The organism is Chelatococcus reniformis, from assembly GCF_014640075.1.
Classification (GTDB): domain Bacteria; phylum Pseudomonadota; class Alphaproteobacteria; order Rhizobiales; family Beijerinckiaceae; genus Camelimonas; species Camelimonas reniformis.
In genome coordinates this window covers 411,186-523,354 of sequence record NZ_BMGG01000005.1, presented here as the reverse complement: position 1 = coordinate 523,354, position 112,169 = coordinate 411,186, and the positions used below count along the sequence as shown (strand labels likewise).

Sequence of the window (112,169 nt, the reverse complement as noted above, 5' to 3'; positions counted from 1 at the left end):
CGGGAGGAACGCATCGGCGCGCCGCACTACACCTCCTTCGACGAGGGCGTGTGGCTCTTCTTTCTCGGCTACGGCGCGCATCGTTTCCTGTGAACATGACGCTCTCGGGATCCATCGCCGCCCTGGCGACCCCGTTCGGCGTCGACGGCGTGGACGAACGCGCCTTCGCCGATCTGGCGGACTGGCAGATCGGGCACGGCACGAACGGCCTGGCCGTCGCGACGGCCGAGGGCGAATATGCGACGCTGGAGCCACACGAGTATGTCCGTCTCGTCGCGGTGGCGGCGGAGTGCGCCGCCGGCCGCGTACCGGTGCTCGTCGGCATCGCATCCCCCGCGACCGATCGGGCGATCGCCCAAGGGCAGCTGGCGCGCACGGCCGGCGCCGACGCTCTCGTCGTCACGACGCCTCCCTACATCCGGCCCTCGCAGCGTGGATTGCTCCGTCATTTCGAGGCGGTCGCCGCCGCCGTCGATCTCCCCTTGATCGTGCACAACGACCCGGATCGCACGCGGGTCGATCTCGCGCCGCAGACCGCGGAGCATCTGCGCGCTGTCTCCGGCATCACCGGCTACATCGAAGGGGCGCCGGGGCTGCCGCGCGCCCTCTCGGCTCTCCGTCTGCGCGGGGATGGGCTGTGCGTGCTCACGACGGACGAAGTCGCCGCCGTTCCCTTTCTGCTGGCCGGCGGATCCGGGCTGTTCTCCGTGGTGGCGAACGTCACGCCGCAGCTGTGCGCAAGCCTGTTCTCGGCGTGTCTGCTCGGCGATGGCGCGACGGCGGTCGACCTTCAGCAGCGGCTGTCGCTCCTCAGCCAGGCGATCGACGGCGACGCCGATCCCGCCGCGATGAAATACGCCCTCTTCCTGATCAGGGGGCGCTTCAGCCCCAAGCCGCGCCTACCCCTGGTCGAGCCCTCCTGCGTCACGGAGCGAAGGATCGCGGCGGCGCTCGAGCGACTGCGGGCCGACGTCGAATACACCTAGCCGGCGCGTTCCCATCGGGGCATGGCCCCATGCCCGAGAGACCCCGGTCCGTCCGTCGCATGCGCGGCGATGGGTGCCTCAACGGCCCTCGCCGCAAAGATGGCGGCCGTTCGCCTTCCCGCATGGCGACACTGAAGTGCCGTCTGAGCAACCCTAGGTTACCCACTAATTCTATATTTACTCTAATTTTAGCAATAAAATGCCCAACGACACTCGCTGAATTAGCGGCGAAATTTGTATAAGCTAAAATATATCAATTCTAAGTTTGACAATATTTTTATCATAGACTTGACTATTCGACGACTCTTGTATGACTCCGCCATATTGCAGAAACAATACAGGGGATCCGGCGGTGCATTACGCAAGAGGATCGGCGTTGGGCATAGGCGTGCTGGCATTGGCGTTCGGCGCCGCGGATGCGCGCGCCGAAGAGACGAAGCCGCGGCGCACGGCCGCGCCGGTCGCGGCTTCAGAGCCGGCGCCGCCGCCGAGCGCGCCGGGCACGATCGAGCTCGACACCATCTCGGTCACCGCCACCCGGCAGCCGACGCAGATCCTGGAGGTGCCCGGCACCGTCACCGTGACGACCCGCCAGCAACTCGACGAGCACATCGTTCGCGATAACCAGGAGCTCGTGCGCTACCAGCCCGGCATTACCGTCGACCGCCAGACCTCCGGCACCGACCCGTTCGGCAATCTGGGCGGCTTCACCATCCGCGGCGTCGGCGGCAACCGGGTGCAGATGCAGGTCGACGGCACGCGTATCCAGGAGCGGATCACCGACGGCAACCGCAACTTCACCGACTTCCCCGGCCTCAAGGCGGTCGAGATCGTGCGCGGCCCGGGTTCGGTGCTGTGGGGCGCCGATGCGCTCGGCGGCATCGTCGCCTTCCGCACCTTGGACCCGAGCGATCTGCTGCTCGGCTCTGGCAAGCCAATCGCCGGCCGGATCGAGACCTCGTTCGACACCTTCGACAACTCGTTCAGCAAGACCGCCATGGCAGCCGCGCAGTTCACGCCCGAGCTGGCGGGCATCGTCCTCGTCAACCAGAAGAGCTTCAACGAGGGCAATCTGGGCAGGGCCAAGGCCTACGGCGGTCTCTGGGGGTGCCCGCGGGTTGCCGACGCCATCCGCTGCGACACGCTCAACCCGCTCGACGGCAATGTCTGGAACATGCTGACCAAGCTGGTCTACACGCCCTCCGCCGACCATGAGCTGAAGCTGACGGGCGAGCTCTACAGCTCCGACAGCGACATCGTTCAGCTCTACGACTTCGGCCGCCAGAGAAACGGCTCATACAACGCCGAATATCCGCGCAACCAGGTGCAGACCCGCAAGCGCCTGTCCTTCGCCCACAATTGGAACGTCGGCGCCAGCTTCCTCGACAACGTGCGCTGGCAGGTGTCCTACTCGCCGCAGCAGCGCAAGCTGAACAGCGACCGCTGGCAGAGCAATACCACCCGGCAGAACGTCCACACCAACGACATCCTCGACTACACCGAGGAGTTCCTGCAGGCGGACGTCCAGCTGTCGTCGCATTTCGACCTGGCCGGCGCGCGGCACAACCTGACTTATGGCTTCCAGGGCGATACCACTGACACCGACTACTTCCGCCAGAGCACCGTCGACAACCTGACGCGCCGCACCACGACCGTTACGCGTGCCGGCGGCTCCAACTTCGCCAATTCCACGACGACTCGCGCCGACCTCTACCTCCAGGACGAGATCCGGATGTTCGACGACCGGCTCATCGTCACGCCGGGCGTGCGCTGGGCCAACTACAACATCGATCCCAGACCCGACGCCGACTATGTCGTCGTGCCGGGGCGGACGCCGCGGGAGCTGAAGTCGAGCCGCGTGATCCCGCAGATCGGCGCCATCTACAAGCTGACCGACGTCTACTCGCTCTATGCCCGCTATGCGGAGGGCTTCAAGATGCCGACGGCACAGCAGCTCTATTCGTCGCTGCCGTCGCTCACCATGACGATCATCCCCAACCCCAACCTGAGGCCCGAAACCGTGCGCTCGTATGAGGGCGGCGTGCGCGGCAACTTCGGCAATGCCTGGTTCTCGGTGGGCGCCTTCTATGCCGACTACACGAACTTTATCCAGAATTTCTATGAGATTCAGCCGAACGTCTATACGTATCGCAACCTCACGGCAGTCAAGATCTGGGGCATCGAAGCCTTCGGCGAATACGTCATCAACGAAAACTGGGCGGTGAACGCCGCGCTCTCCTATCAATACGGCAAGCAGCAGTACGAGGCGGGCGAGCGTTATGTGCCCTACGACGGCGCCACGCCGCTGAACGGCGTCATCGGCGTCAAGTGGATGAAGCCGGAGTGGGGACTGACCGTCGAGGTGCTCGGGACGGCCGCCCAGGGCGTCTCGCGCGCCAGCTCGCCGACGCTGTTCAAGCCGGCCTCTTACGCCACGCTCGACTCGTTCGTGAACTGGAAGATCAACGACACCTTCACCGTCCGGGCCGGTGTCCTCAACATCTTCGATGCCCGCTACTTCAAGGGCCCGCTGCCGTATCAGTTCGACGTGGCGCCCTCGGAAGCGGTGCGCATCAGCAACCCGCTGGAGTTGCAGACCGCGCCCGGCCGCACATTCAAGGTCAGCGCCGTCGCCAACTTCTAGCGCCGATCGCCGCAGTGGATGAACGGCCATCGGGCGAGCGCCCGATGGCCGAAACCCAGTCCAGCTCAGGCCGTTGGACCGCCTCCGTCGGTCCGGGGCAGCTGCCACCGGCACGCCATTCAGTTCGTAGGGTTTGATCATGACCGAGACGTCCTCGCTCCGCTCGCTGGTGGCCGCCGACGCGGCCGCCGTGTTGGCGCGCCTGCCGCGCATGGGGGCGGTCATGCTGACCGCCCGTCACGGCGGCGCCACCCACGAGCGCATCGGCCCGGTCGACGAGGTGACGCGCGACGGGGGCGTCATCGTGTGCCGGGGCGCCTGCCACGACGCCCGCATCGGCGTCGCCGCCGTCGCTTCGGTGATCGTCGACCGCAGCGGCCGCATGCGCGATACGGCGTTGCCGCGTCTCGATTTTCACGATGCCGACGGGTTGGTGATCTTCAGCGTCATCGGCATGGCGGGCCTCGAGCCGTTCGATGCCGGCGTGGGCGATCTGGCGTTGGGCCAGCCCCTGCCCGCCGAGCCTCGCCCGACGCCCGAGCGCACGGAGGTGGCCGCCGACGACCCCGGCATCGGCCCCTTCGCGGCAGCCGCCGCGAAGGGCGGCACAGTAACCATCGAGATGGTGCGCCCCGGCCTGATCCAGGCCTGGCAGGGAACGGTCGAGGCGGTCAAGCCGTCGATGGGCTTCATCAACGTGATGCGGCCTGACTTCCACCTGCACCTCAAAGGCGGCGCCGTCGCCAGCTGGCGCAAGGAGCTGGCCGGCGACGAGACCGTTCTCGCCGCTCAGAATTTAGCCGGCGAATCATTCGGGCTGCGGGTGCGCGGCGCGATCTCGGCGCTGGCGGCGTTTTCGGCATGAGCGCCGCCGACGCGCCGGCCGTGCCGATCTCCCATCCGCGCGCCACCTGGCTCGATCCGACCTCCGGCGAGTTGCGCCCGCAGGTGGACGTCCTCGCCGAGATGGCTGCAAAGCAGGTGGTGCTGCTGGGGGAGACCCACGACATCGCCGAGATCCATCGGTGGCAGACGCATGTGGCGGCCTTCCTGCACGTGCTGCGCCCGCGGATGGCCATCGGCTTCGAGATGTTTCCGCGGCGCCTGCAGCCGGTGCTGGACCGGTGGGTCGACGGCGCGCTCGGCACGGCCGAGTTTCTCCTCCAATCGGAATGGGACACGGTGTGGGGCTTTCCGCCCGAGATCTATCTGCCGCTCTTCCACTTCTGCCGGCAGCAGGGCGTGCGCATGCTGGCCCTCAATTGCCATCGCCCGCTCGTCACGCGTGTCGGCGTCGAAGGCTGGGAGGCGATCCCGGAGGAGGACCGCGACGGCCTGACTCCGGCAGCACCGGCGACTGCCGCCTATCGGCGCTATCTGTTCGGCCTCGGCGGCGCCGTGCCGGCGCGCTTCGGTTCCGGCCCCGACGATCCCGCCTTCGCGCGCTTCTGGCGCGCGCAGCAGTGCTGGGACAGAGCCTTCGCCTGCAACATCGCGCGCGCCCTTGCCGAGGACCCGTCGCTGCTCGTCGTCGGCATCATCGGCCGCGGCCACTTGGAGTTCGGCCACGGCACGCCCTATCAGTTAGCCGACCTGGGCATCGCCGACGTCGGCGTGCTGCTGCCCAACGCGCAGCCTGCGGTCGACCGTGACAGGGGCCGCGGCATCGCCAATGCGCTGTTCCGGATCGACTGCCCGGAGCCGCCGGCCGAGCGGCGCAAGCGCGACCTGCCGGCTGCGCGTGAACCATGAGGGCGCTCGCCGCGCGCCTCTGGCGCCTCGTCGTCCTCTGCGTCAAAGGCCCGGGCGGCCGCCTCGGCCTCGTCTATTTCGCCGCGATCCTGGCGCTGAACTTCGTCGGCATTCAAATCACGCTGCGGCTCATCGCCTGGAACGCCGACTTCTACAACGCGCTCCAGAAGCTGGATGCAGGCGAAGCGGTGCGCCAGATGGGCATCTTCGCCATCATCATCGGCATCAACTCGGCCCAATTTCTGATCGCCAGCTACATCCGCAAGCTTTTGCAGATCCGCTGGCGGCACGCGCTGACCAGCGTGATGCTCGATCGCTGGCTGGCGGACAAGGTGTATTGGCACCTGAACTACGACGATGGCGCTGCCGTCGACAATCCCGACCAGCGCATCGCCGAGGACTGCCGGCTCTACGTCAACCTGCTCACCGGCGAGGCCCTCGAGCTGATCACCACGCTGGCCGGGCTCGCCTCCTACGTGGCGCTACTCTGGCAGCTGTCGTCCTTCCCGCTGGCCTTCGGCCTGTTCGGGATGGCCATCGAGATCCCGCGCTACATGGTCTGGGCGGCGCCGATCTATGTCGCCGTGTCGAGCGGCGTCACCCACTTGCTGGGCGCGCGGCTGATGCGCCTCACCGTCGAGCAGCAGCACCGGGAGGCGGACTTCCGTTTTGCGCTCACCCGGCTGCGGCAATCGACCGAAGCCGTGGGCCTGGCGGACGGCGAAGCGGTCGAGCGGCGCATTCTCGATCGCCGCTTCGGCGGCATCGTCGCCAACTGGCGACGGCTCATCAATCAGGAGCTGCTCCTCGGCTGCTTCACGCGGCCCTACATGGCGACGGTGTTGCGGATCCCCGTCTTCCTGGCCCTGCCGGCCTATCTTGCAGGACAGGTCACGCTCGGCGGCCTCATGCAGCTCGGCTCCGCCTTCCAGAACGTGGTGACGTCGCTGTCATGGTTCATCTTCTCCTACCGCGACCTGGCGGAGCTGGCCGCCGCCAGCCGCCGCTTGGACGGCTTCCTCGACCGCATCGACGCGATCGCCAGCCGGCCGCCGACGATCGCGCGGCGGCCGTCCGGCAACAGCACGCTGCGCTTGTCGGGCCTGACGCTCGACGACCCGGCAGGACGTGAGCTGGCCAGGGTGCCGGCGCTGGTGATCACCAAGGGCGAGGCCGTGTGGCTGCGCGGGCGCTCCGGCATCGGCAAGTCGACCGCGCTCAAGGCCGTCGCCGGTCTCTGGCGCGCGGGCGGCGGCACCATCGAGATGCCGGGCGGCACGCAGATGTTTCTGCCCCAGCAGCCGTATCTGCCACTGGCCGACCTGCGGGCCGCGGCTCTCTATCCCCGCCCGGCGGACGGAGAGGCGCTGACCGACGGAGCACGGCTGCTGGCGCTCGTCGGGCTCGCGCCGCGTGCCGAGGCAGCGTCACTCCCCGGCGACGATCCCGACCAGCAGCAGCGCAGCCTCTCGGGCGGCGAACAGCAGCGGGTGGCGCTGGCCCGCGTGCTCGCCAACCGTCCCGACTGGGTGTTCATGGACGAAGCCACAAGCGCGCTCGACCAGGCGGCGGAGGAGCAGTTGCTGGCGCTGCTGCGCCGCGAGCTGCCGCACGCCACCTTCGTCGTCGTGGCGCACCGGGAGCCCCGTGGTCTCGGCCCTCTGACGATCGTGGATTTCGACGCAACCATGGCGGCAAGCACCGAGCCGGTAACGGCCGGCCGCACGCCGACGCCGCATTATGCCGCCGATGCGATCCCTGCCCTCAGCTGAAGCCGAGCCGGCCGATGCTCGGCAGCTTGATGGCGGGCCGCCGCACGTCCAAGCCGGCGACGGCGCCAAGCAGGTTCACTTCCAGTCCCTCCACCCAGCCCAGCGTCAGCCCGACATAGCCGCCCAGGCTGACGCGCACGCCGGTGCCCGAGGGCGTCAGCCCGATCGGCCGGCCGTCGTGGGGAAAATCCTTGCCGATCGCCGTCGGCGGCAGGCTGGCCCGCATCTGCGGCACCGCGCTCATCACCGCGGCGACGAAGGTGTTGGAGTTTGGGCCCGGCCACACGCGGTAGTCGCCCGGGTTGCGATGGGGATAGCCGGCGATGACGGAGCGGATCGTCGGGATCATGCGTTCGGCCGCCTCGTCGTCGGCCGCGAATATCAGCTCCGGCGCATTGCCGAACCAGCGTCCGTCCGCAACGAAGCGGTCCACCCAGATCGGCGTGCCCCAGGCGGTGTAGTCGAAGCGCTGGTAGGCCGCGGCGCCACGCTCCTTCACCACGATCCAGCTGTGGGTGGCGAGGATGCCGCGCCAGCTCACGGTGCGGGCCGAGAAGATGCGGACGACGGCTCCGGGGTGCGTCGACGCCCGCGCCAACATGCCGGCGCTGGAGCGATCGGCGGTGCGCCAGTCGGCGATGGTGTTGGTGCGCAGGTAGATGGCGGCCGAGACCGCTATCGGCGCGATGTAGAGCGCCACGAACGCAATGATTGCGAGCTTGATCAACGGTCCATCCACGGCATGATACGGCGCTGATGTAGGTTGCGTACGGCGCCGTTGCGAGCCGGCGGCCGTCGCGGCAGGGCGAGTTGCTCGCCCAGCCGTCAGCGGGCGGCGTCCGCTGCCTTGCGCAGCGCCGCCCAACGGCCGCTGGTCTGGGGCTTGACGAACACCGCGATGATGGCCGGCTGCTCGCGCCGCAGACGGCCCTCGATGCGTTCGACGCACGCCTCGATCTCCGGCACCGTCAGCCGGTCTTCGAATTCGAGACTGAGAGCGCAGAAGATCTGGTCGGGCGACAGGTGCACGGTGACCACGCCATTGGCATTTTGCACCGCCGGGTCGCTGCCGGCGATGGACAGGATGGCCGCCTGAACGTCGGGAAAGGCCGGCTCGCCGATCAGCAGGGCCTTGCTCTCGCGCGCCAGCATGATGGCGGTCGTGGCCAGGATGGCGGCGATGCCGAGCGACGCCATCCCGTCGAGCTCGGGAATGCCGAGGACATGGGCGGCGGTGATGCCGATGCCGGCGACGACGAGCCCGAGCAGGGCGGCGCTGTCCTCGAACAGCACCGTGAAGGTCGTCGGGTCCTTGCTGCGACGGAACGCGTCGAAATAGCTGAGGGAGCCCTTCTCTGCTTGGAACTGGCGTAGCGCCACCCGCCAGGTCATGGCTTCGAATACGAATGACAGGCCGAGCACGACGTAGGTCACCATGATGTTCCGCACTGGCTCAGGCCGCAGGATGTGCGCCACGCCTTCGTAGAAGGCGACGCCCGCGCCCACCGCGAAGACCAGGAGGGCGACGACGAAGCTCCAGAAGTAGAGCTCGCGGCCATAGCCGAGCGGATGCATCGCGTCCGCCGGCCGCGACGCCCGCCGCAGTCCATGGAGCAGCAGCAGCTCGTTGCCGGTGTCGACGAGGGAATGGACGCCCTCGCTCAGCATGGCCGAACTGCCCGTCAAGCCGGCTGCAACGAACTTGACGACGGCCACGGCCAGATTGCCGAACAGAGCGGCATAGATCGCCCGACTGGATCCCGTATGCGTGGCCATGTGTCCTCTCGCCCGTGGCGGCCCTACCGTATCGAATCGCCTCGGCTGCGCCACGCACTCCCGACAAGGCCGATCCGCCCCGCAGCCGCGCATGATCAGCCATGATGCCTGCGCTTTGACAGGCGCGGCGCCGCGCATGCTACCGTCGCGCAAACCGCGTTCGGCCAGGCGGCGCGGCAATGGGGAGGAAACGGTGACCGGATTGGTCAGTTACGAGCGGCGGGGACCCTTGGGCCTCATTCGGCTAGAGCGGCCGGACGCGCTGAACGCGCTCACGCACGAGATGATCGCCGATGTGGAGCTGTTCGCCCGCGCCGCCGAGCGCGACGCCGACGTGCTCGCCATCTGTATCACGGGGGCAGGCCGCGGCTTTTGCGCCGGCCTCGACATCAGCGTGCTGGCCGCGCAGACCGGCGCGGAGGGGGTGCCCACGCTGAACGAGGCGGAGCCGCGCCCCGCCCTGTTCAGCTTCCTGCTCGATATCTCCAAGCCCGTGATCGGCGCCATCAACGGGGTCGGCGCCGGCGGCGGCTTCGTGCTCGCCATGATGTGCGATCTGCGCTTCATGGCCGAGGAGGCGACGCTCACCACGGTGTTCTCGCGGCGCGGCCTCATCGCTGAACATGCCACCTCGTGGCTCCTGCCGCGCATCGTCGGGCTCAGCCGCGCGCTCGATCTGCTCTGGAGCTCGCGGCGGATCGATGCGGCGGAAGCCTACCGGGTCGGCTTCGCCGATCGCGTGGTCCCGGCGGACCGGCTCCTCGACGCGGTCGAGGCCTACGTCGCGGACATGGCCGCCACCGTGTCGCCCCGGGCGCTGGCGGTGATGAAGGCGCAGGTGCACCGTGACGTCGGGCGGCCGTTCGCCGAGTCGGTCGCCGAGACCCACCATCACATGATCGCGGCGCTGCGCAGCGCCGACGCGGGGGAAGGCGCCCGCTCGTTCGTGGAGCGGCGCCCGCCGCGCTTCGCCGCCTGGACAGGAGAGGACAAATGAGCGTGGACCGCCAGACCGTCACCGTCGACCGCAGCGACGCCGTCGCCACCGTGCGGCTCAACCGCCCGGAGCATCGCAACGGCATCACCGCTGCGATGATGACCGACCTCTACGGCACGCTCCGCGACCTGGCCGACGACGAGACCGTGCGGGTCGTGGTGCTGCGCGGCACGGGGGCCGACTTCTGCCCGGGGGCGGACATCAAGCATTATGCGTCGGGCGCCGGCGGCGGCGGCCGCAGCAGCCCGAGGGAATTCGAAATTTCGGTGCTGCTGCACGAGATGCCGGCGGTCACCATCGCGGCGGTCAGCGGCGCTTGCGCCGGTGCCGGGCTCGGCTGGGCCTGTGCCTGCGACCTGCGCATCGCTTCGGAGACGGCGCGCTTCAACAGCGCCTTCCTGGACGTGGGTGTCGCCGGCGACATGGGCGGCCCGTGGACGCTGCCGCGCATCGTCGGAGCGGCCAAGGCGCGCGAGCTCTACTTCCTGCCGGGCAAATTCGAGGCCGCCGAGGCCTTGCGCATCGGCCTGGTGTCCCGAGTCTCGCCGGCCGACAGGTTCGACGCCGACGTCGCCGCGCTGGCCGAGCGGCTCGGCCGTGCGGCGCCCTTGGCCATTCGCGCCATGAAGGCGAACTTCCTGGCAGCCGAGCGCCTAGGTTTCAGCGACTACATCGCGCTGGAGACCGAGAAGCACGGTCGGCTATTCCAGAGCGAGGACACCAAGGAGGCGTTCCGCGCCTTCGTGGAGAAGCGGCCTGCCGTGTTTCGCGGCCGCTGATCGAGCGCTAAGTTGATGCCGCACCTGCTTGCGGCATCATCACCAGCCCGTCGGGACGCTTCACCTCGATCTCGATGAAGGCGATCGGGTGCGGCGACCCGTTCATCACGTCGTGACGCACCCCCGCGGGACGCAGATATGTCTGGCCGGCGGCGAGCGGCACGTCGGTGACCTTGGTGCCGTCGTGCATGCGCAGCGAGCCGGCGATCAGCATCACGACGAAATAGGGCCAGCCGTGCTCGTGCCAGCCGGTGACCGCGCCGGGCTCGAAGTCCCAGCGGGTGATGCGGGCAACGCTATCGTCCTGCTGGACGGTCGGGACGGCCGGCAGGTCACACACGAACGCCATGGAAGGTCCTTTGCTTCAGGATGTGCGGCAAGGGCGACTCAGCGGAACAGGGCGCTGCGGGCAAGTTCCACCAGTTCGTCTCCGCGGCCGTTGAGCAAAGCCCGTGCCGCATAGAGGCTGAAGCCCTTGGCCTGCTCCGCCTTGATCGCCGGCGGCATGACCAGCTCCATCTTGTCGGTGACCACGTCCACCAACGCCGGCCCGGGGGCGGCGAACGCTTCCTCGAGCGCCGACCTCAGCTCGCCCGGATCCTCCACGCGGATGCCGGTGATGCCGATGGCCCGCGCCATGGCGGCGAAATCCGGGTTCTGGAGGTCGGTGCCGACGTTGAGGAAGCCCGCGGCCTTCATCTCCATGTCGACGAAGCCGAGCAGGCCGTTGTTGAAGATGACGATCTTCACCGGCAGGTCGAGCTGACGGAGCGAGATGACGTCGCCCATCAGCATGGTGAAGCCGCCGTCGCCGCTGAGCGACACGATCTGGCGACCGGGGAACGCCGCCTGTGCCCCCAGCGCCTGCGGCATGGCGTTGGCCATCGAGCCGTGCAGCAGGGAGCCGACGAGCTTGCGGCCGCCCCCCATGCCGATGTAGCGCGCCGCCCACACGGTGGTCTCGCCGACGTCGACGGTAAACACCGCGTCCGGCGCCGCGACCTCGTCGATCAGCTTGGCCAGATATTGGGGGTGGATCGGCATGCGGCCGGGCGTGCCGGTGGCGAGGTCGTCGAGGCCCTTGCGAGCCGTGCGATAATGCGCCTGCGCCTTTTCGAGAAAGCGGTTGTTCGCGCGCGAGCCGAGCTTGGGCAGCAGCGCCGCAAGCGTCGCCTTGACGTCGCCGACGAGCCCCACGTCCAGCCGAGCGCGGCGGCCCAGGTTCTCGGCGCGGATGTCGATCTGCACCACCTTGGCCGCCGTCGGATAGAACTGGCGATAGGGAAAATCGGTGCCGAGCATGATCAGGAGGTCGGCATCCAGCATGGCATGGTAGCCCGACGCGAAGCCGATGAAGCCGGTCATGCCGACGTCGAAGGGGTTGTCGTGCTCCAGAACGTCCTTGCCACGCAGCGTATGCACGATCGGCGCCTTCAGCGCCCCGGCGAGCGCCAGCACCTCCTCGCGAGCGCCGGCGCAGCCCGCGCCGCACAGGAGGGTGATCCGCTCGGCGGCGCCGACGAGCGCGACGAGCCGGTCGAGTTCGCTCGCCGCCGGCACGACGACCGGCGGCGCGATCTCGGTCCAGGGCCGCTGACGGCCGGCGTCGGCCGCCTGCAAGGCCACGTCGCCGGGCAGCACGATCACGGCCACGCCCTGCTTCTGGATCGCCGTGCGCAAGGCGATGTCGAGCACGCGAGGGATCTGGGAGGGGCTGGAGATCAGCTCGCAATAGTGGCTGCACTCGCGGAAGAGCTCCGCGGGGTGCGTCTCCTGAAAGTAGCTGCTGCCGATCTCGGGGCTTGGGATATGGGCCGCGATCGCCAGCACCGGGGTGCGCGTGCGGTGGCAATCGTAGAGGCCATTGATCAGGTGCAGGTTGCCAGGCCCGCAGCTGCCGGCGCAGACCGCCAGTTTGCCGGTGAGTTGGGCCTCGGCTCCGGCGGCGAAGGCCGCCACCTCCTCGTGCCGCACGTGCATCCAGCGCACCGGCGTGGCGCGAAGCGCATCGGTGATGCCGTTCAACGAATCTCCGACCACCCCCCAAACCCGCTGGACGCCTGCGTCTGCAAGCGTTGCGGCGATCACATCGGCGGCACGAACGGCCATGACAAAGCTCCTTCCGGACGGCTGCGGCTGGGCAGTCTCCTATGTTCAAGGCCCAAGGTGAAGGAGGGATTGCCGCGCCTTCTGTTGGCAATGGAGCCGTCGCGCCGTTGCGGGCTTGGCAGAGCGCGAAGGGCGGCGGCTGGTGAGGCTCCCATCCGCAATCGCGCTGTCGTGCATGAAGCAGAAGCCCTCGAGTTCCGTCATCACCCGTTCCGGATGAAAGGGGATTTCGATCGCCAATTCGGGAACCGCCCATCGATCGACGACGCGATAGCCGTGCCGTTCGAAATAGGCGAAGAACTTGCGCCGATTGAACAGTCGATATGGTGACGCCGAGGACAGGTAATTCTGTGCCGTCCATACGTCGTCGCCATCAATCAACGGCACTTTGTTGATCAACACTACATCGGACGATGCGCGAACCCCTTCCAGGATGCCGGGCCCTCGTTCGCCGAGGGGATCAGCCATGCACTGCAGGGATCCAAGGGCGAGCAGGATGTCGGCTCGGGGCGCGGCCTTGAGATCCGTCCCGAAGCTGATCTTGGACGATCCCAATGCCCTGTGGCGCTCGTTGCCGCGCTTCACCACCTCGGGCATGTCGACGACATGCCAGCGCGTCAGCCGGTCGAGCAAGCCATACTGCACGCACAGCTCGTAAAAGCCGCCCCCCGCACCCCCGAGATCTGTGACGGTGCCGCGCGAGTGCAGGAGCTTCATCAGCCAGAGCATAACGGCGAATTGCGAGGTCTGGAGAACCTTGGGCGGTGCCGGAGAAGCGGCGGGCCTCGTCCCTTCGACGAGAACCTTCGCCAGGGCCGCATCGTTCCAGCCGACCTTGCCGAAGCCGGCGGCGAAGGCCTCGGCCTCGCCGAAGCTGTCGAACACGCCGAACATCAGGTTCATTCGCCGCGACCAGACAATCCTGGCGTAGAGTCGCTGGGCGAAGGGCAGACGGCGCAACCACGCGCCGAACACGCTGTGGCAGAGGAGCGCCTTCAGAAGCCGGTTCATCAGGTCAACCTCATATTCCTGCCGCGCGGCTCCATGATCAGCCGCGACGAGACCTGGGAGATGGTGGCGCGCGGCCGACCGCGCGGCGTGGTGGCGCCCATGCGCTGCCGGCCGAGGCCATGGCAACCGCAGGGTGAAAGAGCGCTCCGCTCCGTCGATGAAGGGCAGACGGCCGAGTCCTCGGCGGGCCCGATGTCGGACAGCGGCCGCTTCCCGATGGGAACGCGCTCTGAACAGCGCGACCGACACCGCGCTTCAGCCCAGCTTCGTTGCGTGGGATTGCGTGGCGTTCGACCGCGCCAACGGGCGTGGCTCAGACGAAGGACGGCTTCGGAGGGCGGTCGAGGCCGTGACCTGCACCGCCTGGCAGAGGCCGATCGTCCGGCCGGCGCATGCCACGGGAAAGCGGCGCCGAAGGATCGACGGCTGGCGAGGGGAGCCCACAGGCGCCGTCTACATCGTCATGAGCGCTGGCAAAGCCGTCGTTGAAGGGCTCGCTGTGACAGGCACGGCCCTGCGCGTGATCGCGACCGACCTCAGCTGAGAACGCGGCCGACTCGACGAACGAGCCGCCCCATGCGGGGAATGTCCGCAACGTCGATGGCGCGGCCAGCGTCAGCACGAACGACAAGACGACGATAAAGCTGCGAACTGCAAGCACGGTCTTCGAAAGCTTCTACTGCAAGCGCTAGCGGGGGCCCGGCCGTTGCCTATGAGCGCGGCGCGGGAGCTTGCAGAAATGGTTAGGGCAAATGCCCGACTGCGCAATTCGCCCAATCGGGGGCAGCCCCGGCGCGGACTGCCCCTGCCCTCCTCCAAACGAAGTACGGCGCCTCCGTGGCCGCAAGCCGGTCAGGACAAGGGTCAGGCTCGGGCCGGCAGAGCCGATGACCGGCGAGCCGCCGATCGGCCGCCAACGGCCGCATCCGGCCGTTCGCCAGCACCAGCTTCAGCATTGGCAGTTCAGGGCCGGGCAGGCCGGGATGGCCAGCCCGGCATTGCCGTTCCGTCTGCTGCGGGAGAGACAGGGACAGCAACGGCCCGCGGGCGGAGAGGTTCGCTAGGCCGAGTCGCCCACCACCTCCAGACCCCGGCTGAGGAAGATCGGTGACCTGGCGAGGTCGATGAAGGTCTTCTCATCGGCGAGCAGCTCGGCCCCGGCCTTGATCGTTTCTGGGCTGCGATGGGTGAAGTCGGCCATCGAGCCCCACCAGAGCTCGGCGACACCATCGAAGTCCTCCGGCGCGCCGCGGGAGGCGCGCAGCCACGGCGCCTCCCCTTCAGCCAGCGTATGGCTCTGGACATAGCGCTGGATGCGCAGGATGTCGGCCCGTGCACGGACCAGCGGCGCGTGGTGCTCACGCCAGTAGCGCTGGAACTCCTCGCGGCTCAGATGCGGCAGGCGCACGAGACAGAAGGTCAGCTTGATCACGCAACTCTCCGCATCATGAGTAGGACGGCCGCCGCAGGCGGCGACGCGCCCGAACGGGGACATCCGCTTAGCACGCGGCGGAGGGCTCAGTCAGTGAGCGCGATCTCCTGCCCCATGATCCAGTCGTCGTTCTCGTAACGCGACAGGGCGAAGGACTTGAGCGGCGAGTAGTCCTGCGGCGTCGTCGTGTAGGTCACGCCCGGCAGGTTGATCGGCGCCGTCATGCCGCGCAGGTCGGTGGCCTGCTTGAGCAGGTTGGCGCGAGTGAGGTCATCCTTGCACTTGTCGAGGATCTGCACCATCAGCTTGGCGGTCGAATAGCCGGCAAACCCAACGTTGTCGGTCGGGTCGACGTTGGGCAGGTACTCACGCAGCAAGCTCAGGTAGTCCTTGACATCAGGGTCGTCGGCCCATTTCGGGCTGCTGATGCTGCGGACCGAGCGCAGCGCAAGGACGCCGGTGGCGCTCTCCTTGCCTGCTGGCCGCAACAGGGAAATGGTGGCGGAGCCGCTGAGCAGGTACTGGTCCGCCTCCCAGCCGACCTCGCGCGCCTTGCGCACGCTCTGCGACACGAACTTGCCCACCGTCAGATTGAGGAAGACATCGGCGCCTGAGGCGGCGAGCTTCACCACCTGCGAATCCGCCGTAGGATCTGCCACCTCGTAGGTCGCCTCGGCGACGATCATGCCCTTGTGCTTGGCGCCGAGCTCGGCCTTGAACGCGGTCACGTAGTCGCGCCCGAGCTCGTCGACCTGGTGCAGGATGGCAACTTTGGCCGCCGGCTTGGTGTTGATGAGGTAGCGCGCGAGCACCCGCGCCTCGGTGGCGTAGAGCGCCGAGCCCGGCGTCGTCCATGGGAAGTCCTGCGGGTTGTTGAACCGGGTGGCGCCGCTGCCGACGAGCAGTTGCGGAACTCCACGCGTGTTCATGTACTTCTGCACCGCCCCCTGCGGAGCCGTGCCGACCGAGGAGAACGTCGCCAGCACCTGCTCGCTTTCCACCAGCCGCCGGGTCGCCTCCACCGTCTTGGGCGGGCTATAGCCGTCGTCGAGCGAGACCAGGTTGATCTTGCGCCCGTTGAGGCCGCCCTGCTTGTTGAGGCGCTCGAAATACGCGGTATGGACCCGGCCCATGACGCCCGCGTAGGAGGCCGGGCCGCTGTAGGGCACCGTCTGGCCGAGCTTGATCTCCGTGTCGCTGGCGCCGGCGTCATAGACGCCGGCGGCGCGGGCCGGTCCGGTCAACAGCCCGATCATCGAGGCCGACGCGCAGATGATCATGCACCGGCGCAACGCGTTCGCCATGTCCGCTTCCTCCCTATCGACGGAGCGGCTTTGCCTCGACGCACTTGGCGCGTCGTTGCCGCTCTCGGCCTACAGGTTAGGAGAACTGTCGCTCGTGTCCAGCTCACGATGTTCGTGGATCAGATCCGACAGCTCGGCCGAACTGACCGCGTCGGCAAAGTTGAAGCTGCTTCATGCGCGCTTCAGCCCACCGATCGCCGCGTAACATTGGGTCTCAGCGGGGCGCAGGGAGCGACACCCAAAAGGTTCCGCCGAACGGCACCTGGGCGAATCGCGCGTTGATCTCCGCCAGCGAGGCGGCCGGGTCGACGTCGGCAAAAGCTTGCGGATGCAGCCATTTGGCGATCGCCTCGACGGCGACGATGTTGACGGGGGTATCGTTGAAGTGGTGCCAGAGGCCGAGAGCGCGGCCGCGCGCGACTGCGCCGAGACTGGCCACCGGCGGCTGGGCGATGGTCGCCCGAAACGAAGCCGCGGCAGCCTCGGCGGTCACGCCGGGCCCGAGGACGAAGCCGCCGCGCGCCGCCAGGTGGGAGCCGCCGGTTGCGATATAGGCGTCCGGCTGACGCGACAGGATGTATTCGGCGTTGAGCTGGCCGGTCGTCCCCGGCAGAACGTCGGCGCCGATATTGTGCCCGCCAGCGGCGGTGATGAAGGCATCGAAGGTGCCGCGGCCCGGCGAGTAGCAACAGTCGCTACCACCGGCATGAACGTGCATGAACACGGTCGGCCGGCGCTCGAGGCGCCCGACGCGCTCGTCGATCCGCCGGCGCCGTTGCTCCCAGAAGGAGATGAGCGCCTGCGCCTGGGCTTCGCGGCCGAGCACCTGCCCCAGGATGCGCAAGCTCGGCACCGTGTCGCGCAAGGGGTGGACAAAGAAGTCGACGACGACCACCGGGACCCCGGCGGCTTCGAATTGCCGGATCTGTTCAGTCGATGCGGGCGACTCGCCGCCTAGATAAGCGCTGGTGATCACCAGATCCGGCATCGTTGCCAGCGCGGCTTCGATGGAGAAGGTCGCGGGCGAGCCCTGGCCGATGACCGGCAACTCGCCGAGCCGCGGATAGCGCTTCAGGTAAAGCGCGAACGTGGCCGTTTCGCGCTTGAAATCTCCGCCGAAGCCGACGATCAGGCTGGCGGCCTCGGGGTGGATCAGGGTCAAGGCCGGAAAGTGACGGCCCTGTGCCAGCAGGATGCGCTTGGGGGCCCGCGGAATGGTCACGGTCCGCCCGGCCACGTCGGTCAGGGTGATCGTGTCCTGGGCGGCCGCCGGCAGCGCCAGCAGCATCAGGCACAGGGCGGCCGCGGCGACCGTTGCCGTCCAGCCGCCCCCACGGGCGCCAGCCACCACCTTGCGCAGTCCGCCAGGGCCTCTCACCGGTCGGGCTGCCCGTGCTCCGCGGCCTCGTGAGCGTGGTCGTGGCCGTTTCTCTCATCCGCCACCGCGTGATAGTCCTCGCCCCTGTCGTGATCGTGCGCGTCGGCGTATTCGCCCTCGCTCATGCCGCTCTTCCAATAGCCGATGATCAGAAAGCGGCGCCGGTCGAGGCCACGCTCGTCGCGGACATAGGCCTTGATCGCCCGTGCCGTGCGGGATTCCGCCCCGACCCAGACGAATGGTGCACCGCTCTTCGGCCACGCCACCGAACGGGCCGCATCGATGAGGGCGCGGCTGGCGCCAGGCACTGTTCCGTCGAGGTGCAGCCAGGTGACCTCGACGCCGGGGGGCGCCGCAAGTCCCTGCTCCTCGGCCCGGTCCGGCACCTCGATGAAGGCGTGCCCGCGCGCGTCGGCCGGGAGCTCCTCGAGGGCTCGCGTGATCGCCGGCAGCGCCGTGTGATCGCCGGCGAAGAGATACCAGTCCGCAGCGCCGATGCCGAGCGGGAAAGGACCGCCGATGCCGATCGGATCGCCGGGCTGCGCCCGCTCGGCCCACGACGAGGCGACCCCGTGCCGGCCGTGCCGCACGAAATCCACGTCGAGTTCGCCGCGGGCGCGATCGAGGTGCTGGACGGTGTAGGTGCGGATCGCCGGACGGCGCTCCTCGGGCGGCCAGATCGCTTCGCCGCGCGGACCGCGCAGCGGCCAGCAGTCGTCCCGAACGCCCGCCGGCGGGATGATCAGCTTGATGATCGAGCCATCGGGGATGCCGACGACCTCCGGGCCGCCCAGGGTCACGCGGCGCATGAGCGGCGTGACGTTGCAGGCGCCGACGACCTGGAGCACCCGATGGCCGCGAAAGCGACGGGTCCACGGCTGATCGGAGGGATCTGTCATGCGCATACCAGCATTGCGGTTATGGGACGTCGGGGGCAGAGGGTGGCTCCGCACGGCGGCCGGCGAAACGCAGAGCCCGGCTCAGCGCCGCCGGGATCACCGACGCGTGATTCTCTCCCGCGAAGCTCACGAAGGCGACCGGCAGGGCGCCCGAAGCCGCGAGGCGGCCGGCCAGCGCCTCCGCCTCCTCGACCATCCGGGCCGAAGCGATTCGGGTGAGGTGAGGGCTCGGCAGGGCCGCTGCCGGAACCTGTGGCTGCTCGTCGGCACCGACGGTGATCAACAGGCGCGGCTTCGGCGCGATCCCGGAAGCGCGCGCGACGAAGGATGCCTCGGCGGCGAGGATTGTGCGGTCGTGCCACCAGATCGACGGGCTTGCGGCGACATAGGCCTGAAACGTGCCGGGCCGGTTGAACAGGGCGTGCAGCACGAACAGCCCGCCAAAGGAGTGGCCGAACAGCGCCTGCCGCGAGCGGTCGACGGGTAAGTCCCGCTCGATCTGCGGCTTCAGCTCGGTCTCGATGAAATCGAGGAAGGCGTCGGCCCCGCCGGACCGTGCATCCGCGGCGACCCCGGCCGGCCGCGGCGTGTAATCGAGCGCCCGCCGGTCGAGCGACAGGGCCGCGTCGCCGGGGTAGCCGATCGCCACGATCAGCGTCGGATCGACGCCGGAGACCTCGGAGCGCCACGATTGCAGCCGCATGGTCTCCACCGCCGTGCCGAAGACGGCGTTGCCGTCGAGCACATAGAGCACGGGATAGCCGCCCCGCGGCGCCTCGCGCTGAGGCTTGCCGACGAAGATGCGGTAAGCCAGGCCCGAGCGGGCCACGACGTCGCGCACCTCCGATGCCGGGATCACCGCCGGTTGTTCCATTGCCATTGCCATGCCGCTCCACATCGCGGCGGTGAGGCCAACGGCCAGCCCGCGCGACACCGTCCTGCCGCTCACCACCGATACGACAAAGTCGCGAGCACGGTCCGCCGCAAGCCATAGTTGCAGCTTTGGGAGAAGCAGGAGGAGACGTATTGGTTGTCGAGCAGGTTCTGGGCGTTCACCTGCAGCTTCATACCCTTGAGGCGGGGGTTAACCGCCGCGAAATCGTAGCTGATGACCGCATCGACGAGGCCATAGGCCGGGATCCTGGCAGGGATCCTGCCGACGGTCGGCACGGTGAAAAAGCCCGTCGCATCGCCGTTGCTCTCCCCCACGTAGCGTACGCCGCCACCGATGGAGAGGCCGAGCAGCGGGCCACCCTGGAAGGTGTACTGGGCCCACACCGAAGCGGTCTGGCGCGGCGCGGCCACCGGCGGCTGGCCGACTTCGGCGGCCACGTTGCTCTTGGTGACGCGGGCGTCGATGTAGGAATAGCCTGCGATCAGGTCCAGGCCCTCCATGAGCGTGGCGCGACCCTCGATCTCGATGCCGCGCGCGCGGACCTCGCCGGTCTGCACGAAGAACCCGATGTTTGTCGGGTCCGCGGTGAGCACGTTCTGCTGGGTCAGCTGGTAGGCCGACATCTGAATGAACGCATTCATGCCCGGAGGCTGGTACTTCACGCCGGCTTCGTATTGCTCGCCGGTGGTCGGCTCGAACGGCGTGCCGCCGAAGCCGAGCGTCGTGACCGGATCGAACGATGTCGAATAGCTGGCATAGGGCGCGACCCCATTGTCGAAGAGATAAAGCAGCGCCGCGCGGCCGGTCACCGCCCGATCGTTGAGCTTCGTCGAGGCGCCCGTCGCGCGGGTCACGATGTCCGCCTTGGCCCAGTCGGTGCGCACACCCGCCAGCAGCACGAACCGGTCCCACTTTACCTGATCCTGCAGGTAGACGCCGGCCTGACTGGCGATCTGATCGATGTAGCCCGCCGAGGCCGGGGTGAACGGCTGGTAGTAGACGGGCGCGAGCCAGTTGATCGGACTGACCGTGCCGCCGAAGCCGGTCCAGGCGCTGGAATCGCCGTACTGATAGTCAAGACCCAGCAGCATCTTGTGGCGCAGCGCGCCGGTGTTGAAGCGCGCTTCGACCTGGGTGTCGGCGTTGAAGGCGGCCAAATGCTCGCGCGAATAAGTGGCGCGCCTCGTGATGATCGACTGGCCCGGCATGGTCAGGGCCGCCCCGGCGATGGTCTTGAAGTAGCTGTCCAGGTCCATGAAGCGGACGTTCTGGCGCACCGTGAACACCTCGTTGAAATGGTGTTCGAACTCGTAGCCGATCATCGCTTCCTTGCGGCTGAAGCCCTCGAAGATGGGATCGCCGGGGAAGAACTTGGTCGGTATCCTGCCGTTCTTGTTGGGAAGTACCGTGCCGACGGCGGGCATGAAGCCGTAGAACCCCGTCTCCGGGTCATTCTGGTACTTGGCCAGCACGGTGAGGGTCGTGGCGTCGTCCGGCTTCCAGGTGAAGGCCGGCGCGATGTAGACGCGCTCGTCGCGGGTGTACTGCACCTGCGTGTCGCCGCCTCGTGTCAGGCCCGTCACGCGGTACATCAGCGTCCTGTCGGCGTTGACGGGACCGCCGATGTCGAAGGCCGCCTGCTTCTCGCCGTAGCTGCCGACGCGCAGCAGCACCTCGCCGAAGGGTTCCGGCGTCGGCTTCTTGCTGATCAGGTTGATAATGCCGGCCGGATTGCCCTGCCCATAGAGAACCGAGGCGGGGCCGCGCAGCACCTCGATGCGGGAGAGGCCGTAGGGCTCGACTGACGGGACGCCATAGTTGATGGCCCGCTGCAGCTTCAGCCCGTCCAGGTAGTTGACGTAGTTGGCGGCGGTGCCGCCGCCGCCGAAGCCGCGCACGAAGACGCTGTCGTAGCGGCCCGGCCGGCTCTCCGAGACGACGCCCGGGGTGTAGCGCAGGGCCTGGCTGACGCTCTGTGCCGCCTGGTCCTCGATCTGCTGGCTGGGCACGACGCTGATCGACTGCGGCGTCTCGATCAGGGCGCTGTCGGTCTTGGTGCCCGTGGCGCTGCGGCTGGCGACGAGGCCGTTGACTGGGCCCCGCGCCGTCTCGGCTGCAGGCCCGCCGGCTCCGCCCGTGCCATCACCGGCGCCTTGCACCTCGATGGTCGGTAGGCTCACGCCCTGCGCCTGCGCGCCTCCGGACAAGAGAGCTAGAGCCATTCCAATCGGAAGCGCCGCATCATAGCGCAGTTTCGCCAGTACCCTAGTCGCGTCCATCGACCATCCAACTATTCGCAAGTTCGCACGCGCCACTCTGCGCGCGAAATACGTTCAAACATCCGCTGGTTTGGTCGTAGCGGGGGCGCGAGGACGGATCAATCCAAGTGACTTTCGCTCTACGCACTCATTCTTGCGATCAACTTTAGAACCTATGGAAGAAAGCGCGCCGGCCCGCCATTAGCGCAGTCCGCTCGGCCGCACGCCGAAACGCTTGCGGAACGCCGTCGACAGATGCGCCGGCGTGTAGCCGACCTCGTACGCCACCTCGGCGACCGACAGCTCGCCGCTGGCGAGCATCTTGTAAGCCATCTCCAGGCGCTGCTGCTGAAGCACCACTTGGACCGTACCGCCGTAGGTCCGGCGAAAGCCGCTGTTCAGCTTGCGCACGGTGAGCCCCACCCGCCGCGCCAGATCCTCGACGCCGGGTGGATCCCGCAGGGCTCCGAACAGGAAGTCGCGGGCCGCCTGGACCCGCTCCAGCTCCGAGGTGCGCAGGCGTGTCGCCAGGCGGCGCTGCTGCATCTCGGGCGCGAACTGCTCGAGGGCAAGCGCGACGAGTTCCAACGCCTTGCCCAGGCGATAGAGTCGATGGGTCGGCCGTCGCGCGACCGATGAGGCAATCTGAGTCGCAGCCGACCTGGTCGCGGCATCGAGCGGCGCCGTGAACACCAAGGCGGCGCCCTCGCCCCGGTCCCCGACCCAATCCGACAGATCGACGCCGATCTCGGCGCGCACCACCTCCGGATCGACATGCACGATGGCGTAGCGATCGGACACGCCGTCCTCGAACTCCTGGTAGCGGCGGTGCTCGCCGCTGCTCAGGATCATGACCACCGCCGGAGCCTGCACCGAAATCGGCGGATCGTCGTCGATCCGCAGCGTGGTGCCACCGGACAGCTTGACCACGATCTTGAGGCCTTCGCCCAAGGCCGTCTCGATATGACGCTGTGGTCGACACGTGATTTCACCCGCCGAAACGATGAGCCGGCCGCCGAGATGAATCGACACTTCGCGCGAGCGGTGGGGAGGCAAGTCTTCCGGCTGAGCGGCGATCATGAAACTTGGTAATGCTCAGCGAGGTCGAATGAAAGCCTCGCACACGCTCATTAGAACGATTCAAATTCAATAGCTATATTCACCGAGCCCGACGCTGTACTCGGCGGGCGCGCGGATGCCGATCCTCGCCAGCGGGGCGTCCGTCGACCAGCCGTTCAGCGGCCCGCGAACCGGTTGCCGCTCCCGCGGAAATGAGCCAGTACGTGAGGCACGCTGGAGCCGCCGAGCCATCCCGGCATGGTCCGTTCGCCCGGTCGCCGGCACCCGGGCCGCACGACCACGCCGAGGCCGCAACCTCTGGAGACCGAGCACGCGATGACCACGTCCGAGACTGCCACCCCGGAGCCCCTGAAGCCGGAACACATCGCGCTGATGCAACGCCACATCGCCGGAGGCACGCCCCACGCCAAGGCGATCGGCATGACGCTCGAGAAAGCCGCGCGGGGCCACGCCTGGCTCACCCTGCCCTATCAATCCATGTTCGTCGGCGACAACCGCACGGGCGTCATGCACGGCGGCGTCATCACGGCTCTGCTCGACCATACCGCCGGTGCAGCCGTCCAGGTGACCCAGCCGATCAAGGCCGCGATCGCAACGCTGGATCTGCGCATCGACTACATGAAGCCGGCGGTGAGCGGGGTCGCGGTTCACGCGCACGCCCACTGCTACAAGATGACGAAGAACATCGCCTTCGTCCGGGCCACCGCCTACCAGAACGGCGAAGACGATCTCATCGCCAATTCGGTGGCCACCTTCATGCTGTCGGCCAACCGCACGCTCATGGGACGGGACGCGCCGGCCAAGTTGCCGGAGGCCTCGCCGCGCGCGACGCCGCCCCGCGACCCGAGACCCTCGGACGGCTCCCTCGGTCTCATGCCCTATGCGCAGTTCCTCGGCGTCGAGGTGGAAAAGGAGGGGCCGACCGTCACCTCCATCCTGCGCTTCGGGCCCCACCTCATCGGCAACCCGGTGCTGCCTGCCCTGCACGGCGGCGCCATCGGCGCCTTCCTCGAGACCTCCGCCATGGTGCAGGTGGCAGCCGAGATGGGCGGCGGCCGTTCGCCCAAGCCGATCGGCCTGACCATCAACTACCTGCGCTCGGGCCGGCCGGTCGACACGTTCGCCCGCACCACGATCACCAAGGAAGGCCGGCGTGTCGCCGCCATCGCCGTGGAGGCTTGGCAGGACGATCGACAAAAGCCGATCGCCAGCGCCTACGGCCATTTTCTGCTCAAGCCAGATTGAACGGTCCAGGACACGTCGTGCTGCCGCTCGCCGGTCCGGCGTCGCGTCAGGGCGACACCCGGCGGGCATCGCGCGCCATGGTTAGACAGACGAGCAGTTCGACATAGCTGTTGGGCGCGTCGCGGCTGCCGGCCGTGCGCTCGCAGGTCTGGCGGTCCGCCGTGCTGAGCGTGGTCCATTGTTTGGAGACGCTGGCCTTGGCGGCGCGCTCGTCGCCCATGCATCCGCTGGGCAGATCGCTCGTCGTGCGCCCCGAATCGGCCGGCGTGCGGCAGGTATCGCGCAGATCGTACGAGGGGATGCGCGGAGGGGCTGCCAGCGCGCCCGCCGCGCCGAGACAAAGCGCCATTGCGGCTAAGATCAGAGATTTCACGCCGGCCTCCTCGACCATGGAAGTCCCCCGGCGAAACCGTCGCGCCCATTTACCGCCGAATTTGTGGCGGGATGGCGCCGAGACCGCCATCCCGCCCGGCCGTCAGGCCTCCTGCAGGACGAGCACCTGGGGCGGACCGTCCATGAACTGGCCCATCTCCTTGCCGAGCGCGCGGAAGTGGTCGGTCTTGCGATGCGCGTCGATCGCCGCCTGGTCCTTGTAGCGCTCGATGAACACGTATGTCGCGGGCTCGGGCGCGCGGTGCAACCGGTAGTATTCGCAGCCGGGCTCGTTGGCAGCGACCTTATCCTGAAGTTCCTTGGCCACTTTCTCGAAACTCGCCTCCTGGCCGGGCTTCACCTTGATCGTGGCGACAATCGATACCATGCGCATTTCCTCCGTCTTGCTGAGAGGGTGAGCCATAGCGCAAGGCCGGAGCGAAAGCGACGGGGGATGAGCCGGCGCGGCGATGCGCAAAACGAAAGGCCCTCCCTCGACCTAAGCCGAAGAAGGGCCAGCTCATACGCGAGCAGAATGTCGAGGCGGGGCTGGGGGGGCTTTGGTGCCTCGACATATGTTCAACGCCGCGTTCGGACGGAGGTTCCGTAGCGGCTGATATTTTTGTGCGCACGCACCCCGGAGCGTCGCGGTCCCTCGGCGACGCATCCATTCCCGCAGGCGCTCAGTGGAGACCGCCGAGGGCCCAGATCAGGATCAGGATCGGGATGGGCACGCCCAGGAGCCACAACAGACCGTAGCGGAACATAGAAATATCCTCCTCCACATGAGCACCGGTGTGGAGAACCGCGCTGCCGCGCCGGTGTTCCGCTGCCGGCCGTTTCAGTCGGCGGTCTCCCGCATGATCCAGGCCGCCGTCGCATCGTCTGCCGCAGCTTCGAGGATCATGACGACTGGCGTCTCGTAGGGGTGCACGGCCCTGAGCGCAGTCACGAGCTCGTCGCGCCGGCCCGTCCGCGTCTTGAAGATGACCACAGCCTCGCGGCCCTCCTCGATCTCGCCGTGCCAGGCGTAGACCGATTGCATGCCCGGAATGACGTTGACGCAGGCGGCCAGCCTGCGGCGCACCAGCTCACGCGCTGCGTCCGCCGCCAGCCGTTCGTCGGGAAAGGTCGTGTAGACGAGAAGCGTCTTGTCCATTTATGTCTCCGGGCGTCGCGACCCGCGGGGGCTGGAGCGCTTCGCGATGGGCGAAGGCGCCCAATCCCCAAAGAAGCGATCCAGATTCAAAGAGTTGGAGCATTCCTTGCAATTGAATGATCACATACGATGCAAGGAATGCGCTAGCGCGCTTCACGCCTGGGGCGGCACCGCCCGGCCCCAAGAGAAGCGCTCCGAATTCAAGAGGTTATGAGTATTTTGCCATTGGATGATCCCATCCAATGGCAAAATGCTCTAGGCGGAACCCACCGGCGGCAAGGCAGGCGATGCACCAGCGGTATCCGACGATCGGCTTCGTTTCCAGCGACACGGCTGAAGCCCGCGCCTCGCTGGAGCGCCTTGCGGCGCGCTACGACGGCGTCGATCCCGTCGAGGCGAGCGTCGTCGTGGCGCTCGGCGGCGACGGCCTGATGCTGCAAACGCTGCATCGCTTCATGGAGGCGCGCAAGCCGATCTACGGCATGCATCGCGGCACCGTCGGCTTCCTGATGAACGACTATTGCGAGGACGATCTGATCGAGCGGCTCGCCGCAGCGCACCGAAGCATCATCCATCCGCTGCTGATGACCGCCCGCGACGGCGACGGCGGCGCGCACCAGGCGCGGGCCATCAACGAGGTGGCACTGCTGCGCCAATCCTACCAGGCCGCCAAGCTCAGGATCACCGTGGACGGCAAGGTGCGCATGGAAGAGTTGACGGCCGACGGCGCGCTCGTCGCCACTCCGGCCGGCTCCACCGCCTACAATCTTTCGGCCAACGGGCCCATTCTGCCGCTCAATGCGCCCTTGCTGGCGCTGACGCCGATGGCGCCCTTCAGGCCGCGGCGCTGGCGCGGCGCCCTGCTGCCGGATCACGCCCGGATCGGCATCGAGGTGCTTGAGACCGAGAAGCGGCCGGTGTCGGCCGTCGCCGATGCCGCCGAGGTCCGCTCGGTCACTCGCGTCGACGTGCAGATGGACCACAGCATCGATCTCGTGCTCCTGCACGATCCCGGCCACAGCCTCGACGAGCGCATTCTGCGCGAGCAATTCGGCTACTGACGACGCGGCTGCGGCCGCAAACGACGCCCAGAGCGAGGAGACGACGCCATGGCAGAGACCGCCAACGCCCCTGCACCCCATCCCCGCGGCGGGCTCTACTTCGAGGACTTCGCGGTCGGCCAGGTGTTCCGGCATCGCCTGACGCGGACGGTCACGCAGATGGATAACATGCTGTTCTCCAACATGACGCTCAACCCGCAGCCGCTGCACATCGATGCGCACTTCTGCGCCACCGAGACGGATTGGGGACGGCCGATCATGAACTCGCTGTTCACCCTCGGGCTGATGATCGGCATCTCGGTGAACGACACGACGGTCGGCACCACCATCGGCAATCTGGGCATGTCCGACGTGAAGTTCCCCGCCCCGTTGTTCGAGGGCGATACCATCCGCGTGGAGAGCGAGATTGCCGCCGTGCGCGAGTCGCGCTCGCGTCCGACCGCCGGCATCGTCGATTTCATCCACCGCGCCTACAAGCAGGACGGCACGCTGGTGGCCGAGTGCCGGCGCCAGGCCTTCATGCTCAAGCGCCCAACGGCCTGAGGCGCCCATGCGCTCCTATCTGTTCGTGCCGGGCGACAGCCCGAAGAAGATGACCAAGGCGATGCAATCGGGCGCCGACGCGCTGATCCTCGACCTGGAGGATTCGGTCGCTGCCGGAGAGAAGGACAAGGCCCGGCAGGTGACGCGGGATTTCCTGAACGAGGCGACCGGGGCGAGCGGCGGCCCGCGGCTCTTCGTCCGCGTCAACGCGCTCGACACCGGTCTGACCGACGGCGACCTCGCCGCGGTCATGGCTCGGGGGCCGTACGGCATCATCCTGCCCAAATCATGCGGCGGCGCCGACATCGCCCGCCTCGGCGCCAAGCTTGCCGTGCATGAGGCCGAAAGCGAGCTTGCCGATGGTGTGACGCGGATCATGCCGGTCGCCACCGAGACGGGTGCCAGCGTCTTCGCGCTCGGCACCTATGCCGGGTCGAGCCGGCGGCTGCTCGGCCTCTCCTGGGGGGCGGAAGACCTCTCCGCCGACATTGGCGCGCAGACCAACAAGCGCGACGACGGCCAGTTCTCGGAACCCTTCCGCCTGGTGCGCTCGCTGCTGCTGTTCGCCGCCGCGGCCGCCGGCGTCGACGCCATCGACAGCGTCTTCACCAATCTCAAGGACCTGGACGCCCTGGATCGCGAATGCCGCGAGTCCGTGCGCGACGGCTTCGTCGGCAAGCTCGCGGTGCACCCGGCCCAGATCCCGGTGATCCACGAGCGCTTCACCCCCTCGCCCGACGCGCTGGCCCACGCCCAGGCCATCGTCGACGCCTTTGCCGCCGATCCGACGCTCGGCGTCGTCTCGATCGGGGGTGACATGATCGACCGTCCACATCTGGTCCGCGCCGAACGGGTCCTGGCGCGGGCCGGGCGAGGTCAGCCTTAAGAGAACGCGCGGCTCCGGCGGAAGCGGGCGCCGCGCGGGCACTTTCCGATCGGGCACGCTCGCCCGTTCGGAGCGGCGTGCTCCCCGCTCAACGAGGTGGAGCCGGGCAATCCGATCCCGACATCCCCTACTGCTCCTGCTGCGGCCCGGAATCGCCGCCGCCCGGGGGGCGGGTGATGGAGAAGACCTCGTCGACCACCGCATAATCCCGGTAGCCCAGGCGCGCGATCGGCCGCATCGCCGCGGTGTCGACGATCCCGTCCGTGACGAACCGATCGTCGATGTAAACGCCGACGACCTGGCCGAGCACGAGCCACCAGCCGGTCGGCTGGCCGCCGATGTCGGCCAGTTCCGTGGTCGAGAGCCAGCGGCATTCCAGAGCCGCCGCGATGCCCTTGACGCGCGGGGGCGCCACCAGCGCCGAAGGCTCCATCTCCAGCCCGGCCACATCGAACTCGCTCTCGCCGCGCGGCAGAGGCGCCGAGGTCTCGCTCATGGCATGGCGCAGGTCGAAGGTGGCGATGTTGCAGACGAACTCGCGCGTCTCGTCGATAAAGGCGACGCTGTCCTTGTAGCCGCCGCTGGAGAAGGCGACGATGCCCGGAGAGGTGGCTACGGCGTTGAAGAAGCTATAAGGCGCCAGATTGACCTCGCCCTTGGCGCTGACGGCGCTGATCCAACCGATCGGCCGTGGCACGACCAGCGCCTTCAGCGGGTCATGGCGGATGCTCGAGGGGCGGGCGGCGGCGTCGTAGAACACGGGATCACCCCTGGTAGCGGGAGACGATGGCGGCAAGTTCCGGCCGGTCCCGATCGGGCGGTAGGGTGGCGGCTCGGCCGATGTGCACGAAGCCGGCCATACGCTCGTCCGGCGCCAGGCCCATGGCGTCGAGGACGCGACGGTCGTAGGCGATCCATTCGGTCAGCCAGGAGCTGGCAAAGCCCATGGCCTGGGCCGCGATGACAAGCGCCATGCAGACGGCGCCGGCGGAAAGCTCCTGTTCCCAGACCGGGATCTTGGCGTGCAGCCGGGCTCGCGACACGACGGCCACGACGAGCGGCGCGCGGGCGAGCCGGCCGCGCTCCAACGCGACGCGTCCGTCGTCGGCACCGGGCGCGTCGGCGCGGAAGGCGGTGGCGATGACGTCGCCAATCCGCAGCCGCTCGTCCCCTTCGAAGAGGATGAAGCGCCAGGGTGCCAGCTTGCCATGGTCCGGCACCCGGCTGGCGACGCGCAGCAGCGTCTCGATCTCCTTGGAAGAGGGACCCGGCCCCGCCAGTCCCTGAGGTGGGACCGATCGGCGCAGCTTCAGAAGATCGAGGGTGTCTGTCACGAATTGGCCTCCGGTGGCGGCCAAGAGGGCCGCGCGGCGCTCCGCACATAGTGCATGCCCACGGCATTTCGCAATCGGATGGTCTTCCTTCAATCACGAAATGCCCCGACCTGGAGCGCTTCGCGACGAGGGAGTCCACCCGATCGCGAAGCGCCCCAAGAGCCCGTCGGGGCTCTTGCTCCCCGGAACGCCTGCTGAGACCCATCAACGGCCATGCCATTCACATTCGGTTCATTTGCTCTCAGCACAAATGCTAAAAATACAAGCTTCCGCTTAGCCGTTTTGCCGAATTGCGCAGCAGGCGGGCTGGGAGCTATCGTCCATCGAAACGGCCGCGACCAAGATCGGCCGAGGCGGGACGAGAAACCCGAGGGCAACCTCGGCGGGGGGCCAGAGGCGTGATGCGTTATCTTCGGCGCGGAGCTCGCCCAGCCGGGCGCGCGGACGCGATATCAAACCCTTTTGAGCGTGCGGGCAGTTGCCCGACGGCCGGCCTGGGCGCGGCGGCCATACGGCCGTCCCGCTGGACGGCCCAGCAGACCGTGACCGCCCTCATCTGCGTGCTGGTGTTCTGGGCGGCGGCGGCGGCTGTCTGGCCGCTCTCGGGCTCGGTGGTTCCCTGGGATTCGAAGAACCAGTTCTACCCGATGCTGCGCTATCTCGGCGCCTCTCTTGCCAATGGCGAATGGCCGCTCTGGAATCCCTACCACTTCAGCGGCCACCCGGCCGTCGCTGATCCGCAATCGCTGCTGTTCACCCCGACCATGCTGCTGTTCGGCTGGCTCGATCCGTCGCCGAGCCTCGAACTCTTCGACGTGGTCGTGTTCGCTCACCTGCTGCCCGGCGCGTTCGGCATCGTCGGCCTGTTTCGACGGCGCGGCTGGCATTGGTCGGGCGCCGTGATCGCGGCGATGATCTTCGTGCTCGGCGGCTCGGCCTCCTCACGCCTCCAGCACACCGGGATGATCGTCAGCTACGGATTCTTCCCGCTCGCGCTGCTGCTGCTCGAAGAGGCGCTGGCGCGCCGGTCCTACCGCTTCGGCTTCGCCTTCGCGCTGGTCGCGCTGGCCATGGCTATCGGCCGCGACCAGGTCGCCTTTCTCTGCTGCCTCACCCTCATCGGCGCCGTGGCGTACGAGGCCCTGAGTTCGGGCCGCGCCCTTGCCTACCTCCGCGAGCGGGCGCTGCTGCTCGCCTTCATGGGCGCCACGGGCGGCGCGCTGATCGCCGTCCCGGCCCTGCTCACCGTGCAGTTTCTGTCCGACTCCAACAGGCCGTCGTTCGGCCTGGACATCGCTGCGCAGGGCTCGCTACCGCCGAGCAGCCTCGCCACGCTGCTGTTTGCGAACATCTTCGGGTCGTTGCGCACGACTTACGACTATTGGGGCATGTCCAACGGTGCCGTCGACCGGGCCGTCAACTATCTCTTCGTCGGCACCCTGCCGGCGCTGCTGCTGCTCTGGCACGGCATCGCGGGCGGTCGGCTGTTCAGCCGCGAGTTCCGCTTCTTTCTGATCGTCGCCGCGGCCATGCTGATCTACGCGGTCGGCACCTACACCCCGATCTATACGCTGGCGTTCGACATCGTGCCGGGGCTCGACCTCTACCGAAGGCCAGCCGATGCGACCTTCCCGCTCAACGTGGCGCTGGCGCTGGCGAGCGGCTACCTCGTCCATCGCTTCGTCACCGAGGGCCTGCCGCGCATCGAGACGCGTCGGCACGTGCTTTCGGCGGCGCTGGCGCTCACGGCCATCGTCCTCGTGGTGGCGGCGCTCGCCAGCGGCGTCGACTATGCCATCAAGGCACAGCATCTGGCCGACGCGCTCACCGACGCCGGCCTCGGGCTCGCCGTCGCCGCGGCCGCGGCGGTCCTCGCCCTGTCGGTGGCCCGGCTCGGCCAGCGTCCCGGGTTGCGGGCCGCGCTCGCCTGCGGCCTCATCGCCATTACCGGCGGCGAGCTCATCGCCCGCAACGCGGCTTCGGCCCTCAATGCGGAGCCGCAACAGCGCTACGCCGTTTACGAGAACCTGCCGCCCGAACAGGTGGCCGGGCTCAAGGTACTCAAGACCGAGCTCGACCTGCGCCATGCCCGCGGCGAGCGGCCGCGGGTCGAGATCCTCGGCCTCAGCGGCCCGTGGCAGAACGCCTCCATGGTGTTCGGCCTGGAGGACACTCTCGGCTACAACCCGCTGCGCATCTCCGACTACGAACGGGCCGTCGGCCCGGGGGAGAATTCCGAGGACCCCAACCTCCGGCAGTTCCCCGTCACCTTCCGCGGCTACCGTTGCCGCCTCGCTTCGCTGCTCGGGCTTGAGTACCTGGTGCTGAGCAAGCCGATCGAGAAGATGTCCAACCGATTCCCACGGCTGCCCAACGCGACGCTGCTCTACGGCGCCGGCAGCATGTGGATCTACAAGATGCCGCCGACCATGCCGCGGGCCTATCTTGCCACCCGGCTGGTTCCGGTGGACAGCGAGAGCGTGCTCGACGGCGAGGAGTTGCCGGACTTCGACCACACCAACTCGGCCCTGATCGAGGAGAGCGAAGCCGAGTTGCTCGCCGGCGACTACGGCCTCAAGGACCAGACGACGGAGCCGGCCGCGGCGGGGGGCAGCGTGATCATCCGCGGCTACCGGCGCAACGCCATCGTCATTGACGTCGAGACCGACCGCAACGCGCTGCTGGTGCTGCACGACATCTACTATCCCGGCTGGGAGGTGATGGTCGACGGCGAGGAGAAGCGCATCTTGCGCACCAACCTGCTGTTCCGCGGCGTCGAGATCCCGCCGGGCCGCCACCGCGTGCGATTCGAGTTCAAGCCATTGTCAGTCCATAATTTGGTCGCAGCAGCAAGCGAGCTGGTGAATCGCGACAGCGAAGAGCCGGATGAAGCAAGCGAAGCGCCCGTTCCCGCGGGCATGACGCTGACACGCTGAGAGGCTGCTTGACCGCGATCGACATTTTGCGAGCGACGCTCGTTGCCGTCGGCCTGGCCCTGGCCAGCGCCGCCGCGGCCCAGACCCAGCCAGCCGTGGCGCCGCCGGCTGTAGCAGCGCCAACGTCGCCGGCCCCGCCGCCGATGGGTAAGCTGCATCTGAGCGCAACGCTCGCAGGCGACGCGCGACCGCTGCGCTCGGGCGTGACCTGGCGCGTCTTCTCCCAGATCCCCGACCCGGGCGGCGAGGCGCCCACGCCGCTCGCGCGGTCCGACGATGCCGACCCGATCTTCGCGCTCAAGCAGGGCGCCTACGTCGTGCACGCCGCCTACGGCTACGCGAGCGCCATGAAGCACGTGACGATCGGCGGGGACACGAGCGAGCGGCTGACCATCAGTGCCGGTGCGTTGAAGATCTCGGGGGCCATAAACGAGATCGCGATCCCGCCGTCGAAGCTGGTGTTCTCCGTCTACGTGCCGGTCGGCCAGAATCCGGAAGGGCGCCTCGTGGTCGGCAACGCCCGGCCGGGCGAGATCGTGCGCTTGCCGGAGGGCACCTACCACGTCGTGTCCACCTACGGTGACTCGAACGCCATCATGCGCTCCGACCTCAAGGTGGAAGCGGGGCGGATCACCGAGGCGACGCTCAACCATCGGGCCGCGACGGTGACGTTGAAGCTGGTGCGCAAGGAGGGAGGCGAGGCCTTCGCCGGCACCGCCTTCAGCGTGCTGACGCCGGGCGGCGACGTGATCCGCGAAGCGATCGGCGCCTTCCCCTCCTTCGTCCTGGCCGAGGGCGACTACGTGGTCATCGCCCGTCATGAGGGGCAGGTCTACACCCGCGAGTTCAAGGTGCAGTCAGGCCTCGACCGCGACATCGACGTGATCGCCAAGTAGCGCTTGGTTGTATGGATGGTCGGCCCGAGCCTGGCCCGACCATCCATGGCGCATCCATCGCAGGGCCGCGGTGAACGGCCCGCTTCAACCCGCCGTGCCGGCCACCACATGGTGCCCGTCGATCTCCACGTGGCTGCTGTCGAGGCCGCCGCCTTCGTCCTCCGCCGCCTCGCCGCGAGCACGCTTGAGGTCCGGCGGCTCCGCTTCGTCCCGCAGCAGCGCGATCGCCTCGGACAACGCCATCGAGCGCTGCTCGGTCGATCCCAGCCGGCGGATCGACACGGTGCCCTCCGCCGCCTCCTTCTTGCCCACCACCAGCAGCACCGGCACCTTGGCAAGCGAGTGCTCGCGCACCTTGTAGGTGATCTTCTCGTTGCGCAGGTCGAGCTCGGCTCGCAGCCCCGCCCGCGCTGCCGCCTTGGCGACCGCCCGCGCGTACTCGTCACCATCCTGGGTGATGGTGGCGACTACGATCTGGAGCGGCGCCAGCCACAGCGGGAAATGGCCGGCAAAATGCTCGGTCAGAATGCCGATGAAGCGCTCCATGGAGCCGCAGATGGCCCGGTGCACCATCACGGGAGTCCGCTTCTGGCCACTGGCGTCGATGTAGAAGGCACCGAAACGCTCGGGCAGGTTGAAATCGACCTGGGTGGTGCCGCACTGCCAGTCGCGGCCGATGGCATCACGCAGCACATACTCGAACTTGGGTCCATAGAAGGCCCCCTCGCCCGGATTGATCGCCGTCCTGATGCGCCCCTGCGACTGCGCTTCGATCTGCTCCAGCACCCGGCCCATCACCTCCTCGGCATGGTCCCACATCTCGTCGCTGCCGACGCGCTTGTCCGGCCGGGTCGAGAGTTTCACGACGATACGGTCGAAGCCGAAGTCTGCGTAGGTGGAGAGGATCAGCTCGTTGATCTTCAGGCACTCGTCCGCCAGTTGCTCCTCGGTGCAGAAGACGTGGGCATCGTCCTGTGTGAAGGCGCGCACGCGCATCAGCCCGTGCAGCGCGCCGGAGGGCTCGTAGCGTGACACGGATCCGAATTCCGCCATTCGCAGGGGCAGGTCGCGATAGGACTTCAAGCCATGCTTGAAGATCTGCACGTGACCAGGGCAGTTCATGGGCTTGATGGCGAAGACGCGCTCGTCCTCGGTCTGGGTGACGAACATGTTCTCCCGGTACCAGTCCCAGTGCCCGGAGGTCTCCCACAACGCCTTGTCGAGGATCTGCGGCGCGTTCACCTCGTCGTAGTCGGCGGCGAGCCGGCGGCGCATGTAGGAGGTGAGCTCCCGGAACAGCGTCCAGCCCTTCGCATGCCAGAAGACCACGCCCGGCCCCTCTTCCTGGAAGTGGAACAGGTTCATCTCGCGCCCGAGCCGACGGTGGTCGCGGCGCTCCGCCTCCTCGAGCTGCTTCAGGTAGGCGTCGAGGTCCTCCTGGGTGGCGAAGGCGGTGCCGTAGATGCGCGTCAGCATCGGGTTGTTGCTGTCGCCGCGCCAATAGGCACCCGCCACCTTGAGCAGACGGAAGGCCTGGCCGACCTTACCGGTCGAGGTCATGTGCGGGCCGCGGCAGAGGTCGAGCCACTCGCCCTGCCGGTAGATCTTGACGTCCTCGCCGGCCGGGATCGCGTCGATCAGCTCGACCTTGTACATCTCGCCCTTGTCGCGGAAGAAGGACTGCGTCTTGTCGCGGCTCCAGATCTCCTTGGTGAACGGAGCGTCGCGGGCAATGATCTCCCGCATCCTCTTCTCGATGGCGGGGAAGTCGTCCGGCGTGAACGGCTGGTTGCGGGCGAAGTCGTAATAGAAGCCGTTCTCGATCACCGGGCCGATCGTCACCTGCGTGCCGGGCCAGAGCGACTGAACCGCCTCCGCGAGCACGTGCGCCGCATCGTGGCGGATCAGGATCAGGGCGCGCGGATCTTCGCGCGAAACGAACTCGATGCGGGCGTCGCGCAGGATCGGATCGGCGAGATCTGCAAGCACGCCGTCGAGCGCCATGGCCACGGTGCGCTTGGCGAGCGAGGGCGAGATGCCTTTGGCAATCTCGAGCCCGGAGACACCGTCAGGAAACTGGCGCGCGGCGCCGTCGGGAAACGTCAGGGTCAGCATGGTCTGTCTCCGGCTCACTCCTGCACACGCAGCAGGTAAGCATGCGGGGTTATCGTGTCACGTGCCTGCACATCCCCGCCCAGCGGGGTGGTGACAGCGCAGCGGCTGCGCTTAACGGACGGCAGGACCGATGGCAATTCTCATCAATGACTGAGAAGCGTTTCGGGCTCGCCTGTGCAGGGGAACCTGCGGCCGTTGCGCGCGTCGGACCTATGCCGCCGCAAAGCGGCGCCAATGAGGAGGATGCCATGCGCGATCCAGAGCACCCGTCCCAGTGCAGCGGCCCGCCGATCAGTGACGCGGATTGGAGCGGGCCGGCGCTCGCCGCACAGGTTCTGCACGCGGCCACCTTCGCCGCCAGCCGCCACGCGGGTCAGGCCGGCAAGGGTCGGCCGCCGCGCCCGTACATCAACCATCTGCTCGAGGTTGCGGAACTGGTCGCGACGGCGGGCGGCGGCGACGATCCGGCTCTGCTCTCGGCGGCCCTGCTGCACGATGTCATCGAGAAGGCTGGCGTGACCGCAGCGGCGCTGCGCGCCGCCTTCGGCGACGACGTGACCCGCCTGGTGGAAGAGCTGACCGACGATCCTCGGCTGTCGGACGATGAGCAGAAGCAGGCACAGATCGACCATGCCCCGACGCTCACCCGTCGCGCCAAGCTGATCAAGCTGGCGGACAAGACCAGCAACCTGCGGGCCCAGGCGACGGAGCCCCCCGCGCATTGGCCGCCCGCGCGGCGGGCCGCACACCTCGTCTGGGCGCGGGCCGTGGCACGCGGCTGCCGCGGTGTTTCGCCCGCCCTCGATCAGGCGTTCGATGCCGCAGCCGCAGCGTTTGAGGTTGGTGCGGGCTGGCCCGGCCCCGCCGGGGGCACGGCGTCGCCGGATCCCTCGGCGGCAGCCGATGCTTCGCCCGGCGCCGCCTTGCGCTCCGGCGCGATCGGGTTCGTGCCGCGCCAGCAGCCATAGGACCACGGCCGCCGCCAGTCGGCCCCGGCCGGAGGGTTCGCCGGCACGAAGTCCAGGCCGCTCGACCCCCAGGGGTGGCAGCGGCAAATCCGGGCCACTCCCATCCAGCCGCCAGCCCACAGCCCATGCCGCGCGATCGCCTCGTCGGCGTAGGACGAGCAGGACGGCAAATGGCGGCACTGGCGGCCGAGAAACGCCGACAAGGTCAGCTGGTAGCCGCGAATCAGGCCGCGAGCACCCCTCGCTGCCAAGGTGCCCCGCGGCTGGCCTACAGCCCGAAAGGACGAGCCCATGTTCCACACCTCGCTATGGAGCGATTCTGCCACAGTCGGCCGCGCTTTGTCGCGCGACCGCCCGTGCCATCGCCTAAAGGGTTGAGTTATTAACCCCTTGTGGCGTATCCAATGCTGACAACGCTGCATTCGAAACGCACGAAAGATCCCGTGTCCCACCAACGCACGCTCGTCGCTCTTCTCGTTTCGGCCGCTATACCGGCGATCGCCGCGGCATCTCCCGCCGCAGCCGCCGACGCGACCGACCGCTCCGCCATCGTGTTCGATTCCACTCCCGTGGGCGCCGACGAGTGGATCGTGACGCTCAAGGGCACGATCGCCGTTGGACCGAGTTGGACCGGGTCGGACCGCTACAGCGTCTTCGGCTATCCCTCCCTCAGCTACCGGCGCCCGGGCGAGGTCAGGCGCTTCACCTCGCCGGACGACAGCGCCAGCCTGGCCCTCTTCGATACCTCCTGGCTCAGGGCCGGCGTTGTCGCGGGCTACGAGGGCGGCCGCTACTCCGGCTCGCAGCGCAAGCTGTTCGGCATTCACGATGCCGGCTGGTCCGTGCAGCCCGGTTTCTTCGTCGACATCTGGCCGACGCAATTCCTGCGGGCGCGCTTCGAAGGCCGCTATGCGGTCGGGAACGTGCATGGGCTGGTCGGCACGGTCGGGCTCGATTTCGTGCTGCCCTACGAGCGCTTCACCTTCGCCATCGGTCCGCGCCTGGACTGGGGCGGCAAGAGCTACATGCAGGACACCTTCGGCGTCCGGCCCCAGGACGCGGCCCTCAACAGCTTCGTGACGCCATACAAGGCCTCCGGCGGCGTCACCTCCCTGGGCGTCGTCGGCTCCGCCTCCTACACTTGGTCGGACGCGTGGACGACGACGGTCTTCGGCGGCTACAGCCGTCTCGTGTCGTCCGCCGCCGATAGCCCCATCGTGCGCAATATCGGCTCGCGTGACCAGTTCACAGCCGGCTTCAGCGCTGCCTATTCCTTCAACATGAAGGCGCTCTGGTAAGACCCCTAGGACGGGGCCAGTCGGAGCTGCGGGCACGGCGGATGCGCCTGCCCGAGTGGCAAAAGCGCTCTCGCGTCAAAACGATTCTGCGCATTTGCGTGCCGTTGGATGACCTCATCCGGTGGCCAAATGCTCTATCTCTTTGATTTGTCGCGTTTTCTTCACGCGGGGCCAACGTCCGCTTCGCTCAAAAAGCGCACTAGCCCGCCGCCAAGGCGCCCTGAGCCGCCTCGATCTGCTCGACCGCGTCGACGACGGCGTCGAACGTCAGCATGGTGGAGGCGTGACGCGCCTTATAGTCGCGGATGGGCTCCAGCACGGCGAAGTCGGCCCACGCCCCGCTGGGCGGCGGCCCGTTCTCCTTCAGCATTGCCAGCACGGTCTTGCGCAGCGCGCGCAGTTCATCGCCGTTTGTGCCGATCACGTGGCGCGCCATGAGCGAGCTCGATGCCTGCCCCAGCGCGCAGGCCTTCACCTCGTGCGCGAAATCGCTGACGCGCCCGTGTTCCATGGCAATGTCGACCGTCACCTTAGAGCCGCACAGCTTGGAATGCTTTGCCGCAGTGGCCTGGGCCGCCGCGAGCCGTCCGATGCGCGGGATGTTCGCCGCGAGTTCGAGGATGCGCTTGTTGTAGACGTCATTCAGCATGGGCGACCCGTTGCGGCACCGTCGGCGACAACCCGACGTGCGCCGTCATATCTGCTAAGACCTGCATCAATCTGCGCCGGGCTTGGGACGAGCGGCGCCGGCTCATATATAGGTCGGGCATGAGGCTCTCGAAAGTTTCCTCACTGGAGCCGGCGGGTGGTGCAAGCCGCCGGGTGCGTGCCCGTCGCTTGCTTGCCCCCAGGATGAAGATACACGATGATCGACGGCGGGAGGCCCCACATGGATGCTGTGGTTAAGTCCTTGTCCGCGCGATTGGCTCCGGCCAACGCCGACAAGAAGAGCGCGACGAAGTCCCTGATCACCAAGCCCTCGCGCGAGGAGGCGGAAGCGGCTGTGCGCACCCTCATCGAGTGGTGCGGCGACGACCCCGGGCGTGAAGGCCTGCTCGACACGCCACGACGGGTGGTCAAGGCGTTCGAGGAGCTCTACCGCGGCTACGGCGAGGCGCCCGAGGAGCAGCTCGAACGGGTGTTCGAAGAGGTCAGCGGCTACAGCGACATCGTGCTGGTCCGCAACATCGAATTCTATTCGCACTGTGAGCACCACATGGTGCCGTTCGTCGGCAAGGCGCACATCGCCTACTACCCGGACGGCGGCGTCGTCGGGCTGTCGAAGCTGGCGCGCGTGGTCGACAGCTACGCCCGCCGCCTGCAGACCCAGGAGGCCCTGACGGCCCAGGTGCTGGAGACGATCGTCAACGGGCTGAAGCCGCGCGGCGCCGCCGTGATGATCGAGGCCGAGCACATGTGCATGTCCATGCGCGGCGTGCGCAAGCACGGTGCGTCGACGATCACGACGCAGTTCAGCGGCGTGTTCAAGTCCGATCCGAGCGAACAGGCCCGCTTCATGACCCTGGTTCGCGACTATCGATGAGCCGCGGTCCGCAGCGGTCATCGTCCGGCCCGTCGCCGTGGAGGCCGTGCTCTCCGGCGGCGAACGCGCGTCACACCACGCCGAAGCCGAGCGTTGCGATCAGGGCCAATTCGTGACGTCCGATCGGGCATGCACCAGCCGCAAGGCCCTACGATGAACGGGAATGTCGACGTTTTCGCGCCGCCTGGCGGCCACCGCGAGGTCGAGGAGGGCGCCCGCCTGACGCCGGCGTTCGATGCCAACGGATTGGTCACCTGCGTGGTGACGGATGCTGCCGGGGGCGCGGTGCTCATGGTGGCGCACATGAATGCCGAGGCGTTGGCTAAGACGGTCGAGACCGGGGAAGGCTGGTTCTGGTCGCGCTCCCGCGGCACGCTCTGGCACAAGGGCGACACCTCCGGCCAAGTGCTGAGCGTTGTCGAGATGCGCATCGACTGCGACCAGGATGCGGTCTGGCTCCGCGTACGCGTGGGCGGTGACGGCGGCTGCTGCCACACGGGACGTCGCTCGTGCTTCTATCGCGCCGTGCCGGTCGGCGCGGCCGCCCGCGACGTCGAACTGACCTTCACGGAATAGATCAAGCTCGCGGCAACGGGCCCGGGGCCACGGCAGGCAGTTGCAGTGCAAGGCCAAGCCCTCGTAAGGTCATGTTTGTGCGGCACACCATGCATTCGTCACGAGCGACGTGCATACGTGGTCGGATCTGACGTGCCGCAGCGGCGATTCGGATGTGAGCCCCCATGTTCGACGGACTCAGTTTCAGGAGCTTCGGGTTCGGCGCTTTCGGCGACGCCGAGCCGCCTGCCGAGCCCGTAGCCGTGCGCAAGCGGCCGTTGCTCGGCTTGGCGCTCGGGGGCGGTGCAGCGCGCGGCTGGGCGCACTTGGGCGCATTGCGCGTGTTGGCGGCCGAAGGTTACGTGCCCGACGTCATCGTCGGCACCTCCATCGGTGCGGTCGTGGCCGGCTGCTATGCCACCGGAACGCTCGATACCCTGGAGGACTTCGCACGCCATCTGAACAAGCGTCGGATGGTCGGGCTGATGGATTTCCACATCGGCGGGTCCGGCCTGATCAGCGGCGACCGGTTGCGCGTGCTTCTCGACAAGCACCTCGGCCGCACGCGCATCGAGCAACTGCCGATCCGCTTCGCCGCGGTGGCGACCGAGCTCGGCACCGGCCACGAGGTCTGGTTGACCCGCGGGCCGGTGGCCGACGCGGTCCGGGCCTCCTATGCCTTGCCGGGCATCTTCAACCCGGTGAAGCTCGGCGGCCGCTGGCTGATGGATGGTGCCCTGGTCAACCCCATCCCGATCACAGTGGCCCGGGCGCTCGGCGCCGAGTTCGTCATCTGCATCAATCTCTCCGGCGACCTGCGCTCGATGCGTGGCACAACCATCCCGTCCCATGGCCCCGATGAGGAGGAACTGGCGGCTCTGGCCTCCGACAGTTCGGACGGGCGCCGCCTTCTCGGCGCATTCGAGGCCGCCCGCCGCATCGGCCGCTTCGGCCGTCGGCCGGACGGGGCACCCGGTATCGGCACGGTGATGATGGACGCCTTCAACATCACCCAGGACCGGATCGCCCGCTCGCGCCTGGCCGGCGATCCGCCCGACGTGATGATCTCGCCCAAGCTCAGCCGCATCGGCTTGTTCGACTTCCATCGCGCAGTCGAAGGCATCGAACTGGGCGCGGAAGCCGCTCACCGCGCTTTGCCGGAGCTCAAGGAGCAGCTCCAGGATGCTGCCGCGGCGCTGGCCTGACGCCGCGGACAAGGGGGGACAGCCCGCCCGCCCCAGGGCGGGCGGCATCGCTCACGCCGTTGCGATGTATTCGCGCAGGGCCTGATGCTCCGTTTCGATCTCGGCCAGGCGATGCTTGACCACGTCGCCGATCGATACGATGCCCGCCAGGCGGCCGTTCTCGACCACCGGCAGATGCCGGAACTTGCCGGTCGTCATCGTCTCCATCAAAAAGTGGATCTCCGACGCCATGGTGCAGGTCACCACATCTCTGGTCATATGGGCTGAGATGCGATCGCCGAGCGCCTCTGGGCCGGCGCGGCCCACGGACCGCACGATGTCGCGCTCCGACAGGATGCCGGCAATGGAGCCGTCCGGCTCGACGACGACGACAGATCCGATGTGGCGCTCGTTGAGGAGTCTGGCAGCTTCCTGAAGGGTGAAATCCGGGCCAGTCGTGGTCACATCTCTGCCCTTCTGAGCCAGGATGCGGGCAACGGTGGTCATGGCAATGTCTCCCTGGTAACCCGGACACGCCTGCTCCGGGACGCGGGACGATCGCCTGGGGACGGATCTCGATCCCCGCGCTCGCCTAAATTTGGCGACCTGCGACAATAAGGCAAGCGCCGAGCCTGCCCCCACGGCGGGACCTCCTGCTCTCGGCCCCTGTTTCCTCAGTCTAATATATTGAAATCATTTACGAATATTGATCTGGGCGCCGCCCCCCGGCCGATAACTTGAAGCGCCTCTGGCGCCGATCGGCAAAGTCGACGGCGTGAGCCCGCCCTTGCGGCCAAAACGGCCCGACGGGCGCGGCGGACAGGGCGCGGTCTCACCGATCTGGCGTTTCCATCCCCTCAGACAGCGGTCCCGGCGCCTCGATGCGGGGGGCCGGGTCGAACAGCGGAAACAGCAGCAGCCCGGCCACAAAGCCGCCGATGTGCGCCTGCCACGCGATCGCCGAATCAGTGATGCCGAGGGGCCCCGCGGCGAGCCCGAACAGCAGATTGATGCCGAACCAGGAGAGCATGAACAGCAGGGCGCGCCGGTCCTTCAAGAGCACCAGCAGCGGCTGCGCCCGCGCTTGGTGGATGCGCTCGCGCTCGGCTCCGAAGAGCATGACGCCGCGCTGGAAGATGAAGCGGGCAGCGGCGGCCATGCAGCCGGAGATGGCGCCCGATGCACCGACCATCGGCGTCACATCCATGCCGTGGCCGATCGCATGGGCAAGTGCGCCCGCGACCGCGCTCACGGCGAAGAACGCCAGGAAGCGCGCTGTGCCGAACCGGCGCGCGACCGGGCTGCCAAACGCCAGCAGCCAGGCCGAGTTCAGCAGCACATGCGTCCAAGACGCGTGCAGCAACGCGTAGGTCAGTAGCGTCCAAGGCTTCAGACCGCCGTCGGCATAGATGAGCTGACCGAGGGCGATGCGCATCTCCGCGGCCTCGCGCGGCAGCCCCTGGACCGACTGCGCCAGCGCCGTGGCGAACTGCTGAGGCGTCAAGCCGAGGTCCAGGCGGGCCGGCACGAACGAGAATTCGAAGATCAGCCGGAAGTCCAGCTCCTCGGACAGGAGTGAGCGGGCGAGTTGGATGCCAACGAAGATGGCGATCAGCGCCGCCACGACCCCAGGCACATTGAAGACAGGCTCGCGCCGGCGCGGCGCCTGGACGATCGGGACGCTCATGGCAGGCACCTTGGCCAAACTGGCGGCCGACGCAAGCGCGTTGCGACGAATGAGCGCTGGAGAAACGGCCGATCGCGCGCCCGCGCGCCGTCACTGCCCGAAAATGGACCCGACCGCCTTGGGTCCATACGCAGCCTTGGCCGAATGTTGCATCGAAATCGCATTTACCATTCATTCATATTTGCCCAGCGGGGAGGCTTGTGCGTCGCAGGCCGCCGTGAAATCGTTACCAAAGCGTTAAATCGCCGGCTGGGGTGTCGGGTGCATCATTGTTTCAGGTCGATCGTGGTCGCGGCTGCCATCCTGGTGACGGGAGTGGCGTCGGCGCAGGATTTGCGGACCGCGGCCCTTCCCGCCGACCCCGCCGAGGCCTTCGCGTCCGTCGCCGGCAAGACCACCGCGCCCATGGGATGGGTCGGCTTTTGCAAGGAGAACCCGGCCGACTGCGACGTGACCGCGCTCGAGGCGCGGGAAGTCAGGCTGACGCCGGCGGTCTGGCGCCTGCTCGTGGCCGTCAACACCAAGGTCAACCGCAGCATTACGCCGGAGACCGACGAAGACCATTGGGGCATCGCCGAGCGCTGGAACTATCCGGACGACGGCCGCGGCGATTGCGAAGACTTCGCCCTGGTGAAGCGACGCGCGTTGATGGAGGCCGGCTTGCCCCGCCAGGCGCTGCTGATGACGGTGGTGCGCGACAACATGGGTGAGGGTCACGCCGTGTTGACTGTCGTCACGAACCGCGGCGAGCTGATCCTTGACAACAAACGGTCGCGCATCCTCTCCTGGGACAAGACCGGTTTCGCCTTCATCAAGCGGCAATCCGCCGAGAGCCCGAACACCTGGGTATCACTCGGCGAACCGATGCCGGCCACCGCGACCGCGGCGCACTGACCGCAGCTCGGGCTGCGGAGCCAAGGGCCGGACGCGCCCCTGCCCGACGCGTCTGCGGCGCGCCGGTGATGCAGGCCTCGCTATCTCCTGGACGGTTGCGAGGGCGAACTCCAGGCTCAGGCGCGCGGGGAGCACGCCACGCACAACGGGAACGATCAGCCGACCGGCCGCAAGCCCGCGACGAAGCGCTTCCAGTTGCTGACGTAGTGCGCGGAGGATGCGCGCGTACGCGCGACCTCCTCATCCGACAGGGTCCGAACGACTCGTGCTGGCGAGCCGAGGATCAGGGAATTGTCGGGAAACGTCTTGCCTTCTGCGATCAGCGAATTGGCGCCCACGATCGAACCAGCGCCGATGCGCGCGCGATTGAGCACCGTCGCCCCCATGCCGATCAGTGAGCCGGGGCCGATGGTGCAGCCGTGCAAGATCGCTGTATGACCGATGGTGCAGTCCTCGCCGATGGTGATCGGCGCGCCTGGATCGGTATGGAGCATGGCGAGATCCTGGATGTTGGATCTGGAGCCGATGTCGATCAGATCGTTGTCGCCGCGGATGACAGCCCCGAACCACACGCTCGCCTCGTGCCCGAGCCTGACGTTGCCCATCATGTGCGCCCCGGGCGCAATCCAGAAGAGCCCATCCTGCGGCAGTTGCGGCGAGTGATTGTCGAGTGCGTAAACGGTCATCTGGTCCTCCCGGCTGGCCGCAAACTGGCCGACGCCGGGCGATTTCGTCAAGCTGCGAGCAAGCTTAACCCGACGTTAACGACGTCGGGCCGCATACTTCCGGATGCGGCCCGCTGACGGAATCACCTTATGCGGCCGCGAAGGACGCTGGAGCGTATGGCGCGCACGGCAACCGTTGCGCGACACGCTCCAGGCAGCAGCCGTTCGCTCCAGGAGGTGAACATGTCCCGCGCCCAACCGGCCGCCTATGGTCGTGATAGATTCGAGCACGAACCGCTTCGCCCGAACGACACCCGCGACAGTCCCGCGTCGAGCTTCCTGCTGATGCTGTTCTTCTCGTCGGCGCTCTTCGCCCTTGGGCTGACGGTCACGCTCTCCTGAGCCGCCGTGCAGCTATCGCCGCTGCCCTGCCGACCCGCGCGGCAGGGTGAGCGATCGTCAGGCGTCCTCCAGATCGGTATCCAGGATCGCCATCTGGAAGCTGTAGGAATTATCGCCGTCCTCGTCATCGACGAACAGGACGCCGATGAATTCCTCGCCCACATAGACTTCGGCGGAGTCCGATTTGCGGGGCCGCCCGACGACCCTGATCGAATGATTGGCGAACGTGCGGCGCAGATGCCGTTCGATCTTCGCGAGTTCACTTTTGTCCAATTGCGGTCTCCTCGGATCAAGCCGATTCGAAATCGTGAGCGCGATCGCAGGCCCGCCGATCGGGCATGCGGCAGATCATCCGCAGCTGCAACGCGCATGAGCCCGGCTTGCCACGAATGGCGCCGGCCGCGCAAGGCCGCCGCACGTCAGATGGTGAAGTCGGTCGCCCAGTCGGCGAGGATCTGATCCATGCTGCGCGAAGGCTCGGCACAGCCGGCCGGGCCGACGACCTTGGCAGGCACGCCCGCAACAGTGACGTTGCGTGGCACCGGGTGCAGCACCACCGAGCCGGCCGCGATACGGGCGCACTGGCCTACCTCGATATTGCCCAACACCTTGGCTCCGGCGCCCAGCAAGACGCCCTGGCGGATCTTCGGATGGCGATCACCGCGTTCCTTGCCGGTACCGCCCAGGGTCACCCCCTGCAGGATCGAGACGTTGTCCTCAACGACTGCGGTCTGCCCGACGACGAGACCGGTCGCATGGTCGAGGAAGATGCCCTTGCCGATGCGGGCGGCCGGATTGATGTCGGTCTGGAAGACCTCCGAGGCGCGGCTCTGCAAATGCATGGCGAAATCCTTCCGACCCTTGTCCCACAGCCAGTGGGCCAAACGGTGGGTCTGGATGGCATGGAAGCCCTTGTAATAGAGCAGCGGCTCGAGGAATCGCACGGTCGCCGGATCGCGGTCCACGACCGCGGCCAGATCGGCACGGAAGGCTTCTGCGATCGTCGGATCGGAATCGAGCGCCTTGCGGAAGGCTCGGACGATCGCATCGCGACCGACGAGCTCGTTGGCGAGCCGCGCGGCCACCCGATGGGCAATGGCCAGTTCGAGGCTGTCGTGATCGAGCACCGTCGAGCGGATCAGCGGCGTGAGATCGGGCTCGCGCCCGACCGCGGCCTCGGCCTCGCTGCGAATGTGGCCCCAGACCGGATCGATGGTCGCGAGCTCGGCCCCGAGCAGACCGTTCTCACGCACAAACGCAAGTGCCATGGTATGCCTCCTGCCTACCCGGTGTGAACGCGGGATGGCGCGTTGCCGCGAACCTGCTAGCACAGCTATGCAGCGCCCGAGAAAAAAACACCCTGCCCCGGCGGATCCGACCATGAAAACATTTCAGATCTCGACGCCGAAGTTGGTAGCCCATGCTGCCGACGGCATCGGCGTGCTGGCCATCAACAATATCGATAAGCGCAACGCCCTCGATCTGTCCATGTGGCAGGACATTCCAACGGTGATCGGCGCCATGTCTGCCGACCCCGAGGTGCGCGTGCTGATCATCCGCGGCTCCGGCGACAGCCCGTTCGCCTCGGGCGCCGACATCAGCGAGTTCCAGACAGTCCGGGCCAGTGCCGCCGGCGGCCGCGCCTACGAGGAGGCCAACGAGGCGGCCTTCGCCGCCATCGCCAATTGCCCGATGCCGGTGATCGCCATGATCCGGCGCTTCTGCATGGGCGGGGGCGTCGGCATCGCCGCCGCCTGCGACCTGCGCGTCGCCTCCGACGACACGCTGTTCGCGGTCCCTGCCGGCCGCCTCGGCGTCGGCTATCCGCCGCGCGCCATGCGCATGGTCGTCGCCTCGTTCGGCGCGGCAGCCGCCAAGGATCTGTTCTTCACCGCGCGGCGGATGGATGCCGCCGAGGCCAAGGCGCTCGGCGTGCTGCACCGGCTGTTCCCCGCCGAGGCCCTGGAGGCGGAGACCATGGACCTCGCCCGGACCATTGCCGCCAATGCGCCGCTGGCGCTGCGCTCGGCCAAGGCGTCGATTGCCGCCGCGGCGGGCCTGCCGGGCGCACCCTCGGAGCACGCGTTAGTGGCGCTCGCGGACGCCTGTTTCGACAGTGCCGACTATGCCGAGGGCCGCGCCGCCTTCCTCGCCAAGCGCCCACCGATCTTCCACGGACGCTGATGCGCCGGCCGTCCGAACCGCTGTCTTTGAAGGCTGTGGACACAACCCTACGTATCGGCGGTGGCCAGATCCTGTAGACGCAGATCGACACGCTCGCGGCCGCCCCAACGGTCGACCGTGAGGCTTCCCGCGGCGTGCACCAGCCGACCAACGTGCGCCTTCAGCGCCAGGCCGAGCGGCTGGCCGGCCGTCCGGAACGCTACGCCACCGATCACGCTGCCGTCGCCGCTCTTGAGCTTGAAGCGCACATGCGCCGCACCGACATCCGCTGCCTCAACCAAGCGATGGCGGGCAAAGGCGAAGGTCGGCTCCGGGTTGCCGGAGCCGAACGGTCCCGCCTGATCCAGGAGGCTCACCAACTCGGCCTGGGCCCCGCCCGCCGTTAGCACGGCGTCGACGGCGAGCTCGGCGGCAACGCCTGCGCCCGCGCTTCCGGCCAGGCTGCCGCCGATGAAGGCCGCAAAATCGCCAGCGGCTCCTGGCGCAATCGTCACCCCGGCCGCCATGGCGTGGCCACCGCCCTTGACGGCCGCCCCCGCCTCGACGGCGTGACGCACGGCGCGGCCCAAGTCGACGCCGGCGACCGAGCGTCCAGAGCCGGTACCGCCGCCGTCCGGGTTCAGGGCAAAGGCGAAGGCCGGGCGCTGGAACCGCTCCTTCATCCTTGCCGCGACGAGGCCGACGATACCTGGATGCCAGGTGGAAGAGGCAGCGACCAGCACGCAGCGTCCCGGGTCGCGCTCGAGCATGGCGTCTGCCTGCGCCAACGCCTCCTCCACCGCGACCTGCTCGATGGCCTGGCGCTCCCGGTTGAGGGCGTCGAGGCTGGCTGCCAGCGCGCCCGCCTCGCCCGCGTCCGCCGTCAGCAGCAGGCGGGCGCCGAGCGCCGCATCGCCGATGCGCCCGCCGGCATTGATGCGCGGGCCGATCAGGAAGCCGAGATGCCAGGGCAAGGGCGGGCCCTTGAGGTTGGCGACATCGAGCAACGCCGTCAGCCCCGGCCGGCGCCGCTGGCGCATGACCTGCAGACCCTGCCGCACCAGGGCGCGATTGAGCCCCTCGAGCCGCACCACGTCGGCGACCGTCGCCAAGGCCACAAGGTCGAGATCGGCCAGCAGATCCGGTTCGGCGCCGCGCGATTGCCAGAAGCCACGCCGGCGCAGCTCCCGGTTGAGCGCGATGAGCGTCAGGAAGACGACGCCCGCAGCAGCCAGATGCCCGAGGCCCGACAGATCGTCCTGCCGGTTCGGGTTGACCAGCGCCGCAGCGCGCGGCAGCGCCTCGGGCGCCTGGTGGTGATCGAGCACGATGGTGTCGAAGCCGACTGCGTGCGCCACGGCCAATGGCTCGTGGCTGGTGGTGCCGCAATCGACGGTGACGAGCAGGCTGGCGCCCGAGGCCCTGAGCGCACGGATCGCCTCCCCGTTGGGCCCGTAGCCCTCGGTGATGCGGTCCGGAATGTGGACGGCATGGGGCGTGCCGCAGCGGTTGAGATAGCCGGCGAGCAACGCAGCCGAGCAGGCGCCGTCGACGTCATAGTCGCCGAAGATCGCCACGTGCTCGCCCGCGACCACCGCGTCAGCGAGGCGCGTCGCCGCGGCCCCCATGTCCCGCAGCACGGCGGGATCGGGCAGCAGATCGCGCAGCTTCGGCTCCAGGAAGACCGGCAGATCGGCGGCCACGACGCCACGCCCGGCCAGGACACGCGCCAGGAGGTCCGACGTCCCGTGGGCCTGGGTGATGGCGAGGGCGTGGGCATCGGCGCGGGCATCGCAGCGGCTGCGCCAGGTGCGCCCGAGGACCGAATGCGCCACCCCGAGCAGTGCGGATGGGGATGTGCCCCGGCTCGGCGCGCCGGGGCCGCCATCATGTGGCGCGGCGCTGTCGGGCACCCCCTCGCCGCCAGCGCCCCCTGACCGCCACCGCCCAGGGTCACGCTCGAACTCGACGACCGATTCGCTCATTGCTCCGTTATACAGCATGCCGCCCAGGGTCACCCGGCCGCAGCGGCGAAAGCCCCGTGCGTCGGCCCGAGGCGCCCCAATGCGTCGAAGCAGGCCGTCGATCAGAAGTTGATCTTCATGCGTGCCTTGATCCTCTGGTCCTGCTCCTGGCGAGCGGGGTGGCCCGTGCGGGAGGCCTCAAGCAAATTCATTGCGTACCGCGTTCTTGCAGCGCGGGCACGAATAGGCATGCCGACGCCGCCGCGGCCTCGTCCGATCACGCGCACCGATATCAAACGCGGAAGCCTGGGAGCTCCCCTAGAGACTAAGGGAAGCAGCACAGGCGCCCAACTTGCTTTCGAGTGCTTTAGGATAGGAACCGGCGGCCTGGCAATCTGGAACAAGCGCTGCGAATTCTTTACATATTCATCGCATCGTCATCGGTCAGTCAGTAGATCTCGTGCGCCGGACGAAGCAGCGGCGGCGTTGACATTGGTGGACCGCCGAACGGGAGCAGCGAGCCCCGTGGCATTTTCATGGCCTGATGACGACATCAGGGGACGGCCCCGTGTGGCGCAAAGGCACGCCCTGCGCAGGCGCGGGACGGTGCGCGGCGTGCGACTCGCAGCCCTGTCCCCGCCCCGCTCCGCCGCGCGAGCCCTTTCGGTGCCCTGCCCGATCCGGCGCGATCTCAGCCGATCGCCTTGCGGTACTGGATGAAGCCGGCAAATTCGGCGACCTGATCATAGAGCAGGCGCGCCGGTGCGTTGGTTTCGTGTGTCAGCCAATACACGCGCGTGGAGCCGTGCACCCGGGCGCGCTCGTAGACCGCCTCGATCAACGCGCGGCCGACGCCCTTGCCGCGCGCGTCGGGTGACGTGAACAGGTCTTCCAGATAGCAATAGTCCGTCGCGCTCCAGGTAGCGCGATGGAACACGTAGTGGACGATGCCGATGATGCGGCCCTCCGCTACGGCCGCGAGCCCATGGATGGGCTCACCCGCATCGAGGATGCGCCGCCAGACCAAATCCTTGAGCTCGGCCGTCTGGCTGGTCCGGTAGAAGTCCAGATACCCCCGCCACAGCGGCTCCCACGCCGCCCGGTCGTCGGAGTTGAGAGCGCGAACTGTGATCACCGACATCTCCTCCCTGCATCGCAGGTGCTGCTAGAGCGCTTTCGAGCGAAGTGAACGCCGGTTCGCGTGAAGCATTTCGGCGAGTCGAAGAAACGCGGAAATGCTCTCGACCGCCGCGAAGCAACGCTCATTCCATATGGAACTTGGAATGGTCGCGATGCTCGGCCTCGATCTTGCGCACCGTGCCGGTCACCGAGCGGTAGACGATGGTCTCGGTCTCGATGACCTCCTTGCCGAACTTCACGCCCTTGAGCAGGGCGCCATCGGTCACACCTGTGGCCGCCACCACCACGTCGCCCCGCGCGAGGTCCTTCATCTCGTAGAGCCGGTTGGGATCGGACACGCCCATGGCGGCGGCGCGCTTGCGCGTCTCCTCGGTATCGAGGATGAGGCGGCCCTGCATCTGGCCGCCGATGCAACGCAGCGCGCCGGCGGCGAGCACGCCCTCGGGCGCTGCGCCGATGCCTAGATAGATGTCGATGCCGGTCTGCTCCGGCATGCTGGTGAAGATGACGCCGGCAACGTCGCCGTCGGAGATCAGCCGCACCGCCGCGCCCGTGCGCCGGATCGCGGCGATCAGGTCGGCGTGGCGCGGCCGGTCGAGCACCAGCGCGGTGATCTCGTTGGTCGAGACCCCCTTGGCCTTGGCCAGTGCGTTGATGTTGTCCTCCGGCTTGGCATCGAGGTGGACGACGCCGGCCGGATAGCCCGGCCCGATGGCGATCTTTTCCATGTAGACGTCGGGCGCCGCGAGCAGGGTGCCGCCCTCGGCCATGGCCATGACGGCGATGGAACCGGGCATGTCCTTGGCGCAGAGCGTCGTGCCCTCCAGGGGATCGACGGCGATGTCGACCTTCGGTCCCTTCCGGTTGCCGACGCGCTCGCCGATGTACAGCATCGGGGCCTCGTCGCGCTCGCCCTCGCCGATCACCACGGTGCCGTCGATCGGCAAGCGGTTGAGCTCGCGCCGCATGGCGTCGACCGCGGCCTGGTCAGCCGCCTTCTCGTTGCCGTGGCCCCGCAGCCGGGCCGCCGCGACGGCCGCCCGCTCGGTAACGCGCACCAGCTCGAGGCTCAGGATTCGCTCGATGACTTGGCCTGCTGCGACGGTGATCTCGGTCATGGCGGTCGGTCCCTGCTGGTGGCTGTGGCTCTTTGTCGTCGTTATCACGGACGGGCTCGGGGGTCGCTGTGCCTGCCACCCGTTTCACGTCCATGCGGTGATTTAAGCCTCACGAGAGTCATAGAATCGCTCGCGCGACTTGAGAATCTGAAAGTTCGCCTGGCGCACCGCCCGCCGGTGAAGCGACCGCGCTAGTCCCGCTCGATGCGGATGACCTGGGGCGTCGCTTCGACGAAGCCGTCGGCGATGACCAGGTCGAGAGCGCCACGCAGAGCCGCCTCCGTGGTCGCGTAGGTGATCAGCACCACCGGCACGGGGGCCCCAGACCGGCCGCCCGGGTCTCGGGCAGCCGCATCGGGCGATCGATGCTGGACGATCGACTCCAGCGAAATGTCCGCCTCGGCCATGCGCCTGACCAGCGAGGCGGCCGCGCCGGGCTTGTCGAATGCGGCCACGCGGACGTAGTAGCCGCCTTCATGCCGTTGCATCGGCGCGCGCAGCAACGGCGCGAGCTCCGCGACCGGCACGCCGAACGGTGCGCCGAAGGCGCCGCGCGCGACGTCGGCCAGATCGGCGACGACCGACGAAGCGGTCGCCTCGCCGCCGGCGCCGGGGCCGACCAGGGTGAGTTCGTCCACCGCGTCGGCGTCGATGCTGACCGCGTTGGTGACTCCCATGACCTGCGCTAGAGCCGTCGCCTTCGAGACCATCGTCGGGTGAACCCGCTGCTCGATGCCCGCCCGGGTGCGCTCCGCCACGCCCAGCAGCTTGATGCGGTAACCGAGCTCGTTGGCCATGCGGATGTCGAGCGGCGTGATCGAGCTGATGCCCTCCACGTGCACCGCCTCCGCGTCGACGCGGGTGCCGAACGCCAGGCTCGTCAGGATCGCGAGCTTGTGAGCCGTGTCGAAGCCTTCGATGTCGAATGTCGGATCCGCCTCCGCGTAGCCCAGGCGCTGGGCGTCGGCGAGACAGACGTCGAAGGCCAGCCCGTCGGCCTCCATGCGCGACAGGATGTAGTTGCAGGTGCCGTTGAGGATGCCGTGGATGCGCTCGATCGCATTGCCGGCGAGCGACTCGCGCAGCGCCTTGAGCACCGGGATGCCACCGGCGACGGAGGCCTCGAACGCCAGGGCGACGCCGCGTGCTTCGGCCGCCTCGGCGAGCGCCACCCCGTGGTGCGCCAGCAGCGCCTTGTTCGCCGTGACGACATGCTTGCCCGCGGCGAGGGCCGCCTCGACGGTGGCACGCGCCGCTCCTTCGCTGCCGCCGATCAGTTCGACCACGCAGTCGACGTCGGCGCGGTCGGCCAAGGTGGTGGGATCATCCAGCCAGGCCAGGCCGTCGAGGGCAACGCCGCGCTGGCGCGTACGGTCTCGCGCCGAAACGGCCGTAACCTGGATCTCGCGGCCACAGCGCTCAGCGAGCGGCAGCCGGCGGCGAGCAAGCAGCTGAAGCAGAGAGGCACCGACGGTGCCGAGCCCCGCCACGCCAATCCTGAAGGGAGCGTTCATGGTCGTGCGGATGGCACGTGCCCGAACACCGTGTCAATCGCCGTTCCCGCCGCTGCGCGGCGCGTGACGCATGGCCAGGGCCATGACACCTACGGCGATACCGCCCGGATCAGCCCCGCAGCAGAACGTCTTCGAGCGAGCAGCGGGCGCGGCCACCGGCGCCGATCGCCTTGGGAGCCGCCGCCGGGCCGCTCTCGCGCCCCCGCTCGGCGAGCGACGCCGGCGCGGCGGGATGGGCGGCATTGAGAAGGGCGCGATAATCCTCTTCCGGCAGCACCACGAGGCGTTCACCGGTCGAAGCGACGATCGTACGAACTTGAGCGTCCATTGTCTGTCCTCTGCGAGTGCGAGTTCCAGCACGAAAGAGATGGCATTCCTGGCTCTCTTTCGGTGCCGGCCCGCACACAGCTCCCCTTTGGCCCGACTACAGCACGCCGAAGTTAATCGAGTGAGAATCGCGGCATTCCCGTCACCCTCCGATCAGCCCGACGACAGGCTAGGTCGACCCACTCATGCGGGCTGAGCGCAACGGCCGGGACACCGTTGTCCCAGCGCCACAGAAGCGTTGGATCGGGGCAGTGGCATGGCCCGACTGAGGCTCGGGCGCCCTAATTGCGGCGACTTTGCTGCACCGCGCACAATGAGCTGCGGCCGTTGCCGAACGGCAACGGCGAGAGCCTGCGTCAGCCGGCGCGCGCCAGCGGCACGACGTTGTGGAGGTTGCCGTCGGCGGCCTCGAAGAAGCGGCGGATGTTCCGGGCCGCCTGGCGGATGCGCTGCTCATTCTCGACGAGCGCAATGCGCACGTAGTCGTCGCCAAACTCGCCGAAGCCGATGCCGGGCGCCACCGCCACGTCGGCGTTCTCGACGAGCAGCTTGGAGAATTCCAGGCTGCCGAGCGCCTTGAAGCGGTCAGGGATCGGCACCCAGGCGAACATGGACGCCGTCGGAGACGGAATGGACCAGCCGGCGCGCGCAAATGAATCGACCAGCGCGTCGCGGCGCTTGCGGTAGGTGTCGCGCATCTCTTTGATGCAGTCCTCCGGCCCGTTCAGCGCGGCGGCGGCCGCGACCTGGATCGGCGTGTAGGCGCCGTAATCCAGATACGACTTCACGCGCGCCAGCGCCGCCAGCAGCCGCTCGTTGCCGACCGCGAAGCCGATGCGCCAACCGGCCATGGAGAACGTCTTCGACATCGACGTGAACTCCACGGTGACGTCGACGGCGCCGGGCACCTGGAGCACCGACGGCGGCGGGTCGCCGTCGAAATAGACCTCCGAATAGGCCAGATCCGACAGCACGATCAGCTCATGCTTCTTCGCGAAGGCGACGAGATCCTTGTAGAAGTCGAGCGAGGCGACATAGGCAGTCGGGTTCGACGGATAGCAGACGACGACGGCCAGCGGCTTGGGGATCGAGTGCTGGACCGCCCGTTCCAACGCCGGGAAGAAGGCGGGCGTCGGCTCCGCCGGCACCGAGCGGATGGCACCACCCGCCATCAGGAAGCCGAAGGCATGGATCGGATAGCTCGGATTGGGGACAAGCACCACATCGCCGGGCGCCGTGATCGCCTGGGCCATGTTGGCGAAGCCTTCCTTGGAGCCCAGCGTCACCACCACCTGGGTATCCGGGTTGAGGCCGACGCCGAAGCGGCGCTGGTAATACGCGGCCTGGGCCCGGCGCAGCCCGCCGATGCCCTTGGAGGCGGAATAGCGGTCGGTGCGTGGGCGGCCGGCGGTCTCCACCAGCTTGTCGATGACATGGCGGGGGGTCGGAAGGTCCGGGTTGCCCATGCCCAGATCGATGATGTCGGCGCCATTGGCGCGGGCGGCGGCCTTGAACCGGTTGACCTGCTCGAACACGTAGGGCGGGAGGCGCTTGATGCGATGAAAATCGGTCATGGTTCCAGGTCCTTGATCTCGCGCCGATCGATCGCTCAAAGTCGATAGTTGCGAGTGGAACGTGTCGTTTAACATTTCGGGGGGTCGTTGCCAGTCTTTTTCGGCGGCATTGCGCCGCACGCACGCGTGCGTGCGGCGGCTCAGTCGGTGGCGGATGGCGCGACGTGATCGCGTGGGGCGACGGCAGGTGTAGGCGCCGGGGTTTGGCCGGCAGCCTGCGCGCTCCGGCCCGCCTCGGTATTTGCCGTGCGGGTGTCCTCCAGGTTCTTTTGCAGCGCCTGAACCTCGGCAGCCGATTTCGGCGGCGTCGGCCGAGCCGGCTGGGCGATGCCGACCGGCATGTAGTCGATCCGGGCCGGCCGTGAAGCGGCGACGAACTCGGTCGATTTCGGGGAGTCCGTCGCGAAGCCCGTGGCCTTGGCAACGCCCTTCACCGAGGTGCCGAGCTCGGCCGCACACCCGCCCATGGCGAGCAGTGCCGCGGCGGCGGCGGCAGCCGCCACGACCGGCGATCGGATCGCAAAGTTTGGGCGCTTGGATGGGGAAACGGGGCTTCCCCGGGTCGCCGAACGCATGTAGCACCTGATGGCTCAGGACGGGCCTGAATGACGATGGGATTTTTGCTGGGTAAGGCGTTAATATGTCGGAAAAGCGCCGCCCTGCACATGCCTCCTCGAGAGGCATGGTCGAGCGCGACCGGAGACGGCGGCCCGGAGGGAACGAATGACGAAGAATAGCGATGCCGGCTCGTCGTCCGGCAACGGTCCCACACCGTTTCCGCTCCCCGATTTCGAAGCTCTGTCGGAGAATATGGCGCGCCTGATCGAGGAATCGGGCAAAGCGACGGCAGCCTACCTCAAGCCGATCGAGGAGCGCCGCACCTTCGACGGGGCCGGCGGCGAGGCCGCCGAGGTGGTCAAGACCCTGGGGCAGGTGGCGGAGCGCTGGTTCACCGACCCGACCAAGGCCATCGAGGCGCAGTCGCAGCTTGCCAACAGCTTCGTCGATCTGTGGGGATCGATGCTGAAGCGGATGCAAGGCGAGACGGCCGAGCCCATCGCCACACCCGACCGCAAGGACCAACGCTTCGCCGATCCGGGCTGGAGCGACCTGCCGTTCTTCGACTTTTTGAAGCAGGCCTATCTGCTCACCAGCAAGTGGGCGGAGAACCTCGTCGAAAATGCCGAGGGCCTGGACGACCACACGCGGCTCAAGGCCCGCTTCTACGTCAAGCAACTTTCCGGCGCGCTGTCGCCGTCGAACTTCCTGCTGACCAATCCGGAGCTGATACGCGAGACGGTGCGCCAGAACGGCGCGAACCTCGTACGCGGCATGAAGATGCTGGCGGAGGACGTCGCCGCGGGCCACGGCGAGCTCAAAGTCCGGCAGACCGACGCCACCAAGTTCGAGATCGGTGTCAATGTCGCGGTCAGCCCGGGCAAGGTGGTCTTCCGCAACGACCTCATCGAACTGATCCAGTACGCCCCGGCCACCGAGACGGTGCTGAAGCGGCCGCTTCTCGTGGTGCCGCCGTGGATCAACAAGTATTACATTCTCGACCTGAATGCCGAGAAATCGTTCATCGGCTGGGCGGTCAGCCAGGGCCTCACGGTCTTCGTGGTGTCATGGGTCAACCCGGACGAGCGCTACGCGGACAAGGGCTGGCAGGCCTATATGCAGGACGGCATCCTGGCCGCTATCGATGCCGTGCAGCAGGCCACCGGCGAGGAGAAGATCACCACGATCGGCTACTGCGTCGGCGGCACGCTGCTCGCGCTGACGCTGGCCTACATGGCCCAGAAGGGTGACGATCGCATCGACAGCGCCACCTTCTTCACTGCCCAGGTCGACTTCACCCACGCCGGCGACCTCCTGGCCTTCGTCGACGAGGACCAGCTCAAGAACGTCGACGCGTTGATGCGGCCGCGCGGGTTTCTGGAAGGCTCGCGCATGGCCGCAGCCTTCAACATGCTGCGGCCCAACGATCTGATCTGGCCCTACGTGATCAACGTCTACATGAAGGGCAACGACCCCTTCCCGTTCGACCTGCTCTACTGGAACTCCGACTCGACCCGGCTCACCGCCGCCAATCACTCGTTCTACCTGCGTACCTGCTACCTGGAGAACCGGTTGGTGAAAGGGGAAGTCGAGCTCGGCGGCACCAAGCTCGATCTCAAGAAGGTGACGATCCCGATCTACAATCTGGCGGCCCGCGAGGACCATATCGCACCGGCGCGCTCGGTGCTCAAAGGTTCGGCGGCATTCGGCGGCCCAGTCAAGCTGGTCGTCGCCGGCTCGGGCCATATCGCCGGCGTCGTCAACCCGCCGGCGCTCAAGAAATACCAGTATTGGGCAGGTCCCGCCCCCACCGGAACGCTGGAGGACTGGCTCGAGGCCGCCACCGAGACCCCCGGGTCCTGGTGGCCCAACTGGTTTGCCTGGGTGGAGGCTCAAGCGCCGCAGCGGATACCCGCGGCTGAACGCCAGCCCGGCAATGGCCAGCTCAAGGCGATCTGCGAGGCGCCGGGCGAATACGTCAAGGCAAGGGTATAGGCGACCTCGCACGCGTCACGATGGCGGCCCCACCCAATGGCAAGGGGTGCCAAAATTCAATGGCTTGCAGCACTTTCCTGATCAGATACTTCCATTCAGGGAAGCGCCTGGAGCATTTCACCGTCGGATGAGATTATCCCGCGGCGCAGAAATGCTCATAGAGTTGTGAATCCCGGAGCGCTTACACGCCAAGCATTAGCGCTATGTTCTGCACGGCGGCGCCCGATGCGCCCTTGCCGAGATTGTCGAGGCGCGCGACCAGCACCGCCTGACGCGTGGATTCGTCAGCGAAAACGAACAGTTCCAGCTGGTCTGTGTCGTTTAGCGCTTCCGGCTCGAGGCGCCCCGCCTTGATCGCCGGATCGGCGAGCGGACGCACGTCCACCAGGTCGCGGCCCGCATACCACTCGGTCAGCACGCGATGCAGATCGGCGGCGGTGGGCTTGCCCGCAAGCTCGTCCAGATGCAGCGGCACCGAGACCAGCATGCCCTGGCGGAAATTGCCGACGGACGGCACGAAGATCGGGCGCCGCGCCAAATTGGCGTAGGCTTGGATCTCGGGCAGATGCTTGTGCGCGAGCGACAGGCCATAGAGCTCGAAGGCGGGCGCAGTGGCCGCCTCGTAAGCCTCGATCATCGATTTGCCGCCGCCGGAGTACCCGCTGACCGCGTTGATGCTGACAGGCAGCCCCGCAGGGACATAGCCCAGATCGACCAGCGGCCGCAGCAGTGCAATGGCCCCCGTGGGATAGCAGCCGGGGTTCGCGACGCGCCGCGCCACACGGATCGAGGCCTCCTGGCCCGGGGCGAGCTCGGCAAAGCCGTAGGTCCAGCCGGGCGCCACGCGGTGGGCCGTCGAGGCGTCGAGCACCTTCGGCCCATGGCCCCCCATGCCGTCCACCATCGCCACCGTCTCCTTGGCAGCCTCGTCCGGCAGGCAGAGCACCACCAGGTCGACCTCGGCCAGCAGCGCCCGCTTGGCCGCAGTGTCCTTGCGCAGCTCCGGCGCAATGCTGCGCACGGCCACCTGCGGGACCGCGGCCAGGCGCTCGCGAATGCCAAGGCCGGTGGTGCCGGCTTCCCCATCGATGAAGACGGTCGGACGATCGCCGCCCGTGCGGGCCTGCGGGGCGGACCGGGTCAAGGTGTCGTCGGCAATGGCGGCCATGGCAGCTTCCTGCAAGTCGCGGCGGCAAGAGATGGGCGAGTGAGCGTTATCGAGGCCAAGATGGGAGCCGCGGCGCGGCTCGCCAAGCGGCGTAACGCTCTATCGCAGATCGGACCCCAAACCAATCGTTTCCGGTGCTCATCGTGCCGTGTGCCGGCGCCATGCCAAGATCTGCAGATAATGCTGCACGACCGTCGCCGCCGCGATGGCCGTGATATCAGCGTGATCGTAGGGCGGCGAGACCTCGACCACGTCCATGCCGCGCCAAGCCAACTCGCGCAGGCCCCACAGGGTCATCAGCGCCTGGGCGCTGCTGAGGCCGCCCGCGACAGGGGTGCCGGTCCCCGGTGCGAAGGCCGGGTCGAGCGCATCGATGTCGAAGCTCAGGTAGGCGCCCCCCTCGCCGACCCGCTCGACGATGCGCCGGATCAGGCCGGGCGCGCCGAGTGCCTGCGCCTCGTAGGCGTCGATCACCGCAAAGCCGCAATCGGTCGGCGCCGTCGTGCGGACCCCGATCTGGATCGAGCGCGCGGTGTCGATCAGCCCCTCCTCGGTGGCGGCGGTGACGAAGCTGCCGTGCGACAGCGTGCCGATATCCTCCCAGGTGTCCTGGTGCGCATCGAACTGCACCACCGCGAGCGGCCCGTGCGTCGCCACGTGGGCGCGCAGCAGCGGCAGCGTGATCGAATGGTCGCCGCCGAGGGTGATCAGGTGGCAACCGGCCGCCACGATGTCACCCGCCTGACGCTCGATGAGGAGCTCGACGTCGCCAAGGCGGCGATAGTCGAAAGCGCAATCACCCCAATCCACGACCACCATGTGCACGAACGGATCGAGGGCCGACGGAAACTGCGGATCCCCGTCGAAGATGGCCGACGCGCGCCGGATCGCCTGGGGCCCGAAGCGGGTGCCCGGCCGGTTCGACGTGGCGCAGTCGAAGGGCACACCCCACACCACCGCGTCGACACCGCCGAGGTCGCGGCTGTAGCGCCGGCGCATGAACGACAGCGCGCCGGAGAAGGTGGGCTCCGACGATCCGCCCGTGAGCGCTCCCAGGAAGGCGTTGTCGGAACGGCGGGGGTCGATGGGATCGGTCATGGCGACGGTCTATCGATTGTTGAGGGCGGCCGCGCGACCCCGCCCCGCTCGTCGGCGCGGATCGCGCCGGAGCCGGCCTTGACGGCTTCGCGGGCGGCATCGGCATGGATGATGAAAATGCCTGCCAGGAAATCCGACAGCGCCTGGCGAAGCGGCTGAGCCAGAACGATGCGGCGGTCGGCCTCCCGCATCAGCAACCCTTCCGCCTCACCGCCGCGCAACACGCCAAGGACATGGGCACGAGAGACCGAGAAGCGTTGGGCGAGTTTGACGATGGATAGCCCCTGGCCAGCATCGAGCTGTGTCAGGAAGATCGAGAACAGGATCATGACGCCGGCGTCGTGCTCGGCAAATGGGGCCAGTGCCGGCGCCCAGGCCAGCGGGCGCATGCCGCCGCGGTAGCGTTCGGCCAGCGCATGCACAAACGCTGCAAAGAAGGTCTCGTCGCCGAGCCGCTGGGCGGCCACCGCGGCCACGGGGATCAGGTCGCCCGTGGCGGCCAGGGCCCCGCGCCAGCGCTCGCGGTGGATCGCCAGCAGCCGCTCCGTCGGGACCAGGCGCTTGCGGCGCAGGTCAGGCCCGGCCGCCGACGTCAGCAAGCCGAACAAGCGCATGGCCGCCAGCATGGCGCCGGCTCGGCCGCGGCTGCACACATTCTGCTCGACGCACAGAGTCTTCAGCCCGCCGGCCGTCAGGCCGTCAGGCCCACCGTAGAAGTGCAGATCGAGAACCAGCACCGAGAGAACGAAGCGGCCGCGGTCGTTCATGATGCGGTTCAGCAGCCAGCTGTCGCGGTAGTGCTCGACGAGGGCCGCCGCGCAGCGATGCGCCGCGGCCGCGAAGCGCGGATCCGCCTGGAGCGCCGCGATCGCTGCCGGATCGGGATTGCCTTTGCCGGTGCCGCGCCCTCCGGATGCCCTCGTCTCGATCACGTTGCCCCCTCGATCTTGCCGACCGGTCTAGCATCGCACGGCAGGAACGAACCAATAATTGACATTGTTCACGCGCGGGCCCGCAGGCAATCGGGGGCGCGACGCGGACGGCGTCGCCGCACGAATTGGCCACATGGGGGAACGTCGATGAGCACGTGGAACTTGGCAGGTCTGGGCCTGCTGGTCGGGGGAATCTGGGTTGCCGGCACCGCGCCGGCCAGCGCGGTGGTCTATTGCAACGGCCCCGGCTTGCCGGTGGGCTGCGTGGCCCGTCCCGCGGGCGTAGGTGCGCCCGGAGTCGGCGTGCGCCCCGGGGTCGGTGTCGGGGCTGCCGGCGTCGGCGTCCGTCCCGGCGTGGGAGTGGGCGCCCCTGGCGTCGGCGTCCGTCCCGGTCGCGCCATGAACCGTGGCGGTCCCGTCAATCGCGTCGGTCGCCGCTGATTTTCAACCTCTCGGGCATTTCCGCGTTTCTTCGAATCGCCGAAACGCTCTATCTATTTGATTTGTCGCGTTTTATTCAGGCGAACCGGCGCCCACTTCGCTCAAAAACGCTCTAGGAGAAGCTTCCATGTTGCATCGCATCGCCGGCGCGGCCGCCGCTCTCGCGTTGACCTTCGCCGCCGGGACACTGATCCCTGGCATGGCCCATGCCGATCCGGCGGGCGCGGCCGCGTGCGCCGCCAAGCTCAGCAAGCCCGCCCGCATGATCTATGACGCCTCGGCGCCGCAAGCGGCCGGCGCCGGTGACCTCAAGGGGCTGGTTACCGGTCAGACCAAGGGCCTGGTGATGGCGGGCAAGATCGACCGGTCCGGGGCACGCCCCGCGGCCGAATCGGCGGGGCAATGCCTCGTGATGCTGAAATCATAAGAGCCTACGGGCGCCACCCGTCGGCACCGCCGTCAGCGGCAAGGCTGCGCCGTGATGTCGGCGCTGCGGCCAACAAAAAAGGGCGGCCGAGGCCGCCCTTTTTTGCAATGACCAGGCCGCGAAGCGGCCCGCGCACCCGTCAGCGCTTCGAGAACTGGAAGCTGCGGCGAGCCTTGGCGCGGCCGTACTTCTTGCGCTCGACCACGCGGCTGTCGCGGGTGAGGAAGCCTTCCTTCTTCAGGATCGAGCGCAGCTCCGGCTCGAAGTTCGTCAGTGCCTTGGACAGGCCATGGCGCACCGCGCCCGCCTGGCCCGACAGACCGCCGCCGGCGACCGTGACGATCACGTCGTACTGGCCGACGCGGTTCACCAGCTGGAGCGGCTGGTTCAGGATCATGCGCAGCACCGGACGGGCGAAATAGACCTCGACCGGCCGCTCGTTGACGACGATGTTGCCGGGGCCGGGCTTGATCCAGACGCGGGCGACCGCGTCCTTGCGCTTGCCGGTGGCGTACGCACGGCCCTGGGGGTCCACTTTCTTTTCGCGCAGCGGGGCGTCGTTGGGGGTGGCGACCTGGGCCTGCTGGCCGAGCTCGGCGAGGCTCTGGAGGGTCTCGGCCATGGTCAGGCGCTCCTCGTATTCTTCGGGTTCAGCGCGGCGACGTCGAGCGCCTCGGGCTGCTGGGCAGCATGCGGGTGATCGGCGCCCTTGTAGACGCGCAGATTGCCCAGGATCTGGCGGAACAGCGGGCCGCGGGGCAGCATGCGCTCCACGGCCTTCTCCAGAATGCGCTCCGGGAACCGGCCCTCGAGGATGAACTTGGCCGAACGCGCCTTGATGCCACCGATGTAGCCGGTGTGGTGGTAGTACACCTTGTCGTCGCGCTTGCGACCGGTGAACACCACCTTGTCCGCGTTGATGACGATGACGTTGTCGCCGCAATCGACGTGAGGCGTGTACGTGGGCTTGTGCTTGCCGCGCAGACGCATGGCGACAACCGACGCCAACCGGCCGACGACGAGGCCTTCAGCGTCGATGAGCACCCACTTCTTGTCGACGTCGGCGGGCTTGGCCGAGTAGGTTTTCATGGATTTGGTCTCAATGCTGGCGGGCGCCCGCGCGGGCGCCCGAACGACAACGCGCAGGGAGCAGCGAGAGCTACCCTGCGCGGGATGGATGGCCTCTAACCCAGGCAGGCCAAGGCGTCAAGCGAGACGCCAAACTAGATGCTCGCAAACATTTATAAAAAACAATAGCTTACGGGAAGAGGTATTATAATACCGCGAAAATCAGCGGGGCGGGATGGAGTAGGTGCCGGTGGCGTGAGCCACCAGTTCCGTCGTGCCCTCGGAGAACACCGAGACCTCACCCACGGCAAGCCGCTTGCCCAACTTGAGCAGGCGGCAATCGGCCAGGAGATCGCGCGGCTCCGGCTTGCGCAGGAAGTTGCACGACAGGTTGGTGGTGACGGCGAGGGTCTGCGGCCCGATCGCCGCCAGGATGGCGACGTAGATCGCGGCGTCCGCGAGCGCCATGACCGTCGGCCCCGACAGCGTGCCGCCGGGCCTGATCTGCCGCGCGTCATAGACAGAGCGCAGGCGGCAGCTGAGCGGCCCGACGTGCTCGATGACGAAGGTGGGATTCTCGCCGAAGGTCTGCGGGAACTCCTTTTCCAAGAGATTTTGCACCTCGTCGCGCGTCAGCACCGGCGCCTGTGTCATCGTGCGGTCCCCCTGGCGCATTGCTCGACGGGTGGAATCACCCGGTTCCGGATGGTGCGCTCGCAGTTTCAATGAGCGTCGCACCTCGGGTGCCCTGGTCGTGGGTCAGGTCCGACGCCGCAGCGGTTGCAGCACGGCCACCCCCAGCCGACAATAGCACCCGCGGCAGCCCCGCCGTGATCCACACGCCGGCTGGTCCCGCACGTACGGCCGCCCTGGACGAGGAGACGAGCTTCATGACCCTGCACGTGACGCCGCCGGATGCGCTGCTGGCCTGCGACGCGCGTGACGGCGTGGCGACCCTGACGCTCAACCGACCCGCGGCGCGCAACGCCCTGTCAGACGACATGATCGCCGCGCTGACCACTGCCCTCGCCGAGGTCGCCGCCGACCGCGCCGTCAAGGCGGTGGTCATTGCAGCCAACGGCCCTGCGTTCTCGGCTGGGCACGACATGAAGCAGATGACCGCCCGCCGAGCCGATGCCGACGGCGGAGCGGCGTATTTCGCCGACCTGATGGCGCGCTGCTCGACGATGATGCAGGCGATCGTCGAGCTGCCGCAGCCGGTCATCGCCGCTGTCGAGGGCGTCGCCACCGCCGCCGGCTGCCAGCTGGTCGCGAGCTGCGATCTCGCGGTCGCCGGGGCCGCGGCGCGCTTCGCCACGCCCGGCGTCAACATCGGCCTGTTCTGCTCGACGCCCATGGTGGCGCTGTCGCGCAATGTGCCGCGCAAGCACGCCATGGAGATGCTGCTGACGGGAGACATGATCGACGCCGACAGCGCCTGCCGCTTCGGGCTGGTCAACCGCGTCGTCGGCGCCGGCGAGGCGCTGGCCGGCGCCCGGGCGCTGGCCGCCCAGCTCGCGGCCAAGTCGCCGCTGACGCTGAGCATCGGCAAGCGCGCCTTCTACGCGCAGCTCGAGATGGGGCTCGCCGACGCCTATGCCTACGCCAGCCGCGTGATGGCCGAGAACATGATGGCGCGGGATGCGGCCGAGGGGATCGGCGCATTCATCGACAAGCGCGCGCCAGCGTGGGAAGGACGCTAGGACAATTCCAGCGGAAACGGGCGGCGCTCGCGTGGCCGGAACTGCGTCGGAACAATGCGATGGAGCATGTCCGGGGAACCGGGTTCGCCGGACATGCTCCAGCCCCCTCACCGCTCGCCGCTGTATTCGCGGCGGCGGCGCTCGAGTTCCTGACTGTAGCGCTTGAGCGCGTAGGCCTCCGTCACATAGCCCAGTACGCGCAGGGACGTCGCGTCGTCGACGACCGGCAAGGTCTCGATCTCGGCGGTCTCGAACGCCTCCAGCACCTTGTCGATGGTCTGCCGCGGCGTCAGGAACGAGGCCGGCGCCTGACGGAAGTGGCGCACCGTCGTCGTCTCCGCAGCAGCGTCATTGTCGGGCGCATGCAGCTCCGGCACCAGCACGAAGCCCGCATAGCGGCCGGCGTCGTCGAGCAGAAACACGCGCTCTGACGAGCCGATCGGGAACCGCTTGCGGAAAGCCGCCACCGTCATCGTGGCATTGGCGGTGCGCGCTTCGCGCCGCATCAGCTTGACCACCGTCAGATCCCGGGCCCAGCCGACATCGAGGGCGCTGCGAATGGTCTCGCCACGCAGGTGCAGCCGCCAGGTGGAGAAGGAATAGCCGAAGGTGCGGCGGACCAGCATCGTCGTCGCCACGACCGCCACGAGAACGCCGCTGGTCATCGAGAGGTCCCCGGTCGCCTCCAGCACCAGGAAGGTCATGGTGAACGGCGCACCGATCACCGCCGCCGCGAAAGACCCCATGCCCACCAGCACGTAGACGAGCCGGTCGCTCGCCAGGTCCGGCGCGAGCTGGATGTAGAGGCCGCCGGCCAGGCCGCCGAACAGCACGCCGGCGAACAGCGACGTGAAGAACAGGCCGCCGCGAAAGCCGGAGCCGACCGACAGCGATGCCGCTAGCACCTTGGCCAGCAGCAGCAGAGCCAGCGTCGATGCGGTATAGTCGGTGGCGAAATAGTGATGCATGCCGCCGTGTCCGGCACCGAGCACCGCCGGGGAGTACAGCGCCAGGAGGCCGACCAGCAGGCCGCCGACGGCGGGGCGCCCCCAGCGCGGGATACCGGTGCGATGCATGCCGGTCTCGATCGCCGTCGCCGTCTTCATCAGGGCGATGCCGACCCCGCCCGCGATGAAGCCCATGGCGATGAAGACGCCGTAGTCGGTGGCGGCGAAGCCGAGCGAGCCCTGCATGGGCAGTGGTGGCGTCTTCACCACCGCCTCGTGCACGATGTTCGCCACCAGCGCGGCGATGACGACGGGGGCGAGCGTCGCGACGCTGTAGGCACCGAGCACCAATTCGAAGGCGTAGAATGCGCCGGCGAGCGGTGCATTGAATGCAGCCGCGATCGCCGCGGCTGCTCCGCAGCCGACCAGGGTGCGCAGATCGGCGCGGCGCAGCCGAAACGAGCGGCCGAGGCGCGAGGCGAAGCCTGACGCGGCCTGGGTATAGCCGGCCTCCAGACCGACAGAGGCGCCACTGCCGCTGGAGAGAATCGTGCCGAGCGTCAGCAGCAGGCTGTCGATGATCGACATACGGCCGCCATAGAGCGCGTTGGCCTCGATCGGGTCGACCGCGTCGCGTTTGCGCCAGCGGCGCACGGCGACGGTGAGAGCGCCGACCATCAGGCCGCCGATCGTCGGCGCCAGCACCGCCCGGTACGGGTCGATGACCAACTGCGCGCTCAAGCGCTCGCCGGCGCCGATGGCGAACACCACCTCGTGCAGGACTTGCACGAGGCCATTGACCGCGAGCACGCCGAGGCCCGCGACGACGCCGATGACGGCGCCGAACAGCAGCGGCGAGAGCTCATCGGCGCGCAGGAACGTCCGCCACCGGCGCCCGAAGAGCACCCGGAAGGCCCGGATCAGCGTGGCCAGCGATCGGCGTCGCGCCGGCGTCGGTGGGCGGCTCGTCACGTGCTCGTGCCCGTCTGCGTTCCCCGGCGTCGGCCGGAGCAGCGTGTCGTCCATCGTCCCGTCTCGAACTGGCAGCGCCGCGGACCAGGAGGCCCCGCGCCGGACGGACGAGCCATACGGCAAAATGCGGCGAGGAGGCGAATGAAACGTCGTCGCCGCGCTCCCAGGGCGCTTCGCGCTCGGGTGAAATCACCCAAGAGCCCAAGAGGTGCTCCAGATTTAGAAGACCATGAGCCTCTCGTGCGATTGGATGAGGTCATCGGATCGCACGGAGACGCGTGCGCGGCGTCAGGTCCGGATCTGGCGTCTTGTGCGCCGGAGCCTTGCGGTGCAAACCGATGGCATGAGCGCAGAACTCCATCCTGAGCCACGCCAGGCCTTCGGTGTGCCCGTGCCAGCCGGGCACGATCACTATCCCGACGAGCTGATCGGCGCGATCCTGCACAACGTGCGCACCATCGCCCTCGTCGGCGCGTCGGCCAATCCGGCCCGGCCGAGCTGGATCGTCGCCAAATATCTCGGCCAGCGCGGCTACGACGTATGGCTGGTCAATCCGGGCCTGGCCGGCGAGGACTTGCTCGGCAAGCGTGTCGTCGCAAGGCTGGCCGACCTGCCCGTGCCGATCGATCTGGTGGAGATCTTCCGCAACTCCGAGGCCGCCGCCGGCATCACCGACGAAGCCCTGGCACTCGTGCCGCGGCCGAAGGTGATCTGGATGCAGCTCTCCGTGCGCAACGACGCAGCTGCCGTCCGGGCCGAGGCGGCGGGCGCCACGGTGATCATGAACCGCTGCCCCAAGATCGAATATGGCCGCCTGTCGGGTGAGATCTCCTGGAACGGCGTCAACTCGCGCACGCTTTCCTCCAAGCGCCGCACGCTGGCCGGCACCGGCACGCAGAAGCTCGCCCTACCGGTCAACCGGCTGCGCCCGCCCCGCCCCGTCTGAGCAGTTCCTGGCGTCGATCGGGTGGTTCCACTCGGATCGGGAAGCGCTCCGAACTCAAAAGATTATGAGCGTTTCTGAGCCATTGGATGATCGCCATCCCATGGCGAAATGCTCTACCATTCGCGCCGGCATCATGCCGCCCAGTGGGGGCCTGGGAGAACATCGATGAACCAGACGACGGTGACATGCTGCATCGCCGGCGGCGGCCCGGCCGGGATGATGGCCGGCTTCCTGCTGGCCCGCGCCGGCATCGACGTGCTGGTGATCGAGAAGCACGCCGACTTTCTGCGCGACTTTCGCGGGGACACGATCCACCCGTCGACCCTGGAGCTGATGTTCGAGCTCGGCCTGCTGTCCGAGTTCCTCAAGCTGCCGCACCAGGAGGTCCGCGAGATCGGAGCCGTCGTCGGCGGCGTCGATCTCCACATGGCCGATTTCACGCGGGTTCCGACCCACTGCAAGTTCCTCGCCTTCATGCCGCAATGGGACTTCCTCGACTTCCTGGCGCGTCAGGGCAGGCGCTACCCGACCTTCCGGCTGCTCATGCAGGCCGAGGTCGAAGGCCTGACCATCGAAGGGGGCCGCGTAGTCGGCGTGACGGCCGTCACGCCGGAGGGGCCGCTCGATGTCCGCGCCAGCCTGGTGATCGGTGCCGACGGGCGGCGGTCCGACGTGCGGCGGCTCGCCGGCCTTGCCGTCGAGGACGTGGGAGCGCCCATGGACGTGCTCTGGTTCAAGCTCACGCGGCGCGCCGCCGACCCGGCGGAGATGATGGGCTACGTCGACGTCGGACGCATGCTGGTCATGCTCAACCGCGGCGACCATTGGCAGTGCGCCTTCATTATTCCAAAGGGCGGCTTCGAGCAGACCCGGGCCGCCGGCCTGCCGGCTTTTCGGCAGAACGTCGCCGCGCTGGCGCCGTTCACCGCCGACCGGCTCGACGAGATCGACACCTGGGACAACGTCAAGCTGCTCACCGTCGCCATCGACCGCATGCCCACGTGGCACAAGCCCGGTCTGCTCTGCATCGGCGACGCTGCGCACGCCATGTCGCCGGTGGGCGGGGTCGGCATCAACCTCGCCATCCAGGATGCCGTGGCCGCGGCCAACCTGCTGGCCGAGCCGCTGCGCCTCGAGACGCTGACCGAAGCCGACCTGGCCAGGGTGCAGGGCCGCCGGGCGTGGCCGGCGCGGACGACCCAGAAGATGCAGCAGGTCGTGCAGAATCAGGTCATCAGCCGCGTGCTCGCCGGGGGCGGACCGCTCAAGCCACCGTTCGTGATGACGCTGTTCAACCGCTTTGCGGTGCTGCGCCACCTCGCTGCCCGGCTCATCGGCGTCGGCGTGCGTCCCGAGCACGTGCGCACGCCGGACGCCTTCCCGCTGCCCCCGCTCGACGCCGGCATTTGACAGCGGCGGCGCCGGCGGCGGACCGCACCACACGCGTGATCCATGCGGCGGCCGTCAATGGGGCGGCATGGGAATGAACACCGGCGGCGCACCCGGAAACTTCGATCGGCGTTTGATCTCCGCGTCGTCGGATCCCTGGGGCTTGAGGTAGACGTAGAAGCGGTTGTTGCGCTCGATGATGTCGTCCACCGGGTCGCTCCGGCGGCTGATCAGCATGTCGCTCTCGATCAGGACGTGCATGTAGCCCGGAATGAGCTGCGTCCAGTTCGGCAGGTCGGCCGAGAACACCACCTCGTAGTCCTTGGCGCCGGCGAGCGTGACCACGCCCGGCCCGGCGCCACCAGGCGCCCGTGACGGCACCTCCTGCCAGGTGAGCCCCGTCTGCACGAACACGCGCAGCGGATTGAGCATGACGTAGAGCGGGGCCGCCGGATCGGTGTTCTGCATGGTCAGCGTCGCCCGGTAGGACTTGCCGTCAGGCTCGTGGGCAACCCGGACCAGCTCGACGTAGAGGCCGGCGAAGGCAGCGTTGCGAAGCGCCAGGGCGGCCTGATCGCGGGCAGCGAGCGCGCGCCGCTGATACCAGCCGACACCGAAATCGGCGAGAAATCCAATGCCGATCAGGACGAGAACGGCCGCAAGGAGCTTCGACTCCAGGAAACCGAAGCCGCCAAGGCGGGTCCCCCTCGCGGGGGGCTGCTGCCGGCCACGACGCGATGGCGCCGTGCGGCGGATGCGTTCGTGCAGGTCGTCGGGGTTCCGCGCAGCGGCAGGCGCCTCGCGGGTGGCCAACGCGGCCGCACCCGGCGCCGCCGCTCCACCACGTGGGCGATCCCGGCCCCCGGCGCCCTCGACTGCCAGCAGCGTCTCCCAGAGGCTGAGGATCAGTTCGTCCTTCTGCGCCTCGGTGAGCTGCCGCAGATCGGGCAGTTGTGGCGGACGCTGCGGCGCGTCCCGTGCCGTCATGGGACGACGGCTCCATCGGCGATATGAACGACCTGCTCGGCCGCGCCGGCCAAGGCAAGGTTGTGCGTCACCAACACCAGGGTGGTTGACCGATCCCGATTGACGCCGGTCAGGAGCGCCAGGATCTCGCGCTCGGTCTGCTCGTCCAGATCCGCCGTCGGCTCGTCGGCCAGCAGCAGCGCCGGCTCGTTGATCAGCGCGCGGGCGATCACCGTTCGCCGCTGCTCGCCGGCCGACATCTCGGAGGGAAACGCGTCGTGATGGTCGCCGAGACCGACCTCGCGCAGCAGTTCCAGGGCGCGCGGGTAGACGTCCCCGCGCGAGCGGCTGCGGTCGAGCAGGGCCGGCAGCGCGACGTTGTCGATCGCCCGCAAGGTCGGCAGCAGGCTTTGGAATTGGAAGACGTAGCCGATGCGCCGGCTGCGAAACCGCGCCATCGCGCTATCGCCGAGGGACCAGATGTCGATGCCGTCGACCAGGATCGTGCCGGACGTCGGCCGGGCGAGCCCTCCGACCATCGCCATCAGTGAGGATTTGCCGGATCCGGAACGGCCGATGAGCGCCGCATAGCGACCGGCAGCGACCTCCAGGTCGACGCCGCGCACGGCGTCCACCGGGCCGCGATCGGTCGCGTAGACCTTGTGCACCGATCGGCAGCTCAGCACCCCTCAGCCCTCCCCGCGGATCAGGTCGTAGGGGTCCCGGCGAGCGGCCCGCCATGCCGGTACCAGCGCTCCTGCAGGGCCGATCAGCGCCGCGAGCGCCACACAGGCAAGGGCGGCTGCGAGCATGCCCGTGCGGTCGAGCCACAGGAACGGGATGCCCATCTCGGTCAGATGATAGACGAGGGAGCGCTCGAACAGTCGCAGCAGCAGCATGCCGGCGAGCACGCCGATCAACCCGCCGCCGCCGGTGGCGACCGCCGCTTCAGTCATCGTCATGCCGACGATCTGGCCGCGCCGCGCGCCGATCGCCTTCATCAGCCCCAGTTCGCTGCGCCGCTCGGTCACGATCGCCGAGAACAGCACGCCGACCATGACTGCCATGCTCGCGAACATCAGGACCAGCAGCGCCAGCAGCCCACCGAGCAGAGCCGTCAGCCCCTGGCGGATGCCCGTGAGCAGTGAGCCACTGCTCACCACCTTGACGCCGGTGAGCCGCGACAAGAGCGCAAAGCGCACCTGAAGCTCGGTCGCGCCGGGCGCCAGCTCGAGCAGGAAGCCGCTGACCCGCCCCGGCAGCAGCATCGACGGGAGCGTGCCGGTCTGCTGGCGGACGGACGGTCCGAGCGCGATCAGGTCCTCCGCACGCATGAAGATGCCGCGCTCGTGCGTGCCGGCCCCCGTGCGGCCGAGCTTGGCGTAGACCCGGAACGGCTTGCCGAACAGCACGATCTCGGCGCCCAGCGGCAGATTGCGGGCCGCCCCGAGAATGACGTCGCCGGGCGCGAGCGCGCGGCCGAGGCGCTCGGCGATCCACGGCTGGACCGTGAAATCCTGCTGGGGGTCGAAGCCGATCAGGTCGACGCTGTCGCCATGGCCGCCGCCGAGACCGGATCGCTCCGTGCGCAGCACCCGCTGGGCCGCGACGCGCCCGACTCCCGCCACGGCGGCGCGCCCGATCGCCTCCGCGTCGACGGTGGTGTCGGTCGGCTCGACCGTCAGCAGCGCGGGCGTGATGTTGGTGAGCGCATCCTGTGCGACGACCATGAGGTCGGCCCCGAGCCGGCTGAAGCCGACCGACGTGCTGCGCTCGATGCTTCGCATCAGCACCAGCCCCGTGAAGGCCACGGCGCTGCTGATCGCGACCGCGGCGACGAGCAGGCTCGTACGAGCCTTGCGCCGGCCGAGGTTCTGCAGCGCGAGGCCGCCGAGCAGCCACCGCGGCGTCGATGATGTCATCGTCACGTCGTGCCGGCACTCGTGCCCATGACGCCGGTCAGGCTCCCGGCGCCTACAACGTGCATGAACGCGTGTGCTTCATGTGGGCCAGCTCGGTCGGCACGATGACGCAGTCATGGTGCCCGCCGGAGCTCGGCAGGATGCCGATCAGGGTATCGGTCGCCGTCTCGATCACCGCAATGCCGCTGGAGAGGCGCTGGAAGCCGCTGAACGGCACCACGACATATTTGCCATCGTAGGTGATCGCCGGCGTCTGCAGGTCAGGGCCGATGCCCTGGATCTCCTTCTTGATGGTCCAGGTGTCGGTGTCGACCACCATGACGCCGCTGGCCGCCGGCGACGGGTGCAGCACCGACAGGTAGAGCTTCTTGGAGTCGAGCGAGAACACCATGTGGAAGGGGTTGGGATACTTGCCCTTCCACAGCGGATCCTCCACGTGGGCGATCTTCTTCCAGTTGCGCGGGTCAGGATCCACGCACGAGAACACCGAGCAATTGTTCTCGCGCAGATTGTTCATCATGCACAGGAAGCGGCCATCCGGCGAAAAGCCGATCTCGTGGCCCGGCGAGTGGATCTTGTCGAACGTCACTTCCCAGTGATCGGCGTCTATCTTCACCACCTCGTACTGGTCGGGCGAGTCGGTGTTGAACTGTAGGAAGGTGACCGGGTCGAAGTTGTTCTCGGGGTCGAGGATGCAGATGCCGCCGCACAGCCGCACGACGGTGGCGGCCCAGCGCCCCTCCGGATGCCAGATGGTGCCGTCGGCGCCGGTGAGGCCCATGGGATCGTCGCCGGGCAGCGTGCCCTCCTCGACGAACAATTCGCCCATGGGCACCATCTCCCACTCGATCTTCTGCCCCTTGGTGCCGAGGTAGTCGTATTTGCCGGTGGCCTTGTCCGGATAGATCTTGGAGATCTTCAGCACGCCGCCGTCCTGCCAGGCGCGGGCGAGCTGGCTGGAATTGGGCTTCCAGTCGAACTTGAGCGCCGCCTTCACCTGCGAGGTCGTACGATCGAAGCAGGCCGCGATGTCCTTCTGGCCGTCGGTCACGAAATACGACTGGGCGTCCTTTGGGTTGATGGTGACGTGGACGCCGAGGCCGAGGCCCGTCGCCTCCGAGACGTTCTCCATCAGCAGCATCTGGGCGCCGTCGTAACGAACCCGGTAGATGTTGAAGCCGGGCGCCGGCTCCGTGATGCTCGTCGGAATGCCGTAGATCAGCGAGTTCTTGCCGCCCTGGGTGCTGTTGACGAACTCGAACGAGTGGTAGGGGTCGGCACTCGGAAAGGCGCAGAGGTGGTGGGCGATCGGATTGAAGTCGCCGTAGTTCCAATACCAGATGGAGGCCAGCACCCGGTTGGTGTTGAGGTCGAGCGCATAGCAGCCGCCGCCGAGCTTGGTCGGCAGAACGGCGACCCATCTGCCGAGGCTACGGCCGTCGAAATTGGCGCTGGAATCGATCAGTTCGCGGGTGATCGGCCGACTTTGCGCGTGGGCGATCACGGCGCCCCCCGGCTCCTGGCCACCCGCGCTTCCGGCGCCGAGGGCGCTCAGCGCCCCGCTCTGAACCGCCTGGTAGCCGAGTGCGGCGCCCTCGCCGACGATCGCCGTGGCGGCTGCAACCTTGAACATGCCGCGGCGCGTGAACCTGGCCGGCTTCGGCTCGGCCTGAGGCTCCTCTGTCGCGACCTCTCGCCGCGCGACGAGCGCATGGGCCTGCTTCTCGCGCAGGTAGTCCTGGAAGGCTGCATGATCGCTCGTGGCCACCTCCGTCCGGCGTGCAACGAAGGCCTCGATCGCCTTTGCAGTCGATTCGGCCGGCGCGCCGCCATCGACGGCTGTGGGTGGTGCGAGGGGCAGGTTGAGATCGACCTCCTCGGCGTCCTTGACCGTCACCGGCTTGCGGAATTCGTTCATCGTCCCCCTCCTGCGCGACCCCGTCGCCTGCGCCGCCTCGCGGGCGACCACCGCCTTGCCTAACCGCTTTTGTCGCTCGTCCCGCGTGGCGGGGAACGCACCCCACCCCGGCTCGAAGAGCGCGTCGGCCGCCTTGCCGCGACCTCGGCGAGCAACACGTCCTTGGCCCTATTGATCTTTGCCGCCAGATAGTTGGATCCGCCGCGATCCGGATGAACGAGTTGCATGAGGCGCCGATGGGCGGCACGAACCGCCGTGGCGTTGGCGCCGCGTTCGAGCCCCAGCACCTCCAGCGCCTCGAGTGCGCTCATCGGCCCGCCGCCGCGGTCGGAGGGTGCGGGGCCGGCATCAGAGCCTTGCTCGGAACGATCGATGCGGGTGCTGACGTCGCCGCGGCCGACATGAATGAGATAGTCTTCCAGCACGATCGCGGCCCGGCGGGCGAGTTCGGCATCCGGCGGCGGCTGGCCTACGTTGCCACGCATCTCATCGAGCGGATCGTTGCTCCAGGCCGGACGGAATGGCTGGCGTGGGACGAAGGAACGCCAGTTCAGCAACGCCGGAACGATCAGCATGCCGGCGCCGAGCATCATGGCCGGCGCCCACTGCTGGAAGACCAGCAGCGCGATCAGGCACGGCACCGAGAGCACGCCAAGAACGAGGAGCAGCCAACGACCGGTGCGGATGAGGACACGCGGGTCCGTGTGGACCAACCAGTCCACGGCCTTGATGGCGGTGACGATGAGCGAGATACCGAGCGCGACGGAACTCAGAATGACGCCGACGCTCACGGGCATCACCCTTGCGGCGGGAGATGGCGCGGAGCGGACGGGGAGCCGGCGCACAGCGACCGGACGACCAGAGATGATCGCATCGTTGGGGGCCCCCCTCGCCCGATCGAGCACGCTCCGGTGTATTCGGCCGAAAAAGCTCGATAAACCGCCCTATTGTCATTAAGATCGGCGTCGCCAATCTCCGGTAGCGTTGTAATCAGGATCGCTACCGAACGCAACGGAAGGCCGCGACGCTGACGAACGGACTATCGCTCCAACACCCGGAAGGGGAATCGACGTCGCGGCCCGCGCCGCGGATGCCGGCGTGGAAGCTCGGCTCGGTCGTCGTCCTCGCGGCGGCGTCGGCCATTCTGGTCGGTCTGTTGTCGGGCGGTGAGCAGCAGGGGTTCGGCACAGTGCGTCCTGCCGAGACGGCGATCGCCGAGGCCCCGGCCGAGTCGCGGCTCGCCAACCAACTGGCGGCACTTCACTGGACCCTGGGCATCCGGTCGGATCAGGAGGAGACGTGGCAGCACTTCAGCCGCGAGATGCTGGTGCTCGAGCAGGCCACGCGCGACTATGAACGGCGGCTGGCGGCCGGCGACAGGCTCGACCAGGCCGCGGAGCAGACCCGGCACACGCTGATCTTCGGTGCGGCCATGGCCGACATCGGCCAGGTGCTGACCACCGAGCAATTCGCCACCTTACAGCGCGTCGGCGAAGCCTTGGCCAACAAGGTGGTATGCCGCGGCCTCGCCCGCAGCTAGAGCGTTTTCGAGCGAAGTGGACGCCGGTTCGCGTTAAGAAAACGCGATAAGTCAAACGGATAGAGTATTTCGGCGATTCGAAGAAGCGCCGAAATACTCTAGCCGCGCATTTGGCGCCGATAGCCCGGGCCGACCTCCGTTCGGCCTGCCCGACGCCGTAACCCGGCGCCGGATCTCCGTCTCCTCGCGGTCGTGTAGGCTGCTCGTTAGCAGAAGGGCCTCCGCTCGAAATCCCACCCGTATCGTGTTCGGGGATGACGGCAAGGCGAGACTTCTCTGGCCCAACCCCCTTGCATTAGGCGCATGCTTACGTTTCGGTTCACGCACGCTAGGGCGATCCGCTTATGCATGCTACGGTGAGCCCAGGGGAAACCGCTCACGCGAGGTAAGCAAATGGACGACGGCGCGACGATAGCCGGCGAACTTCTGGCGTTGGACTCCCTGACCGTCGACGTCATTACCGACAACGTCAGCGATAGCTATGTCAGCAAGACGCTCTTTGCCGTCTCGGAATTCGCAAACGTCGTTAACGCCGGCGCCGATGTCATTTCCGGCGAGACATTGCTGGCCGCCAATCTCGGCTATGGGCTCCTGCTGCGATCGCGCGTGGGAGGCGTCGAGCACGTGCTGCTCTTCGATACGGGGCCGGAGGGCGCCATCTTCATCCGCAACTGCAAGAATCTTGCACTCGACCTCGGTCAGGTCGAGGAGGTTGCGATCAGCCACGGCCACTGGGACCATATGGGCGCATTGCCGGCGGCGCTTGCGGCCATCCTCGAGGGCCGCCCCTCGGTATCGGTCCACGTCAATCCGGGCATGTTCAATCAACGGGGCGTACTGCTGAAGAGCGGCGCCGTTATCCCCGTTGCCGATGTGCCCGACCCCGGCGCGATGGAGGCCCTGGGCGCGCGGGTGGTCAATGAAGGCGAACCCCGGCTGCTGCTCGACCGCCACTTCTTCCTCAGTGGGGAGATCCCGCGCGTCAGCTCGTTCGAGAAGGGCCGCGTCGACCATCTCTGCCGCAGCCGACCGAACGAAGCGTGGCGGCCTGACCCGCTGCTGATGGACGAGCGCATGCTCGTGGCGCACGTGCGGGACCTCGGCCTTGTCGTGTTCAGCGCCTGTTCGCATGCCGGCATCGTCAACGTCTGCACGGAGGTCAGCCGTCTCTATCCGGGCCTGCCGATCCACGCGGTGATGGGTGGTCTGCACCTCGGCGGCGTGATGGAACGGCTCATCCCGCAGACGGTGGAGGGCCTCGAAGCGTTCGATATCCGCAACATCGTCACGGGCCATTGCACGGGCTGGCGCGCCTTGCACGCCCTGGCTGACGCGTTCGGCGACAAGGTGAGCCAATCGGCAATCGGAACCACCTACACCTTCGACCCGTCGGCGCCCGTGTTGGGGGCTGATTGAGCCTGCCGATGCGCGCCGACGACGAACCCATCCCAGCCTCGCGCACGTTCGCGCCGAAGGCGAGGGCGGACGGCGAACGGTTGCCGGTGACCATCGTCACCGGCTTCCTGGGCAGCGGCAAGACCACGCTGATCAACCACATCCTGACCAATCGGCAGGGCGTGCGGGCCGCCGTGCTGGTGAACGAGGTGGGCGATATCGGCATCGACGGTGATCTCATCGTCGCCGCAGACGGGGGCGTCGTCGAGCTGGCCAACGGCTGCATCTGCTGCTCGGTCAACGACGATCTGGTCGATACGCTCGTCGGGATCCTCGAACGCGCCGATGTCCTCGATCACCTGATTATCGAGACATCCGGTGTCAGTGATCCACTGCCCGTCGCGCTCACGGTCCTGCGCTCGGAGTTTCGCGCGCTCCTGCGCCTCGATACCATCGTCGCGCTGGCCGACGCCGATCAGTTCAGCCTCGCACGCTATGACCACGAGGCCGCCCTCAACCAGTTGCGCTATGCCGATGTGGTCCTCATCAACAAATGCGATCTGGCCTCTCCCGGCCAGGCCGATGCGGTGGCCGACCAGATCGCCGAGCTCAACCCGGAGGCCCGCCAGATACGGGCCTGCCACGGCGGGGTGCCGCTACCGCTGATCCTGGATCTGAAGGCCGGTCTTCGCCTCGATGCCGTGTTGCAGGGCGAGCAGCCTCGGGAGCCGCGAGACGACGAGGTCCATGGCCTGGACGCCGACCACCCCCACCACGCCCATCACGCGGATCCCTTCAGCTCCGTCTCGTTCGAAAGTGTGGAGCCGTTGTCACTGGAGCGCTTCCAGGATTTCCTGTCGTCCGGCCGCCCGCCCGGCCTCTTCAGGGCCAAGGGATTCCTGCACTTCACTGGGACGGATCGGCATTATCTGTTTCATCTCGTCGGCGCCCGATTCACCTTGGATGTATGCGAGCCGAGCGGAGCCCCAACGAGCCGGCTGGTTCTGATCGGCCGCGATCTCGACGCGGACGCGCTCCGCCGGCGCCTGGGGGAATGCATCGTCCGCGCGCCGCCCGGACATTAAGGCAGGATCATTCGACCTTGAATCATCATCCTGCTCTAAGTCTTTGTCTGAACATGATCTTGTCCAACGATCGGTGTCTGATTCTCCGGCTCGGTGCGAGCTGCGCGACGCCCCTCGCCTCGGGCGGTGCCTCGGGCGATAACGAATTGACGCCGCGCAGGGCGACCGCCCTTTGCCCCCGCAACACCGCCACGGATTTCGCAATTTGATCGAACGACTCCTGGCGGCGGACGAGCCGGCACCGGTGACGGTGCGCAACCCGGACGGCCGGTCCCCCCTGCTGCTCGTCGCCGATCACGCCGGCAATCGGTTTCCCCGGGCGCTCGGCCGCCTCGGCGTGCCGGAGCACGAGTGGGAGCGCCATATCGGCTGGGACATCGGCATCGCCGGCGTGTGCCACCTCATGGCGGACGCGCTCGACGCGACGCTGATCCAGCAGAACTACTCGCGCCTCATCGTCGACTGCAACCGCCCGCCGGAGGCCCTGACGTCGATGCCGGCGATCAGCGAATCCACGCCCATCCCCGGCAATGCCAGCATCGATGAGCGCGCGCGAGCCGCCCGGGTGTGCGAGATCTTTCACCCCTACCACAACCGCATCGCGGCCGAGCTCGACGCGCGGCAGCGGGCCGATCGCCCGACCACGCTGATCGCCATGCACAGTTTCACGCCGGTGTTCAAGGGAACGCCCAGGCCTTGGCACGTCGGCCTGCTCTACAACCGCGACCGGCGGCTTGCAGGTCCGCTGCTGGCGTTGCTCGAACGAGAGACGGGGCTGGTCGTCGGCGACAACGAGCCCTACAGCGTCAGCGACACCACCGACTACACGGTACCCGTCCATGGCGAGCGCCGCGGCCTGCCCCACATCGCCATCGAGATCCGCCAGGATCTGATCGCCGACGGCGACGGCCAGCGCCTCTGGGCGGCGCGTTTCGCGCGGCTGCTGACGCGTGCCGCTGACGAGATGACGGCAGCGCCCGCGGCCGCGGCCCTCGCGCCGTAGCGGCTGACACGGCGGAACACGTCGCTGAGGGCGTGGGCTCTCAGTGCGCCGCCGCTTGCCGCCACGTGGCGCCGGCCAGGGCTGCCGCCACGCAGATGGCCGCAGCGCCGACCGCCGCGGCGGCGATGATGAGGAACAGCGTCGCCAGCCCCGCGCCGTGGTGGGCGACGGCGTACCAGCCGACGCCGGCGGCGATGACGAGGCGCACCGTGCCGCCGAGAAAGGGCCAGAGCGGGCGCCCGCCCCCCTGCGAGGCAAAGCTGAGCAGGAAAGTCGCGCCGATGGCGCCGTAGAACGGGCCGACCAGGCGCAGATAGAGCGCGCCCGGCTCCAGCACGGCGGGATCGGTGCTGAACAGGCCGAGCCAGACGTTCGGAAACACCGCCACCGCAAGGCCGACCGCTTCGGTGAAGCCCACGGCCACCAACGTGCCAAGCCAGGCGATGCGGCTGGCGCGCACCACATTGCCGGCACCGATATTGGTGCCGACCATGGTCAGCACCGCCGTGCCGAGCCCGAACAGCAGCGGGATCAGCAGGTAGTCGAGGCGCGACGCGAGGCCGTATCCGGCGAGCGCCTCGATGCCGAAGCGGCCGACGGCGCCGGTAACGAGAATGACGGTCAGGTTGATCTGCACCGCGCTCAGCGCCGAGATCACGCCGACACCGAGGATATCGCCGAACAACCGCGCTTCGAGCCGGCTCCGGCGGAGCGTCAGACCCGAACGGCCGCCCCGCATGTAGCCGAGCAATACGACGGCCGCGACCGTATAGTAGGCCGTCACCGCCAGGCCGGCCCCTGCGACCCCAAGGCCTGGCAGCGGCCCGAGCCCGAAGATCAGCGCCGGCGACAGCGGGACCAGCGCCAGCGCGCCGAGCAGCACCACCAGGGCCGGCACGCGTACGTTGCCGGCCCCACGCAGCGCTGCGCAGAGCAGATTGACGATCCAGGCCGGCACGGCGCCGGCGAAGACAAAAGCCGAGTAGAGCAGCGCAGCGTCGAGCGCCGCCCCGTGGCCACCGAGCGCCCGGTAGAGCGCCGGTCCGGCGAGCAGGATGGCGGCGGTGAAGGCGAGGCCGAGGACCACCGCCAGCACCAGCGTGTGCCACACCAGCGCGTCGGCATCGTGCTGCCGGCCGGCGCCGACGGCGCGTGCCACTGCGGCGGCGACGCCGCCGCCGATGCCGCCGTTCGACATCATCGCCATGAGCATGGCGATGGGAAAGACCAGCGCGACGCCCACCAGCGCGTCGGTGCCGAGGAAGCCGACATAGAAGGTCTCCGCCACCCCGACGAAGGTCTGCGCCACGAGGACGACGACGGTCGGCAGCGCGAGCTTCAGCATGGTGGGCAGAATGGGCCCTGCCAGCATGGCCTGGCGCGCGGCGGCCTTGGGATCGGCCTCGGGCAACGCCGGCGGGACGCTCGCGGCGGCGCGGGACGAACGCTCGACGGCCACCGCGGTCTCCGCGGGAGCTAGGGCCAGCGTCGCGCCGGCATCCGGACTGGGGCTCACGTCGGTCTCCTCGGCGCCGAGGCGTTGGCTCCGGTGCCCGTGAGCCCCGGCGTCTCGGCTTGCACGCCTCGATATAAGAGAATATGCTCTTACTTTAATAAAGAGCATATGCTCGTAAGTTGCGCAAGCCCCCGGTGGCGCCACACGCGAGGGATGACCCCAGATGTCGATCGCGACCGAACAGCCCCTGGCCATCGGCAAATGCCACTGCGGCGCGCTCCGGCGCGCGGCGCGACGCATGTCCCAGTTCTATGACGGCAAGCTCGCCCCGGTGGGCCTGCGCTCGACCCAGTTCTCCATGCTCGCCCTGCTGCAGCAGCTGGAGGAGGTGTCCGTCAACGAGTTGGCGCGGCATATTGGGCTCGACCGGACGACCGCCGGCAAGAATCTGCGGCCGCTGGAGCGCGATGGCCTCATCGCCATCGGGCCCTCCGCCACGGACGGCCGCAGCCGCGTGATCGCGCTGACGCCGGAGGGCGCCGCCCGGCTGCTGGCGGCAGCGCCGCTGTGGCGGGAGGCGCAACGGCAGTTCGAGGCGAGCAACGGACCGGGCACGGTCGCGACGCTGCGCGAAACGCTCGCCAAGCTGAGCATCGGCGCGTGAACGCCCAGGCGGTCAGTCCGCCACGAGGCCGAACCGATCGGCGAGCGCGCGACGCCCGTCGGGCGTGACCAGAATGACCCGGCCCTCGCCGCGCCGCAGCCAACCTTGCTCCATCATCCGCGTGAGCAGCCGGGCGCCGACGAGGCCCCCGAGGTGACTGCGCCGTTCGCTCCAGTCCAGGCATCGGCGGCAGAGCGGCCGGCGCCGCTTGCGCTGGCTGTCGATGTGGACGCCGAGCCCGATGAAAAATGCCGCCCCGTCCGCGGTGACGTCCGGCTCCGGCGTATCCGTCAGCAGGCCGCGGAGCAGGAGGCGGTCCAGGAGCGTCACCCCGAGCTCTCCGGCCAGATGGTCGTAGCAGACCCGGGCCATCCGCAAGGCCGGATCCCGCGGGCCGGTTCGCACCTGTACGGCGCCGGTGCGCTGCGCCAGGCCCATCAAGCCTTCGAGGACGAAGGCGACATCGGTCCCCGACAACCGGAAATAGCGATTTCGGCCCTGTCTCTCCGCCGTCAGCAGGCGCGCCGCGTCGAGCTTGGCAAGGTGACCACTGGCGGTCTGGATGGTCACGCCGGCAGCCTCGGCCAGCTCGGAGGCGGTGAGCGCCCGGCCGTCCATCAATGCTGCGAGCATGTTCGCCCGGGCCGGATCGCCGATCAACGCGGCGACCGTGGCGATCGACGGTCCGTCCTTCACCACGGCCTCCACTTCCACACTTCGATCTTAATCGAACTGTTGTAGCAGCTCAATCGGCTATGTTGGGCGAGCTCACAGCCCGTTGGAGACCTCGCATGATCACCTGCTTCATCCGCCATGAGATCGATCCGTTCCGCGTCGACGCCTTCGAGCACGACGCGCGCCCCTGGGGCCAGGCGCTTCCGCGCTGCGGCGCCGACCTCATCGGATACTTCGCTCCCCACGAAGGCGCGGCGACGACGGCCTACGGCGTCTACAACATCGAGAGCCTCGCAGCTTACGAAGCCTATCGGGCGCCTCTGCGCGACGATCGCCGGGGCCGCGAGACCTATGCCTTCGCCAAGCGCGAGAGCTTCATTCGCCGCCAGGACCGCATCTTTCTGCACCTCGCTTCGGCGCCGCACGCGCCGGTGACACGGCCATGATCGCGGTGATCTTCGAGGTCGTGCCGCGCGAGGGCGAGCGGGAACGCTACCTCGACATGGCCGCCGCCCTGCGGCCCGAGCTCGAGGCCATCGACGGCTTCATCTCGGTCGAGCGGTTCGAAAGCCTGGCCATGCCGGGCAAGCTCCTGTCGTTGTCGTTCTGGCGCGACGAAGCCGCGGTCGCCGCCTGGCGCAACCGCTCGGCGCACCGCGCGGCGCAGGCGAAGGGGCGCGGCGGCGTCTTCGCGGACTACCGTCTGCGGGTGGCCACGGTGATGCGGGACTATGGCCTCACGCGGCGCGCGGACGCGCCGGACGACAGCCTGGCGACGCACGACCGCAGATCGTGACAGGCGGCCGTCCCGGCGTTGATGTCTCGGGTGGTCCGAGCTTGTGCGCCGCGGCGGTCGCCGGCCACGTCGGGGATCAGCACGGCGGCAAGCCGACGTTGGAGCTGGCTGGCGGCTTGCTGTAACGAGCGTTGTACCCGAGCTCCGCGCGGCGGCGCCGATCCGGCCCCTCCTGGCTCCAACCATAACCGCAAGGGCTGGCGGTGAGAAAGTGAACGCGGCGGGCCACCGGCGGCATCTCGCCATGGCCACGCCGTGGCCGCATGCCTCGTGTGCGCCAACAGCGGCGACTGCCTCTTTTACATAACGTATCTTATGTTATGATAAACCAGGGGAGAAGCATGGCGGCGTTCGGCCGTGCGGAACGAACGAGGACCACGATGCAAGCCACGCCACTGACAGCGCTTCTCGGCAGCCGCTACCCGATCGTGCAGGCGCCCATGGGGCTCATCGCCACCGCCGATTTCGCCTCGCGGGTGTCCAACGCCGGCGGCTTCGGCCTGGTTGGCGTCGGCCTGGGCACTGCCGCCCAGGTCGAGGCCGAGTTGATCAAGATGCGAACGCTCACCGACAGGCCGTTCGGGGTCAACGTGGCCTTGGCCTTCCTGCGCGATCCCGATGCTGTGCGCGTCATCCGCGAATATGGCGTCAAGTTCGTCACCACGTCGGCCGGCGATCCCGCCAAATTGACGCCCGTGCTCAAGGAGGCCGGCATCACCGTCTTCCACGTGGTGCCGAACCTCAAGGCGGCGCAGAAGGCACTCGACGCGGGGGTCGATGGACTGGTGGTCGAGGGCGGCGAAGGCGGCGGCTTCAAGAACCCGGATCTCGTCTCGACCATGGTCTTGGTCCCGTTGATCCGCGACCACACCGATCGGCCGATCGTCGCGGCCGGTGGCATCTGCGACGGCCGCGGCATGGCCGCCGCCCTCGCGCTCGGCGCCGACGGCATCCAGATGGGCACGCGCTTCGTCTGCTCGCTGGAAGCACCCGTGCACGACAACTGGAAGCAGGCCATCGTCGGGTCGGACGACACCGGCACGGTGGTTCTCAAGCCCAACGCCCGCCAGGCGGTGCGCACCATGAAGACGCAGCGGACCCAGGCGCTCGCCGCCAAGGGCGAGTTCGATCTGGCCGACGAGCTGAGCCATGCCCAGGATCTCTACTTCGGCGGCAACATGGAGGGGGGCATCGCCCTGTCCGGCCAGGTCGGCGGCCGCATCGGCGATGTAAAGAGCATCGCTGCGATCATCGAGGATATCGTGGCGGAGTACGATGCCACCGTCGCCCGCTTCACCCCGCTCGCGGCCTCGGCTCCGAACCGGCTGGCCTCTTGACGATAGTTTTACCCGGAATTAATTGACGATCTTATTATACCCGGATAAAACACCCCCGTAGCACTGCGGCGCGGGAGGTTGGCATGGACGACGAAGCGACGGTGACGGCATTTGCCGGCGAGCGCTGGTTGGCGACGGGCGCGCCCGTCGACGTGGCCCTCGCGGTCAAGCATGCGCTCGAGCAGGATGCTCATCGGCCCATCGCCATCTTCGACGACACGACGGGTGGTCCGGTCGACTTTGACCTGCGGGGCAGCGACGACGATGTTCGCGCCCGGCTCGCGCCGGCCGCGCCCCCTCGCCCGCCCGGCCGCCCGAGGCTGGGCGTGACGGCCCGCGAGGTTACGCTGCTGCCGCGGCACTGGGAGTGGCTGGCGGCCCAGCCGGGCGGGATCTCCGTCACCCTGCGCAAGCTGGTCGACAGTGCGCGCGCGGCGGACGGCGAAGCAGGGCGGGCACGGCGGGCACAGCAAGCTGCGGACCGCTTCATGAGCGCCACGCTGGGCAACCAACCCGGCTACGAAGAGGCGTCGCGTGCCTTGTATGCCGGCGACGGCCCGCGATTCACTGCGTTGATGGCCGGCTGGCCGCAGGACCTGAGGGCCCACGCGGAACGCCTCGCTGCGCCTGCCTTCATCGCGGCGGGGTGAGCGGCCGGCCCCGGCCGGATGCTGCCCGCAGATTTGGAGTTGCGGACGGCGGATGCGACGGGAAGGATAGCGCCCTACGAATCCGTTCCGTCAGTGCTGGCCGCCGGCTCGCACCAGCCCCGTCCTTCGAGTTCATGCGTCCATGCCCCATTCCGCCCTCGTCTCGACCGATTGGCTCTCCGAGCACCTGGCCGCTCCAGATCTCGTCGTGGTGGACGGCTCCTGGTACCTGCCGGCGCAGAACCGCGATCCGGAGGCCGAATACCTGGCTGCCCACATCCCCGGCGCGGTGCGCTTCGACATCGAGCGCATCAAGGACCCGACCTCGCCCCTCCCCCACATGATGCCACGGCCGGAGGCCTTCGCGGCGGCGGTGAGCCAGCTTGGCATTGGCGACGGCAAGCGCATCGTCGTCTACGATGGAATGGGCCTGTTCGCGGCCCCGCGGGTATGGTGGATGCTGCGCGCCATGGGAGCCGGGGACGTGGCAATCTTGGACGGCGGGCTGCCGCAATGGACGGCCGAGGGCCGGCCGGTCGAGGACGGCCCGGTGTACCGGGCGCCGCGCACCTTTACGGCCCGCTTCGATCATGGCGCCGTAGCAAAGATGGGCGACGTCAGGCGTGCCCTGGAGACGGGGGCGGTGCAAGTCGTCGATGCCCGCGCCGCCGACCGCTTCGCCGGTGCGGCACCCGAGCCGCGCACGGGCCTTGTGTCGGGCCATATGCCGGGCGCCCTCAACGTGCCGTCGAGCACGCTGATCGACAACGGTCGCCTGCGCTCGCGCGAGGAGATCGCGGCCATCTTCCGCGAGGCCGGGGTCGACCTCGCCGGGCCGATCCTGACCACCTGCGGCTCCGGCGTGTCGGCGGCCATCCTCACCCTCGGGCTGCACGAGCTCGGTCGGCAGGGGCTGCCGCTGTACGACGGCTCGTGGACCGAATGGGCGAGCACGCCGGACGCGCCGATCGCGACAGGGCCGGCGCGCCCGAAGGGCTGAGGCGCCCGGGCCCGATCTGCGCGACCGCCCGGGCCGCCCGCCTGCCGGCTCAGGCCAGGATCTGGCCCAGGAACAGCTTCGTCCGCTCTTGCTGCGGATTGGTGAAGAACGCCTCGGGGGCGTTCTCCTCGACGATCTGCCCGCTGTCCATGAAGATGACGCGGTCGGCGATCTGGCGGGCAAAACCCATCTCGTGCGTCACGCAGAGCATGGTCATGCCCTCCTTGGCCAGGCTCACCATGGTGTCCAGCACCTCCTTGACCATCTCCGGGTCGAGCGCCGACGTCGGCTCGTCGAACAGCATGATCTTGGGGTTCATGCAAAGCGAGCGGGCGATGGCCACGCGCTGCTGCTGACCACCGGAAAGCTGGCCTGGATACTTCTGCGCCTGCTCGGGGATGCGCACCCGCTCGAGCAGGCGCAGCGCCAGCTCCTCGGCTTGGCGACGCGGCATCTTACGGACCCAGATCGGCGCCAGCGTGCAGTTCTCCAGCACCGTCAGGTGCGGGAACAGGTTGAACTGCTGGAACACCATGCCGACCTCGCGACGGATCTGCTCGATGCGCTTGACGTCCTGGGTGAGCTCGATGCCATCGACGACGATGCGCCCCCGCTGATGCTCCTCCAGCCGGTTGATGCAGCGGATCAGCGTCGACTTGCCCGATCCGGAGGGGCCGCAGACGACGATGCGCTCGCCGCGCTTCACGGTGAGGTTGATGTCGCGCAGCACGTGGAACGCGCCGAACCATTTGTGCACGCCGCTCATCACCACGGCCTCGTCGGCGCCGGGCGCTGCCGCGCCTCGATTGGCGGTGTCGGTCATCAGCGGCTCTCCGTGGCCAGCCGCCGCTCCATGGCCAGCGAGTAGCGGGACATGGCATAGCAACAGGCGAAGTAGAACATGGCCGCGAAGGCATAGCCGGTCACCGAGGTCACCGGCGAAGACCATTGCGGGACGTTGGCGCTCACCTCCACGGCGGTGAGGAAGTCGAAGATGCCGACGATGGTGACGAGCGTCGTATCCTTGAACAGGCTGATGAAGGTGTTGACGATGCCCGGGATCACCAGCTTCAGGGCCTGGGGCAGGATGATAAGCAGCATCATCGGCCAGTAGCCCAGCCCCAGGGACTGGGCCGCCTCGTACTGGCCCTTGGGCAGCGCCTGCAGCCCGCCGCGGATCACCTCGGCCATGGACGCGGACGCGAACAGGCAGACACCGACGATCACCCGCAGCAGCGAATCCGGCTGCATGCCCGGCGACAGGAACAGCGGCAGCATGCGGTTGGCCATGAACAGCAGGGCGATCAGCGGCACGCCGCGGATCACCTCGATCAAGACCACGCAGACGAGACGCACGATCGGCATCGACGAGCGGCGCCCGAGCGCCAGCACCGTGCCGAGCGGCAGCGATACCACCATGCCGAGCAGGGAGATGGTCACCGTGACGAGGACGCCGCCCCACAGGTTCGTCGGTACCGGCTCCAGGCCGAGCGCCGTCGAGCCGGTCAGCAGCAGGAAAGCCACGATCGGAAACGGCACGAAGAACAGGAAGACGGCGATGCCGCGCCGGGGCAGCGACGGCGCCAGCGCCCAGGCGATCAGCACCATTGCGATGAGCGCCGTGACGTTGACACGCCAGCGTTCGGCGATCGGGTATTGACCGTAGACGAAGAACCCGATGCGGTTGAAAACAAAGGGCCAGCAGGCGCCCACCGGACGTCCCGCCGTCGATGCCAGGCAAGCCTCGCGATCGACGCCGGTCCAGACTGCATCGACGACAAGGAACCTCACCGCCGGCACCAGCGCCGCGTAGGCGATCGCCAGCGCGAGGAGGGTCAGCACGATGTTGGTGGGCGACGACACCAGGGAGGCGAGCTGGGCCGCGACGCGCGAGCGCTCGAGAGCCGGCGGCTTCAGCTCCGCCGCAGCTTCGCCCGCGCGGGTATCGGCAACGTGGCTCATTGGCATCAGCGCTCCACCAGCGCGATGCGCCGGTTGTAGAGGTTCATGACGAGCGACGTGACCAAGCTGATGATGAGATACACCAGCATGATGAGCGAGATCACCTCGAGCGCCTGGCCGGTGTTCTGCAGCACGGGGCCGGCGCCCACCTGGACCAGCTCGGGATAACCGATGGCGACCGCGAGCGAGGAGTTCTTGGTCAGATTGAGATACTGGCCGGTGAGCGGCGGGATGATCAGGCGGAGCGCCTGCGGCACGATCACCAGCCGCGTGACGAGCCCGCGACGCAGGCCGAGCGCCTCCGCTGCCTCTGTCTGCCCCTTCGACACGGAAACGATGCCGGCGCGGACGATCTCGGCGATGAAGGCGGCGGTATAGAGCACAAGACCGAGGAGCAGCGCCACGAACTCGGGCAGCAGGGTGACGCCGCCCGCGACGTTGAAGCCCCTGAGCTCGGGATAGTTGAGCGAGATCGCACCGCCGAAGAGCGCAAGCGACACGGCCGGCAGGGCGACGAGCAGCGCAATGGCGATGGGCAGGACGGGCACCGACCGCCCGGTCGCCTCGACGCGGCGGCGATTCCATAGCACCAGTGCGGCGCAGGCGAGCGCGGCGACGCCGAGGCCGGCGAGCGCCGCCGGCCCGCCCGCGGGCGCATCGATCGTCGGCAGGAACAGGCCGCGATTGTTGAGCAGCGCGCCACCGCCGAGCTCCAGCGACTGGCGCGGACCGGGCAGCGGCTTGAGGACGGCGTTGTACCAGAACAGCAGCTGCAGCAGCAGCGGCACGTTGCGCAGCAGCTCCACATAGATCTGCGCCAGCTTCGCCACCAGAACGTTCTTCGACAGCCGCGCGATGCCGACGACGAAGCCGAGCAGGGTCGCCAGCACGATGCCGATGGCGGAGACCAGCAGGGTGTTGAGCAGGCCCACCAGGAGGGCCCGGCCGTAGCTCATGCTGGCGTTGTAGGAGATCAGGCTTTGGGTGATGTCGAAGTTGGCGGGGTCCCACAGAAAGCCGAACCCCGTCGCGATATTGGCGGCCCGCAGGTTGGCTGCGACGTTGCCCGCCGCCCACCACCCCAGCGCGACGAGGGCGACGACAAGGAGAATCTGGAAAAACGCAGCACGGACCGCAGGGTTGCCTGTGAGCGACCCCTTCGGTGGCCGTTCGGCGCCGTCGCCGAACACGGAGACGCGCCTCGCGCCGCGGCTCAGCGGATCGGAGGCGAGTACTGCACACCACCCTTCGACCACAGCGCATTCATGCCGCGCTTGATCTTGAGGCGCGAGCCGTCGCCGAGGTTGCGGTCGAAGATCTCGCCGTAGTTGCCCACGGCCTTGATGATGCGGACCACCCAGTCGTTGCCGAGCCCGATACCCTCGCCGAACTTGCTCTCGACACCGAGCAGGCGGCGGATCTCGGGGCTTTCCGACTTCGTCATCTCATCGACGTTGGTCTGGGCGACGCCGAGCTCTTCCGCGCCGACCAGCGCGAAGCCGACCCAGCGGACGAGATCGAACCATTGCTCGTCGCCCTTGCGCACCACCGGGGCGAACGGCTCCTTGGAGATGATCTCGGGCAGGATCACGTGCTCGTCCGGATTGGTGAGCCGCAGGCGCTCGGCATAGAGGGCCGAGGTGTCGGTGGTGAAGGCATCGCAGCGGCCCGAATCGTAGGCCCGCACCGTTTCCGCGTTGGTGGCGAACGAGACGATCTCGTACTTCATCTTGTTGCTGCGGAAGAAGTCGGCCAGGTTGAGTTCGGTGGTGGTGCCCTGCTGCACGCAGACCGTCGCGCCGTTCAGCTCGAGCGCGGACGACACGCCGAGCTTCTTGCGCACCATGAAGGCCTGGCCGTCGTAGAAGTTGGTGGCGGTGAAGGATACGCCGAGCGCGGTATCGCGCGACATCGTCCACGTAGAATTGCGCACCAGGAGGTCGATCTCGCCGGTCTGCAGCGCCGTGAAGCGGTCCTTGGCCGACAGCGGCACGAACTTCACCTTGGTCGGGTCGTTGAAGATCGCCGCCGCGACGGCACGGCAATAATCGACGTCGAAGCCGACCCATTGCCCCTTGTCATCTGGCACGCCGAAACCGGCGAGGCTCGGATTGGAGCCGCAGACCACCTGCCCGCGCTGCTTCACCTGGTCGAGCGTGCCGGCTGTCGCCGCGCCGGCGGCGAGCAGGGTCGTGGTCAGCGCGAGCGAAGCCAGAAGCCGTTTCATGATCGATATCCCCTTGCCGATTGCCTCGGTCTCGGCGCCACGCCGGCGGTCCGGGACGTGACGGCGTGGAGCGGAGCGCCCCGTCCCACGCCCCACAATCCGCGATCGCCGTCGCAGTGCCCCCCTGCCAGGCCCATCCGTGGCAAGGGCCGCCTCTCGCGCCGCACCAACACAAGCCGCATAAGGCCGGCCGGTCAAGCCTCCGGAGCCGGCCAGCGGCACACCGGCGCTTGACGGCCGGCCGCGCGCGGATGGAATGCTGCGCGCAGGAAGGAAATAGACTCCATGCGCAAGCTCTCGGCCGATGATCGATCGATTCTCTCCACCCGCACCAAGCTGGTTCTTGGCGGCCGGACGCCGGAGGAGCAGTTCGGCTTCGTCAACACGCCGATATACCGTGGCTCGACGGTGCTCGCCCCGGACGTCGCGACGCTGCAAGACCGCAACGCCCGCTTCACCTATGGCACCAAGGGCACGCCGACGACCGAGGCGCTGGAGCTGGCCTGGAGCGAGCTTGCCGGCGCCGCCGGAACGGTGCTGGCGCCGTCCGGGCTCGCCGCCATCACCCTCGCCTTGCTGTCGTGCGTCAAGGCGGGCGACCACATCCTGGTCACCGATAGCGCCTATCGCCCGACGCGCAACTTCTGCAACGGCATGCTGGCCAAGCTCGGCGTCGAGACCACCTATTACGACCCTCAGATCGGTTCCGACATCGGGCGCCTGATGCGCCCGAACACGACTGCGGTGCTCACCGAAGCGCCCGGCTCGCAGAGCTTCGAAATGCAGGACATCCCGGCCATTGCCGAAGTCGCCCATGCTGCGGGCGCCCTCGTCCTGATGGACAATACCTGGGCGACACCGATCTTCTTCCCGCCTCACGAGCGCGGCGTCGACCTCGCCATCGAGGCGGGCACCAAGTATTTGGGCGGTCATTCCGACCTGCTGCTCGGCCTGGTGTCGGCCACCGAAAGGGCGCTCCCGGCGTTGCGCCAGACCGCGGACCTCTTCGCCATGTGCCCTGGCGCCGAGGACGTCTATCTGGCGCTACGCGGCCTTCGTACCATGGAATTGCGCCTGAAGGAGGCGGAGCGGCAGGGACTTGCCCTCGCCAGCTGGCTGGAGCAGCGCCCCGAGGTACACCAGGTGCTTCATCCGGCGCTGGAGTCCTGCCCTGGACATCATCTGTGGATCCGCGACTTCCGTGGCTCCTCGGGCCTGTTCTCGGTCGTCTTGAAGCCGGTGACGCAGGCGGCGGTCGCTGCCCTGCTCGATTCCCTTGCCCTGTTCGGCCTCGGTTATTCCTGGGGCGGCTACGAGAGCCTCGTCATTCCGTTCGACTGCGCTCCCTATCGCAGCGCGACCGCATGGAACCCGCCGGGGCCGACCCTGCGTTTCCAGGTAGGCCTGGAGGGCATCGACGACCTCAAGGCAGACCTCGAGCAAGGATTCGCCAAGATGCGCCGCGTCGCTGGAGGGGAATGACGATGGCCGCGCGCCGGAGCCCGCTGCGGTGGCGGACGGCGATGGCGGCCGCTGCCGCCGGGGGCTTGCTAGCCGCGGTGCCGGCCGCGCGGGCCGCCGACTCGACTGCGGAACTCGCCATCGGCGGACTGGTGTTCACCACGCCGCCGGATGTGGCCCTGCGCGAGGAGACGCTGTTCATCAGCCCGACGGACGTGCGGGCACGATACGTCGTCCTGAACAAGTCGCAGAAGCCGATCACGGCTCTCGTCGTCTTTCCCCTGCCCGACCTGGACGCGCGGGCCGAGACGTTCGCCTCCGCCGTGATCCCCGTCGAGGACGACGCCAATTTCATCGGCTTCTCGGCACGGGTCGACGGGCGTCCGGTCACCGCCCAGCTGGAGCAGACGGCGTTCGGCCTCGGCCTGGAACGAACGGCGACGCTGAGGGACGCCGGCATCCCCCTCAATCCCGCCCTGCACGCGACGTGGACGGCGCTCAAAGCGCTCGGCCCGGAGGCGCGCGACGGATTGCGCGTCGCCGGGCTAATCGACCTCGAGGAGGCCTTCCCGGGCGACAACCGTCCAGATCAGCTGGAGCCCAAGGCCCGTTGGCTGCTCAAGACGACCTTCTTCTGGCAGCAGCTGTTTCCGGCTGGCCGGGAGACCGTGGTGGAGCACGCCTACAAGCCCTCGGTGGGCATTTCCGCCGGCTCGCCTCTGGCGGACGGGGCCAAGGCCGCGGAGTTGGCGCGCTACCAACAGCGCTTCTGCGTCGACGACGCCTTCGTGAAGGCCGCCGCCGCGCTCAAGAAGAAGCTCGGACCCGACGCCTGGCTGATGGAAAAGCGCATCGATTACACCCTGCTGCCCGGCGGTGGCTGGGGGGGGCCGAGCGGCGCGTTCACGGCGGTGATCGACAAGGGCAACCCGGATGCGCTGGTGAGCTTCTGCGCCGAAGAGGTGAAAAAACTGTCACCCACCCAGCTCGAGGCGCGCCAGCTCAGCGCCCCCGCCGGCGGCATCCTTTCGATCCTCATTCTCGACCAGCCGGACGGCCCCGCCAACACGGCCGTTCCCGCGGACGAGCCGCCGTCGGCCAGCGCACAGGAGCGTCTGCCACGCCGCTGACCGGGTCCATGCCGGCACCCAGCCACCGCGGCTCCTGGAGCGCAGCCGTACGATCAGATCGAATTCCCCATCCGAGCCCTGGCGTCAGCCCGTCTCCTCGACGGCGGTCGGCCGCCGGTTGCGGCGGATCAGCGCCAGATTGCGCAGATAGATGAACAGGCTCAGGCCCTGGCCAAGGATGATCACGGGCTCGCGCTTGTAGAGGCCGTAGACCAGCGTGATCAGACCGCCGCCGATGGAGAAGAACCAGAACGCGACCGGCACGACGCTGCGCCCCGCCCGCTCACTGGCGATCCACTGGACGAGGAAGCGCATGCCGAACAGGAACTGGCCGACGATGCCCAGCAGCAACCACATGTCGAAGCGGGCGATGAACACATCGTAGAGGTAGCCGCCGACATCGTGGGACAATTGGATCAACATCAGCCGAGCTCCCGCACTTGCGGCGGCATGCGCCGCCGGTTGATGAGCCACCACACCCCGGCCAGATCGACGATGCCCACCCAGAGCCGGTCGAAGAAGCCGTACTTCGACTGGCCGGTGAGACGCGGCCGGTCGACCACGTCGACCAGGACGACATCATACCCTTCGCGCCGCACCAATGCCGGCACGAAGCGATGCAAGGCATCGAAGTAGGGCAGCCGCAGGTACACCTCGCGGCGAACGGCCTTGAGGCCGCACCCGGTGTCGCGTGTGCCGTCCTTCAGCACGGTCTTGCGGACCGCATTGGCGATGCGCGACTGCAGGCGCTTGAAGCCCGTGTCCTTGCGCCCGACACGCTGGCCCGCGGCCAGCGCGATGGCGGAACCGCCGGCGTCGAGCGCGCGGACGAGAGCGGGGATGAAGGCGGGATCGTTCTGCCCGTCGCCGTCGATGGTGACAAGGATCGCCGCCCGTGCCGCAAGGGCGCCGCTGCGAATGGCGGCGCTCTGTCCGCAGGAGCGGTCGTGGCTCAGCCGCCGCAACCACGGCCGCGTCGCGGCCTGCTCGGCCAGCACCGCCGCCGTCGCGTCGGTCGAGCCGTCATCGACATAGATCACCTCGAAGGGGCCGTGCGCCGCACAGGCGGCCTCGATCTCCGCCAGCAGGGGCGCGACATTGTCGGCTTCGTTCTTGACCGGAACCACGACGCTGAGGCGCGGGACGATATCGACGGGCTGGCTCGCCACGGATCACCTTGTTGGAAGACGGCGCACCCTGCGTCCGCAGGCAACCGGGCCCTGCCGCGAATAACCCCGGCGCGTCCCGGCTTTGGCCGGATGCTCTAAGGCCTGCGATAGACGCCCACGTCAAGCCGCTTGCCGCCGTTGATGTTGAAGCCGACGACACGCGTTACCAGCGCCGGCGACAGGCCGAGCGCGCGCAAGCGCGCCGTGAAGGCCGGCTCCTCCCGATCGGTGACGAGTGCCACCCTGCACCCCTCATGGGCCAGGAAATCGGCCGCCCCCGCACCGTCCGCCATGGCGAGGTCGGTGCCGACCAGGAACACCAGACTGGGCTCGCGGTAGCCGGCGGTCACCGTCTGCGGCGCCGGGCATGGCACCCCGTGTACCGCGGCGGCCAGCCGCGGCGACAGCTTGAGCGCGGTCAGCAGCCGCTGCGCCGTTCCAAACAGCCCCACAGCGAAGATCGCCGCAGCGGCGATCGACAACAACGCCGCGCGCCATGGGCCGTCGGCGCGGAACGCCAGCCAGGCGGCTGCCGCCAGCGCGGTCGACAGGGCGAGGACAGGCAACGCCGCATAGGGGATCGCGCCGCCCAGGTGAACGCCGGCGATGGGCAGCGCGACGAGCGCCGCCAACGGAATGAGCACCAGCAGCGCCGCGCCCGCCAAGGCCCCCCAGCGCCGGGGCGAGACGTCACCCGTGGCGATGCCGCGCACCGCCAGCAAGGCCAACGCCGGAAAGAGCGGCAGCACATAGTGCGGCAGCTTGGTCGGCACCAGCTCGAACACGAGCCACGCCGGCAGGACCCAGGCGAGCGCAAAGGCCACCACGTCGTCACGACGCTCGCGCCACCACGTCTGGCTGGCGATGGCGACGAACGGCGCCAGCGGCCAGGCGGTGCCGAAGAAGACCAGCAGATAGGTCCCCGGCGGCGCCCAGTGTCGTTCCTGGCCCGAGCCCACCTTGCCAAGCATGTCCTTGCCGATCGCCTCGGCGAAGAAGGCGCCCCTGGTCTCCACGGCGATGGCGATGAACCACGGCAGCACCAGCAGCAGCACGACGGCGAAGCCGAGCAGCGGCTTGAGGGCGAGCAGCCAGCGTCCCGAGCGCTCCCGCAACGTCAGCGCCAGCGCCGGCAGCGCCACGATCATCGGGCCGACGGGCCCCTTCACCAGGATCGACAGCGCCAGTCCGCCCCAGAACAGGGCGAGCGCACCGCGTGACAGGGGCGTCCGACGCAGATGGGCGCGCAGCAGGCCGCCCATCATGGCGACGCAGCTCGCGGTCAGCACCGCATCGGTCTTGGCGAAGCGCGCTTCGACGCCCAGCAGCACCGTCGCGCCCATGAACGCGGCCGCGAGCAGCGCCTCGCGGCGGCCCACGGCCGCCAGCAGCGCCCAATAGGTCAGCAGCACCGCCGCGACGGCGCCGATGAGCGAAGGCAGGCGATAGACCGCAATGGTGGTACGGGCCTCGGGAAGGCCGAGAGCCTCGGCGACGGTGACGGACGCCGCCTGGAGCCAGTAGATGCCGACAGGCTTCTTGTTGCGCGCCTCGTCCTGAAACCGGATGGCGACGAGGTCGCCGGTCTCCAGCATTTGCTTGGTGGCCTGGGCGAAGCGAGGCTCGTCGCGGTCCATCGGCTGCAGCGACACGAAGCCGGGCAGGAAACAGACAAGCGACAGCAGCACGAGCGCCGCCGTGGCGCGCAGGTGCGAGGCGCTGAGCGCGGCGAGCAGCGCCTGCGCCCACGACGAGCGATGCGCGGCGGGCGCGATCGCAACCTTCGCAATGGCGTTAGAAGAGCCGGATATCATGCGGTCAATCGCTCCTGCACGGCCGCGCCGGCGCCATGATCGGCGCCGGCCTCCGTGCCCGGGGGCATGTGATCGATCCGAGGGGTTCGATGCTGCACCCTCGCCGCGGCCGCGGCACCACAGGCGTACGGTCTGCCGGGTTGCCGGGCGTCTTAGCGTGGCCAGCGCCCCAACTCAACGGCGGCAAACCGTCCGTGCCGCCGCCGGCGCAGGTGGGGAGCGGGCTCCAGTTGTGCGAAGCCTCTCCGCTTGGTTTGCTGTGGAGGTCAGCCGCACCTGATTCTCGCTCGTCGTATCGATGCTCGAGCCGACAACCATCGCCCTCTTGGCGGCGGCGCCGGTATCTGGCTCAACCGGCGCCCGATCGTTTCGCAGGCCATTCGGCCGGGGGCTCCAGCCGCGAGGAGCGGCGCTCGTCGGTCGTGGCCATGGTGCTCCGGGGCGGCCTGGAAGACACCCTGTGCTATCTGGTCGATCTATGACGTCGGCTATCTCGGCGCCTTTCCGGAGAGGCGGATCCTGACCCGACCATCGACGCCGTCCGGCGCGATCCATCGCCAGCCGCATAGAACGTGAGCGGAGGGGTGGCGCCGGCGGGGCTTCGGCGATACACACCGAACCGCGAACAAGTGGGGGCCGAATATGCTCAAGTTGCTCAGCACGTGCGCCGTCTTGACCCTTTTGACGGCCTGCCAATCCGCATCCTCGGGGCGCCAGCTTGCAGGACTCACGCCGGCGCAGATCAAGGCTGCGCAGGCGCAGGACGCGGCGACGGCACAGGCCGAGTTCGCCCGCTGCGACGCCAGCAGCACCTCGATCCTCGAGGTGACGAAGTGCAAGGCGGCGGTGCGCGAGCGCTACATCATTCCCTACGCAAGCCCCCAGGAACAGCGCATCTCGCGCATTCTCGTCTCCCAGAACATCGGGCTGGCGGAGAAGATCGCCCGCGGCGAGATCACGGAGGCGCAGGCTCGCAGTCAGTACGCCGCCATCGTCCGCACCGTGATGGCGCAAGAGGGGCAACGCTAGTGGCGCAGCCCGGAGATCGTGATCGTTTGGGCGGCGGCGACGGGGTTGGGCTTTCAAGTCGATGGATGGGCGCGTCAAAGGGTCAAATTCACTGGGCTGAGCTATTGGAGCGTTCCGACGGGGCCGAAATCATCTCACCGGAGAGGAGCGGCTCGCGATTCAGGAGCTTGGCGCATCCCGCGCCGACCAGTTGAGTCCATCTGGTCGGGGCGTGCTCTGGCCGCGCGATCGCGCCCAGCTCAGAAGGTTTCGGAGAGGTGTCGCGATCGGGCCGGCTCGCCCGCCCGCAACGGCGGCCCTCCGGACGAGTGAAAGGGGTGTCTCGTCCGTTCGGGTGATCACAGCCGATCGGAAAGCGCTCCGGGAGCAGCAGGATCCGGCGCTCGCGCCGCGACCGACAGGAGTTCATCATGCGTAGCCAGTTGATCGCCCTAGCCATGATCGCCGTCGGCGCCGCCGGACCGGCTGCGGCGGCACCGCAGGCTGTTTCGGCCAAGGCCGAAGCCGGCCGGCTCACACGGATCGCCATGCACGCTGACGTGGGGCCCGGCTGTACCCTGGGCCCCGCCCCGGAAATCAGGATCACCCGCAAGCCGCGCTACGGCACGCTGACGGTTCTGAAGGCGCGCGTGGTCTCTAAGACCGGTGCCTGCGCCGGCAAGGAGATCCCGGTCCAGGACATCCTCTACAAGGCCCGTTCCGGCGGCCGCACCGACACGGTCGGCTACGACGTGATCGACGGCAAGCGTGACCGCAGCGTCGAGATGCGCATCAGCGTCGCGCCGGCCGGCGCCGCCGCTCGCTAGAGCGTTTTCGAGCGAAGTGGACGCCGGTTCGCGTGAAGAAAACGCGGGAAAACAAATAGATAGAGCATTTGCGCGATTCGAAGAAACGCGCAAATGCTCTAGGCCCCCCGATCGAGACGCGCCTGGGGCCGGTACGCCCCGGGGCCGTGCGGGGCAGCAGGGTTGCATCGGAAGAGCGAAAGCCCTACGACCGTCGCTCTTCAAATGTCGGGGCATAGCGCAGCCCGGTAGCGCATCTGCTTTGGGAGCAGCGCGCCCTATTCCGAAAAGACCTTCCTAATCAGTGTCATGCAGGTTCCGCGGCCTCCGCTGCGGGACTTCCCGCGGGATTTTCCGATTTCGAGAGCTGAGCGGGACTCCTTAAGGCCCGCATGCGATGCTCCAGCCATGGCCGCCCCTCCCCGCAAGCCTCGCCCTCAGCAGCGCGCCACGCCGGCGGCGGAGACGGCGCGCAGCCGCGCCACGGCGCCCCACAAGCGAGACAAGCGGCAGCCAGAGCTGTTCGAGGAGCCCCTCCCCGGTTGGATCGCGCCATGCCTGGCGACGCTCGTCTCCCGCCCCCCATCCGCCGCTGGCTGGATGCACGAAATCAAATGGGACGGGTACCGAGTCGGCTGCTACGTCGAGGACGGCCGCGCCGTCATCCGGACCCGCAACGGCCATGACTGGACGCATCGGTTCCCCTCGATTGCTGCGGCCACCGCCAAGCTCCCCGTGGCCAACGCCATCATCGATGGCGAGGCCGTGATCTTCGACGAGAGCGGCATTTCGCACTTCGGCCTGTTGCAGGAGGCGCTCGGCCGCGGCTCGCATGGCAAGGCAGCGATCGACGCGCACCTGGTCGCCTTCGACCTTGTATTCCTCGACGGGCACGACCTGCGAAAATGGACGCTGGACAGGCGCCGCGATGCGCTCGTCACCGTCCTACCGGCGACGCACGACTGGATCCGGCTCTCCGAGGAGATCGAGGGCGACGGCGCCGCGATCATGCGTGCTGCCTGCCGAGCCAAGCTCGAAGGCATCGTCAGCAAGCGGCGGGACGCGCCCTACGGCGGCAGGTCGCGCAACTGGGTGAAGGCCAAATGCGTCGAGAGCGGCACATACATCGTCATCGGCTACGAACTGACGCTCGGGACGCGCCGCCTGGGGCAGCCCTTGCGGCTCGCCCAGGAGCAGGGTAGCCCGCTGGTGGCCGCCGGCAGCGCCAGCTCCGGGCTCGACCCCCCTCGCCGCAGCCGAATTCAAGCGGCAGCTGGACGACATGAGAGCGGATCGGCCAGCAGTTGCGGGGCTCAAGGACAAAGGCGTCATCTGGGCCCGGCTCGAGCTGCGCGTCGAGATCGAGCACCGCGGCACGACGCGCGATGGCACCTCGGGCTCCGATGTTTAGGGGTGTCAGGGAGGACGGCTAACCGGCGGCGAACACGGCCGCCGTCGGAACCTGCTTCTCGCCCAGCCCCACGGTCTTGAACGATCCCCGTGGTCACAGCAGCTTGCGGCGGGTCTTCCTTCTCGCCCCGCCCGACAATTTGGAGCGCCCCATCTGGTAACGGCCGCTGGAGCTCAAGCGCGATCGGTGCCGGTGCGGCGAGAAGGCGAGCGGCCGGCTCTCGTCGAGAGCGAACCAGGCTGGGGGGGCCGCCGCCCAGTAATGCAACGACGCCGCGTGATGAAAATCGACTAAATTGGCTTGAGCTTCGGAAGGTCTACCGTATATATCTGCCCGCCCGTCGATTCGACTTCGAGTCGAACGGGCGACGAACTAACATCTTTCAGTTCGTCACTGCTAAAATACAATCCCAAATTAGAAGAGCCGTCGTGAACTCTAGCACCGAATGCGGCGAACTCCTGATCGACATACGCGCGAACCATCTTTACGTTTCTAGCCGATTTCAGCGTGATGTAGAGGCCGCCCGCTGTAGCGCCTGGGAATGAGGCAGTAGCGGGCTCAAACCAGTAGGAAACCTCGAACGGCAATTTAGGCAGCTTCGCCGCAGATGACAGCAGCGCGAGATCGACTTCTGCTTCACAACCAGAGATGCAGACCTTGGGTCGTTGCTTCTGACCGCGGGCCGCATTCGACGCAAGCGCAGATTCGATCATCGCAGTCAATCTTCTCTGAACGTTCTGTGTCCGAATGCTGCATTCATCGATCGACGCAGCACCGCGTACCGGCACATTGATTTGAGATCGAGCCCACCCAAACGTCTTGAGCGGCGCTGCGCTGATCGGAGCTGCCGACATGGCCCCACCCACTTCTTTCGTTGCTGCGTCGGCTGTCGAGCAAACTTCCATGCGCCTTGACTTAGAGTCCTTAGTCATCGCATACCGCTGAGAGATGCCCGCCGCGATGTCGTCTTCAAGGTCGCCGTCGAGCAATACGGCGTTGGTCTGCTCGAAAGACATTCGGCAAGCCTGGATCGCTGTTTCAATATATTTCACTTCACATTCAATTTTATCAAGTACCTCCTGCGCAAGATTAACTAAACCGGAGTCGAAATCATCCTTCCGCTCAATAATAAAAGATGCGCGCTTGGCGCTTTCGAGAAATTTAAGACGTAACTCGTTCTTGTCTTCAAGAAAATAAACAAAGTACGATTGGTCAGGATCTATGTCGGGACGGTCGATCAACTTGCCAAGTCCCGTCGTTCGAAAACTTACGATCGCCGATTTGGCAGCGTCTTGCTTACTGACATAGTTAGCTAGAATTTCCTTAATACTTTTCAAGTCCGTCGGGCTCGCCTTTATGGCCTCTGATAATCCGGGCGCTCCCTCACCCCCAATCGTGAAAACATTGATAGTCATAGTACCATACTGAAGCGCAGTCTTCATAACGTCGGAGAAGCTACCTTTGCCATCGGCCTCGATAGCGGCGGTCGAGAAGCCGACGCTCATCTTCGCCTGTAGCTCTCGGCGATGCCTCTCATCGAGGTTGTAGACTGAGAAAAGCGCGGCCGCGATAACGCCCCTATCAACTGACGAAACATAGTTTGAGCCGCATTTACCCACCAAATCCAGCACCTTCAACTTGTTCAGACCCACCTGAAGAGTCGGGTTTCGAAGCGCAAACGACCCGTAGGAGGATTTCGCCAGTATGACCCAAGTCAGGCTGTTTTCTTTAATATCGTCCAATGAGTAAGACGAGAAACTCGCACTTCCGGAAAAAGGACCATAAGAACCGCTGAGCGATGCCTGGATATTGACTTCTCTAAAAAAATCATATTTAGACTCTATCTGCTTAACTTTAAAAGTCGTGGACACTCCCAATGAAGTGCCGTTCGCGTCGGTGATTTCGTTTATACATGCCAGCGCCCCAGACGCCCCCATCTGACACTCGCCAGTTGCCTTGAGACAGGCGGGGTAGTTAGTTTGGGGAGCCAGCGGACTGAAGCCGGAACCGAGGTAGACCGAGCTACTCGGTATGTAGCCGTAGCTCTCTGCAAAAGCATGGCCCGGAATGAGAAGCGGCAAGGCAAAGAGAACAGACCGGAGACACATCTTCGATGTCATTACGGGCTCCTTGGGTCGGGCACTGGGTTATCAGTTAAACGAGCAGGCCACCGATGAGATGGGCGGTTTCGTTGCTGTACCCCCGATGACACTTGCCACACAGTACTCCTTGATCTTTCGCAAATCGCCCGATTGCGGCACATAGACCATGTCCATTGTACAATATCCCTTCACGTGACCTCCCTCCTTGAACTGACCGCAACCCGAGGTCTCCCACTCACATTGAAACTGGGCTTCACTCATCCAATTGACGTACAAGTTGTGTTCGCATGATCCCGATGTCTGGACGGCAGTTCCGCTTCCGGATACATACTTGTAATTTTGAGGTGCGGGATACGGTATCTTCACGCGGACATGGTCTCCACCCTTCGCGGCATAGTATCGTTCCGGGGTGCGGCAGGCGCTACGGGATGAATTCTGCATCTGCGAATACTCTTGCTTGACGCATGCTTGAATTATTTCCGCATCCTTCTGACCAATAGGGTACCCGCTCTCTTGCTGGGCCACGGCGGGCGCGCATGCAAAAAGAACAGCGATCGCAGGAGCCATCCGCGTCACTCCGGTCATTTCTACGTGTCCCGCTTGGTGCATTGCCGTGCGAAGCCTTTGATGACGATCGACTTTGCTTCCTCCATGATGCGTGAGCAGCTGACTGCTCTCGCACCTTGAGTGAGATCATCTAGTAGGCATCCGGCTTCTGCCTCTACGACGGGCGCTTCGTCAGCGATGACCGTAAACGAGCAGATAATCCGGCACGTGTAGTTTTGATCGGTGTTCGTTTCCGATGCAATTTTTACAGTTTTTCCGTCAACATTTACTTCACAACGATCGAGCGCCATCGCATGCGGACTGCCAAGCGACACGGAGATCGCCCAACTGACAAGTGTCAATTTCCAGCTCATAGCAAGCTCCCAAGTGTGAGGCAATCGAGGTTGCTAGACTAAGAGCTCTCGACCTTCGTGAGGACCCAGTCAAAATAGGGCGTTGAGTTGTGATACAAGAAAAGCTCGGCTTCGCCTGACTTTTTACCGGCAGACCAACCGCCTCCACGGATCACTAACACTTCTTGATTCCCGCTTCGGCAGTGATGTCCCTCGCCATCTGTAAGAACAGTGCCCTTCGAGACGATAAGTATATTCGAAGGAGGCCGTTCTTCCCAGGTGTTCGGAATTCCGATATCGTCTTTCACTCGAATGACGAGTATATTACTGGGTTCTACACGCTCCGTGAGCTCGTAGATGTACGTTTCCACCGACACGTTCACCCCCCGCCAAGTCAAAATTCACGTCCAGACCCAACCGTTCGGCGCCTTCTTTTGCGCTCGCAACAGCAGGTTGAGGTTAAGTTAACGTGACGAACGGAGAAGGGGTAAGAGTCGCCCGCTGCGTCATAATGCCGCAGCGCCGTTTCGACGCGATTTTTTTGCTCCGATCGTCGAGTTGGGAGCGTGGACTCTGTTTCGGACTCTGCCTGGATCGACTTAGGCGCGCGCCACGCACTTGTACGGAGCGCGACGTCGGATAGGTCGGTGTTAGACCAGGCCCGATGGGCGTTGCGCTCGACCGCATCGGGGAACGGCAGCAGGTCGCTAAGGGACCTCAGTGTCTTACTATAATACCAAATCAATGCAGAGGGTCGTATCCTGGTGGCATGTTTCACCAGAGCCCTTTGGTATTGATCCCCCAAACCAGGTTACTGAGATACCGCGTCTACCCTCTCTGCTATTTGGGCCGGATCGGGAGACTTGGATCTTAAATTGCTCCCGATCGCCGATGGGCCGCGCGTGTCGCACGACTGGCTGGCGCGGGCGAAGCCTGATTTACTTCGCGTCATCGCTTGCAGGCAGAAGGGCGGTTTGCAGCAGCTTAAGCGTTATTCGCCGTGAATGCCGCAGGACGTGGAAACGATTGCGGATCCTACGACCTCGGCCGGCCCCACGCGGAAGAGCCGTCATCCTCTAAATCCGCGGGGCGCAGTATGGCACGACGAATGGATCTGTAGTCGTCCTTTGGCACCTCCACGAATCCCTCATCGTCGACCTCAAACAAGCCAATAGTGGCCTTACTCGTATTGATTAGATCAACATAGCAACCGTAGTCGATCTTGTAAGCATCATATCGCACTCCGGGCTCGTCGTTTGTTGAAATGCTCCTCTTCAAGACATGCAGGACCCTGGAATCGAAAAGCTGATCAATCAGCGAAGCGCGTATATTGCTTGGAAACAGAAAGGCCCTAGCTTTTCTTTCTCCGATAATTTGATCAACAATTTTCTCCAAAACCCCAGACAATCGCTCATTACTCTTTATGGCAGCCTGCTTATCCTGTTGATACCAATCCTTAGCAGCCCCCCGAACATGCGACATAGCTATGCGCTGACCAAAGGCCTTTGTCGCGATCTTGGCAGCAAGATTGAGAGCATCTCGCGGTACGCCCTCAACGGCCCTTGTGAACTCATCAAATACTGGACTCTGAGTGAAAGCAGCCTGCATGAACGCGTCCGGATCCTTTATTAAGCCGTTTTTACCTTGTGATTGTTCGTAGTGCCGGAAAAGCAATTTTTTGAAGAACGCCGTCGCCTTTTGCTGGTTGTTGTCAAATACGAGGAAATCATCCAGATTTAAGTCAGCGGAAATGTCGGCGCCAAGCTCAAGGCCGACATAAGAGCCATGGTCGCCTAAAACGGAGAAGCTCGATCGATGTTCGATCGCTGCAATCTTGACCGTTATTTGAACCGCGGGGAGCAAGGTCCGCCGGATCAAATCGGCCAGATAGGGCTGTACATCTACCGGGACTTCGCTCCACTCGTCAACCAGAACCCACAATCGGTCTATCCCGAGCACCTTGATGAGCCCATCCAACGAAGCTCCGATTCTGCCAAAATTCAGATGGACTTTCTCACGGCCCGTCTCGCGCCTCTTACCAGAGTAGGTCTCTGAAATCTCTCTACCGACATTGACGTTACCTGACATTTCCTTTGGGTCGATCTTTAAACCCGCCGAATAGTTACGTGTTCCTAGTTGGGACGACGTCGCCTCGGTCTCAACATTGCCCGAAATTTTGACGCCCTCTATTGCGGTCGCGAAATCGTCGAGTCTGATGGTAATCTGAGTCGGGTCTGGAGCTGTATCGATAGCATGGAGAGCAATAACGTAGAATTCGCTTAGCAGTGCTTGTAGTACGTCCACGATCAGCGTGGACGCCCTCTCGGCTAACTGTCTGTTCCCGTCACTGTAAATCGACCCATTTGATCCAACGGAGCGCAGGTCGATATAAACAGCCTTAACGCCGCTCTTGCTAACATCTTGAGCTAAGTATTTCAGTGCATGTGTTTTTCCCGTTCCTCTTCGGCCGTATATTACCTGATTATTGGTGGTAGAAAGCAGTTCATAGAGAGGTTCGGAGTCGACGAAGGTGGCGCCCAGTATCTGATCCGACACCTTTTCTGCCCTTTTATTAAACCCAATAAACGCCCGGTGAACTGAAATAAGCGCTTCGCTCTCGGTCATTTTGCCCTCCCCAAGCAAGCGATCAAATCACGCAAAGGAGCTCAAGCCAAGCTCCTAGCATATGTGTCGGGAGGCAGAAGCCTCGCTTCCGCTTAGGCGAGCATGATCCAGTAGAGGCGGACCGATGACGAGGATCGCGATGCTCGGGTGCTGCGGCGGAGAAGGGCTTGGGTGCGGCTGACAGCCACCCCTGGAACGAACGGGCGTAGCCCAACGCCCTGGTCACGTCATCGAGAACGGTCCGGGAAAGTCCGCGCGCCGGTCTGGCGCTAGGCCAGCCAGCAGGCCGAGCACACCGTGGCTGCAATCAGGATGCCGATCTTGACCCAGCGCGCCGGCGGCACGCGATTGATCTCCGCCTGAGGTGCGGCCAGGTGGCAGATGGCGGCCACCGTGGGGGTGTAGCGGACCCATGCCGCGGTGTCGGTGTTGGCGAGCCAGAGCGGCTGCCCCGACCAGCGCCAGGAGATCGATCAGGAGTTGAGCACCACCGAGCCCAACCAGCTCAGTCTGATGCCGAAGACTAGCCAGTCGGCCGCCTCGACGGTGCTCCGGTCCTGAAAGGCAATTCGCACCGCCACTGGCGAGAAGGAGATGCATACGGCGATTGGCATGGGGGTGTCCGTTGCGCAATCCCGGAGCGCGCGGGAGGATCAGTGGGGCGGCCCCCCGCGCACAAGATGGCGGTAGCCGTGCTCGGTCATCCAGCGAGCGCGGGCCAAATGGCTTTCCCATGTACGGCGGGCACGCTCCGGCTCGAGCGCGGGATCGATCCTCAGCACGATCTTCGCGGCCTCGGTCCAATCAGCTCCGTCCACTGCGGCGTCGAGCAGCCGGAAATAGATGGTCATGTGCTCCATGTCGTAGCCCGTAATCATCTCAACGGTCGGAGCTTCTTCGGCAACGTCGGCATTTTGGGCGGGCACGGCTCCTCCTTCTCCTCCTGGTTGCGATGGACGTGGAGGCTATCGCGGGCGGCGCTTGCGCTCAACCCACATGCGCGAACAAAAATAGAACATGGCGCACGCACCCGGCACCCTCGGCTGGCTGATCGAGAATGATTTCTCGATGCACGGCTACTGCCATGCCTGCGGCCATCGGCAAATCGATCTCGCGGCGCTCATCGAGAGGCTTGGTGCGGGGCGGCGCTATGTCGGGGCCCGCAAGCCGGTGAAATGCGGCGGCTGCGGTGGTGCGCTCCAGACCTTCATCTCGCCCAATTGGACACCGACGGGACGCTATCCTCGGCACGGCGAGGCCGCCTCTCCTCCGCCGGAGGAGACCTGACCTACGCGGAGCGCCTGCGCCCCCTCATGCCGGCAAATCCGCGCGGCTTGATCGACCCTGCCGTCCTCCAACCGTCCGCACGCAAGGCGAAGGGCCGGCGCGGAGGCGCCACCGGCCCTTCGGGCCCTCCCGCCGGATTGAATGGGGGGTGACGGTCGAGCCGGGCCTATTGGAGCGCGGCAGGACGGGGTTGGCAAGCGGCGGCAGCGTCTGGCGGGGCGAGGTCGAAGGGCTTAAGAAGCGGATTGGAGCCCGCTACAAGGCCGCTCAAAGAGCAGCGGAAAGGAGGCACATGAGTCGAATTGCCGGTGCCACATTGCGTCGCCGCTTAGGTAGCTTCGCTCAGCCCGGCGGACCTCCCTCAGCGGCAAACGACAATAGCGACGCGGGCAAGATTCTCCCCCACTCGAAATCGAGGCTTGCAGCGCTCGAAACCCTCAGCGAGAGGGTTCTCCTCACCTCGATTCTCGACGCTTCAGCGCTGCTCACACTGGTCCTGGCCTGACCCGCTGGCTCGCGCCGGCGGAGCTAGTCTGGCCGGCGGGCTGACGCCGACAGCGTCGTGGGCTATGCTGACATCTTCAGAAGCTGCAAACCACAGAGATGAGGATGCCTTCGAAACGCGAACGGATCGGTCAGCTGCTCGTGACGTTGGCAGGCAGCCGCGCGAACTCGAAGGACATCATCAAAGCGGTTAAGTCCTAGATCCCTGACGTGACCAAGAAGGACGTCATGGAGGCGGCCTATTGGATGATCATCGGCATTGCCTCGGCAGAGCCCGACAATGCTCTCAAGCTCCAGGCGCTCGCGATTGGCGAGAGGGGTCCGGGTGACGACCTCGACGATGAGGAGCGGCCCAAGCGCTCCAAACGCAAGGCCGCCCCAGGTGACCTGCCATCCCGGTCATAGCCGCTCGAATACGGACCTTCCTCGGATTCGGTAGAGCACGATCCGACGCCACGCGTTATGTTGGCGCATGAGCCGTGCCGTTATCCTCTATCAGTTCGTCGGAAAGCACCAGGTCGTAGGTGTGACGCTCGACGCCAACGGGGGCAACCTGCCGGCTGAACATGGTCCGTGGAATTTCATGACGAAGCTCGTCGCGGACCGAGACCCGACGCGGTTGGCAGGAAAGAACGCGCTTCTGGCCGCAGTCGATCGGCGCGGCTATTTTCTCTGGCCTGATCCTCCCTGTGAGCCTTTGGCGAACGGGCACCGGCTGCGGCGCTGATCTACCCGCCACCGAGTCGACGCGTGTACGCTCTTTTCAACTTGTAGGCTGGCCTCCATTGTCAGCCGCACCTTCAATATTTGTTATAAACTTCGCGCCCATTTCTAAAAATTGCTTCGCCATATCGGGATGAATATAAAGTGTGCAGTGATACAATTTCGAATGAAGAACTGACGAATTTTTGAACGCAATCGCATTATATATATCAAATACCTTGCGCGACAAAACTACGATATCGCAGTTTACCATACTAATATTAATCAGTTGCATATCAAATAGAATGATATTGCATGGGCCGCACAACTCGCAACCTATGAACCTTTTATTTTCTATTGACCTCTCAATAGGATTCGCCAAATCTTGTATTGCCACTCTCTTATTGTTGAATTCTGCATCTAAAGGATTCACAGAATCTTTGGACGAAGCCCAAAACTCGAATGCTCGAATCTCCGCTCTGCGCTTCGCGGAAGCATACCACAAATAACTTGCGGCTGACAGCAATAGCCACGCACACACTCCAACAGTAAGAACAATAAGCGCTGAAGCAGACCATCCATGACTCTCATAAAATCCTGATGAATATGAATATACTGCAGCGAGGGTGGCGCCGCCGCCAGCAAGTACCGCCGGTCCAAGTACAAACTGAAATATCGCGATCGCTCTACTGCCCATCGAGAGCAATGGGTCAGCTTGAGTGATCAATCTCAAGAACCCCCTTCCAGCCCTAGCCATTCTACCCCCCTTCTTGGCCAAGGAATGTTAACGCAGACCGCGGTGCATGCAATGCCAGTGACGCGGACACGGGCGCCGGCGTACGCAAAAAGCCCCGGTCACCTCGCGGTGCCGGGGCCAGTCATGGGAGGAAACGCCGATCAGGCGCGCCCCTCTCGGGGCTTCGGACGCGCTGGGGGGAATTCAGATCTTCAGCGGCTCCCCCCGATCGGGCACCATGATGCCAGCGGCGTGCAGGGCGCCCTCGAGCTGGAGGATGCGCTTGGCAAGGTCGCGGCGCTCCGCCTCGAGCTCGCGCACCCGGGCCGCAAGCGCCGAGCGCTCCTCCTGAAGCTGGTCGGTGATCTTGTCGTAGCCCAGGGTGAGTTGTGAGAAGCCGTCGGTGACCGCCTTGCCGATCTCTGCCTTGGTTTTGCCCCGGCTCGCGAGGATCGAGATGGCAGTGCCGAATATGCCGAGGATCGAGACGGCAATGGTCGAAATGGCGCCGATGGTGGCCGCGTCCATACCTCAGCCCTCATCCGGCGGAGCTCCTGTGACCTCCCCGGGCTCCTCATGCAGGCGGGCGATGTGGTCGGCCATGGCCTTGCCAACCGCCTCCCGCACCATCCGCCGCGCGTCCCAGCGGGCGTAGAGCACGGCGGCCGTCCCGCTGGCGATGCCGATGCAGAGCACCATGGCCACGATGGCGACGGTAGGGGCGTGGATCAGGCCGAAGATGGCCAGCACGCCTGCCGCCGAAGCCGCGCCTGCCTCGCCCGGCGTCACGTGGAGCGCTCCGGCAGCAGCGCCTGGAAGGTGTAGACGGCCGTCACGGCCGATACGCTGGCCATGGCCGCCCGCACAGCGACGTCGAGCCAGTAGATGCCCCAGAACAGCGTCAGCACCATCGTCAGGTGGCTGAGGCCGCAGAGGAAGATGAAGGCGCCGAACAGGCGGATGAGCGCTGACGAGCCGAGGTCGATGAAGTTGACGGTGCGGAAGAGCAGCGTCAGGCCGATGGCGAAATAGGCCAGCCAGGTGGTCAGGTCCGACGCCACGTAGAGCGTCAGGATCACCGGATCGCCGGTGAGGCACAGCGCGTGCTGCTGGTACCGGTCGGCGCCGAGAGCGTTGAGGATGTCCTGCCAGGTCATGGCGTCACCTCGAAATCGAAGACGGCAAGGCGATCGTAGCGGGTGCGCGTCGGGCAGCGCGAGGTGACGCCGGACTCGTAGTGCCAGCGGCCGGGCGTCACCGCCTCCGGCAGGGCCACGGTCACCCGGATGTCGGCATAGAGCCCCGGCGCCAGCACGCCCGGGCGAGCCGGCCGGCTGATGGTCACCACCGCCGGCGGGCCATGGTTGGTGATCGACGTCAGCGTGGCCGTCCACTGCCCGGGGCAGCTCTGGAGCCGCTGCATGTCGATGTTGTAGCTGACGGCGCTGCCGGCCCGGACGCGCTCGGTCACGTTGGTGACCGGCCCGCTTGCGATGATCACCGGCTCGTCGCTGGCGTAAATGGCGACGAGCCCCCAGCCGAGGCCGACTGAGAGCAATGCCAGTCCGGCCATGTGAGCATAGATCGCCCAGGCCTGGGCGATGACGCGACGGGCCCCCTGCACCGTGCGTCTCCCGTCAGCGCGCGCCGGCGCCCGCGGGCGGTATCGCCGCCGGCGTGGCCACAACGTTCTTCGCCGAGATGTCCGCAGCGGTCGTCGGGTCCACCACCACGCCCTTGACCTGCGGCAACGCCGCGACCTGTTCGATCTTGGCCTTGGGCCGCGATACCCACCACTGCCAGGCGATACCGCCGACGGTCATGATGATGCCGACGTACGGCGCCAGCTGATCGACCCGGGCGCCCCAGGCCGTCGCGTCCATGATGCCAAGGGCCGCGATCAGCGGGCCCAAGCCGATGAGAGCCTGCCGAATCGGCAGGGTGAGGTTGGTGTTCATGGGTCAGGCCTTCGTTGCGATGGCGCCGGCGGCGAGCAGGCTCGCGTAAGCGTTGAGGATGGCGGCCCCGGCCGACTGCACGTCGACGATGCGACCGGTCTGGAGCGCGGTGCAGCTGGTGATGACCGCGGGCGCGACCTGGGCGGCGGCCTGCTGGATCTTGGCGTTGCCGGTGGTCGCCGCGATGGCCATGCCGGCCAGCACGTAGGGGCAGGCGGCGGAGGCCTTGCTGGCCGTGCTCGACACCGAAGCGTCGATCTTGGCGGGATTGCACGCGGCGAGCGCCAGGGCGCACGCGGCGGCGGCCGCAAGGGCGGTGAGTTTCATGGTGGTCTCCGGGTTGTTTGCAGAAAGTGCAAAGAAGTGCGGCTCAGCCCGGCCGCGGGGCGGGAAGAACCTTGCCCAGAACGGGGCAAGTCGTTGCACGAAATTGGGAACAGGCGGGCAACAGGCCGGGAACGGCTGTTCAGCTTTGCCGCCGGTTGGTCAGAGCGGGAACAGTCTCGCCCATGAGGTTGTACGATCGTGGACTAGGACAGGATCGAATGGGCGACCGGTCTAGAACGAATCCATGGCGCCCGGCGGTGCGTGCAACCTTGGGTCACGCCGCCGCGGTGGCCACCAGCGCGGTGCTCAACAGCGCGCGCCAGGTAACCGGGCCGACGACGCCGTCGACGTTCAGGCCGGCCTTGCCCTGGAAGCTCTTCGCCGCCGTGAGCGTCTTGAGCCCGAAGTCCATGTCGACCTTGAGCCCATACCCGAGGCGGTTGAGCTCGGTCTGGAGCCGCTCGACGGCGAGACCCTTGTCCCCACGGCGCACGGTGGCCGGCATGGCATCGTTGGCCGGGGGCGGCAGCGCGTCGGGCTGCCAGGGCGTGTCGGGGATCCTCGCCCACTTGGCATAGGCCGCGGCGAGCTTGGTGTGATAGCCGTTCTTTGCGTAGCCGCTGCCGTTGTAGCCGCGGGCGAAGCCGGCCCAGTTGTGCGTCCGCAGCTCGTCGTCGAGGTTGTTCGCCTTGATGAAGTTGACCATGGCCCCGAGGTGCGCGGCCTCGCCGCCATTCACCATGTCCTCGACCATCTCCTGCGGGCTGTCGTAGCCGGCAACGACGAAGTTCTCGCCGAGGATCTGGCCCAGGCCGTAGCTCGCCGACTTCAGGGCCGCGGTCTCGTCGATAGCGATCGCGCGCTCGAGCCGGCCGTACTGGGCGCTCTCGCCGCCGTAGGGGATCGCCCCCCAAGACTTGGCCGCCAGCCCGGCCTTCACCGCGGCGTCCCGTCGGCTGCCCGACAGGTTGCGGTAGAAGACGTGCGGCTCGAACAGAATCCGCGGCCGCTTCTGCGCGTCGAACCCGCTGCCACGGCTCTCGACGTCGAGCACGGCATGGATCTCGTCCTCGCCGACGCCAATGAGCGAGCCCAGGCGCGGGAGGTCGATGTCGGCGAGCTTCGTCGCCGAGCCAACGAATTGCATCGAATTCTCCGTGGGATATCTCGAACTTAGGAGGCGTCACCCCCAATGGGGGAGTTGCAGGGTCGCGCTGATGCGGCTACCCCCCCCCTTGCAACTCTGGGAGGAGATCGGCGAGATGATGCCGCTTTCAATCGTGGCGCTGATAGCCATCTCGGCCTTTACGCTCGCCGTCTCGGTCTGGCTGATCTGGGTTTGATGCGGCCGAAGCGGATGCCCGCCGGATAGGTGAGTTGCCGTTCACGAAAGACGGTGGTTTGGTGGCGACGGGGGACCGGCCGCTTCATCGTGCCCGGTCGACGAGGGGGCACCGGAATGAACAGCTCAATCAGGCGGACAACGATCGTGGTGGCATCGAGCGCCGCGGTCGCGGGACTGTACGTGGCGATCTGGTGGAAGCTGCTGGGCTAGACGACGGCCGGGGGGCGGAGTTGCGGTCGGGGCTGGGTCGGCGTATCGGGGTCGGCCCATGTCTCGTGGAATAGATATGACCGGCGAGCGCTTCGGCCGCTGGACTGTGCTGCACCGATTGCCTTCGAAAGGCACAAACTCGATGTGGCAATGCCGCTGCGAGTGCGGCAAAGAACGCGCGCTCTACACGGGCAATCTGCGCTCTGGGAACTCGAGGAGTTGCGGCTGCGGACAGCCCGGTCCGCTACTGCATGGGCATCGGTCGGCCAAGCAGCACGACGGTTCTCGCTCCGGGACCTATCGCTCATGGCAGGGAATGCGGAACAGGGCGATGCCTCATGATCCGCGTTGGGAATCCTTCGTGATCTTCCTGAAGGAAATGGGCGAGAGGCCGGAGGGAACCATGTTGCGACGCATCAACAAGCGGCTCCCTTATAGCCAGAAGAACTGCCGCTGGGGTTGAACCAGACGCTGGTCAGATGGACGTGCCTCGCCGCGGCACGATAGAATCGAGCAGGGCTGCCAGATCGGTACTGGCGGCTGCTGGGAGTTGCCATCCGCTTAGATCTCCAAGCCGATGCCTTGAGGGGGGGGAATGGCGTGGGCGACGGCGGAACCAGCTACCTATTGCGAGCGTGACATATCTTTCGAGGGGTCAGGATGTCCGGAAATTCTTTCGTGATCCCGGTCTTCATACTGCTTATATTTGTTCTTATTTTTGCGTTTGTTAAGTTTTACTCGTCGGCAGCGCGGCACAAGGATGACGATTGATCAGGCTTGCTGCGAGATGAAAAGATCGGCGAATGCCCCTGCGGCGGGGTGAAGCACGCCAGAAAGCCACCTTCGCCAAAAGTTGTCTGGACAGCGGCCAAGTCGGCGAAGTAGTCCCTACGCCTTAAGGGCTTTGGACAACGACAATGAACAACGTGGTGGAAGCGCAGGAGGCCTGCCCGACGGTGGCGGGTGAGTGGCTGGCCTATGGCTCCATGTCCAGCGAACAGCGAGACGGACGAGAGGTCCTCCTCCTCGCGATTACAGTGGGCGAGACACCCGCCCCGATCGTCGCCGTGTTCAGCAACGACGCCTGGGCCGACACCATCTTCGGCAATGAGATCGAGGCCGACGCCATCATGGCGTGGCTCCCAATCCCGTCCTACGCGAGCTGGATCGAAGACGAGGATTAGATCGCGATCGGCGAGGACAGCCCGGCGGCGATGGTCTTGATGCGGCTGTAGAGCGCCGCCCACTCGTTGTCGCTGAGCCGCCGGTTATAGAGCGCATAGAAGAACACGTCGCAGTCGCCAGAGAAGCTGGCGTAGCCGGCGCCGACGCGGATGTTCTTGCCGTTGGTGACGCGGGCGTTGAAGCCGCTGGCGTGGTTCCCGCTGGTCTTCGCCCCGGTCGTCATGTTCCGGATCGCCTGGGCCGCATTGTCGAAGTCGAAGCCGAGGAAGTTCCAGTTGCCGGGCGTCGCCGCGACGTCGGTCGTGTGCCCTTGCGTCGTGCTGCCGTCGGTGGTCGCGGCGCTGCCGCGGATCACGGTCGTGCTGGTAACGTATAGCGTCGAGCCCGCCGCCCCGGCGCTGCCGTTGAAGGTGCCCATGAAGATGGGCTGCGTCGACTGACCCGTGTTGGCCGTGGTCGAGCGAGCCACCACCGCATAAGAGGCCACCGCCAGGTCGACCTGCGGTAGCTCGAGCGCGCTGTTGGGGCCGTCGAAATGAGCATAGAACGGACTGAACGTGGGTGTGCCCACGATGGCGCCGTCGGCAAGGCCGCCGCGGGCCAGGTTGCGCACGGTCTGGTCGGCGCCGCCGCCA

The 112,169-nt window shown here is 67.1% G+C and carries 114 protein-coding genes and 1 pseudogene (1 of these 115 only partly in view); 48 read left to right on the top strand and 67 right to left on the bottom strand.

Annotated elements, in window-relative coordinates; all coding sequences use genetic code 11:
* The 6 genes from IEW34_RS16350 to IEW34_RS16325 all read left to right on the top strand — a co-directional run.
* A protein-coding gene (locus tag IEW34_RS16350; protein ID WP_188610257.1) for a hypothetical protein crosses the window boundary here: on the top strand, window positions 1-93 show its end. Its footprint begins 174 nt before the window's first position; 93 of the gene's 267 nt are visible here — the last part of the coding sequence; the start codon falls outside the window, past its left edge; the stop codon is at window positions 91-93.
* 2 nt (window positions 94-95) lie between these two features.
* Window positions 96-986 (top strand): dihydrodipicolinate synthase family protein, encoded by an 891-nt coding sequence (locus tag IEW34_RS16345; RefSeq protein WP_210324514.1) that lies wholly within the window; start codon window positions 96-98, stop codon window positions 984-986.
* Between the two features lie 376 nt (window positions 987-1,362).
* Window positions 1,363-3,630: a TonB-dependent receptor domain-containing protein gene (locus IEW34_RS16340; protein WP_188610255.1), complete on the top strand. Its 2,268-nt coding sequence runs from the start codon at window positions 1,363-1,365 to the stop codon at window positions 3,628-3,630.
* Window positions 3,631-3,769: 139 nt separating this feature from the next.
* A complete protein-coding gene (locus IEW34_RS16335; protein ID WP_188610254.1) occupies window positions 3,770-4,495 on the top strand; it encodes a ChuX/HutX family heme-like substrate-binding protein in 726 nt (241 codons plus the stop codon).
* Window positions 4,492-5,382, top strand: coding sequence for a ChaN family lipoprotein (locus IEW34_RS16330; protein ID WP_188610253.1), 891 nt, complete (start codon window positions 4,492-4,494; stop codon window positions 5,380-5,382). Before IEW34_RS16335 ends, IEW34_RS16330 begins: the two co-directional genes overlap by 4 nt.
* Window positions 5,379-7,154: an ABC transporter ATP-binding protein/permease gene (locus IEW34_RS16325; RefSeq protein WP_188610252.1), complete on the top strand. Its 1,776-nt coding sequence runs from the start codon at window positions 5,379-5,381 to the stop codon at window positions 7,152-7,154. Before IEW34_RS16330 ends, IEW34_RS16325 begins: the two co-directional genes overlap by 4 nt.
* Here IEW34_RS16325 and IEW34_RS16320 read toward each other — a convergent pair.
* Window positions 7,147-7,881, bottom strand: coding sequence for a DUF3750 domain-containing protein (locus tag IEW34_RS16320; protein ID WP_244642021.1), 735 nt, complete (start codon window positions 7,879-7,881; stop codon window positions 7,147-7,149). The genes IEW34_RS16325 and IEW34_RS16320 overlap by 8 nt on opposite strands.
* A 98-nt stretch (window positions 7,882-7,979) precedes the next feature.
* Window positions 7,980-8,930 carry a cation diffusion facilitator family transporter gene (locus IEW34_RS16315; protein WP_188610251.1) on the bottom strand — a complete coding sequence of 317 codons (951 nt, stop codon included), beginning with the start codon at window positions 8,928-8,930 and terminating at the stop codon, window positions 7,980-7,982.
* Between the two features lie 193 nt (window positions 8,931-9,123).
* Here IEW34_RS16315 and IEW34_RS16310 point away from each other — a divergent pair, with 193 nt between their 5' ends.
* Window positions 9,124-9,927, top strand: coding sequence for an enoyl-CoA hydratase-related protein (locus IEW34_RS16310; protein WP_188610250.1), 804 nt, complete (start codon window positions 9,124-9,126; stop codon window positions 9,925-9,927).
* Window positions 9,924-10,706 (top strand): enoyl-CoA hydratase/isomerase family protein, encoded by a 783-nt coding sequence (locus IEW34_RS16305; RefSeq protein ID WP_188610249.1) that lies wholly within the window; start codon window positions 9,924-9,926, stop codon window positions 10,704-10,706. Before IEW34_RS16310 ends, IEW34_RS16305 begins: the two co-directional genes overlap by 4 nt.
* Before the next feature lie 7 nt (window positions 10,707-10,713).
* Here the strand turns inward: IEW34_RS16305 and IEW34_RS16300 are convergent, their stop codons facing one another.
* The 10 genes from IEW34_RS16300 to IEW34_RS16255 form a co-directional block, all read right to left on the bottom strand.
* The gene (locus tag IEW34_RS16300) at window positions 10,714-11,055 is read right to left on the bottom strand and encodes a cupin domain-containing protein (protein ID WP_188610248.1); all 342 of its coding nucleotides are present in this window, start codon (window positions 11,053-11,055) and stop codon (window positions 10,714-10,716) included.
* Window positions 11,056-11,093: 38 nt separating this feature from the next.
* Entirely contained in the window at window positions 11,094-12,815 is a 1,722-nt protein-coding gene (gene poxB, locus IEW34_RS16295) for a ubiquinone-dependent pyruvate dehydrogenase (RefSeq protein ID WP_188610247.1), read from the bottom strand.
* 45 nt (window positions 12,816-12,860) lie between these two features.
* Window positions 12,861-13,826: a methyltransferase, TIGR04325 family gene (locus IEW34_RS16290; RefSeq protein WP_188610246.1), complete on the bottom strand. Its 966-nt coding sequence runs from the start codon at window positions 13,824-13,826 to the stop codon at window positions 12,861-12,863.
* Between the two features lie 1,060 nt (window positions 13,827-14,886).
* On the bottom strand, window positions 14,887-15,258 hold the full coding sequence (locus tag IEW34_RS16285; protein ID WP_188610245.1) for an EthD domain-containing protein: 372 nt from the start codon (window positions 15,256-15,258) through the stop codon (window positions 14,887-14,889).
* Window positions 15,259-15,344: 86 nt separating this feature from the next.
* Window positions 15,345-16,514, bottom strand: a complete 1,170-nt coding sequence (locus IEW34_RS16280; RefSeq protein WP_444542162.1) for an ABC transporter substrate-binding protein — start codon at window positions 16,512-16,514, stop codon at window positions 15,345-15,347.
* Window positions 16,515-16,776: 262 nt separating this feature from the next.
* On the bottom strand, window positions 16,777-17,940 hold the full coding sequence (locus IEW34_RS16275; protein WP_244642018.1) for an ABC transporter substrate-binding protein: 1,164 nt from the start codon (window positions 17,938-17,940) through the stop codon (window positions 16,777-16,779).
* Complete coding sequence (locus IEW34_RS16270) at window positions 17,937-18,839, bottom strand: siderophore-interacting protein (RefSeq protein ID WP_188610244.1); 903 nt, start codon at window positions 18,837-18,839, stop codon at window positions 17,937-17,939. Before IEW34_RS16270 ends, IEW34_RS16275 begins: the two co-directional genes overlap by 4 nt.
* Window positions 18,840-18,858: 19 nt before the next feature.
* Entirely contained in the window at window positions 18,859-19,719 is an 861-nt protein-coding gene (locus tag IEW34_RS16265) for an alpha/beta hydrolase (RefSeq protein ID WP_210324513.1), read from the bottom strand.
* A 65-nt stretch (window positions 19,720-19,784) separates the two neighbouring features.
* Window positions 19,785-21,914 (bottom strand): TonB-dependent siderophore receptor, encoded by a 2,130-nt coding sequence (locus IEW34_RS16260; protein ID WP_188610242.1) that lies wholly within the window; start codon window positions 21,912-21,914, stop codon window positions 19,785-19,787.
* A 279-nt stretch (window positions 21,915-22,193) separates the two neighbouring features.
* Window positions 22,194-23,072 (bottom strand): helix-turn-helix transcriptional regulator, encoded by an 879-nt coding sequence (locus tag IEW34_RS16255; RefSeq protein WP_505625736.1) that lies wholly within the window; start codon window positions 23,070-23,072, stop codon window positions 22,194-22,196.
* A gap of 315 nt (window positions 23,073-23,387) precedes the next feature.
* Here IEW34_RS16255 and IEW34_RS16250 point away from each other — a divergent pair, with 315 nt between their 5' ends.
* Window positions 23,388-24,317, top strand: a complete 930-nt coding sequence (locus IEW34_RS16250) for a PaaI family thioesterase (RefSeq protein ID WP_244642016.1) — start codon at window positions 23,388-23,390, stop codon at window positions 24,315-24,317.
* A gap of 46 nt (window positions 24,318-24,363) precedes the next feature.
* Here the strand turns inward: IEW34_RS16250 and IEW34_RS16245 are convergent, their stop codons facing one another.
* The 3 genes from IEW34_RS16245 to cutA form a co-directional block, all read right to left on the bottom strand.
* Window positions 24,364-24,708: a hypothetical protein gene (locus IEW34_RS16245; RefSeq protein WP_188610240.1), complete on the bottom strand. Its 345-nt coding sequence runs from the start codon at window positions 24,706-24,708 to the stop codon at window positions 24,364-24,366.
* Between the two features lie 84 nt (window positions 24,709-24,792).
* Entirely contained in the window at window positions 24,793-25,077 is a 285-nt protein-coding gene (locus IEW34_RS16240; RefSeq protein ID WP_188610239.1) for a putative quinol monooxygenase, read from the bottom strand.
* A gap of 453 nt (window positions 25,078-25,530) precedes the next feature.
* Window positions 25,531-25,848 (bottom strand): divalent-cation tolerance protein CutA, encoded by a 318-nt coding sequence (gene cutA, locus IEW34_RS16235; protein WP_188610238.1) that lies wholly within the window; start codon window positions 25,846-25,848, stop codon window positions 25,531-25,533.
* A 287-nt stretch (window positions 25,849-26,135) separates the two neighbouring features.
* Here cutA and IEW34_RS16230 point away from each other — a divergent pair, with 287 nt between their 5' ends.
* Genes IEW34_RS16230 through IEW34_RS16220 form a run of 3 tightly spaced genes read left to right on the top strand, consistent with a single transcriptional unit; the run spans window position 26,136 to window position 28,338 of the window.
* Window positions 26,136-26,909, top strand: a complete 774-nt coding sequence (locus IEW34_RS16230) for an NAD kinase (protein ID WP_188610237.1) — start codon at window positions 26,136-26,138, stop codon at window positions 26,907-26,909.
* Between the two features lie 48 nt (window positions 26,910-26,957).
* Window positions 26,958-27,452, top strand: a complete 495-nt coding sequence (locus IEW34_RS16225; protein WP_188610236.1) for a MaoC family dehydratase — start codon at window positions 26,958-26,960, stop codon at window positions 27,450-27,452.
* A 7-nt stretch (window positions 27,453-27,459) separates the two neighbouring features.
* Window positions 27,460-28,338 carry an HpcH/HpaI aldolase/citrate lyase family protein gene (locus IEW34_RS16220; protein WP_188610235.1) on the top strand — a complete coding sequence of 293 codons (879 nt, stop codon included), beginning with the start codon at window positions 27,460-27,462 and terminating at the stop codon, window positions 28,336-28,338.
* A gap of 127 nt (window positions 28,339-28,465) precedes the next feature.
* Here IEW34_RS16220 and IEW34_RS16215 read toward each other — a convergent pair whose 3' ends face one another.
* Both IEW34_RS16215 and IEW34_RS16210 read right to left on the bottom strand, forming a co-directional pair.
* Complete coding sequence (locus IEW34_RS16215; protein ID WP_188610234.1) at window positions 28,466-29,098, bottom strand: flavin reductase family protein; 633 nt, start codon at window positions 29,096-29,098, stop codon at window positions 28,466-28,468.
* 4 nt (window positions 29,099-29,102) lie between these two features.
* Window positions 29,103-29,672 (bottom strand): nitroreductase family protein, encoded by a 570-nt coding sequence (locus IEW34_RS16210; protein ID WP_188610233.1) that lies wholly within the window; start codon window positions 29,670-29,672, stop codon window positions 29,103-29,105.
* A 542-nt stretch (window positions 29,673-30,214) separates the two neighbouring features.
* Between IEW34_RS16210 and IEW34_RS16205 the strand changes: the two genes are divergently transcribed.
* A complete protein-coding gene (locus tag IEW34_RS16205) occupies window positions 30,215-32,608 on the top strand; it encodes a glycosyltransferase family protein (RefSeq protein WP_188610232.1) in 2,394 nt (797 codons plus the stop codon).
* Window positions 32,609-32,616: 8 nt separating this feature from the next.
* Window positions 32,617-33,504 (top strand): RgsD C-terminal domain-containing protein, encoded by an 888-nt coding sequence (locus IEW34_RS16200; protein ID WP_188610231.1) that lies wholly within the window; start codon window positions 32,617-32,619, stop codon window positions 33,502-33,504.
* Window positions 33,505-33,588: 84 nt separating this feature from the next.
* Here IEW34_RS16200 and thrS read toward each other — a convergent pair whose 3' ends face one another.
* The gene (gene thrS / locus IEW34_RS16195) at window positions 33,589-35,619 is read right to left on the bottom strand and encodes a threonine--tRNA ligase (RefSeq protein ID WP_188610230.1); all 2,031 of its coding nucleotides are present in this window, start codon (window positions 35,617-35,619) and stop codon (window positions 33,589-33,591) included.
* A 41-nt stretch (window positions 35,620-35,660) separates the two neighbouring features.
* Here thrS and IEW34_RS30580 point away from each other — a divergent pair, with 41 nt between their 5' ends.
* Complete coding sequence (locus tag IEW34_RS30580) at window positions 35,661-36,587, top strand: HD domain-containing protein (RefSeq protein ID WP_373288257.1); 927 nt, start codon at window positions 35,661-35,663, stop codon at window positions 36,585-36,587.
* Here IEW34_RS30580 and yidD read toward each other — a convergent pair.
* Window positions 36,551-36,880 (bottom strand): annotated as a pseudogene (gene yidD / locus IEW34_RS30575) (membrane protein insertion efficiency factor YidD); the annotation flags it as partial. The gene IEW34_RS30580 and the pseudogene yidD sit on opposite strands and share 37 nt — an antisense overlap.
* Window positions 36,881-37,030: 150 nt before the next feature.
* On the opposite strand from yidD, the gene IEW34_RS16185 reads away from it, so the two are divergent.
* Window positions 37,031-37,885, top strand: a complete 855-nt coding sequence (locus IEW34_RS16185; protein WP_188610228.1) for a MipA/OmpV family protein — start codon at window positions 37,031-37,033, stop codon at window positions 37,883-37,885.
* 199 nt (window positions 37,886-38,084) lie between these two features.
* Here IEW34_RS16185 and IEW34_RS16180 read toward each other — a convergent pair whose 3' ends face one another.
* A complete protein-coding gene (locus tag IEW34_RS16180) occupies window positions 38,085-38,534 on the bottom strand; it encodes an iron-sulfur cluster assembly scaffold protein (RefSeq protein ID WP_188610227.1) in 450 nt (149 codons plus the stop codon).
* Window positions 38,535-38,774: 240 nt separating this feature from the next.
* On the opposite strand from IEW34_RS16180, the gene folE reads away from it, so the two are divergent.
* The 3 genes from folE to IEW34_RS16165 all read left to right on the top strand — a co-directional run bounded on the left by folE (window position 38,775) and on the right by IEW34_RS16165 (window position 41,188).
* Window positions 38,775-39,428: a GTP cyclohydrolase I FolE gene (folE, locus tag IEW34_RS16175; RefSeq protein ID WP_188610226.1), complete on the top strand. Its 654-nt coding sequence runs from the start codon at window positions 38,775-38,777 to the stop codon at window positions 39,426-39,428.
* Window positions 39,429-39,581: 153 nt separating this feature from the next.
* The gene (gene hisI / locus IEW34_RS16170; RefSeq protein WP_188610225.1) at window positions 39,582-40,004 is read left to right on the top strand and encodes a phosphoribosyl-AMP cyclohydrolase; all 423 of its coding nucleotides are present in this window, start codon (window positions 39,582-39,584) and stop codon (window positions 40,002-40,004) included.
* Between the two features lie 164 nt (window positions 40,005-40,168).
* Entirely contained in the window at window positions 40,169-41,188 is a 1,020-nt protein-coding gene (locus IEW34_RS16165; protein WP_188610224.1) for a patatin-like phospholipase family protein, read from the top strand.
* A gap of 51 nt (window positions 41,189-41,239) precedes the next feature.
* Here the strand turns inward: IEW34_RS16165 and IEW34_RS16160 are convergent, their stop codons facing one another.
* Together IEW34_RS16160 and IEW34_RS16155 are read right to left on the bottom strand one after the other, a co-directional pair.
* Entirely contained in the window at window positions 41,240-41,674 is a 435-nt protein-coding gene (locus IEW34_RS16160; protein ID WP_188610223.1) for a CBS domain-containing protein, read from the bottom strand.
* 325 nt (window positions 41,675-41,999) lie between these two features.
* On the bottom strand, window positions 42,000-42,854 hold the full coding sequence (locus IEW34_RS16155) for a rhomboid family intramembrane serine protease (RefSeq protein WP_244642015.1): 855 nt from the start codon (window positions 42,852-42,854) through the stop codon (window positions 42,000-42,002).
* A 285-nt stretch (window positions 42,855-43,139) separates the two neighbouring features.
* Between IEW34_RS16155 and IEW34_RS16150 the strand changes: the two genes are divergently transcribed.
* Window positions 43,140-43,748 (top strand): transglutaminase-like cysteine peptidase, encoded by a 609-nt coding sequence (locus IEW34_RS16150; RefSeq protein WP_244642014.1) that lies wholly within the window; start codon window positions 43,140-43,142, stop codon window positions 43,746-43,748.
* 155 nt (window positions 43,749-43,903) lie between these two features.
* Here the strand turns inward: IEW34_RS16150 and IEW34_RS16145 are convergent, their stop codons facing one another.
* Window positions 43,904-44,434 (bottom strand): gamma carbonic anhydrase family protein, encoded by a 531-nt coding sequence (locus tag IEW34_RS16145; RefSeq protein ID WP_188610221.1) that lies wholly within the window; start codon window positions 44,432-44,434, stop codon window positions 43,904-43,906.
* Between the two features lie 222 nt (window positions 44,435-44,656).
* Here IEW34_RS16145 and IEW34_RS16140 point away from each other — a divergent pair, with 222 nt between their 5' ends.
* Entirely contained in the window at window positions 44,657-44,815 is a 159-nt protein-coding gene (locus IEW34_RS16140; protein WP_188610220.1) for a hypothetical protein, read from the top strand.
* 57 nt (window positions 44,816-44,872) lie between these two features.
* Here IEW34_RS16140 and IEW34_RS16135 read toward each other — a convergent pair whose 3' ends face one another.
* A complete protein-coding gene (locus IEW34_RS16135; protein WP_188610219.1) occupies window positions 44,873-45,088 on the bottom strand; it encodes a DUF3126 family protein in 216 nt (71 codons plus the stop codon).
* A gap of 146 nt (window positions 45,089-45,234) precedes the next feature.
* Window positions 45,235-46,197 (bottom strand): serine O-acetyltransferase, encoded by a 963-nt coding sequence (gene cysE / locus IEW34_RS16130; RefSeq protein ID WP_373288255.1) that lies wholly within the window; start codon window positions 46,195-46,197, stop codon window positions 45,235-45,237.
* On the opposite strand from cysE, the gene IEW34_RS16125 reads away from it, so the two are divergent.
* Window positions 46,196-46,999 carry an enoyl-CoA hydratase gene (locus IEW34_RS16125; RefSeq protein ID WP_188610218.1) on the top strand — a complete coding sequence of 268 codons (804 nt, stop codon included), beginning with the start codon at window positions 46,196-46,198 and terminating at the stop codon, window positions 46,997-46,999. The two genes, cysE and IEW34_RS16125, sit on opposite strands and share 2 nt — an antisense overlap.
* 47 nt (window positions 47,000-47,046) lie before the next feature.
* Here IEW34_RS16125 and recJ read toward each other — a convergent pair whose 3' ends face one another.
* The 7 genes from recJ to IEW34_RS16090 form a co-directional block, all read right to left on the bottom strand.
* Window positions 47,047-48,963, bottom strand: a complete 1,917-nt coding sequence (recJ, locus tag IEW34_RS16120) for a single-stranded-DNA-specific exonuclease RecJ (protein WP_188610217.1) — start codon at window positions 48,961-48,963, stop codon at window positions 47,047-47,049.
* A gap of 670 nt (window positions 48,964-49,633) precedes the next feature.
* Complete coding sequence (locus tag IEW34_RS16115; RefSeq protein ID WP_188610216.1) at window positions 49,634-50,083, bottom strand: GNAT family N-acetyltransferase; 450 nt, start codon at window positions 50,081-50,083, stop codon at window positions 49,634-49,636.
* Between the two features lie 121 nt (window positions 50,084-50,204).
* Window positions 50,205-51,200 (bottom strand): class II fructose-bisphosphatase, encoded by a 996-nt coding sequence (glpX, locus tag IEW34_RS16110; protein ID WP_188610215.1) that lies wholly within the window; start codon window positions 51,198-51,200, stop codon window positions 50,205-50,207.
* Window positions 51,201-51,391: 191 nt separating this feature from the next.
* On the bottom strand, window positions 51,392-52,714 hold the full coding sequence (locus tag IEW34_RS16105; protein ID WP_188610214.1) for a homoserine dehydrogenase: 1,323 nt from the start codon (window positions 52,712-52,714) through the stop codon (window positions 51,392-51,394).
* 109 nt (window positions 52,715-52,823) lie between these two features.
* Window positions 52,824-53,042 (bottom strand): hypothetical protein, encoded by a 219-nt coding sequence (locus IEW34_RS16100; protein WP_188610213.1) that lies wholly within the window; start codon window positions 53,040-53,042, stop codon window positions 52,824-52,826.
* Between the two features lie 355 nt (window positions 53,043-53,397).
* A complete protein-coding gene (locus tag IEW34_RS16095) occupies window positions 53,398-54,615 on the bottom strand; it encodes an LL-diaminopimelate aminotransferase (RefSeq protein WP_188610212.1) in 1,218 nt (405 codons plus the stop codon).
* A gap of 140 nt (window positions 54,616-54,755) precedes the next feature.
* The gene (locus tag IEW34_RS16090) at window positions 54,756-55,118 is read right to left on the bottom strand and encodes a hypothetical protein (protein WP_188610211.1); all 363 of its coding nucleotides are present in this window, start codon (window positions 55,116-55,118) and stop codon (window positions 54,756-54,758) included.
* A gap of 220 nt (window positions 55,119-55,338) precedes the next feature.
* Here IEW34_RS16090 and IEW34_RS16085 point away from each other — a divergent pair, with 220 nt between their 5' ends.
* On the top strand, window positions 55,339-57,168 hold the full coding sequence (locus IEW34_RS16085) for a PHA/PHB synthase family protein (protein ID WP_188610210.1): 1,830 nt from the start codon (window positions 55,339-55,341) through the stop codon (window positions 57,166-57,168).
* A 181-nt stretch (window positions 57,169-57,349) separates the two neighbouring features.
* On the opposite strand, the gene argC is transcribed toward IEW34_RS16085, so the two are convergent.
* From argC to IEW34_RS16070, 3 genes are all read right to left on the bottom strand, one after another.
* Window positions 57,350-58,336 (bottom strand): N-acetyl-gamma-glutamyl-phosphate reductase, encoded by a 987-nt coding sequence (gene argC / locus IEW34_RS16080; RefSeq protein WP_188610209.1) that lies wholly within the window; start codon window positions 58,334-58,336, stop codon window positions 57,350-57,352.
* A 138-nt stretch (window positions 58,337-58,474) separates the two neighbouring features.
* Complete coding sequence (gene speB, locus IEW34_RS16075; protein WP_188610208.1) at window positions 58,475-59,434, bottom strand: agmatinase; 960 nt, start codon at window positions 59,432-59,434, stop codon at window positions 58,475-58,477.
* Complete coding sequence (locus IEW34_RS16070; protein WP_188610207.1) at window positions 59,431-60,366, bottom strand: helix-turn-helix domain-containing protein; 936 nt, start codon at window positions 60,364-60,366, stop codon at window positions 59,431-59,433. The genes speB and IEW34_RS16070 overlap by 4 nt, the downstream gene beginning before the upstream one ends.
* A 147-nt stretch (window positions 60,367-60,513) precedes the next feature.
* On the opposite strand from IEW34_RS16070, the gene IEW34_RS16065 reads away from it, so the two are divergent.
* Window positions 60,514-60,807 carry a hypothetical protein gene (locus IEW34_RS16065; protein WP_188610206.1) on the top strand — a complete coding sequence of 98 codons (294 nt, stop codon included), beginning with the start codon at window positions 60,514-60,516 and terminating at the stop codon, window positions 60,805-60,807.
* 130 nt (window positions 60,808-60,937) lie between these two features.
* Complete coding sequence (locus IEW34_RS16060) at window positions 60,938-61,234, top strand: hypothetical protein (RefSeq protein WP_188610205.1); 297 nt, start codon at window positions 60,938-60,940, stop codon at window positions 61,232-61,234.
* Window positions 61,235-61,373: 139 nt separating this feature from the next.
* On the opposite strand, the gene rpsI is transcribed toward IEW34_RS16060, so the two are convergent.
* The 3 genes from rpsI to IEW34_RS16045 all read right to left on the bottom strand — a co-directional run bounded on the left by rpsI (window position 61,374) and on the right by IEW34_RS16045 (window position 62,956).
* Complete coding sequence (gene rpsI / locus IEW34_RS16055) at window positions 61,374-61,856, bottom strand: 30S ribosomal protein S9 (protein ID WP_188610204.1); 483 nt, start codon at window positions 61,854-61,856, stop codon at window positions 61,374-61,376.
* A gap of 2 nt (window positions 61,857-61,858) precedes the next feature.
* Window positions 61,859-62,323: a 50S ribosomal protein L13 gene (rplM, locus tag IEW34_RS16050; RefSeq protein ID WP_188610203.1), complete on the bottom strand. Its 465-nt coding sequence runs from the start codon at window positions 62,321-62,323 to the stop codon at window positions 61,859-61,861.
* Window positions 62,324-62,524: 201 nt separating this feature from the next.
* Window positions 62,525-62,956, bottom strand: coding sequence for a PaaI family thioesterase (locus IEW34_RS16045; protein WP_188610202.1), 432 nt, complete (start codon window positions 62,954-62,956; stop codon window positions 62,525-62,527).
* A gap of 236 nt (window positions 62,957-63,192) precedes the next feature.
* On the opposite strand from IEW34_RS16045, the gene IEW34_RS16040 reads away from it, so the two are divergent.
* Window positions 63,193-64,005, top strand: coding sequence for an enoyl-CoA hydratase (locus tag IEW34_RS16040; protein WP_188610201.1), 813 nt, complete (start codon window positions 63,193-63,195; stop codon window positions 64,003-64,005).
* A gap of 107 nt (window positions 64,006-64,112) precedes the next feature.
* Here IEW34_RS16040 and IEW34_RS16035 read toward each other — a convergent pair whose 3' ends face one another.
* Window positions 64,113-65,978: a chloride channel protein gene (locus IEW34_RS16035; RefSeq protein WP_188610200.1), complete on the bottom strand. Its 1,866-nt coding sequence runs from the start codon at window positions 65,976-65,978 to the stop codon at window positions 64,113-64,115.
* Between the two features lie 289 nt (window positions 65,979-66,267).
* Between IEW34_RS16035 and IEW34_RS16030 the strand changes: the two genes are divergently transcribed.
* Window positions 66,268-66,870 carry a CoA-binding protein gene (locus IEW34_RS16030; RefSeq protein WP_188610199.1) on the top strand — a complete coding sequence of 201 codons (603 nt, stop codon included), beginning with the start codon at window positions 66,268-66,270 and terminating at the stop codon, window positions 66,868-66,870.
* A 165-nt stretch (window positions 66,871-67,035) separates the two neighbouring features.
* Entirely contained in the window at window positions 67,036-68,280 is a 1,245-nt protein-coding gene (locus IEW34_RS16025; protein WP_188610198.1) for an FAD-dependent oxidoreductase, read from the top strand.
* Window positions 68,281-68,334: 54 nt separating this feature from the next.
* On the opposite strand, the gene IEW34_RS16020 is transcribed toward IEW34_RS16025, so the two are convergent.
* From IEW34_RS16020 to IEW34_RS16000, 5 genes are read right to left on the bottom strand one after another with little or no spacing between them, the layout of a single operon-like run.
* Window positions 68,335-69,246, bottom strand: coding sequence for a hypothetical protein (locus IEW34_RS16020; RefSeq protein WP_188610197.1), 912 nt, complete (start codon window positions 69,244-69,246; stop codon window positions 68,335-68,337).
* Window positions 69,243-69,911, bottom strand: coding sequence for an ABC transporter ATP-binding protein (locus IEW34_RS16015; protein WP_188610196.1), 669 nt, complete (start codon window positions 69,909-69,911; stop codon window positions 69,243-69,245). Before IEW34_RS16015 ends, IEW34_RS16020 begins: the two co-directional genes overlap by 4 nt.
* 3 nt (window positions 69,912-69,914) lie before the next feature.
* Window positions 69,915-71,147 (bottom strand): ABC transporter permease, encoded by a 1,233-nt coding sequence (locus IEW34_RS16010; protein WP_188610195.1) that lies wholly within the window; start codon window positions 71,145-71,147, stop codon window positions 69,915-69,917.
* 52 nt (window positions 71,148-71,199) lie between these two features.
* A complete protein-coding gene (locus IEW34_RS16005) occupies window positions 71,200-73,065 on the bottom strand; it encodes a beta-propeller fold lactonase family protein (RefSeq protein ID WP_244642012.1) in 1,866 nt (621 codons plus the stop codon).
* Between the two features lie 59 nt (window positions 73,066-73,124).
* On the bottom strand, window positions 73,125-73,856 hold the full coding sequence (locus tag IEW34_RS16000; RefSeq protein ID WP_188610194.1) for a J domain-containing protein: 732 nt from the start codon (window positions 73,854-73,856) through the stop codon (window positions 73,125-73,127).
* A 299-nt stretch (window positions 73,857-74,155) separates the two neighbouring features.
* Here IEW34_RS16000 and IEW34_RS15995 point away from each other — a divergent pair, with 299 nt between their 5' ends.
* From IEW34_RS15995 to IEW34_RS15980, 4 genes are all read left to right on the top strand, one after another.
* A complete protein-coding gene (locus tag IEW34_RS15995; RefSeq protein ID WP_188610193.1) occupies window positions 74,156-74,605 on the top strand; it encodes a hypothetical protein in 450 nt (149 codons plus the stop codon).
* Between the two features lie 393 nt (window positions 74,606-74,998).
* Window positions 74,999-76,021 (top strand): MBL fold metallo-hydrolase, encoded by a 1,023-nt coding sequence (locus IEW34_RS15990; protein WP_188610192.1) that lies wholly within the window; start codon window positions 74,999-75,001, stop codon window positions 76,019-76,021.
* A gap of 8 nt (window positions 76,022-76,029) precedes the next feature.
* A complete protein-coding gene (locus IEW34_RS15985) occupies window positions 76,030-77,085 on the top strand; it encodes a CobW family GTP-binding protein (RefSeq protein ID WP_188610191.1) in 1,056 nt (351 codons plus the stop codon).
* 205 nt (window positions 77,086-77,290) lie between these two features.
* Entirely contained in the window at window positions 77,291-78,088 is a 798-nt protein-coding gene (locus IEW34_RS15980) for an N-formylglutamate amidohydrolase (protein WP_308424379.1), read from the top strand.
* A gap of 40 nt (window positions 78,089-78,128) precedes the next feature.
* On the opposite strand, the gene IEW34_RS15975 is transcribed toward IEW34_RS15980, so the two are convergent.
* Entirely contained in the window at window positions 78,129-79,604 is a 1,476-nt protein-coding gene (locus IEW34_RS15975; RefSeq protein WP_244642010.1) for an MATE family efflux transporter, read from the bottom strand.
* A gap of 163 nt (window positions 79,605-79,767) precedes the next feature.
* Here IEW34_RS15975 and IEW34_RS15970 point away from each other — a divergent pair, with 163 nt between their 5' ends.
* Window positions 79,768-80,208, top strand: coding sequence for a MarR family winged helix-turn-helix transcriptional regulator (locus IEW34_RS15970; RefSeq protein ID WP_188610190.1), 441 nt, complete (start codon window positions 79,768-79,770; stop codon window positions 80,206-80,208).
* 12 nt (window positions 80,209-80,220) lie between these two features.
* Here IEW34_RS15970 and IEW34_RS15965 read toward each other — a convergent pair whose 3' ends face one another.
* Window positions 80,221-80,904: an ArsR/SmtB family transcription factor gene (locus IEW34_RS15965; protein WP_188610189.1), complete on the bottom strand. Its 684-nt coding sequence runs from the start codon at window positions 80,902-80,904 to the stop codon at window positions 80,221-80,223.
* A gap of 95 nt (window positions 80,905-80,999) precedes the next feature.
* On the opposite strand from IEW34_RS15965, the gene IEW34_RS15960 reads away from it, so the two are divergent.
* The 5 genes from IEW34_RS15960 (at window position 81,000) to sseA (ending at window position 84,666) form a co-directional block, all read left to right on the top strand.
* Window positions 81,000-81,329, top strand: coding sequence for an NIPSNAP family protein (locus IEW34_RS15960; RefSeq protein ID WP_188610188.1), 330 nt, complete (start codon window positions 81,000-81,002; stop codon window positions 81,327-81,329).
* Complete coding sequence (locus tag IEW34_RS15955) at window positions 81,326-81,679, top strand: antibiotic biosynthesis monooxygenase family protein (RefSeq protein WP_188610187.1); 354 nt, start codon at window positions 81,326-81,328, stop codon at window positions 81,677-81,679. Before IEW34_RS15960 ends, IEW34_RS15955 begins: the two co-directional genes overlap by 4 nt.
* Before the next feature lie 380 nt (window positions 81,680-82,059).
* Window positions 82,060-83,016 carry an NAD(P)H-dependent flavin oxidoreductase gene (locus IEW34_RS15950; protein WP_188610186.1) on the top strand — a complete coding sequence of 319 codons (957 nt, stop codon included), beginning with the start codon at window positions 82,060-82,062 and terminating at the stop codon, window positions 83,014-83,016.
* 83 nt (window positions 83,017-83,099) lie between these two features.
* On the top strand, window positions 83,100-83,666 hold the full coding sequence (locus IEW34_RS15945) for a DUF2239 family protein (RefSeq protein ID WP_188610185.1): 567 nt from the start codon (window positions 83,100-83,102) through the stop codon (window positions 83,664-83,666).
* 142 nt (window positions 83,667-83,808) lie between these two features.
* Complete coding sequence (gene sseA, locus IEW34_RS15940) at window positions 83,809-84,666, top strand: 3-mercaptopyruvate sulfurtransferase (RefSeq protein WP_188610184.1); 858 nt, start codon at window positions 83,809-83,811, stop codon at window positions 84,664-84,666.
* 49 nt (window positions 84,667-84,715) lie between these two features.
* Here sseA and IEW34_RS15935 read toward each other — a convergent pair whose 3' ends face one another.
* Genes IEW34_RS15935 through IEW34_RS15920 form a run of 4 tightly spaced genes read right to left on the bottom strand, consistent with a single transcriptional unit; the run spans window position 84,716 to window position 88,855 of the window.
* Window positions 84,716-85,432 (bottom strand): amino acid ABC transporter ATP-binding protein, encoded by a 717-nt coding sequence (locus IEW34_RS15935; protein ID WP_210324519.1) that lies wholly within the window; start codon window positions 85,430-85,432, stop codon window positions 84,716-84,718.
* A gap of 56 nt (window positions 85,433-85,488) precedes the next feature.
* Window positions 85,489-86,634, bottom strand: coding sequence for an amino acid ABC transporter permease (locus tag IEW34_RS15930; protein WP_188610182.1), 1,146 nt, complete (start codon window positions 86,632-86,634; stop codon window positions 85,489-85,491).
* On the bottom strand, window positions 86,634-87,818 hold the full coding sequence (locus IEW34_RS15925) for an amino acid ABC transporter permease (protein ID WP_188610181.1): 1,185 nt from the start codon (window positions 87,816-87,818) through the stop codon (window positions 86,634-86,636). The genes IEW34_RS15930 and IEW34_RS15925 overlap by 1 nt, the downstream gene beginning before the upstream one ends.
* A gap of 23 nt (window positions 87,819-87,841) precedes the next feature.
* Window positions 87,842-88,855 (bottom strand): amino acid ABC transporter substrate-binding protein, encoded by a 1,014-nt coding sequence (locus IEW34_RS15920; RefSeq protein ID WP_188610180.1) that lies wholly within the window; start codon window positions 88,853-88,855, stop codon window positions 87,842-87,844.
* A 285-nt stretch (window positions 88,856-89,140) separates the two neighbouring features.
* On the opposite strand from IEW34_RS15920, the gene metC reads away from it, so the two are divergent.
* Together metC and IEW34_RS15910 are read left to right on the top strand one after the other, a co-directional pair.
* Entirely contained in the window at window positions 89,141-90,337 is a 1,197-nt protein-coding gene (gene metC / locus IEW34_RS15915; protein WP_188610179.1) for a cystathionine beta-lyase, read from the top strand.
* A complete protein-coding gene (locus IEW34_RS15910) occupies window positions 90,334-91,446 on the top strand; it encodes a DUF4424 family protein (protein ID WP_210324512.1) in 1,113 nt (370 codons plus the stop codon). The genes metC and IEW34_RS15910 overlap by 4 nt, the downstream gene beginning before the upstream one ends.
* Window positions 91,447-91,530: 84 nt before the next feature.
* Here the strand turns inward: IEW34_RS15910 and IEW34_RS15905 are convergent, their stop codons facing one another.
* The 3 genes from IEW34_RS15905 to IEW34_RS15895 all read right to left on the bottom strand — a co-directional run bounded on the left by IEW34_RS15905 (window position 91,531) and on the right by IEW34_RS15895 (window position 94,429).
* The gene (locus IEW34_RS15905; protein WP_188610177.1) at window positions 91,531-91,869 is read right to left on the bottom strand and encodes a lipid-A-disaccharide synthase N-terminal domain-containing protein; all 339 of its coding nucleotides are present in this window, start codon (window positions 91,867-91,869) and stop codon (window positions 91,531-91,533) included.
* Complete coding sequence (locus IEW34_RS15900) at window positions 91,869-92,615, bottom strand: glycosyltransferase family 2 protein (protein WP_188610176.1); 747 nt, start codon at window positions 92,613-92,615, stop codon at window positions 91,869-91,871. The genes IEW34_RS15905 and IEW34_RS15900 overlap by 1 nt, the downstream gene beginning before the upstream one ends.
* Window positions 92,616-92,710: 95 nt before the next feature.
* Window positions 92,711-94,429: an ArnT family glycosyltransferase gene (locus IEW34_RS15895; protein WP_188610175.1), complete on the bottom strand. Its 1,719-nt coding sequence runs from the start codon at window positions 94,427-94,429 to the stop codon at window positions 92,711-92,713.
* A 672-nt stretch (window positions 94,430-95,101) separates the two neighbouring features.
* Here IEW34_RS15895 and IEW34_RS15890 point away from each other — a divergent pair.
* The 3 genes from IEW34_RS15890 to IEW34_RS15880 all read left to right on the top strand — a co-directional run bounded on the left by IEW34_RS15890 (window position 95,102) and on the right by IEW34_RS15880 (window position 97,734).
* Window positions 95,102-95,458 carry a hypothetical protein gene (locus IEW34_RS15890; protein ID WP_188610174.1) on the top strand — a complete coding sequence of 119 codons (357 nt, stop codon included), beginning with the start codon at window positions 95,102-95,104 and terminating at the stop codon, window positions 95,456-95,458.
* Between the two features lie 410 nt (window positions 95,459-95,868).
* The gene (locus IEW34_RS15885; protein WP_188610173.1) at window positions 95,869-96,264 is read left to right on the top strand and encodes a hypothetical protein; all 396 of its coding nucleotides are present in this window, start codon (window positions 95,869-95,871) and stop codon (window positions 96,262-96,264) included.
* 387 nt (window positions 96,265-96,651) lie between these two features.
* Entirely contained in the window at window positions 96,652-97,734 is a 1,083-nt protein-coding gene (locus IEW34_RS15880) for an ATP-dependent DNA ligase (protein WP_188610172.1), read from the top strand.
* Window positions 97,735-97,944: 210 nt separating this feature from the next.
* On the opposite strand, the gene IEW34_RS15875 is transcribed toward IEW34_RS15880, so the two are convergent.
* From IEW34_RS15875 to IEW34_RS15855, 5 genes are all read right to left on the bottom strand, one after another.
* On the bottom strand, window positions 97,945-99,774 hold the full coding sequence (locus IEW34_RS15875) for a hypothetical protein (RefSeq protein ID WP_188610171.1): 1,830 nt from the start codon (window positions 99,772-99,774) through the stop codon (window positions 97,945-97,947).
* A 569-nt stretch (window positions 99,775-100,343) separates the two neighbouring features.
* Window positions 100,344-100,676: a hypothetical protein gene (locus IEW34_RS15870; RefSeq protein ID WP_188610170.1), complete on the bottom strand. Its 333-nt coding sequence runs from the start codon at window positions 100,674-100,676 to the stop codon at window positions 100,344-100,346.
* Between the two features lie 1,014 nt (window positions 100,677-101,690).
* Window positions 101,691-103,280 carry an ORC-CDC6 family AAA ATPase gene (locus tag IEW34_RS15865; RefSeq protein WP_188610169.1) on the bottom strand — a complete coding sequence of 530 codons (1,590 nt, stop codon included), beginning with the start codon at window positions 103,278-103,280 and terminating at the stop codon, window positions 101,691-101,693.
* 473 nt (window positions 103,281-103,753) lie between these two features.
* Entirely contained in the window at window positions 103,754-103,894 is a 141-nt protein-coding gene (locus IEW34_RS15860) for a hypothetical protein (RefSeq protein ID WP_188610168.1), read from the bottom strand.
* A 39-nt stretch (window positions 103,895-103,933) separates the two neighbouring features.
* Complete coding sequence (locus IEW34_RS15855; RefSeq protein WP_188610304.1) at window positions 103,934-104,158, bottom strand: DUF2285 domain-containing protein; 225 nt, start codon at window positions 104,156-104,158, stop codon at window positions 103,934-103,936.
* 139 nt (window positions 104,159-104,297) lie between these two features.
* On the opposite strand from IEW34_RS15855, the gene IEW34_RS15850 reads away from it, so the two are divergent.
* The 3 genes from IEW34_RS15850 to IEW34_RS15840 all read left to right on the top strand — a co-directional run bounded on the left by IEW34_RS15850 (window position 104,298) and on the right by IEW34_RS15840 (window position 105,798).
* Window positions 104,298-104,567, top strand: coding sequence for a hypothetical protein (locus IEW34_RS15850; RefSeq protein ID WP_188610167.1), 270 nt, complete (start codon window positions 104,298-104,300; stop codon window positions 104,565-104,567).
* A 714-nt stretch (window positions 104,568-105,281) separates the two neighbouring features.
* Complete coding sequence (locus IEW34_RS15845) at window positions 105,282-105,476, top strand: hypothetical protein (RefSeq protein ID WP_188610166.1); 195 nt, start codon at window positions 105,282-105,284, stop codon at window positions 105,474-105,476.
* Between the two features lie 67 nt (window positions 105,477-105,543).
* Window positions 105,544-105,798 (top strand): hypothetical protein, encoded by a 255-nt coding sequence (locus IEW34_RS15840; protein ID WP_188610165.1) that lies wholly within the window; start codon window positions 105,544-105,546, stop codon window positions 105,796-105,798.
* Between the two features lie 36 nt (window positions 105,799-105,834).
* On the opposite strand, the gene IEW34_RS15835 is transcribed toward IEW34_RS15840, so the two are convergent.
* The 8 genes from IEW34_RS15835 to IEW34_RS15800 form a co-directional block, all read right to left on the bottom strand.
* On the bottom strand, window positions 105,835-106,506 hold the full coding sequence (locus tag IEW34_RS15835; RefSeq protein WP_188610164.1) for a hypothetical protein: 672 nt from the start codon (window positions 106,504-106,506) through the stop codon (window positions 105,835-105,837).
* Between the two features lie 207 nt (window positions 106,507-106,713).
* A complete protein-coding gene (locus IEW34_RS15830) occupies window positions 106,714-107,037 on the bottom strand; it encodes a hypothetical protein (RefSeq protein ID WP_188610163.1) in 324 nt (107 codons plus the stop codon).
* A 3-nt stretch (window positions 107,038-107,040) separates the two neighbouring features.
* Window positions 107,041-107,298 carry a hypothetical protein gene (locus IEW34_RS15825; RefSeq protein ID WP_188610162.1) on the bottom strand — a complete coding sequence of 86 codons (258 nt, stop codon included), beginning with the start codon at window positions 107,296-107,298 and terminating at the stop codon, window positions 107,041-107,043.
* Complete coding sequence (locus IEW34_RS15820) at window positions 107,295-107,666, bottom strand: hypothetical protein (RefSeq protein ID WP_188610161.1); 372 nt, start codon at window positions 107,664-107,666, stop codon at window positions 107,295-107,297. The genes IEW34_RS15825 and IEW34_RS15820 overlap by 4 nt, the downstream gene beginning before the upstream one ends.
* Entirely contained in the window at window positions 107,663-108,133 is a 471-nt protein-coding gene (locus IEW34_RS15815) for a COG1361 family protein (RefSeq protein ID WP_188610160.1), read from the bottom strand. Before IEW34_RS15815 ends, IEW34_RS15820 begins: the two co-directional genes overlap by 4 nt.
* A 13-nt stretch (window positions 108,134-108,146) precedes the next feature.
* On the bottom strand, window positions 108,147-108,467 hold the full coding sequence (locus tag IEW34_RS15810; protein WP_188610159.1) for a Pam3-gp28 family putative phage holin: 321 nt from the start codon (window positions 108,465-108,467) through the stop codon (window positions 108,147-108,149).
* Between the two features lie 3 nt (window positions 108,468-108,470).
* A complete protein-coding gene (locus tag IEW34_RS15805) occupies window positions 108,471-108,794 on the bottom strand; it encodes a hypothetical protein (protein WP_188610158.1) in 324 nt (107 codons plus the stop codon).
* Window positions 108,795-109,068: 274 nt separating this feature from the next.
* Window positions 109,069-109,941 (bottom strand): N-acetylmuramidase domain-containing protein, encoded by an 873-nt coding sequence (locus IEW34_RS15800; protein WP_188610157.1) that lies wholly within the window; start codon window positions 109,939-109,941, stop codon window positions 109,069-109,071.
* Between the two features lie 70 nt (window positions 109,942-110,011).
* Here IEW34_RS15800 and IEW34_RS30920 point away from each other — a divergent pair, with 70 nt between their 5' ends.
* On the top strand, window positions 110,012-110,137 hold the full coding sequence (locus IEW34_RS30920; RefSeq protein WP_280516299.1) for a hypothetical protein: 126 nt from the start codon (window positions 110,012-110,014) through the stop codon (window positions 110,135-110,137).
* A 1,129-nt stretch (window positions 110,138-111,266) separates the two neighbouring features.
* Complete coding sequence (locus IEW34_RS15795; protein WP_188610156.1) at window positions 111,267-111,533, top strand: hypothetical protein; 267 nt, start codon at window positions 111,267-111,269, stop codon at window positions 111,531-111,533.
* Here the strand turns inward: IEW34_RS15795 and IEW34_RS15790 are convergent.
* The coding region (locus tag IEW34_RS15790; protein ID WP_194446522.1) for a hypothetical protein at window positions 111,530-112,169 on the bottom strand (640 nt) is incomplete at its 5' end. The genes IEW34_RS15795 and IEW34_RS15790 overlap by 4 nt on opposite strands.

Coding starts and splice junctions, on each gene's coding strand:
- IEW34_RS15860 (WP_188610168.1), bottom strand. CDS start 103,894: ATGCCAATCGCCGTATGCATCTCCTTCTCGCCAGTGGCGGTGCGAATT.
- IEW34_RS16305 (WP_188610249.1), top strand. CDS start 9,924: ATGAGCGTGGACCGCCAGACCGTCACCGTCGACCGCAGCGACGCCGTC.
- IEW34_RS16010 (WP_188610195.1), bottom strand. CDS start 71,147: ATGACATCATCGACGCCGCGGTGGCTGCTCGGCGGCCTCGCGCTGCAG.
- thrS (WP_188610230.1), bottom strand. CDS start 35,619: ATGCTGACCCTGACGTTTCCCGACGGCGCCGCGCGCCAGTTTCCTGAC.
- IEW34_RS16225 (WP_188610236.1), top strand. CDS start 26,958: ATGGCAGAGACCGCCAACGCCCCTGCACCCCATCCCCGCGGCGGGCTC.
- IEW34_RS16065 (WP_188610206.1), top strand. CDS start 60,514: ATGAGCACGTGGAACTTGGCAGGTCTGGGCCTGCTGGTCGGGGGAATC.
- argC (WP_188610209.1), bottom strand. CDS start 58,336: ATGGCCGCCATTGCCGACGACACCTTGACCCGGTCCGCCCCGCAGGCC.
- IEW34_RS15955 (WP_188610187.1), top strand. CDS start 81,326: ATGATCGCGGTGATCTTCGAGGTCGTGCCGCGCGAGGGCGAGCGGGAA.
- metC (WP_188610179.1), top strand. CDS start 89,141: ATGCGCAAGCTCTCGGCCGATGATCGATCGATTCTCTCCACCCGCACC.
- IEW34_RS16180 (WP_188610227.1), bottom strand. CDS start 38,534: ATGCTGAATGACGTCTACAACAAGCGCATCCTCGAACTCGCGGCGAAC.
- IEW34_RS16100 (WP_188610213.1), bottom strand. CDS start 53,042: ATGGACGCTCAAGTTCGTACGATCGTCGCTTCGACCGGTGAACGCCTC.
- IEW34_RS16290 (WP_188610246.1), bottom strand. CDS start 13,826: ATGAACCGGCTTCTGAAGGCGCTCCTCTGCCACAGCGTGTTCGGCGCG.
- IEW34_RS16325 (WP_188610252.1), top strand. CDS start 5,379: ATGAGGGCGCTCGCCGCGCGCCTCTGGCGCCTCGTCGTCCTCTGCGTC.
- IEW34_RS16045 (WP_188610202.1), bottom strand. CDS start 62,956: ATGACACAGGCGCCGGTGCTGACGCGCGACGAGGTGCAAAATCTCTTG.
- poxB (WP_188610247.1), bottom strand. CDS start 12,815: ATGGCCGTTCGTGCCGCCGATGTGATCGCCGCAACGCTTGCAGACGCA.
- IEW34_RS15945 (WP_188610185.1), top strand. CDS start 83,100: ATGGACGACGAAGCGACGGTGACGGCATTTGCCGGCGAGCGCTGGTTG.
- recJ (WP_188610217.1), bottom strand. CDS start 48,963: ATGAGCGAATCGGTCGTCGAGTTCGAGCGTGACCCTGGGCGGTGGCGG.
- IEW34_RS16155 (WP_244642015.1), bottom strand. CDS start 42,854: ATGAGCGTCCCGATCGTCCAGGCGCCGCGCCGGCGCGAGCCTGTCTTC.
- sseA (WP_188610184.1), top strand. CDS start 83,809: ATGCCCCATTCCGCCCTCGTCTCGACCGATTGGCTCTCCGAGCACCTG.
- IEW34_RS16270 (WP_188610244.1), bottom strand. CDS start 18,839: ATGACAGATCCCTCCGATCAGCCGTGGACCCGTCGCTTTCGCGGCCAT.
- IEW34_RS15865 (WP_188610169.1), bottom strand. CDS start 103,280: ATGACCGAGAGCGAAGCGCTTATTTCAGTTCACCGGGCGTTTATTGGG.
- IEW34_RS15990 (WP_188610192.1), top strand. CDS start 74,999: ATGGACGACGGCGCGACGATAGCCGGCGAACTTCTGGCGTTGGACTCC.
- IEW34_RS15950 (WP_188610186.1), top strand. CDS start 82,060: ATGCAAGCCACGCCACTGACAGCGCTTCTCGGCAGCCGCTACCCGATC.
- IEW34_RS16265 (WP_210324513.1), bottom strand. CDS start 19,719: ATGGCAATGGAACAACCGGCGGTGATCCCGGCATCGGAGGTGCGCGAC.
- IEW34_RS15895 (WP_188610175.1), bottom strand. CDS start 94,429: ATGATATCCGGCTCTTCTAACGCCATTGCGAAGGTTGCGATCGCGCCC.
- IEW34_RS16315 (WP_188610251.1), bottom strand. CDS start 8,930: ATGGCCACGCATACGGGATCCAGTCGGGCGATCTATGCCGCTCTGTTC.
- IEW34_RS16245 (WP_188610240.1), bottom strand. CDS start 24,708: ATGGTCGAGGAGGCCGGCGTGAAATCTCTGATCTTAGCCGCAATGGCG.
- IEW34_RS15885 (WP_188610173.1), top strand. CDS start 95,869: ATGCGTAGCCAGTTGATCGCCCTAGCCATGATCGCCGTCGGCGCCGCC.
- IEW34_RS16240 (WP_188610239.1), bottom strand. CDS start 25,077: ATGGTATCGATTGTCGCCACGATCAAGGTGAAGCCCGGCCAGGAGGCG.
- IEW34_RS15855 (WP_188610304.1), bottom strand. CDS start 104,158: ATGATTACGGGCTACGACATGGAGCACATGACCATCTATTTCCGGCTG.
- IEW34_RS15920 (WP_188610180.1), bottom strand. CDS start 88,855: ATGAAACGGCTTCTGGCTTCGCTCGCGCTGACCACGACCCTGCTCGCC.
- IEW34_RS16030 (WP_188610199.1), top strand. CDS start 66,268: ATGAGCGCAGAACTCCATCCTGAGCCACGCCAGGCCTTCGGTGTGCCC.
- IEW34_RS16330 (WP_188610253.1), top strand. CDS start 4,492: ATGAGCGCCGCCGACGCGCCGGCCGTGCCGATCTCCCATCCGCGCGCC.
- IEW34_RS16230 (WP_188610237.1), top strand. CDS start 26,136: ATGCACCAGCGGTATCCGACGATCGGCTTCGTTTCCAGCGACACGGCT.
- IEW34_RS15960 (WP_188610188.1), top strand. CDS start 81,000: ATGATCACCTGCTTCATCCGCCATGAGATCGATCCGTTCCGCGTCGAC.
- IEW34_RS15850 (WP_188610167.1), top strand. CDS start 104,298: ATGGCGCACGCACCCGGCACCCTCGGCTGGCTGATCGAGAATGATTTC.
- IEW34_RS16345 (WP_210324514.1), top strand. CDS start 96: ATGACGCTCTCGGGATCCATCGCCGCCCTGGCGACCCCGTTCGGCGTC.
- IEW34_RS16145 (WP_188610221.1), bottom strand. CDS start 44,434: ATGACCGTTTACGCACTCGACAATCACTCGCCGCAACTGCCGCAGGAT.
- cutA (WP_188610238.1), bottom strand. CDS start 25,848: ATGGACAAGACGCTTCTCGTCTACACGACCTTTCCCGACGAACGGCTG.
- IEW34_RS16300 (WP_188610248.1), bottom strand. CDS start 11,055: ATGGCGTTCGTGTGTGACCTGCCGGCCGTCCCGACCGTCCAGCAGGAC.
- IEW34_RS15880 (WP_188610172.1), top strand. CDS start 96,652: ATGGCCGCCCCTCCCCGCAAGCCTCGCCCTCAGCAGCGCGCCACGCCG.
- IEW34_RS16025 (WP_188610198.1), top strand. CDS start 67,036: ATGAACCAGACGACGGTGACATGCTGCATCGCCGGCGGCGGCCCGGCC.
- speB (WP_188610208.1), bottom strand. CDS start 59,434: ATGACCGATCCCATCGACCCCCGCCGTTCCGACAACGCCTTCCTGGGA.
- folE (WP_188610226.1), top strand. CDS start 38,775: ATGGATGCTGTGGTTAAGTCCTTGTCCGCGCGATTGGCTCCGGCCAAC.
- IEW34_RS15870 (WP_188610170.1), bottom strand. CDS start 100,676: ATGAGCTGGAAATTGACACTTGTCAGTTGGGCGATCTCCGTGTCGCTT.
- IEW34_RS16125 (WP_188610218.1), top strand. CDS start 46,196: ATGAAAACATTTCAGATCTCGACGCCGAAGTTGGTAGCCCATGCTGCC.
- IEW34_RS30580 (WP_373288257.1), top strand. CDS start 35,661: ATGCGGGGTTATCGTGTCACGTGCCTGCACATCCCCGCCCAGCGGGGT.
- IEW34_RS16020 (WP_188610197.1), bottom strand. CDS start 69,246: ATGACGGCACGGGACGCGCCGCAGCGTCCGCCACAACTGCCCGATCTG.
- IEW34_RS15820 (WP_188610161.1), bottom strand. CDS start 107,666: ATGACCTGGCAGGACATCCTCAACGCTCTCGGCGCCGACCGGTACCAG.
- IEW34_RS30920 (WP_280516299.1), top strand. CDS start 110,012: ATGCGGCTACCCCCCCCCTTGCAACTCTGGGAGGAGATCGGCGAGATG.
- rpsI (WP_188610204.1), bottom strand. CDS start 61,856: ATGGCCGAGACCCTCCAGAGCCTCGCCGAGCTCGGCCAGCAGGCCCAG.
- IEW34_RS15840 (WP_188610165.1), top strand. CDS start 105,544: ATGAGCCGTGCCGTTATCCTCTATCAGTTCGTCGGAAAGCACCAGGTC.
- IEW34_RS15795 (WP_188610156.1), top strand. CDS start 111,267: ATGAACAACGTGGTGGAAGCGCAGGAGGCCTGCCCGACGGTGGCGGGT.
- IEW34_RS16105 (WP_188610214.1), bottom strand. CDS start 52,714: ATGAACGCTCCCTTCAGGATTGGCGTGGCGGGGCTCGGCACCGTCGGT.
- IEW34_RS16250 (WP_244642016.1), top strand. CDS start 23,388: ATGACCACGTCCGAGACTGCCACCCCGGAGCCCCTGAAGCCGGAACAC.
- IEW34_RS15910 (WP_210324512.1), top strand. CDS start 90,334: ATGACGATGGCCGCGCGCCGGAGCCCGCTGCGGTGGCGGACGGCGATG.
- IEW34_RS16280 (WP_444542162.1), bottom strand. CDS start 16,514: ATGATCGGGCTGTTGACCGGACCGGCCCGCGCCGCCGGCGTCTATGAC.
- IEW34_RS16255 (WP_505625736.1), bottom strand. CDS start 23,072: ATGATCGCCGCTCAGCCGGAAGACTTGCCTCCCCACCGCTCGCGCGAA.
- IEW34_RS16115 (WP_188610216.1), bottom strand. CDS start 50,083: ATGTCGGTGATCACAGTTCGCGCTCTCAACTCCGACGACCGGGCGGCG.
- IEW34_RS15800 (WP_188610157.1), bottom strand. CDS start 109,941: ATGCAATTCGTTGGCTCGGCGACGAAGCTCGCCGACATCGACCTCCCG.
- IEW34_RS16005 (WP_244642012.1), bottom strand. CDS start 73,065: ATGAACGAATTCCGCAAGCCGGTGACGGTCAAGGACGCCGAGGAGGTC.
- IEW34_RS15970 (WP_188610190.1), top strand. CDS start 79,768: ATGTCGATCGCGACCGAACAGCCCCTGGCCATCGGCAAATGCCACTGC.
- IEW34_RS15985 (WP_188610191.1), top strand. CDS start 76,030: ATGCGCGCCGACGACGAACCCATCCCAGCCTCGCGCACGTTCGCGCCG.
- IEW34_RS16160 (WP_188610223.1), bottom strand. CDS start 41,674: ATGACCACCGTTGCCCGCATCCTGGCTCAGAAGGGCAGAGATGTGACC.
- IEW34_RS15805 (WP_188610158.1), bottom strand. CDS start 108,794: ATGAAACTCACCGCCCTTGCGGCCGCCGCCGCGTGCGCCCTGGCGCTC.
- IEW34_RS15905 (WP_188610177.1), bottom strand. CDS start 91,869: ATGTTGATCCAATTGTCCCACGATGTCGGCGGCTACCTCTACGATGTG.
- cysE (WP_373288255.1), bottom strand. CDS start 46,197: ATGGTCGGATCCGCCGGGGCAGGGTGTTTTTTTCTCGGGCGCTGCATA.
- glpX (WP_188610215.1), bottom strand. CDS start 51,200: ATGACCGAGATCACCGTCGCAGCAGGCCAAGTCATCGAGCGAATCCTG.
- IEW34_RS16165 (WP_188610224.1), top strand. CDS start 40,169: ATGTTCGACGGACTCAGTTTCAGGAGCTTCGGGTTCGGCGCTTTCGGC.
- IEW34_RS15995 (WP_188610193.1), top strand. CDS start 74,156: ATGCCGGCGTGGAAGCTCGGCTCGGTCGTCGTCCTCGCGGCGGCGTCG.
- IEW34_RS15830 (WP_188610163.1), bottom strand. CDS start 107,037: ATGGACGCGGCCACCATCGGCGCCATTTCGACCATTGCCGTCTCGATC.
- IEW34_RS15875 (WP_188610171.1), bottom strand. CDS start 99,774: ATGACATCGAAGATGTGTCTCCGGTCTGTTCTCTTTGCCTTGCCGCTT.
- rplM (WP_188610203.1), bottom strand. CDS start 62,323: ATGAAAACCTACTCGGCCAAGCCCGCCGACGTCGACAAGAAGTGGGTG.
- IEW34_RS16335 (WP_188610254.1), top strand. CDS start 3,770: ATGACCGAGACGTCCTCGCTCCGCTCGCTGGTGGCCGCCGACGCGGCC.
- IEW34_RS16040 (WP_188610201.1), top strand. CDS start 63,193: ATGACCCTGCACGTGACGCCGCCGGATGCGCTGCTGGCCTGCGACGCG.
- IEW34_RS16095 (WP_188610212.1), bottom strand. CDS start 54,615: ATGACCGATTTTCATCGCATCAAGCGCCTCCCGCCCTACGTGTTCGAG.
- IEW34_RS16140 (WP_188610220.1), top strand. CDS start 44,657: ATGTCCCGCGCCCAACCGGCCGCCTATGGTCGTGATAGATTCGAGCAC.
- IEW34_RS16085 (WP_188610210.1), top strand. CDS start 55,339: ATGACGAAGAATAGCGATGCCGGCTCGTCGTCCGGCAACGGTCCCACA.
- IEW34_RS15810 (WP_188610159.1), bottom strand. CDS start 108,467: ATGAACACCAACCTCACCCTGCCGATTCGGCAGGCTCTCATCGGCTTG.
- IEW34_RS16035 (WP_188610200.1), bottom strand. CDS start 65,978: ATGGACGACACGCTGCTCCGGCCGACGCCGGGGAACGCAGACGGGCAC.
- IEW34_RS15935 (WP_210324519.1), bottom strand. CDS start 85,432: ATGAGCGGCGTGCACAAATGGTTCGGCGCGTTCCACGTGCTGCGCGAC.
- IEW34_RS16220 (WP_188610235.1), top strand. CDS start 27,460: ATGCGCTCCTATCTGTTCGTGCCGGGCGACAGCCCGAAGAAGATGACC.
- hisI (WP_188610225.1), top strand. CDS start 39,582: ATGAACGGGAATGTCGACGTTTTCGCGCCGCCTGGCGGCCACCGCGAG.
- IEW34_RS15930 (WP_188610182.1), bottom strand. CDS start 86,634: ATGCCAATGAGCCACGTTGCCGATACCCGCGCGGGCGAAGCTGCGGCG.